At 73.4% G+C, this 113,913-nt stretch carries 97 protein-coding genes, 1 tRNA gene, 2 pseudogenes and 1 riboswitch (1 of these 101 only partly in view); of the genes and pseudogenes, 58 read left to right on the forward strand and 42 right to left on the reverse strand.

Features of this window, described 5'->3' with window-relative positions; all coding sequences use genetic code 11:
* Nucleotides 1-199: 199 nt before the first annotated feature.
* Entirely contained in the window at nt 200-1,288 is a 1,089-nt protein-coding gene (locus ADK52_RS11145; protein ID WP_053689602.1) for a WD40/YVTN/BNR-like repeat-containing protein, read from the reverse strand.
* Nucleotides 1,289-1,362: 74 nt separating this feature from the next.
* Between ADK52_RS11145 and ADK52_RS11150 the strand changes: the two genes are divergently transcribed.
* The 4 genes from ADK52_RS11150 to ADK52_RS11165 all read left to right on the forward strand — a co-directional run bounded on the left by ADK52_RS11150 (nt 1,363) and on the right by ADK52_RS11165 (nt 5,433).
* Nucleotides 1,363-1,779: a (4Fe-4S)-binding protein gene (locus ADK52_RS11150; protein ID WP_053689706.1), complete on the forward strand. Its 417-nt coding sequence runs from the start codon at nt 1,363-1,365 to the stop codon at nt 1,777-1,779.
* Between the two features lie 178 nt (nt 1,780-1,957).
* Nucleotides 1,958-2,374: an SsgA family sporulation/cell division regulator gene (locus ADK52_RS11155; protein ID WP_053689603.1), complete on the forward strand. Its 417-nt coding sequence runs from the start codon at nt 1,958-1,960 to the stop codon at nt 2,372-2,374.
* Between the two features lie 219 nt (nt 2,375-2,593).
* Complete coding sequence (locus ADK52_RS11160) at nt 2,594-4,234, forward strand: ABC-F family ATP-binding cassette domain-containing protein (protein ID WP_053689604.1); 1,641 nt, start codon at nt 2,594-2,596, stop codon at nt 4,232-4,234.
* 227 nt (nt 4,235-4,461) lie between these two features.
* Entirely contained in the window at nt 4,462-5,433 is a 972-nt protein-coding gene (locus tag ADK52_RS11165) for an acyl-ACP desaturase (protein ID WP_053689605.1), read from the forward strand.
* Between the two features lie 131 nt (nt 5,434-5,564).
* Here ADK52_RS11165 and ADK52_RS11170 read toward each other — a convergent pair whose 3' ends face one another.
* The 3 genes from ADK52_RS11170 to ligD form a co-directional block, all read right to left on the reverse strand.
* Entirely contained in the window at nt 5,565-5,810 is a 246-nt protein-coding gene (locus ADK52_RS11170) for a WhiB family transcriptional regulator (protein WP_030162223.1), read from the reverse strand.
* 77 nt (nt 5,811-5,887) lie between these two features.
* On the reverse strand, nt 5,888-6,682 hold the full coding sequence (locus ADK52_RS11175) for a VOC family protein (RefSeq protein ID WP_053689606.1): 795 nt from the start codon (nt 6,680-6,682) through the stop codon (nt 5,888-5,890).
* A 56-nt stretch (nt 6,683-6,738) separates the two neighbouring features.
* Nucleotides 6,739-7,758 (reverse strand): non-homologous end-joining DNA ligase, encoded by a 1,020-nt coding sequence (gene ligD / locus ADK52_RS11180; protein ID WP_053689607.1) that lies wholly within the window; start codon nt 7,756-7,758, stop codon nt 6,739-6,741.
* A gap of 75 nt (nt 7,759-7,833) precedes the next feature.
* Between ligD and ADK52_RS11185 the strand changes: the two genes are divergently transcribed.
* Entirely contained in the window at nt 7,834-8,907 is a 1,074-nt protein-coding gene (locus ADK52_RS11185; protein ID WP_053689608.1) for an ATP-dependent DNA ligase, read from the forward strand.
* Here the strand turns inward: ADK52_RS11185 and ADK52_RS11190 are convergent.
* Complete coding sequence (locus ADK52_RS11190; protein ID WP_053689609.1) at nt 8,865-10,292, reverse strand: NAD(P)-binding protein; 1,428 nt, start codon at nt 10,290-10,292, stop codon at nt 8,865-8,867. The two genes, ADK52_RS11185 and ADK52_RS11190, sit on opposite strands and share 43 nt — an antisense overlap.
* A 104-nt stretch (nt 10,293-10,396) precedes the next feature.
* A complete protein-coding gene (locus tag ADK52_RS11195) occupies nt 10,397-11,407 on the reverse strand; it encodes an NAD(P)/FAD-dependent oxidoreductase (protein WP_053689610.1) in 1,011 nt (336 codons plus the stop codon).
* Nucleotides 11,408-11,472: 65 nt separating this feature from the next.
* Here ADK52_RS11195 and ADK52_RS11200 point away from each other — a divergent pair, with 65 nt between their 5' ends.
* The 3 genes from ADK52_RS11200 to ADK52_RS11210 all read left to right on the forward strand — a co-directional run bounded on the left by ADK52_RS11200 (nt 11,473) and on the right by ADK52_RS11210 (nt 12,561).
* On the forward strand, nt 11,473-11,961 hold the full coding sequence (locus ADK52_RS11200; RefSeq protein WP_053689611.1) for a nucleotide triphosphate diphosphatase NUDT15: 489 nt from the start codon (nt 11,473-11,475) through the stop codon (nt 11,959-11,961).
* Between the two features lie 80 nt (nt 11,962-12,041).
* A complete protein-coding gene (locus ADK52_RS11205) occupies nt 12,042-12,314 on the forward strand; it encodes a DUF6400 family protein (RefSeq protein ID WP_053689612.1) in 273 nt (90 codons plus the stop codon).
* Nucleotides 12,301-12,561: a hypothetical protein gene (locus ADK52_RS11210; RefSeq protein ID WP_053689613.1), complete on the forward strand. Its 261-nt coding sequence runs from the start codon at nt 12,301-12,303 to the stop codon at nt 12,559-12,561. The genes ADK52_RS11205 and ADK52_RS11210 overlap by 14 nt, the downstream gene beginning before the upstream one ends.
* 13 nt (nt 12,562-12,574) lie before the next feature.
* Here the strand turns inward: ADK52_RS11210 and ADK52_RS11215 are convergent, their stop codons facing one another.
* From ADK52_RS11215 to ADK52_RS11225, 3 genes are all read right to left on the reverse strand, one after another.
* Complete coding sequence (locus tag ADK52_RS11215) at nt 12,575-14,689, reverse strand: MDR family MFS transporter (protein WP_107090028.1); 2,115 nt, start codon at nt 14,687-14,689, stop codon at nt 12,575-12,577.
* 50 nt (nt 14,690-14,739) lie between these two features.
* The gene (locus ADK52_RS11220) at nt 14,740-16,095 is read right to left on the reverse strand and encodes a 6-phospho-beta-glucosidase (RefSeq protein WP_053689615.1); all 1,356 of its coding nucleotides are present in this window, start codon (nt 16,093-16,095) and stop codon (nt 14,740-14,742) included.
* Nucleotides 16,096-16,201: 106 nt separating this feature from the next.
* Nucleotides 16,202-17,074: a helix-turn-helix domain-containing protein gene (locus ADK52_RS11225; RefSeq protein WP_053689616.1), complete on the reverse strand. Its 873-nt coding sequence runs from the start codon at nt 17,072-17,074 to the stop codon at nt 16,202-16,204.
* A 336-nt stretch (nt 17,075-17,410) separates the two neighbouring features.
* Here ADK52_RS11225 and ADK52_RS11230 point away from each other — a divergent pair, with 336 nt between their 5' ends.
* From ADK52_RS11230 to ADK52_RS11240, 3 genes are all read left to right on the forward strand, one after another.
* Nucleotides 17,411-18,076, forward strand: a complete 666-nt coding sequence (locus ADK52_RS11230) for a helix-turn-helix domain-containing protein (protein WP_053689617.1) — start codon at nt 17,411-17,413, stop codon at nt 18,074-18,076.
* A gap of 67 nt (nt 18,077-18,143) precedes the next feature.
* Nucleotides 18,144-18,701 carry a hypothetical protein gene (locus ADK52_RS11235; protein ID WP_063783814.1) on the forward strand — a complete coding sequence of 186 codons (558 nt, stop codon included), beginning with the start codon at nt 18,144-18,146 and terminating at the stop codon, nt 18,699-18,701.
* Nucleotides 18,698-19,885 (forward strand): MAB_1171c family putative transporter, encoded by a 1,188-nt coding sequence (locus ADK52_RS11240; protein ID WP_053689618.1) that lies wholly within the window; start codon nt 18,698-18,700, stop codon nt 19,883-19,885. Before ADK52_RS11235 ends, ADK52_RS11240 begins: the two co-directional genes overlap by 4 nt.
* 40 nt (nt 19,886-19,925) lie before the next feature.
* On the opposite strand, the gene ADK52_RS11245 is transcribed toward ADK52_RS11240, so the two are convergent.
* Both ADK52_RS11245 and ADK52_RS41340 read right to left on the reverse strand, forming a co-directional pair.
* Nucleotides 19,926-20,705 (reverse strand): DUF4239 domain-containing protein, encoded by a 780-nt coding sequence (locus ADK52_RS11245; protein ID WP_053689619.1) that lies wholly within the window; start codon nt 20,703-20,705, stop codon nt 19,926-19,928.
* 113 nt (nt 20,706-20,818) lie between these two features.
* Nucleotides 20,819-21,418, reverse strand: coding sequence for a hypothetical protein (locus ADK52_RS41340; RefSeq protein WP_053689620.1), 600 nt, complete (start codon nt 21,416-21,418; stop codon nt 20,819-20,821).
* 191 nt (nt 21,419-21,609) lie between these two features.
* Between ADK52_RS41340 and ADK52_RS11255 the strand changes: the two genes are divergently transcribed.
* Entirely contained in the window at nt 21,610-22,935 is a 1,326-nt protein-coding gene (locus tag ADK52_RS11255) for a sensor histidine kinase (protein ID WP_053689621.1), read from the forward strand.
* A complete protein-coding gene (locus tag ADK52_RS11260; protein ID WP_053689622.1) occupies nt 22,923-23,591 on the forward strand; it encodes a response regulator transcription factor in 669 nt (222 codons plus the stop codon). Before ADK52_RS11255 ends, ADK52_RS11260 begins: the two co-directional genes overlap by 13 nt.
* Here the strand turns inward: ADK52_RS11260 and ADK52_RS11265 are convergent.
* A complete protein-coding gene (locus ADK52_RS11265; RefSeq protein ID WP_107090029.1) occupies nt 23,509-24,756 on the reverse strand; it encodes a glycosyltransferase 87 family protein in 1,248 nt (415 codons plus the stop codon). The genes ADK52_RS11260 and ADK52_RS11265 overlap by 83 nt on opposite strands.
* Before the next feature lie 159 nt (nt 24,757-24,915).
* Entirely contained in the window at nt 24,916-26,631 is a 1,716-nt protein-coding gene (gene metG / locus ADK52_RS11270) for a methionine--tRNA ligase (RefSeq protein ID WP_053689623.1), read from the reverse strand.
* 559 nt (nt 26,632-27,190) lie between these two features.
* Between metG and ADK52_RS11275 the strand changes: the two genes are divergently transcribed.
* Both ADK52_RS11275 and ADK52_RS39805 read left to right on the forward strand, forming a co-directional pair.
* Nucleotides 27,191-27,787, forward strand: coding sequence for an RNA polymerase sigma factor (locus ADK52_RS11275; RefSeq protein WP_234343646.1), 597 nt, complete (start codon nt 27,191-27,193; stop codon nt 27,785-27,787).
* A 773-nt stretch (nt 27,788-28,560) separates the two neighbouring features.
* A pseudogene (locus ADK52_RS39805) lies at nt 28,561-29,280 on the forward strand (IclR family transcriptional regulator domain-containing protein); the annotation flags it as partial.
* Between the two features lie 512 nt (nt 29,281-29,792).
* Here ADK52_RS39805 and ADK52_RS11285 read toward each other — a convergent pair.
* Nucleotides 29,793-30,644, reverse strand: a complete 852-nt coding sequence (locus tag ADK52_RS11285) for a LysR substrate-binding domain-containing protein (RefSeq protein ID WP_053689709.1) — start codon at nt 30,642-30,644, stop codon at nt 29,793-29,795.
* 139 nt (nt 30,645-30,783) lie between these two features.
* Here ADK52_RS11285 and ADK52_RS11290 point away from each other — a divergent pair, with 139 nt between their 5' ends.
* Nucleotides 30,784-31,836 carry a bile acid:sodium symporter family protein gene (locus ADK52_RS11290; RefSeq protein ID WP_053689624.1) on the forward strand — a complete coding sequence of 351 codons (1,053 nt, stop codon included), beginning with the start codon at nt 30,784-30,786 and terminating at the stop codon, nt 31,834-31,836.
* 9 nt (nt 31,837-31,845) lie between these two features.
* Nucleotides 31,846-32,292 carry a hypothetical protein gene (locus ADK52_RS11295; RefSeq protein WP_063783817.1) on the forward strand — a complete coding sequence of 149 codons (447 nt, stop codon included), beginning with the start codon at nt 31,846-31,848 and terminating at the stop codon, nt 32,290-32,292.
* Nucleotides 32,293-32,395: 103 nt separating this feature from the next.
* Here ADK52_RS11295 and fdhD read toward each other — a convergent pair whose 3' ends face one another.
* Nucleotides 32,396-33,232 carry a formate dehydrogenase accessory sulfurtransferase FdhD gene (gene fdhD, locus ADK52_RS11300; RefSeq protein ID WP_053689625.1) on the reverse strand — a complete coding sequence of 279 codons (837 nt, stop codon included), beginning with the start codon at nt 33,230-33,232 and terminating at the stop codon, nt 32,396-32,398.
* 217 nt (nt 33,233-33,449) lie between these two features.
* Between fdhD and ADK52_RS11305 the strand changes: the two genes are divergently transcribed.
* Nucleotides 33,450-34,391, forward strand: coding sequence for a beta-ketoacyl-ACP synthase III (locus tag ADK52_RS11305; protein WP_053689626.1), 942 nt, complete (start codon nt 33,450-33,452; stop codon nt 34,389-34,391).
* Here ADK52_RS11305 and ADK52_RS11310 read toward each other — a convergent pair.
* Nucleotides 34,388-35,560 carry a low temperature requirement protein A gene (locus tag ADK52_RS11310; RefSeq protein WP_053689627.1) on the reverse strand — a complete coding sequence of 391 codons (1,173 nt, stop codon included), beginning with the start codon at nt 35,558-35,560 and terminating at the stop codon, nt 34,388-34,390. The genes ADK52_RS11305 and ADK52_RS11310 overlap by 4 nt on opposite strands.
* A 151-nt stretch (nt 35,561-35,711) precedes the next feature.
* Here ADK52_RS11310 and ADK52_RS11315 point away from each other — a divergent pair, with 151 nt between their 5' ends.
* The 9 genes from ADK52_RS11315 to ADK52_RS11355 all read left to right on the forward strand — a co-directional run bounded on the left by ADK52_RS11315 (nt 35,712) and on the right by ADK52_RS11355 (nt 46,789).
* A complete protein-coding gene (locus tag ADK52_RS11315) occupies nt 35,712-36,173 on the forward strand; it encodes a hypothetical protein (protein ID WP_053689628.1) in 462 nt (153 codons plus the stop codon).
* Between the two features lie 144 nt (nt 36,174-36,317).
* Nucleotides 36,318-36,405 (forward strand) — tRNA-Leu (locus tag ADK52_RS11320).
* A gap of 198 nt (nt 36,406-36,603) precedes the next feature.
* A complete protein-coding gene (locus tag ADK52_RS11325) occupies nt 36,604-38,190 on the forward strand; it encodes a serine/threonine-protein kinase (RefSeq protein ID WP_234343648.1) in 1,587 nt (528 codons plus the stop codon).
* 235 nt (nt 38,191-38,425) lie between these two features.
* Nucleotides 38,426-40,249, forward strand: a complete 1,824-nt coding sequence (locus ADK52_RS11330; RefSeq protein ID WP_053689630.1) for an AMP-dependent synthetase/ligase — start codon at nt 38,426-38,428, stop codon at nt 40,247-40,249.
* Nucleotides 40,250-40,372: 123 nt separating this feature from the next.
* Nucleotides 40,373-41,638: an ABC transporter substrate-binding protein gene (locus ADK52_RS11335; protein WP_053689631.1), complete on the forward strand. Its 1,266-nt coding sequence runs from the start codon at nt 40,373-40,375 to the stop codon at nt 41,636-41,638.
* A gap of 10 nt (nt 41,639-41,648) precedes the next feature.
* Nucleotides 41,649-44,534 carry an ABC transporter permease subunit gene (locus ADK52_RS11340; protein ID WP_053689632.1) on the forward strand — a complete coding sequence of 962 codons (2,886 nt, stop codon included), beginning with the start codon at nt 41,649-41,651 and terminating at the stop codon, nt 44,532-44,534.
* Nucleotides 44,531-45,307: an ABC transporter ATP-binding protein gene (locus tag ADK52_RS11345; RefSeq protein WP_053689633.1), complete on the forward strand. Its 777-nt coding sequence runs from the start codon at nt 44,531-44,533 to the stop codon at nt 45,305-45,307. The genes ADK52_RS11340 and ADK52_RS11345 overlap by 4 nt, the downstream gene beginning before the upstream one ends.
* A gap of 200 nt (nt 45,308-45,507) precedes the next feature.
* Nucleotides 45,508-46,356: an aldo/keto reductase gene (locus tag ADK52_RS11350; protein WP_053689634.1), complete on the forward strand. Its 849-nt coding sequence runs from the start codon at nt 45,508-45,510 to the stop codon at nt 46,354-46,356.
* Between the two features lie 7 nt (nt 46,357-46,363).
* On the forward strand, nt 46,364-46,789 hold the full coding sequence (locus ADK52_RS11355; RefSeq protein ID WP_053689635.1) for an RICIN domain-containing protein: 426 nt from the start codon (nt 46,364-46,366) through the stop codon (nt 46,787-46,789).
* 31 nt (nt 46,790-46,820) lie between these two features.
* Here ADK52_RS11355 and ADK52_RS11360 read toward each other — a convergent pair whose 3' ends face one another.
* A complete protein-coding gene (locus tag ADK52_RS11360) occupies nt 46,821-47,126 on the reverse strand; it encodes a 4a-hydroxytetrahydrobiopterin dehydratase (protein ID WP_053689636.1) in 306 nt (101 codons plus the stop codon).
* A gap of 214 nt (nt 47,127-47,340) precedes the next feature.
* On the opposite strand from ADK52_RS11360, the gene ADK52_RS11365 reads away from it, so the two are divergent.
* The 6 genes from ADK52_RS11365 (at nt 47,341) to ADK52_RS11390 (ending at nt 54,602) form a co-directional block, all read left to right on the forward strand.
* Entirely contained in the window at nt 47,341-49,155 is a 1,815-nt protein-coding gene (locus ADK52_RS11365; protein ID WP_053689637.1) for a hydroxysqualene dehydroxylase, read from the forward strand.
* Nucleotides 49,156-49,191: 36 nt separating this feature from the next.
* Nucleotides 49,192-49,995, forward strand: a complete 804-nt coding sequence (locus ADK52_RS11370; RefSeq protein ID WP_053689638.1) for a helix-turn-helix domain-containing protein — start codon at nt 49,192-49,194, stop codon at nt 49,993-49,995.
* Nucleotides 49,996-50,274: 279 nt separating this feature from the next.
* Nucleotides 50,275-51,294 (forward strand): hypothetical protein, encoded by a 1,020-nt coding sequence (locus tag ADK52_RS11375; RefSeq protein ID WP_053689639.1) that lies wholly within the window; start codon nt 50,275-50,277, stop codon nt 51,292-51,294.
* Entirely contained in the window at nt 51,291-51,854 is a 564-nt protein-coding gene (locus ADK52_RS11380) for a toxin-antitoxin system, toxin component (protein ID WP_147419994.1), read from the forward strand. Before ADK52_RS11375 ends, ADK52_RS11380 begins: the two co-directional genes overlap by 4 nt.
* 109 nt (nt 51,855-51,963) lie before the next feature.
* On the forward strand, nt 51,964-53,406 hold the full coding sequence (locus ADK52_RS11385; RefSeq protein ID WP_053689641.1) for an NAD(P)/FAD-dependent oxidoreductase: 1,443 nt from the start codon (nt 51,964-51,966) through the stop codon (nt 53,404-53,406).
* Entirely contained in the window at nt 53,403-54,602 is a 1,200-nt protein-coding gene (locus ADK52_RS11390) for an MAB_1171c family putative transporter (protein ID WP_053689642.1), read from the forward strand. Before ADK52_RS11385 ends, ADK52_RS11390 begins: the two co-directional genes overlap by 4 nt.
* 109 nt (nt 54,603-54,711) lie before the next feature.
* Here ADK52_RS11390 and ADK52_RS11395 read toward each other — a convergent pair whose 3' ends face one another.
* Together ADK52_RS11395 and ADK52_RS11400 are read right to left on the reverse strand one after the other, a co-directional pair.
* Nucleotides 54,712-55,965, reverse strand: coding sequence for an NADH:flavin oxidoreductase/NADH oxidase family protein (locus ADK52_RS11395; RefSeq protein WP_053689643.1), 1,254 nt, complete (start codon nt 55,963-55,965; stop codon nt 54,712-54,714).
* A gap of 234 nt (nt 55,966-56,199) precedes the next feature.
* Nucleotides 56,200-57,045, reverse strand: coding sequence for a bifunctional 5,10-methylenetetrahydrofolate dehydrogenase/5,10-methenyltetrahydrofolate cyclohydrolase (locus ADK52_RS11400; protein WP_053689711.1), 846 nt, complete (start codon nt 57,043-57,045; stop codon nt 56,200-56,202).
* Between the two features lie 86 nt (nt 57,046-57,131).
* Nucleotides 57,132-57,229, reverse strand: a riboswitch (ZMP/ZTP riboswitch).
* Nucleotides 57,230-57,338: 109 nt separating this feature from the next.
* Between ADK52_RS11400 and ADK52_RS11405 the strand changes: the two genes are divergently transcribed.
* Both ADK52_RS11405 and ADK52_RS11410 read left to right on the forward strand, forming a co-directional pair.
* Nucleotides 57,339-58,100 carry a class I SAM-dependent methyltransferase gene (locus tag ADK52_RS11405; protein WP_053689644.1) on the forward strand — a complete coding sequence of 254 codons (762 nt, stop codon included), beginning with the start codon at nt 57,339-57,341 and terminating at the stop codon, nt 58,098-58,100.
* A 227-nt stretch (nt 58,101-58,327) separates the two neighbouring features.
* Nucleotides 58,328-59,841 (forward strand): annotated as a pseudogene (locus tag ADK52_RS11410) (RNA polymerase sigma factor).
* A 66-nt stretch (nt 59,842-59,907) separates the two neighbouring features.
* Here the strand turns inward: ADK52_RS11410 and ADK52_RS11415 are convergent.
* From ADK52_RS11415 to ADK52_RS11430, 4 genes are all read right to left on the reverse strand, one after another.
* Entirely contained in the window at nt 59,908-60,348 is a 441-nt protein-coding gene (locus tag ADK52_RS11415) for an SRPBCC family protein (RefSeq protein WP_053689645.1), read from the reverse strand.
* A 53-nt stretch (nt 60,349-60,401) separates the two neighbouring features.
* Nucleotides 60,402-61,793: an amino acid permease gene (locus tag ADK52_RS11420; protein WP_078988246.1), complete on the reverse strand. Its 1,392-nt coding sequence runs from the start codon at nt 61,791-61,793 to the stop codon at nt 60,402-60,404.
* A gap of 77 nt (nt 61,794-61,870) precedes the next feature.
* Nucleotides 61,871-64,012: a phage holin family protein gene (locus ADK52_RS11425; protein WP_078988247.1), complete on the reverse strand. Its 2,142-nt coding sequence runs from the start codon at nt 64,010-64,012 to the stop codon at nt 61,871-61,873.
* Nucleotides 64,013-64,257: 245 nt separating this feature from the next.
* Nucleotides 64,258-64,662, reverse strand: coding sequence for a hypothetical protein (locus ADK52_RS11430; protein ID WP_053689646.1), 405 nt, complete (start codon nt 64,660-64,662; stop codon nt 64,258-64,260).
* Between the two features lie 127 nt (nt 64,663-64,789).
* Between ADK52_RS11430 and ADK52_RS11435 the strand changes: the two genes are divergently transcribed.
* Entirely contained in the window at nt 64,790-65,566 is a 777-nt protein-coding gene (locus ADK52_RS11435; protein WP_053689647.1) for an MBL fold metallo-hydrolase, read from the forward strand.
* A gap of 32 nt (nt 65,567-65,598) precedes the next feature.
* Nucleotides 65,599-66,216 (forward strand): DedA family protein, encoded by a 618-nt coding sequence (locus tag ADK52_RS11440; RefSeq protein ID WP_234343654.1) that lies wholly within the window; start codon nt 65,599-65,601, stop codon nt 66,214-66,216.
* Nucleotides 66,217-66,243: 27 nt separating this feature from the next.
* On the opposite strand, the gene ADK52_RS11445 is transcribed toward ADK52_RS11440, so the two are convergent.
* A complete protein-coding gene (locus ADK52_RS11445) occupies nt 66,244-66,834 on the reverse strand; it encodes a TetR/AcrR family transcriptional regulator (RefSeq protein WP_053689648.1) in 591 nt (196 codons plus the stop codon).
* Between the two features lie 160 nt (nt 66,835-66,994).
* On the opposite strand from ADK52_RS11445, the gene ADK52_RS11450 reads away from it, so the two are divergent.
* Nucleotides 66,995-67,945, forward strand: coding sequence for an alpha/beta hydrolase family protein (locus tag ADK52_RS11450; protein WP_053689649.1), 951 nt, complete (start codon nt 66,995-66,997; stop codon nt 67,943-67,945).
* Between the two features lie 46 nt (nt 67,946-67,991).
* The gene (locus tag ADK52_RS11455; RefSeq protein ID WP_053689650.1) at nt 67,992-68,936 is read left to right on the forward strand and encodes an NAD-dependent epimerase/dehydratase family protein; all 945 of its coding nucleotides are present in this window, start codon (nt 67,992-67,994) and stop codon (nt 68,934-68,936) included.
* A gap of 20 nt (nt 68,937-68,956) precedes the next feature.
* On the opposite strand, the gene ADK52_RS11460 is transcribed toward ADK52_RS11455, so the two are convergent.
* The 3 genes from ADK52_RS11460 to ADK52_RS11470 form a co-directional block, all read right to left on the reverse strand.
* Nucleotides 68,957-70,105, reverse strand: a complete 1,149-nt coding sequence (locus ADK52_RS11460; RefSeq protein ID WP_078988249.1) for an MBL fold metallo-hydrolase — start codon at nt 70,103-70,105, stop codon at nt 68,957-68,959.
* A gap of 63 nt (nt 70,106-70,168) precedes the next feature.
* A complete protein-coding gene (locus tag ADK52_RS11465; protein WP_053689716.1) occupies nt 70,169-71,386 on the reverse strand; it encodes an aminotransferase class I/II-fold pyridoxal phosphate-dependent enzyme in 1,218 nt (405 codons plus the stop codon).
* 123 nt (nt 71,387-71,509) lie between these two features.
* Nucleotides 71,510-72,082, reverse strand: a complete 573-nt coding sequence (locus ADK52_RS11470; protein ID WP_053689651.1) for a TIGR03086 family metal-binding protein — start codon at nt 72,080-72,082, stop codon at nt 71,510-71,512.
* Between the two features lie 194 nt (nt 72,083-72,276).
* Here ADK52_RS11470 and ADK52_RS11475 point away from each other — a divergent pair, with 194 nt between their 5' ends.
* Entirely contained in the window at nt 72,277-73,104 is an 828-nt protein-coding gene (locus ADK52_RS11475) for a methyltransferase domain-containing protein (RefSeq protein ID WP_053689652.1), read from the forward strand.
* Nucleotides 73,105-73,175: 71 nt separating this feature from the next.
* On the opposite strand, the gene ADK52_RS11480 is transcribed toward ADK52_RS11475, so the two are convergent.
* The 3 genes from ADK52_RS11480 to ADK52_RS11490 all read right to left on the reverse strand — a co-directional run bounded on the left by ADK52_RS11480 (nt 73,176) and on the right by ADK52_RS11490 (nt 76,715).
* Nucleotides 73,176-75,143 (reverse strand): DUF5107 domain-containing protein, encoded by a 1,968-nt coding sequence (locus ADK52_RS11480; RefSeq protein ID WP_053689653.1) that lies wholly within the window; start codon nt 75,141-75,143, stop codon nt 73,176-73,178.
* An 89-nt stretch (nt 75,144-75,232) separates the two neighbouring features.
* Complete coding sequence (locus tag ADK52_RS11485) at nt 75,233-76,132, reverse strand: arginase family protein (RefSeq protein WP_053689654.1); 900 nt, start codon at nt 76,130-76,132, stop codon at nt 75,233-75,235.
* 4 nt (nt 76,133-76,136) lie between these two features.
* Complete coding sequence (locus tag ADK52_RS11490; protein ID WP_053689655.1) at nt 76,137-76,715, reverse strand: GNAT family N-acetyltransferase; 579 nt, start codon at nt 76,713-76,715, stop codon at nt 76,137-76,139.
* Nucleotides 76,716-76,750: 35 nt separating this feature from the next.
* On the opposite strand from ADK52_RS11490, the gene ADK52_RS11495 reads away from it, so the two are divergent.
* Together ADK52_RS11495 and ADK52_RS11500 are read left to right on the forward strand one after the other, a co-directional pair.
* Nucleotides 76,751-77,524, forward strand: a complete 774-nt coding sequence (locus ADK52_RS11495) for a hypothetical protein (protein ID WP_420714847.1) — start codon at nt 76,751-76,753, stop codon at nt 77,522-77,524.
* 95 nt (nt 77,525-77,619) lie between these two features.
* Nucleotides 77,620-78,933: a serine hydrolase domain-containing protein gene (locus tag ADK52_RS11500; RefSeq protein ID WP_078988251.1), complete on the forward strand. Its 1,314-nt coding sequence runs from the start codon at nt 77,620-77,622 to the stop codon at nt 78,931-78,933.
* Here the strand turns inward: ADK52_RS11500 and ADK52_RS11505 are convergent.
* The 4 genes from ADK52_RS11505 to ADK52_RS11520 form a co-directional block, all read right to left on the reverse strand.
* Complete coding sequence (locus ADK52_RS11505; RefSeq protein ID WP_053689657.1) at nt 78,930-80,978, reverse strand: prolyl oligopeptidase family serine peptidase; 2,049 nt, start codon at nt 80,976-80,978, stop codon at nt 78,930-78,932. The genes ADK52_RS11500 and ADK52_RS11505 overlap by 4 nt on opposite strands.
* Before the next feature lie 13 nt (nt 80,979-80,991).
* Nucleotides 80,992-82,341 carry a M20/M25/M40 family metallo-hydrolase gene (locus ADK52_RS11510; RefSeq protein ID WP_053689658.1) on the reverse strand — a complete coding sequence of 450 codons (1,350 nt, stop codon included), beginning with the start codon at nt 82,339-82,341 and terminating at the stop codon, nt 80,992-80,994.
* Nucleotides 82,334-83,167: a M55 family metallopeptidase gene (locus ADK52_RS11515; protein ID WP_053689659.1), complete on the reverse strand. Its 834-nt coding sequence runs from the start codon at nt 83,165-83,167 to the stop codon at nt 82,334-82,336. The genes ADK52_RS11510 and ADK52_RS11515 overlap by 8 nt, the downstream gene beginning before the upstream one ends.
* A 248-nt stretch (nt 83,168-83,415) precedes the next feature.
* Nucleotides 83,416-83,859, reverse strand: coding sequence for an SRPBCC family protein (locus tag ADK52_RS11520; protein ID WP_053689660.1), 444 nt, complete (start codon nt 83,857-83,859; stop codon nt 83,416-83,418).
* Between the two features lie 234 nt (nt 83,860-84,093).
* Between ADK52_RS11520 and ADK52_RS11525 the strand changes: the two genes are divergently transcribed.
* Nucleotides 84,094-85,134 (forward strand): Rv2578c family radical SAM protein, encoded by a 1,041-nt coding sequence (locus ADK52_RS11525; protein WP_053689661.1) that lies wholly within the window; start codon nt 84,094-84,096, stop codon nt 85,132-85,134.
* A gap of 112 nt (nt 85,135-85,246) precedes the next feature.
* Complete coding sequence (locus ADK52_RS11530; protein ID WP_107090031.1) at nt 85,247-86,839, forward strand: alpha/beta hydrolase; 1,593 nt, start codon at nt 85,247-85,249, stop codon at nt 86,837-86,839.
* Nucleotides 86,840-87,149: 310 nt separating this feature from the next.
* On the opposite strand, the gene ADK52_RS11535 is transcribed toward ADK52_RS11530, so the two are convergent.
* Complete coding sequence (locus ADK52_RS11535) at nt 87,150-87,635, reverse strand: RidA family protein (RefSeq protein ID WP_078988256.1); 486 nt, start codon at nt 87,633-87,635, stop codon at nt 87,150-87,152.
* Between the two features lie 13 nt (nt 87,636-87,648).
* Complete coding sequence (locus ADK52_RS11540) at nt 87,649-88,197, reverse strand: adenylosuccinate lyase (protein WP_053689720.1); 549 nt, start codon at nt 88,195-88,197, stop codon at nt 87,649-87,651.
* A gap of 445 nt (nt 88,198-88,642) precedes the next feature.
* Between ADK52_RS11540 and ADK52_RS11545 the strand changes: the two genes are divergently transcribed.
* The 11 genes from ADK52_RS11545 to ADK52_RS11595 all read left to right on the forward strand — a co-directional run bounded on the left by ADK52_RS11545 (nt 88,643) and on the right by ADK52_RS11595 (nt 101,837).
* A complete protein-coding gene (locus ADK52_RS11545; RefSeq protein ID WP_053689662.1) occupies nt 88,643-90,457 on the forward strand; it encodes a 3-hydroxyacyl-CoA dehydrogenase family protein in 1,815 nt (604 codons plus the stop codon).
* Nucleotides 90,458-90,644: 187 nt separating this feature from the next.
* Nucleotides 90,645-91,472, forward strand: a complete 828-nt coding sequence (locus ADK52_RS11550) for a TetR family transcriptional regulator (protein WP_078988252.1) — start codon at nt 90,645-90,647, stop codon at nt 91,470-91,472.
* A gap of 401 nt (nt 91,473-91,873) precedes the next feature.
* The gene (gene ccrA, locus ADK52_RS11555; RefSeq protein ID WP_053689664.1) at nt 91,874-93,211 is read left to right on the forward strand and encodes a crotonyl-CoA carboxylase/reductase; all 1,338 of its coding nucleotides are present in this window, start codon (nt 91,874-91,876) and stop codon (nt 93,209-93,211) included.
* A 48-nt stretch (nt 93,212-93,259) separates the two neighbouring features.
* Complete coding sequence (locus tag ADK52_RS11560; RefSeq protein WP_030155130.1) at nt 93,260-95,311, forward strand: protein meaA; 2,052 nt, start codon at nt 93,260-93,262, stop codon at nt 95,309-95,311.
* Nucleotides 95,308-96,282, forward strand: a complete 975-nt coding sequence (locus ADK52_RS11565; RefSeq protein ID WP_053689665.1) for an HpcH/HpaI aldolase/citrate lyase family protein — start codon at nt 95,308-95,310, stop codon at nt 96,280-96,282. Before ADK52_RS11560 ends, ADK52_RS11565 begins: the two co-directional genes overlap by 4 nt.
* Before the next feature lie 5 nt (nt 96,283-96,287).
* The gene (locus ADK52_RS11570; RefSeq protein ID WP_030155134.1) at nt 96,288-96,800 is read left to right on the forward strand and encodes a MaoC family dehydratase; all 513 of its coding nucleotides are present in this window, start codon (nt 96,288-96,290) and stop codon (nt 96,798-96,800) included.
* 2 nt (nt 96,801-96,802) lie between these two features.
* Nucleotides 96,803-98,008, forward strand: coding sequence for an acyl-CoA dehydrogenase family protein (locus ADK52_RS11575; protein WP_048476593.1), 1,206 nt, complete (start codon nt 96,803-96,805; stop codon nt 98,006-98,008).
* Nucleotides 98,009-98,194: 186 nt separating this feature from the next.
* Nucleotides 98,195-98,851, forward strand: coding sequence for a phosphatidylserine decarboxylase (locus ADK52_RS11580; RefSeq protein WP_030155138.1), 657 nt, complete (start codon nt 98,195-98,197; stop codon nt 98,849-98,851).
* A 34-nt stretch (nt 98,852-98,885) separates the two neighbouring features.
* Nucleotides 98,886-99,710 (forward strand): CDP-diacylglycerol--serine O-phosphatidyltransferase, encoded by an 825-nt coding sequence (gene pssA, locus ADK52_RS11585; protein WP_030155141.1) that lies wholly within the window; start codon nt 98,886-98,888, stop codon nt 99,708-99,710.
* A gap of 132 nt (nt 99,711-99,842) precedes the next feature.
* A complete protein-coding gene (locus tag ADK52_RS11590) occupies nt 99,843-101,324 on the forward strand; it encodes an AlkA N-terminal domain-containing protein (protein WP_053689666.1) in 1,482 nt (493 codons plus the stop codon).
* A 15-nt stretch (nt 101,325-101,339) separates the two neighbouring features.
* Nucleotides 101,340-101,837: a methylated-DNA--[protein]-cysteine S-methyltransferase gene (locus ADK52_RS11595; protein ID WP_053689667.1), complete on the forward strand. Its 498-nt coding sequence runs from the start codon at nt 101,340-101,342 to the stop codon at nt 101,835-101,837.
* Nucleotide 101,838: 1 nt separating this feature from the next.
* Here ADK52_RS11595 and ADK52_RS11600 read toward each other — a convergent pair whose 3' ends face one another.
* From ADK52_RS11600 to ADK52_RS11610, 3 genes are read right to left on the reverse strand one after another with little or no spacing between them, the layout of a single operon-like run.
* Complete coding sequence (locus ADK52_RS11600; RefSeq protein ID WP_053689668.1) at nt 101,839-102,267, reverse strand: hypothetical protein; 429 nt, start codon at nt 102,265-102,267, stop codon at nt 101,839-101,841.
* Between the two features lie 35 nt (nt 102,268-102,302).
* Nucleotides 102,303-102,803, reverse strand: coding sequence for an NUDIX domain-containing protein (locus ADK52_RS11605; protein ID WP_053689669.1), 501 nt, complete (start codon nt 102,801-102,803; stop codon nt 102,303-102,305).
* A gap of 36 nt (nt 102,804-102,839) precedes the next feature.
* The gene (locus tag ADK52_RS11610; protein ID WP_053689670.1) at nt 102,840-104,537 is read right to left on the reverse strand and encodes a BCCT family transporter; all 1,698 of its coding nucleotides are present in this window, start codon (nt 104,535-104,537) and stop codon (nt 102,840-102,842) included.
* 143 nt (nt 104,538-104,680) lie between these two features.
* Here ADK52_RS11610 and ADK52_RS11615 point away from each other — a divergent pair, with 143 nt between their 5' ends.
* A complete protein-coding gene (locus ADK52_RS11615) occupies nt 104,681-105,829 on the forward strand; it encodes a glycerate kinase (RefSeq protein WP_053689671.1) in 1,149 nt (382 codons plus the stop codon).
* A 147-nt stretch (nt 105,830-105,976) separates the two neighbouring features.
* On the opposite strand, the gene ADK52_RS11620 is transcribed toward ADK52_RS11615, so the two are convergent.
* The gene (locus ADK52_RS11620; RefSeq protein ID WP_053689672.1) at nt 105,977-106,588 is read right to left on the reverse strand and encodes a cysteine hydrolase family protein; all 612 of its coding nucleotides are present in this window, start codon (nt 106,586-106,588) and stop codon (nt 105,977-105,979) included.
* A gap of 82 nt (nt 106,589-106,670) precedes the next feature.
* On the opposite strand from ADK52_RS11620, the gene ADK52_RS11625 reads away from it, so the two are divergent.
* Both ADK52_RS11625 and ADK52_RS11630 read left to right on the forward strand, forming a co-directional pair.
* Complete coding sequence (locus ADK52_RS11625; protein ID WP_234343649.1) at nt 106,671-107,648, forward strand: GlxA family transcriptional regulator; 978 nt, start codon at nt 106,671-106,673, stop codon at nt 107,646-107,648.
* Nucleotides 107,649-107,666: 18 nt separating this feature from the next.
* Nucleotides 107,667-110,465 (forward strand): SpoIIE family protein phosphatase, encoded by a 2,799-nt coding sequence (locus ADK52_RS11630; RefSeq protein WP_053689674.1) that lies wholly within the window; start codon nt 107,667-107,669, stop codon nt 110,463-110,465.
* Nucleotides 110,466-110,581: 116 nt separating this feature from the next.
* Here ADK52_RS11630 and ADK52_RS11635 read toward each other — a convergent pair whose 3' ends face one another.
* Nucleotides 110,582-112,648: a SpoIIE family protein phosphatase gene (locus ADK52_RS11635; RefSeq protein WP_053689675.1), complete on the reverse strand. Its 2,067-nt coding sequence runs from the start codon at nt 112,646-112,648 to the stop codon at nt 110,582-110,584.
* A gap of 74 nt (nt 112,649-112,722) precedes the next feature.
* Nucleotides 112,723-113,913, reverse strand: partial view of a DUF3376 domain-containing protein gene (locus tag ADK52_RS11640; RefSeq protein ID WP_053689676.1) — the end only. Its footprint extends 2,034 nt past the window's final position; only the last 1,191 of its 3,225 coding nucleotides appear in the window; its start codon lies off the right edge, out of view; its stop codon occupies nt 112,723-112,725.

Below are 113,913 nucleotides of genomic sequence, written 5' to 3' on the forward strand. Positions count from 1 at the left end.
GAAGCGACGCGACCGCAGGGAGCGCCCTTGACGGACCGACCCGACACGGAAGGACAGTGGACTGACGGGACGCCCCCGGACACACCACCGACCCCGCACCAGGGGATCCCGCCCCCAACACCCCGGCCGACCTCACCCGCCCCCGAACGAGGGTGCCCGCCCCCACACCCCGGCCGACATCTCCGTACGACGCCTCCCCTCAAGACCCCTCCAGCCTGCCCACCCTCCCCTTCTCGCCCGCCGCCCAGCAGCCGCCGTCGCGTGCGCAGTCGACCGTGTCGAACGAGCCCTCGGCCAGTGCCCTCCACGTCCTGCCCCCATCCGTCGTCACGTCCGTGCCCGTCGGGCCCACCGCCAGGGCCGCGGTGCGCAGGTGCGGGAGCCAGGCCGCGCCCGAGCGGTAGGCGGGTGGCGGGGTCGAAGCCGGGCGCCAGGTGCGGCCCGCGTCCGCCGATACCGCGGCCGCCTGCGGGGAGGCTTCGCCGGTGCGGTAGTCGCCGCCGACCGCGAGGCCCGTCGTACGGTCGCGGAAGGCCAGGGCGAAGACCCCCTTGGCCGGGTCGCCCGCCGGGATGCCCGACTCGGCGACCTTCCAGGTGCGGCCGCGGTCCTGCGAGTGCAGGATCCGGGCGACCGCGCCGCCGCCCGTGGCCAGCCAGACGTCGCGCGACCCGGCGTTCACCAGGCACTGGCCACTGGCCGCGAAGCCCGCCTCGCCCGGCAGGGCCTCCGGCATGCCCGTGCTCGGCAGCACCGCCCAGTTGCGGCCGCCGTCGTCCGTCGACAGGATCCGCAACTTGCCGTCCACCGGGTCGCTCATGGCCAGCCCGTGGCGGGAGTCGAAGAAGGTGAGGCAGTCGTAGAAGGCCCGCGGGTCGGGGTTGCGGAAGGCCTCGGTCCAGGTGGCCCCGCCGTCCTCGGTGCGCAGCACCCGCGAAGCCTCGCCCTCCCCGATGGACAGGGCCACCGCGCGCCGCGCGTCGAAAGCCTCGATGTCGCGCAGCTCCAGGCCCTCGGCGACCGCGCCCGGCGGTGAGACGTCACGCCAGCTGCGGCCGCCGTCCACCGTGCGCAGCACCGTGCCCTTGGAGCCGGCCACCCAGGCCGTGGAGCGGCTGACCGCCGCCAGCCCGCGGAACCGGGCGTCCTTGCCGGTGTCCTTCAGCGCCCAGCCCGCGCGCCCCTCCCCTAACCCCTGGACGTCGCCCAGGTCCTGCGCGTGTGCCGGGGCGGCCAGCAGACCCACCGCCAGAGCCGCCGCGCACATGCCAACTCCCAGAAGTCTCATGGCGCCGGAAGCTAATGCACACCGGATTCGGCGTCCAGGGTGCGTCCGTGCCGCCGCGTTCCTACGCTGAGGCCATGCCATCCAAGGAACCCAAGGCCTACGACGGCAAGCGCGTCACCGTCACCTACGACACCGGGCGGTGCCTGCACGCCGCCGAATGCGTGCGCGGGCTCCCCGAGGTGTTCGACTCGGGGAAGCGTCCGTGGGTACAGCCGGACGGCGCCGAGCCGGAGCGGGTCGCCGAGGTGATCCGCCGGTGCCCCTCGGGTGCGCTCCAGTACCGGCTCGCCGACGACGAGCCGGCCGAGGAGCCGGACCGGCCGACCACGGTCGTGCGGTCGCCCGCCGGCCAGCTCGTGATGCGCGGCGATCTGCGCGTGACGACCCCCGAAGGGACCGTCCGACGGGAGACCAGGGCGATGCTTTGCGCCTGTGGAGTGAGCGGGAACCAGCCGTTCTGTGACCACTCCGGGGCCTGCGGCAGCGACTGAGGCCCCTTCACCCGCACCCCTCCACCCGTCACTCTGTGCGATCAAACGGACGCGATCCAGCCAATCGGTGACACAGCTCACGTCAGTTCGCATGCACGGATTTGCCGATTCCGGCGTCTATCCGGTTGCCGGGCTTCACCCCACGCCCGGCAGCAGATCCGCCGCAAGGGAGCGAGCCTTGATCACTGTTATCGAGCAGGCCGTGCAGGCCCGTCTGGTCGCCACCGCCCCGAAGGTCGAGACCGTACCCGTCACGCTCTGCTACGACCGTGCCGATCCCTTCGCCGTGCGCATGGCCTTCCCCGCTCCCGCCACGCTGGAGGGCATCGAGGTTTCGTGGACGTTCGCCCGCGAGCTCCTCGAATCGGGGCTGGACCGCCCGACCGGCTGCGGCGACGTGCGGGTGCGGCCGTACGACATCGACCGGACCACGATCGAGTTCCACGCGCCCGAGGGCGTCGCGATCGTGCTGATGCTGACCGCCGAGCTGCACCGGTTCCTGGAGCGGGCCGCGGCGATCGTGCCGCCGGGTCTGGAGCACCTGTACCTCGACATGGACCACAGCCTGGCCGAGCTGATGCGCGACCCGCACTGAGACTCGTCCTCGCCCCCTCCCGCGGTTAATCGTTTGCGGGCGGCTCCGGCCGCCCGTAGCTTCGTCGACGCCCCACTGCCGTCGAAACGGAGCAGGACATTGCTCTTCTGAGGTCCGAGACACCGACCGGTCCCACCGATCCCACCGATCCGCCACCGGATCCCACCGTCGGCTGTCTCCCCGCGTTGCACGTACCACTCACGCAACCTGGAGGCCTCCATGAGCCATGCCCCTGCATTCATCACCTGCTCCGCCCTGTCCTTCGACTGGCCCGACGGCACGCCCGTCTTCGAGGACTTCCAGCTGGCCGTCGGCCCGGGCCGTACCGGCCTGATCGGCCTCAACGGCTGCGGGAAGTCCACCCTGCTGAAGCTCATCGCCGGTGAACTGACACCGTCCGAGGGCCAGTTGTCCCTGGCCGGCACCGTCGGCTACCTGCCGCAGGGCGTCACCCTCGACACCGCCCTGCGCGTGGACGAGGCGCTCGGCATCCACACCGTCCGTACCGCCCTGCACGCCATCGAGGCGGGCGAGGCCACCGAGGCGAACTTCGCCGCGGTCGGCGACGACTGGGACGTCGAGGAGCGGGCCCTGGCCACGCTCGACCAGCTCGGGCTCGCCCGGATCGGCCTGGACCGTACGGTCGGTGAACTGTCGGGCGGGGAATGCGTGTTGCTGCGCCTGGCGGCCCTGCTGATCGCCCGCCCCGACGTCCTGCTGCTGGACGAGCCGACGAACAACCTGGACCTGCGGGCCCGGCGCCGCCTGTACGCGGCGGTCGAGTCCTGGTCCGGGGTGCTGCTCCTGGTCAGCCACGACCGGGAGCTGCTGGAGCGGGTCGACCAGATCGCCGACCTGCACGGCGGCGAAGTCCGCTGGTACGGAGGGAACTTCACGGCGTACGAGGAGCAGCTCGCCGCCGAGCAGGACGCGGCCGAGCGGATGGTCCGGGTCGCGGAGGCCGACGTACAGCGGCAGAGGCGGGAACTGTCGGACGCCCACCTCACGTTGGCGCGGCGCAAGCGGTACGGCCAGAAGATGTACGACTCGAAGCGCGAGCCGAAGATCGTCATGGGTGCCCGCAAGCGCGCGGCGCAGGAGTCGGCCGGCAAGCACCGCATCCTGCACACCGAGAAGCTGGCGCAGGCGAAGGAGCGGCTGGACCAGGCGGCGGAGGCGGTCCGGGACGACGACGAGATCCGGATCGAGCTGCCCGCCACCCAGGTCCCGCCGGGGCGCCGGGTCCTGACCCTGAGCAACGTGCACCTGGCGCACGGGGCGCGGGCGGCGGGCGAGTGGGAGCTGCGCGGTCCGGAGCGGATCGCGCTGGTGGGCCGCAACGGTTCGGGCAAGACGACCCTGCTGCGCACGATCGCGGGGACGCTCCCCCCGGTGTCGGGCGAGGCGGTCACGCACGTGCCCACGCGGTTCCTGCCGCAGCGGCTGGACGTGCTCGACGAGAGCCGCTCGGTGGTGGAGAACGTGGCCCGGTTCGCCCCGCAGGCCTCGAACAACCTGATCCGGGCGCGGCTCGCGCACTTCCTGTTCCGGGGCGCCCGGGCGGACCGGCCGGCCGGCACCCTGTCGGGCGGCGAGCGGTTCCGGGCGGCGCTGGCGGCGCTGCTGCTGGCGGAGCCGCCTCCGCAGCTGCTGATGCTGGACGAGCCGACGAACAACCTGGACCTGGCGAGCGTACGGCAGCTCACGGACGCGCTGGCGTCGTACGAGGGTGCGCTGCTGGTGGCCAGCCACGACGTGCCGTTCCTGGAGTCGATCGGGATCACCCGGTGGCTGCTGCTCGACGGCGAGCTGAGGCCGACCACGGCCGAGGAGGTGCGCGAGGCCCTCTGGGACGAGTGAGTCCGCAGCCGCGACGCCCGCCGCCGTCAAGGCGGGTGTCGCGGACCACCTGCCGGGGCGACTTTCGCTCCGCCGGGCCCTTCTCGCGCGCCCTCAAACTGCACAGATAACGGGACGTAACCGGTCATATGAACGCCTGGGGCTTGGCTGGCCCTCACGCTCCGCTTAACCTACGGATTCGTAGGCTACGGAACCGTAGGTATTTCGCTTTGTCCTCAGGAGCACCCGTGACAATCACCTCTCCCCACCTCGGCAGCTCGGAGGCGTGGACCGACGCCAAGCTGCTGTACGCGCTGGAAGAGGTGGTCGAGAAGGAACTCAACCGCCACCTGAAGGTCACCAAGGACTGGATGCCCCACGAGTACGTCCCGTGGAGCGACGGCCGGAACTTCCCGGGCTTCTTCGAGGACGGCGAGGCCTGGGACCCGGAGCAGTCCAAGGTCACCGACATCGGCAAGATCGCGCTGGTCGTGAACCTGCTGACCGAGGACAACCTCCCCAGCTACCACCACGAGATCGCCACGCTCTTCGGCCGCAACGGCGCCTGGGGCACCTGGGTGCACCGCTGGACGGCCGAGGAGGGCCGCCACGGCATCGTGATGCGCGACTACCTGCTGGCCTCGCGCGCCGTGGACCCGGACAAGCTGGAAGCGTTCCGCATGCAGCACATGTCGGAGGGCTTCGAGTCCGACAACCGGCACTCGATGCTGCACTCGGTGGCCTACGTGGCCTTCCAGGAGCTCGCGACCCGCATCTCGCACCGCAACACCGGCCACCAGTCCGGTGACCCGGTCTGCGACCGGATGCTGGCCCGCATCGCGCAGGACGAGAACCTGCACATGGTCTTCTACCGCAACCTGCTGGGCGCGGCCTTCGAGCTCGCCCCGGACCTGACGATGCAGGCCGTGCGGGACGTCGTGGTCAACTTCCGGATGCCCGGACACGGCATGCCCGGCTTCGAGCGGATGGCCGCGCAGATGGCGATCGGCGGGGTCTACAACCTGCGGATCCACCACGACGACGTACTCAGCCCGGTGATCCGCTTCCTGAAGATCATGGACATCGACGGTCTCGGCCCGGAGGGCCAGAAGGCCCAGGAGGAGCTCGGGCTCTTCATGAACGGCCTGGACTCCGAGGCCCGCAAGTTCGACGAGCGCCTGGCCGCCCGCGCGGCGCGCATCGCGGCCCGCAAGGCCTGACCGCCCGCAACGCCCCCGCAGCGCCCCCGCAGCGCCCACGGCGCCCCACAGCGCCGCGAAGCCCTGGCATGGCCCCCGCCCTGCCAGGGTTTCGCGTTTCCTGGGTGGTCGACCGGCGGTGTCGGGCCCGGTCAGCCGCGCGGGCGCAGAGCGAGGCGCTCCGACTCCGAGAGGCCGCCCCAGACGCCGAACCGCTCGTCGTTGGCCAGGGCGTACTCCAGGCAGGCCGCGCGGCCCTCGCACGCCCCGCACAGCCGCTTCGCGTCCCGCAGGGACGAGCCGGGCTCCGGGAAGAAGAAGCCCGGGCCCGTCTGGGCGCAGAGGGCGAGGTCGTACCAGGCGGGTGCTGCGGTGGTGGTGGCGGTGTTCATCGACATGCCGGAGATACTCATCGCCGCCGATGGACGTCCGATCAACGCCTGATCAACACCGGTTCACCGCCGCCGGCGCGGCCTCACGCCCCGGGCGCGGGAGCGCTGGCGATGACCGCGAACCGCGCACCGTAGGGGTCCGCCAGCTTCGCGAAGCGGCCGACGCCCTCCATGAACACCGGCGACAGCCGCACCTTGCCGCCCGACTCCTCCGCCCTGGCCGCCGTCACATCGCAGTCGGCGACCTCGAAGTACGGGGTCCAGTAGGGGCGTTCGGCGTCCTCCACCGGGTCGGTGCCGATCGGGACCAGGCCGCCGAAGGCCGCCTCGTCGGAGGTTCCGGCCGCCTTGACCACGGTGTACGAGCCGCCCTCGAAGGGCATCTCGCTGATCTCCCACCCGAACACCGAGCCGTAGAAGGCCGCGGCCGCCGGCACGTCGCCCGTGTACAGCTCGGTCCAGCACAGGGTGCCGACGTCGGTGACCGCGCCGAGGCCTTCGATCCTGCCCGGCTGCCAGATCGAGAACGTGACCCCCGCCGGGTCGGCGAAGATCGCCATCCGCCCGAGGCCCATGACGTCCCTGGGTTCGACCGCCACCGTGCCGCCCGCCTTCACCACGGCGGCCGCCGTGGCGTCCGCGTCGGAGCTCTGGAAGTACAGCGTCCAGGCCGACCTCACCTCCTGCGGCGCGACGGCCATGCCGCCGGCCACCGTCCTGCCGTCGAGCTGGAACATCGCGTATCCGCCGGCTTCCTCGCCGCCCGGCCGGTAGTCCCAGCCGAACAGTCCGGTGTAGAACCCGGCGGCGCCGTCGAGGTCGGGCGTGCCGAGGTCGACCCAGCTCGGGGAGCCGTCCGTGTAGTCCGTCGTGAGCATGACCCGTACTCCTTCCGTCCTCCCTGCGAGCATGGCATCCGCCACTGACAGGGCCCTCAGTCCTCGTGCTTCGCCCGGCTCGGCTGGACGCGCTTCGGTTCGCCCGGCATCTTCGGGTAGTCCGGCGGGTAGGGCATGTCGCCCAGGCCGTGGTCGTGTTCGTGGCGCTCGGCGAGTTCCAGGGCCGCGTCCAGGGTGAAGGCGTGGTCGTCCATGTCCGCGTGCAGGTCCCCGAGTTCGGCGTAGCGCGCCGGCATCGTGGTGATGTCGAAGTCGCGGGGTTCGGCCGAGTCGATCTCGTCCCAGCGCAGCGGGGCCGACACGGGGGCGTGCGGGCGCGGGCGTACGGAGTACGCGGAGGCGATCGTGCGGTCGCGGGCGGTCTGGTTGTAGTCGACGAAGATCCGCTCGCCGCGCTCCTCCTTCCACCACGCCGTGGTCACCTTGCCGGGCATCCGCTGTTCCAGCTCGCGGCCGATCGCGATCGCGCAGCGCCGGACCTCGGTGAAGGTCCAGCGCGGCTCGATCGGGACGAAGACGTGCAGACCGCGCCCGCCGGAGGTCTTGGGCCAGCCGCGCAGGCCCAGGTCCTCCAGTACGTCGCGCAGTTCGTGGGCGCAGATCACCGCGTGGTGGTAGTCCGTGCCCGGCTGCGGGTCCAGGTCGATGCGCAGTTCGTCGGGCCGGTCGGTGTCCTCGCGCCGCACCGGCCAGGGATGGAAGGTGAGGCAGCCCAGGTTGGCGGCCCACAGTACGGCGGCCGGCTCGGTCGGGCAGATCTCGTCGGCCGTCCGCCCGCTGGGGAACTCGATGTGTGCGGTCGGGATCCAGTCGGGCAGGTTCTTCGGGGCGCGCTTCTGGAAGAAGGACTCGCCCTCCACCCCTTCGGGGTAGCGCTCCAGGGTGGTGGGCCGGTTGCGCAGGGCGCGCGTGATCCCGTCGGCCACCGACAGGTAGTACCGCGCCACGTCCAGCTTCGTCAGGCCCCGCTCGGGGAAGTAGACCTTGTCCGGGCTGGACAGGCGCACCGTCCGCCCGCCCGCGTCCAGCTCGATGGCATTCCCGGATGCACCCATGTGCGCCACGGTAGGCGGCCCCCGCTCCGTGCGCATACCGGGCGGGCGGGGACGTACCACCGCAGAATCTAAGACATGGATCTGCCCGTGATGCCGCCCGTGAAGCCGATGCTCGCCAAGTCGGTGGCCAAGATCCCGCCGGGCATGCAGTACGAGGCCAAATGGGACGGCTTCCGGGCGATCGTGCACCGCGACGGCGACGAGGTGGAGATCGGCAGCCGCACCGGCAAGACCCTGACCCGGTACTTCCCCGAGCTGGTGACCGCGCTGAAGGGCAACCTGCCGGCCCGCTGCGTGGTGGACGGCGAGATCGTCATCGTTCACGGCGGGCGTCTGGACTTCGACCGGCTGACCGAGCGGATCCATCCCGCGCGGTCCCGTGTCGACATGCTGGCGCGGACGACCCCCGCCAGCTTCGTCGCCTTCGATCTGCTCGCGCTCGGCGACGAGGGGCTCCTCGACACCCCGCTCGCCGACCGCCGCAACGCCCTCACCGATGCCCTGTCCACCGCTTCGCCCCCCGTTCACCTCGCGCCCGCGACCACCGACCCCGCGCTCGCGCAGGAGTGGTTCGAGCGGTTCGAGGGCGCCGGGCTCGACGGGGTGGTCGCCAAACCGCTCGATCTCCCCTACCGGCCCGATGCCCGCCTCATGTTCAAGATCAAGCACGAGCGTACGGCCGACGTCGTCATCGCGGGTTTCCGTTTCCACAAGAGCGGTCCGATTGTCGGATCGCTGCTCCTGGGCCTGTACGACACCCACGGCGCCCTCCAGCACGTGGGGGTCTGCGCCGCCTTCCCGATGAAGCGCCGCGCCGAGCTGGTGGACGAGCTCGCACCGCTGCGGATGGAGGACACCACCGGGCACCCGTGGGCCGCCTGGGCCGAGGAGTCCGCGCACGAGAGCGCCCGGCTGCCCGGCGCACAGAGCCGCTGGACCGGCAAGAAGGACCTCTCCTGGGTACCGCTGCGCCCCGAGCGCGTCTGCGAGGTCGCGTACGACCACATGGAGGGCGACCGCTTCCGGCACACGGCCCAGTTCCGCCGCTGGCGGCCCGACCGCGAACCGCGGAGCTGTACGTACGCCCAGCTCGAGGAGGTCGTCGGTTACGACCTCGCCGATGTCCTCGGCCCGACCGCCGGGTCGTAGACCAGCCTCTCCCACTCCTCCCGGTCCGGTCCCGCCACCTGTGGCGCGTACCCGGGCCGGGCCGCCAGCCAGCGCGCCACCCGGGCCCGCACCTCCGGGTCCGCGTAGGCCCGCTCCGGCGGATCGGCCAGGTGCCGCACCCGCGCCCGGGCCCGCATCACCTCGGGGTCGTCCAGTGCGCACTCGAACAGCGCGGCCACCGCGCGCGCCGACTCGGTCCGCCGCCCGGCCCGCGTCGCGAACCGCTCCCCGATGGCCGAGTCGGCCGCCACCTGGAAGTCGAACCACGGCTTCAGGGTCCGCACGGCCCACGCGTGGTACGCGGCGGCGAACCGCACCGATCCCGCGTCCTGGTGCGCCGTACGGGCCACCCGGCACGCGGCCCACAGCGCCAGCGAGGTGCCCTGTCCCAGCGTCGGGTTGGTGTGCGCGATCGCGTCCCCGATCGGCACCAGTCCGGTCGCCACCGGCCCCCGCTCGTCGACCAGCGCGCTCCACCGGTTGTCCAGGCTCGCCGTGGCCAGTACGCCCGACAGCGGTTCGGCACCCAGCTCCAGCCAGGCCGCACCGGGCGGAAAGGCGCGCGCGGCGGCCTCGAACACGGCGGGATCGCGCAGCGCGGAGCGGGTGGTGTCGCCGGTGTGGACGAACAGGGTCACGGCGAACACCCGGTTGTCGGCCGGGAAGACGGCGCACCCGGCGAAGGTGCCGCCGGTCACCGCCCAGGGCCGGCGCGGCCCCTCCTCCATCCCCTCGGGCAGCCGGTACCAGCGGCAGAAGTACGCCAGCCCCGTGCGGTGCCGTTCCACGACCGCCGGCCGGCAGCCCGCCGCGGGCAGCAGCCGCTCGACGCCGCCGCGCCGCCCGCCCGCGTCCACGACGAGGTCCCCCGCGTACGCACCGGCCGGCGTGGTCACGCCCCGCACCCGTATGGCGGATCCCGTCGGCTCGGCCAGCAGGCCGGTCACCGGCTCCCCGTGGTGCATGACGGCCCCCGGTTCCGCGCGCAGCGCGGTGGCCAGAGCGCTCTCCAGCACGATGCGCCGGGCCTGGAGCATCACCAGGTCCTCGTCGCCGGGCCGCTGCGGCGGGCGTACGTCGAACCAGTCCAGCTCGTGCCGCTCGCGGGCGCCGAGCCGCAGCATCTCCGCGTGGACGTCGGGCAGCTCCCGCCGCAGGACGGTACGGGCCGCGCCGAGCAGGGCGTGCGGCTGCGCGGCCTGCGGGACGCCGGGGCGGTGCCATCCGAAGAAGTCCCGGTCGAGCGCGGTTCCGGGTGCGCGCGTATCGCGCTCGAACAGCTCGGCGGTGTGTCCGTACCGGGCCGCGAGCAGTGCGGTCGCCAGCCCTCCGACACCTCCGCCGATGACCAGCACATGTGCCATTGCGAGCCCCCCGAGCCTCTGAGCCGATGAACGGTACGAAGATCAGACCGCTCAGAGCCTGCACGGACCTGCCCTGGCCGAAACCCGCACACCTGTCCGACGGGCTACTCCCGGCCCGCGCAACGGACAGCGGCTCGGTGGGCTTCGAGGGCCCGCCGGCCCTCCTCCTCGATCAGGTCGGTGTTGATCGCCACGGCCGCCCGGACGCCGGCCGCGGCCGCCCCGGCCAGCTGCTCCATGGGGCCGGCCACGTTCCCGGCGGCCCAGACCCCGCGCAGCGCGGTGGCCCCGCTCGCCGGATCGGCTTCCAGGCAGGTGCCGATCGCCGCTCCGGCCCGCTCCACGGTGGCGACGGGCAGCCCGAGGCTCGCCGCCACCCCGGCGCGGGCGGTGAGCCCCGGGGCCACCACGAGCGCCGTGCACGCCACGGCCGCGCCACCGGCCAGGGTCACCCCGGCCAGCCGGTCCCCGGCGATGTCGAGGCCGGTCACCTCGCCCTCCGCCACCGCGACACCCAGTGCGGACAGCAGCTCCCGGTCCTCGCCGGTGAGCCGCCAGGTGTGGGTCAGCAGGGTCACGCGGTCGGTCCAGTTCCGCCACGTCTGCGCCTGGTGCACGGCGACCGGGCCGGTGGCCAGGACCGCGACCGGCTCGTCTCGGACCTCCCAGCCGTGGCAGTACGGGCAGTGCAGTACGTCCCGCCCCCAGCGCTCCCGCAGTCCCGGCAGCTCCGGCAGCTCGTCGACCAGCCCGGTGGCGATCAGCAGCCGGCCGGCCCGGACCGCGGACCCGTCGGCGCACCGCACGAGGAAGCCGCCGCCGGGCAGCCGGTCGGCGGCCAGCGCGGTGCCGGCCGCCCCGGAGCGGATCTCGCCCCCGTACCCGGTGACCTCGGCCCGCCCCACGGCCAGCAGCTCGGCCGGGCTCGCCCCGTCCCGGCCCAGGTAGCCGTGCAGGTGGGCGGCGGGGGCGTTGCGGGGGCTGCCGGAGTCGAGCACCAGCAGTGAACGGCGGGCCCGGGCCAGGGTCAGCGCCCCGGCGAGTCCGGCGGCCCCGCCGCCCACGACCACCACGTCGAAAGAACCCGTCAGCGTCTTGTCCCTCGCGTTGTCCATACAGCCGAGGGTGCGGCCCGCCCACCCGCTTGACAAACTCTGTTGCCGAACCGGCAAATGGAACGATGACCCCACCGAACGACCAGCCCGAACGCCCGGCAGCACGGGCCGTCCCCCGGCCCAACGCCGTCGTCGGTGTCGGCCTCGTCGTGACCGACGCCGACGGGCGCGTGCTCCTCGGCCAGGCGCACGACGGCCGCTGGGAGCTGCCCGGCGGGAAGGTCGACCCCGGGGAGAGCTTCGAGCAGGCCGCCGCGCGCGAACTGGCCGAGGAGACGGATCTGCGGGCGGCCCCCGGGGACATCCGGATCCTGATCGTCCAGCTCTCCCCGGAGGCCGGGACGACCCGCCTGACCGCGGGGGCCGTCACCAGCGCCGCCCGGGGCACGCCCAGGGTCACCGAGCCGCACAAGATCCTGCGCTGGCAGTGGTTCGCCCCGGACGGGATCCCCGAGGCCCTCTACGCGCCCTCGGTGGCGGTCCTGCGCGCCTGGCGCCCCGAGCTCGGGCCGACCCTGCCGCCCGTCCCGTCGTACGACTACCCGTCGGCGTAGGGCCGCGAGCGGGGGCGACCCGCTGTGACATCCCCCACCCCCTCTTGCCACGGGAAGGAAGGCATACCTAAGTTCGAAGCATGGCCCCACACCACCCCACACCCCCCACCGACCCGGGCACCCCCGAGCTGGTCGACTTCACCGTCGACCTCACCGCTCAGGAGGTCCTGCGGCGGGCCCAGGTCATGGCCGCCCTCGGCCCCGACTGGGACCCGATCGAGGTACTGCGCGGTGAGGAGGCGGCGTACGACCTGCTGTACTCCGGCCTCGACGCCGAGCAGCAGCGCGTCTACGACGGCCTGGTCGCCGCCGGCGTGCTCGCCCCGCGCGGGGACGGCCATGCTGCCGCTTGACCCGCAGGCGGACCCCGGGCGACGCGCCTGGGTGGCCTGCCCGAGCTGCGACGACGCCCGCGGCTGCGCGCCGTGCGAGCAGCGGCGCACCTGCTCCGCGCACTGGCGCTACCTGCTCACCAACACCGGCAGCCTGCTGCACCTGCAGTGCCCGTCCTGCACCCACGTCTGGGTGCACGAGAGCGGCTTCGGCGCCACGCGCTCCCTGTGGAGCCGCATCACCAGCGGCCGGTCGGCCGGACTCTGACCGCGGTCGCGGGTCACACCCCCGCCGGGGCCTTCTGCGCGAAGTAGCCCTCGCTCAGGTCCTCCACGAGCAGCCGCTTCGCGATCGCGTCGGCCGCCGCCCGGAGTTCCTCGCTCCGCGGGCGGCCGCGGTCCTTCTCCAGTTCGTCGCCGAGCCAGTCCCCCCACGCCTTCGAGAGGGTCGCCGCCTCCCGCTGCCCCGCCGGCGTGAGCGTGAAGAAGGCGCCCTCCCGGGTCAGGTACCCCTCCTGGTCCATCCGCTCGAAGACCGGCACCAGGACCTCCGGCGGCAGGGCGCGGCGCGAGGCGATGAGCCCGAGGCTCGCGTGGCCGACCGTACGGGTCATGATCTCCACTTGCATCACCGCCCACGCACCCGCGATGTCCAGCCGGGTGTCCGAGGCGTTCACGATCGTCCGCGCCGTCTCCGGCCCCATGTTCCGGACGAGTTTGCCGACCGCCAGTTCCAGCAGTTTGGCCGAATCGCCGGAGGCCGTGGCGGGTGAGGCGAAGCCGTCGCCCATGTCCGTCGACGCCGCGCGGGCGCTGTCGCGCAGCCGGACCTGCTTGAGGAAGAGCGCGACGACGAAGCCGATGCCGGCCACCGGCACGGTCCACAGGAACACCGTGTGCAGCGCCTGCGCGTACGCCTCGACCACGGGGCCGGCCGCCGCCGGGTCGAGCCCGTGCACCCCCTGGGGGCTCTGGACCGTCTTCGCCAGCTGCGCCGGATCGGCCCCGGTGGCCCGCGCGGCCTCCGCGACGGCCTTCTCCAGCTCGGGGGCGAGGGTGTTGGCGTAGATGGTCCCGAACACGGCGGTGCCGAAGGCGCTGCCGAGCGTGCGGAAGAACGTGACGCCTGATGTGGCGGTGCCGAGGTCGGCGTAGTCCACGGTGTTCTGCACGGCGATCGTCAGGACCTGCATGCACAGGCCGATCCCGGCACCGAGCACGAACATGTACAGCGATTCCAGCCAGGCGCCGGTCCCCGGGCCCATCCGCGACAGCAGGTACAGCCCGACGCCCATCACCAGGCTCCCGACGATGGGGAAGATCCGGTACCGACCGGTCTTGCTGGTGACGTTCCCGCTGAAGACGGACGCGATCAGCAGGCCGATCACCAGCGGCAGCGTCCGTACGCCCGAGACCGTGGCCGAATCCCCGTCCACGAACTGGAGGTACGTCGGCAGGAAGGTCATCGCGCCGAGCATGGCGAAGCCGACCACGAAGCTGAGCACCGAGCAGACGGTGAAGACCGGGTTCCCGAACAGCCGCATCGGCAGCATCGGCTCCGCCGCCCGCGTCTCGACCAGGCAGAACAGGGCCAGGGCCAGCACGCCGAGCACGAACAGCCCGATGATCGTCGCGGAGCCCCAGGCGTACTCGTTCCCGCCCCAGCTGGTGGCCAGGATCAGGGCGCTGGAGCCCACCGCGACCAGGGCGATGCCCAGGTAGTCGATGCGGGTCCCCCCGGCGGCGCGGACCGAGGGGATCGTCCGGGCCGCCGCGACGACCACCAGGATCGCGATCGGGACGTTCACGTAGAACGCCCAGCGCCAGCTGAGGTGGTCGGTGAACAGCCCGCCGAGCAGCGGTCCGATCACGGTCGCGACCCCGAAGACGGCGCCGATCGCGCCCTGGTACTTGCCGCGTTCGCGCAGCGGGACCACGTCGGCGATCAGGGCCATGGAGGTGACCATGAGGCCGCCGGCGCCGACGCCCTGGACGCCCCGCCACAGGATGAGCAGGGACATGTTGCTCGCCAGGCCGCACAGGAACGAGCCGGTGATGAAGACGATCGCCGAGGTCTGGAAGATCAGTTTCCGGCCGAAGAGGTCACCGAACTTGCCCACGAGCACCGTCGCGACGGTCTCCGCGAGGAGGTACGAGGTCACCACCCACGACATGTGTTCCCCGCCGCCGAGATCCGCCACGATCGTGGGCAGCGCGGTGCCGACGATCGTCTGGTCCAGGGCCGCGAGCAGTACCCCCAGCATGATCGTGCCGAAGATGATGTTGCGCCGCCGCCGGTCGAGCACGGGAGGCGCCGCGGCCTCGGGTGCGGCTGCGGCTTCGGCGGGGGCTGTGGTCACATCTCGCACTCTCACAGCGCCCCCGTCCCGCCGCATGCCCACCGGGCCGTACGGGGGACCCTTCCGGCGGGCCGGCCGGCGCGGGATCAGCGCAGGTAGGCCAGGCCCGGGTGCTCGGCCGCGTACCCGTCCAGCAGCCGCCGGGCCACCCCGACCGAGTCCACCAGCGGGTGCAGCGCGAAGGCCTTGACGGCGTCCGCCCGGGAGCCGCTCGCGGCGGCCGCGAGCACCTCCCGCTCGACCGCCTTGACGGAGGTCACCAGGCCCACCGCGTGCAGCGGCAGCGGGTCCACGGCCACCGGGTGCGCGCCGTTCGCGTCGACCAGGCACGGCACCTCGATGACCGCCTGCGCGTCGAGCTCGGACAGCACGCCGCGGCCGGGCACGTTGAGGATCAGCGTGGCCCGCTCGTCCCGCGCGATGGCCCGCATCAGCGCGAGCGCCACCTTCTCGTACCCGCCGGACTCCAGATCGCTCTCGTCGCGCTCGCCCATGCCCGCCGCCTCGCGGTTCTCGGACATGTACGTGGCCTCCCGCTCGGCCCGGGTCCGGTCCCAGGCGGCCAGCGCAGCCCCGGCCGGCTGGTCCGCCCGGCCCGCCTCGGCGTAGAACCCGCGCTGCTGGTCGCGCAGGAACGCCCCGCGGGTCTGCTTGGCCTCCGTGTACGCCCGTACGGTGTCACGGTTGAAGTAGTAGTAGTGCAGGTACTCGTTCGGGATCGCGCCGAGCGAGCGCAGCCACTCGGCCCCGAACAGCCGGCCCTCCTCGAAGGACTCCAGCGCCTCGGTGTCGGCCAGCAGCCGCGGCAGTTCGTCGCGGCCGCCGATGCGCAGCCCGCGGACCCAGCCCAGGTGGTTGAGGCCGACGTAGTCGATCCAGGCCTCCTCGGGGCGGGCGCCGAGCAGCCGGGCCACGCGCCTGCCGAGCCCCACCGGGGAGTCACAGATCCCGATCACCCGGTCGCCGAGCTCCTCGGCCATGGCCTCGGTGACCAGCCCGGCCGGGTTGGTGAAGTTGATGACCCAGGCCTCGGGGGCGATACGGGCCACCCTGCGGGCGATCTCCCGGGCGACCGGCACCGTCCGCAGGCCGTACGCGATCCCGCCCGCGCCGACCGTCTCCTGGCCCAGTACGCCCTCGGCCAGCGCGACCCGCTCGTCGGCGGCGCGCCCTTCGAGGCCGCCGACGCGGATGGCGGAGAAGACGAAGTCGGCCCCGCGCAGGGCCTCGTCGAGGTCCCCGGTGGCGGTGACGGCCGGGGCGTCGGGCGCTCCGGAGGCGGAGGCCTGGTCGGCGAGCACCCGGGCCATGGCGCGGAGCCGGGCGGGGTCCTCGTCGTACAGGGTCACCTGGGACACGCGGCCCTCGGCATGGTCGCCGAGGAGTGCGCCGTAGACGAGCGGAACCCGGAATCCGCCCCCGCCGAGGATGGTCAGCCGCACGCCCTACCGCCCTTCGCCCGTGCCACGATCGGTGCCACGATCCGTGGCATCCGATCCGCGACGCGCGATCGATCCTGCTGGAGGGCTCCAGTGTCCCCCGTGGCCGCTAGTCGTCCAGCGAGGGCACGGCGCGCAGCCGGGGCCCCTGGTGGAGCGGGGCGGTCGCGCCGCCCCGGTCCGGACCCGTCGCCGCGCCCTGCGGAGTCGACAGGATCATGGTGATCCGGGTGAGGCCCATCCCGTCGAGCATCCGGCTGGATTCGGCCACCATCCGGCAGCGCACGGGGCCCCAGCGCGGGTCCCAGTGGCGGACGGTGCGCACGGCCCCGTCGCGCTCGGCGGCATCCGCCCCGTGGGTGCTCAGCCAGTGCGGCACCCCGTAGCGGTAGGCCGCCTCCATGAACGGGTCGCGGGCCACCTCCTGGCGGATGCTGCTCAGGCCCTCGTCCTCCGGGGCCGCGGCGAGCGCGCCGGCGAACTGGGCCAGCAGCGGTACGCACCAGGCCGGTTCGTGGTCCTCCAGCACGGACGCGGCGTCCGGGTGGAACAGCACGAAGCGCAGGAAGTTGTCGTCCGGCAGGGCCGTCGGGTGCGGGCGCACCGACTGGAAGAGCTTGTCGAACGCCGAGTTGGTGAGCGCCACGTCCCAGCGGTGGTCCACCAGGAAGCTCGGGTACGGCACGGCCTCCATGAGCGCCGCATAGTCGCACAGGTAGTCGCGCTGGGCGGGGTCCTGGGGCAGTCGGCTCTCCTCGGCCGCCCGCCAGGTCGGCGGCGGGTCCCGGTCGACCATGACGCGGAAGAGCCAGAAGCACTGCCGCTCGCTCATCTCCAAGGCCTCGGCCAGGGCGAGCAGTTTGCGGTCGGTCCATTCCTTGACCAGGCCGCGTTCCCAGTTGCCGTAGGCGCGGACGCTGATGCGCAGCCGGGCGGCGAGGTCCTCCTGGCTCAGGCCCAGTTCCTCGCGCCGCTGGCGCAAAATCTCCTTGCGTCGCTCCGACCGCACTGCGCCGCGTGCGGACTCTTCGCCCGCGAGGCGCTCCTCACCGGCTCGGGCAAACCCATCGGACGGGCCCACCGCTGCGAGATGTGGCACCGAGAGCTCCCCCTCTTCACGGTCTGGATCTTCAATTTCCTCTGGCGATCCTGCTACCGACTTCATTCGAGTGTCAACTATCGTGGCAATTCCAGCCTCTTGACAGCTCATTCCCGCCACAGCTGTGGCAAGTTCTGGCCCCGCGGCGGCTCCTCGGCTAGATTCCAAAAGCCGACCATGTGCCCGTACCGACCCCGCCGCGATCTAGGAGAACCACTGGTGACAGACGGCTTCCCGGCTCCCGTCGCGGTGGCCCACGCGCCCCTGGCAGCCACCGTCACGCGCGTCGCCGAACTCGCGGGCAAGATGGGCCACGACCTGAACAAGGTCTTCGACCTGCGCCGCCTCTCCGAGGCCTCCGGCGTACCCGCCGACGTGGTCAGGTCCCTGCTGGACGGCCGGCCCGCCGTCGAACCCTGCCTGCAGACGCGCTTCCTCCAGCGCCTCGACCTGCTCCGGCGCACCCGGCTGAAACCGAACGGACGCCGCTACACGCAGCAGGAGATCGCCGACGGCGCCGGAATGTCGCGCCAGCAGGCGGGCGCCCTGATCAACGGCGACCGCCGGCCCACCATGGAGCACTGCGACGCGATCCAGCGCTTCTTCGGCGTCCACGCCGGCTTCCTCACCGCACACGACGCCGAGGCCCTCACCGACGCCCTCCAGCGGACCGAACAGCAGCTGCTCCAGGACTACGCGGGCCGCACGCGCGAAACCGTACCCGCCCCGGCGGCTTCGACCGGCGATCCGCTGGCAAGACTCCTGCAGAACCACGGCGTCCGCGGCATCGCCTGGCGCGCGGCCCAACTGCCCAGCGACAAACACCGGGACAAGGTGACCGAGTGGCTGGACATGCTTCTCGAAAGCGTCAAACCGAATGAATGATGACCCGGTCGAGAGTCTGGGTCTGATCCTTGAGTCCTGATCCGGATCCGCGCCGACGGGGAGAACGGTGAGCATAGGCAGAGAGCAGCGCCGGTTGTGCGGCGAACTGGTGGCCGGGCTCCGGCTGACCGCGCCCGTGGAACCCGTGGACCTCTACGCCGCCCTCTGCGAGGGCATGAGCAGACACCGCGGCCGCCGGGTGGACTTCCGGATGGCCTCGTTCCCGCCGGGGACGGCCAGCGGCCTGTGGCTCGACATGGCGGACCGCGATCTGGTGGTCATCGAGGAACGCACCGCACCCGACCACCAGCTGGTCATCCTGGGCCACGAGCTGTGGCACATGAAGGCCGGCCACTGCAGCCACCACGTCGACGGAGCCGCCGTCGCCGCCCGGCTGCTGTCCAACGGGGCCGACCTCGGCGAGACCGTCCGGAGCGTCGCCGCGCGCACGCGCGCCGACGTCTCGGAGGAGACCGAGGCGGAGACGTTCGGTTTACTGCTGGGCAGCCGGTGCCGGACCTGGCTCGCGGGGTCCGCCAGCCACCGGGCGCCCGCACAGCGTGATCAGTTGGCGGGCCGCATCGAGGCCTCGCTCGGATACCGGGGGCACAGGAACGACCGTTGAACGGCCAGGACTACTACATACCGGCAGCCGCCCTGGCGGTCTCCCTCGCCTTCAAGCTGCCGGCGCTACGGCACAACTGGCGCGACCCGCTCCTGCGGTCGGTCTGCGCCCTGCTGGTCCTGGCCGGGTCGGTGTTCACCTTCGCCGCCCCGCCCACCATCGAGGCGGTCAACGAGTGGACCGGCATCACCAACGTCTCCGCCCCGCTCGTCTACTGCCTGATCACCCTGTTCAGCGCCGCCTGCCTGGTGCTGATCGTGAACTGGCGCGGCGGCCCTCCCGAGGAGACCCGGCGCATCTCGCGCCGCTGGATGATCGGCTACGGCGGGGTCGTCGTGGTCCTGGTGGTGCTCTTCGCACTCGGCGACACCCCGGTCGAGCGGCTGCGCGACTTCGACACGTACTACGCCAACACCCCCTACATCCAGCAGATGATCGCCCTCTACCTGACGGCGCACCTGGTGGCGGCCGTCGTGATGGTGGCCATGTGCTGGCGCTGGTCCCTCCAGGTGCACGGCTGGCTGCGGATCGGCCTGATGATCATCGTCTCGGGCTACGTCTTCAACCTCAGCTACGACGCCACCAAGATCTCCGCGGTCGTCGCCCGCTGGGCCGGCCACGACCTCGACGACCTGAGCACCTACATCGCCCCGCCGCTCGCCTCCGTCGGCGCCCTGATCAGCGCGATCGGCTTCGTCCTGCCCCTGCTGTGCCAGCGGCTGTCCGACAGCTGGCAGACCTGGACGACGTACCGGCGCCTCGGCGCGCTCTGGCACGAGGTGCAGATCGGCGCCCCCAGCGGCACGCCCTGCGTGCAGATGTCCTGGTGGGCCCCGGCGGAACTGCGGGTGATCCAGCGCGAGTCGGACATCCACGACGGATTCCTGCACCTCGGCCCGTACTTCGACCCCGGCCGCCGCGAGGACGCGTACGCGCGGGCCGTCGCGGCGGGGGCGCAGGAGGAGACGGCGCGGGCGGTCGCCGACGCGGCGATGGTCGCGGCCGCCGTCCAGGCCCGCTCGGCGGACCCCGAGGGCGCGGTCATCGGGGCGAGCGACGAGAGCGTCCTGGACACCCTCGGGGGGCCGCGCGACCTCGTACGGATCTCGCACGCGCTGCGGCATTCGCCCGTGGTGGCGGCCGTACGGCGCCAGGTGGCGCTGTCGAGGCGCGGACCGGCCTGAGCCTGCGGCCCGCCCGCGCCCCGTCGGCGGCCTCGGGCGGTCAGCGCTCGGCGGCGGCCAGCGCCACCTTCGGGAACAGGTCCTGGAACGGGCCCGCGGAATCGGTTCCGTCCCGGCCGTAGGGCGCGTCGAAGCTCCACACCATGAACAGCAGGAACACGATCAGCGCACTGAACAGCCCCGCCAGCAGCAGCTCCCGTCCCGACCGGCGGATCTGGAGGGTGAAGATCAGCCCCACCGTGACCACTCCGCCGACCAGCAGCCCGAACCACACCACGCTCGGCAGGGTGGACTCGTCGGCCTGCATGCGCGAGTGCCGGGCGTCGTCGGCGGCCGCGATGTGGTCGAGCAGCGGCTGGTAGGCCTGCGCCTGGAGCTCGTTCGCCGGGCTCTGGTGGGTCACGTCGGTGCGCAGCTTGCCGAGCAGGTCGGCGCCCTGGGACGAGGCGCCCTGGCCGGACGTGAGCAGCGGCCAGTCCACGGCGACGGTGTGGGAGACGTACGCGTCGACCTCGCCGCGGATCCGGTCACGCACGGGGGTCGGGTAGACGTCGGCGCGCTGGGTGACCTCGTACAGCGACTGGGCCTCGCGGCGCACGCTGTCCTCGGCGGCGCCGCGTGCCTCCCAGACGCCGGCGATGGCCAGGCCGAGCACGATCGCGTAGACCACGCCCACCATCATCGTCATGTACTCGATGACGTCGGGGGTTTCGCTGGTGTCCTCGTCCTCCGCGACCCGGCGGTGCCGGAGCGCGGTGCAGGCGAGGACGAGGGCGCAGACGAGCGCCATGGCGACGGCCAGGACCAGCCATTCGGACACGAGGGTTCTCCCGTTGGTGGATCGGTGGGTCGGTGCATCGGTGGATCGGTGGGGCCGGTGCGTCGGTGGGCCGGTGGGGCCGGTGCGTCGGTGGGCCGGTGCGGGGGCCTGACTCAGCGACGGCTCTTGGAGCGCGGCCGCAGCGCGGCGGCGGCGAGCACGGCCGGGGTGGTGACGACGACCATGAGCATCACGGTGGACATGCCGCCCGGGCCGCGCCGCTCCAGGGCGATCGAGTGGTACGGGCGCACGTGGAAGGCGCCGGCGGGCGCGGCCGCGGCTGCGGCCCGGGGCGGGGCGGGCGCTTCGGCCGGAGCCGGCCCGGCGACGGCCTCGGGATCCGGCGCGGGTGGCACGGGCTGCGGCTCCCCGGCCACGGCCTCCGCCGTCGGCCCGGGCGGCTCCGCCCCGGGAGCCGCGGCGGCCGGCGCCGGCCCCCGCCCCGGGTGGTGCACGGTCGGCCGCCCGGCGCCGGGCACGACCACCCGTACCGGAGGCCGGACCGCGGGCGGCACGGCGGCCGGGGGCGGGGCGGCGGGAGGTACGGCGGCCGGCGGCCGCGGCTGCCCGTTCGGGACGCAGACGTCGAGCCGGGCTCCGTGGCCGCGGAGGGGGGCGGGTCCGGTGCCGTCGTCCGCGACCGCCACATGGCCGTACAGCGGGCACAGCGCCGCCACCATGCCTGCCCCGGCGAGGTACTGCCAAGCCGTCACCGCGCGTCCTCCCGTTGTGAGGGTTCCGGCTGAAGAAACGATCACAACGGCGGTTCGATACGCCGCAGACGCGTCAAGATCTTCGGCGGAGGAACGAGTTCAGGCCATCGGCGCCACGATCGCGCCCCGTGGGCGGTCGGCCCTCCGCAGGGGGCCGCTCCGGCCTCCCCTAGGCTGGCCGCATGTCCCGCATGTCCGAACCCTCCGCCCCCGGGGAGGCGCACGACGAACCTCCGGGCGCCGAACCGCCCGTCGCCGTCTGGGCGGCACTGAAGGCGCCGGTCCGCTTCCTCGCCTCCTGGTGGCCGTGGCGCTGCTGGGCGTACCTCGGCAGCGGGACGGTCCTCGGGTACGGGGTCCTGCTCGCGGTGGCGGTGCTCGTCGGGCTGGGCGTACTGCTGGCGGTGGCCGGGATCGGGCTGCTCCTGCTGCTCGGCGCCGTCGCCGGCGGTGTGCCGCTCGGCGCCCTGGAGCGGTGGCGGCTGCGGTGGGTGGAGCCGGTCCCGGTGCCCGATCCGCACACCTCGCTCGCGGGGGCCGGTCCGGCCGCCTGGCTGCGGACCCGGCTGCGCGAGCGGGCGACGTGGCGGGAGCTCGGGTACGCCGCCCTGCTCGGGCCGGCGTTCGGGGCGGCCGGCTTCGGGGTCGTCACCCTGCTCGCCTTCTCGCTGATCCTCGTGGCGAGCCCGGTCGTCGTGTGGGCCCTCGCCCCCGAGACCGTGATGCTGATCCCCGGCAGGGCCGTCTCCGGCCCGCTGGAAGCCCTGGGCGGTACCGCCGTCGGACTGGCCGGGCTCGTGCTGGCCGCGTACGCGGGCGGGTTGCTCGCGGGGGCGCAGGTGAAGACCGCGCGCCTGCTGCTCGGAGCACGCGAGGAGGACCCCCGGGTGCTGGAGCTGACCCGCTCCCGGGTACGTCTCGTGGACGCGTTCGAGGCCGAACGGCGGCGTATCGAACGCGACTTGCACGACGGGGCGCAGCAGCAACTGGTCGCCCTCAGCATGACCCTCGGCCTCGCCGAGCTGGAGCTGCGCCGCGTTCCGCAGGCCGCGGACGCGGCCGCGCTGGTGGCCCGGGGCCGCGGTGAGGCGCGCCGGGCGCTGGAGCAACTGCGGGACCTCGTACGGGGGATCCATCCGCAGGTTCTCACCGACCACGGGCTCGCGGCGGCCGTCGCGGAGGTCGCGCTGCGCCATCCCGTGCCGGTGACCGTCGACCTGGACGTGCCGCGGCTGCCCGAACCGGTGGAGATCACGGCGTACTTCACCGTCACCGAGGCCCTGGCCAACGCGGCCAAGCACAGCGGCGCCTCCCGCATCGGGATCGCCGGTAGGGTCGACGGGGGCCGGCTGACTCTCTCCGTCACCGATGACGGCCGCGGCGGGGCGGATCCCGGCGCGGGTGCGGGCCTGGCAGGTCTCGCGGACAGGGTGGCGATGTTGCAGGGCAGGCTGGTGGTGTCCAGTCCGGTGGGCGGTCCGACCGAACTCCGGGTGGAGGTGCCGTGCTCCGGTTGATCCTCGCGGAGGACTCGGTCCTGCTGCGCGCCGGGCTGACGGAACTCCTCACCCGGGGCGGCCACCGGGTCCTCGCCGCCGTCGGCGACGGCGACGCACTGGTGCGGGCGGTGGAGGCCGAACGACCGGATGCCGTCGTCACCGATGTCCGGATGCCGCCCGGTTTCCGCGACGAGGGCCTGCGCGCCGCCCTCGAACTGCGCTCCCGGGACAGCTCGTTGCCGGTCCTCGTGCTCTCGCAGTACGTCGCCACGGCGTACGCGACCCAGCTGCTGACGGCCGGTGCGGCGGCGGACGGTCCGGCCGGGCTGGGCTACCTCCTCAAGGATCGGGTCGGGGAGGTGGCGGAGTTCCTCGACGCCCTCGAACGGGTCGCCTCGGGCCAGACGGTCATCGACCCCGAGGTCGTCCGGGTCCTGCTGGGGCGACAGGCGGCGGACCGGCCCCTCGCCCGGCTCACGCCGCGCGAACGCGAGGTGCTGGGCCTGATGGCCGAGGGCCTCAACAACCAGGCCCTGGCGGCCCGGCTGTTCGTCACCGAGGCCGCCGTCGTGAAACACGCGAGCAGCATCTTCATGAAGCTGGACCTCGACCCGGACGGGGGAAACCGGCGCGTCCTCGCGGTACTGGCCCATCTGCGGGGCGCTGAGGGCTGACCGGCCGGTCCCTTCGCGCAGTCCCGCCCGCGGAAGCGGCCACGATGAGGGAGCGCTGCCGCGGGGAGACGGCGACGGCCGCAGACCGGGCCCAGACCGACAGGAGCACCGGCAGCGCGAGGTATCCGAATCGGCCCGCCGGAGCCAGGGCGAAGGCCAGGACGAGACCGGTCGCGAGGCGGTCGGCGGCCGCCACCACCGTGCGCGGCGGGCGCACCAGCAGGGAGAGCGCCACCGCGAGGGCGCCCACCGCGAGCAGGACCACCGTCAGGTACCAGCCCCACGAGCCCAGTCCGGCCAGCAGATGCCCGGGAAGCGGGCTGCTCGCCGGGGTGGGGACCTCGGCCCGTCCGGTCGGGAACGCGAACACCTGCCGCCACAGCTCGGCCGGCTGGAGCAGCGCACTGGGCAGGATCAGCCCGGCCGAGCCCAGCAAGGCCACCAGTGCGCAGTGCAGCGCCGCACCCCGGCCGCGGCAGGCGGCGAGCAGCGCGACCGCAACGGCCACCGCGGGCAGCGCAGTCCACTTGAGCGCGCAGGCTCCGGCGAGCACCGCTCCGGCAAGGACCGGCCTGCCGGCCCCCGCGGCCGCCAGCGCCAGGCAGAGCAGTCCGGCCAGCGGGAGGTCCACCCCGCTCACCGTCAGCGGCAGGGCCACCACCGGCGAGGCCACCAGCAGCGGCAGCCACGGGGAGCGCAGCCCGCCCAGCAGCCGGCGTCCGGCCCACATGCCGCCGAACAGCGCGGCCGCGCACCAGAGCCGGGCATCGCCCAGGGGGCCGCCGAACACGGCGTGCGGGATGCCGAAGACCGCCATGGCCGGCAGGTACGGGGTGTACTCCTCCACTCCCGCCGGCCGGTCCACGTACATCCGCCCGGTCTCCAGCAGCAGCCGGCCGGAGCGTTCGATGACCATCACCTCCGACTGGCCCTGCCCGCTCAGCACGAGCCACAGCAGGGGGACGGCGATCGCGCCCGTGAGGGCGGCGACGGCGGCGGCGCGCGGCCGGCGGGAGCCGAGAGCCGCGGCGCACAGGTAGCCGACGGCCGCGCAGCAGCCCCACAGCCGGTGTGGCCCCAGCGAGGACACGAGCGGAAAGGACAGCGCCCAGGCGGCCGCTGCCAGCCAGCCGGCGGTCCGGCACACGGAAGGGGAAGGGGTCATGGGCCCATTCCAGCCGCGCGACCGGGCCTGGTCTGCCCATCCAGGTGGACACTTCACGGTCGGGTTTTCCCTACCCCGGTGTGCCCTCGAACAGGGACGGGGTACGGCGAAGGGGCGCGACCTCGGAAGGTCGCGCCCCTTCGGCCCGGGCAGGGAGGGTCAGGCGGTTTCGGTGCCGCCGAAGCGCTCGCGGTAGGACTCCAGGTCCTCCTCGGCGATCCGCGCGAAGAGCACCGGCGGCACGGTGAACGGCGTACCCGCCGGGACCGCGTCCAGCGACTTGGCCTGCTCCGGGGTGATCCACGTCGCCGTGTCGTCGGCCAGCGCGAACGAGGAGCGCATGGTGCGCGCCGAGGCCGGGATGAACGGCTCCGAGACCACCGAGTAGAGGTGGATCAGGTTCATCGCGGTGCGCAGCGTGAGCGCCGCGCCGTCGAGGTCGGTCTTGACCTCCAGCCAGGGGGCCTTCTCGTCGAGGTACGCGTTGCCGGCGGACCACAGGGCGCGCAGCGCGGCCGCGGCCTTGCGGTACTGGAGGGAGTCCATGTGGCCCTCGTACTCGGCGAGCAGCTCGGCGATCTGCTCGCCCAGCCTGGCCTCGGCCTCACCGGCCGGGCTGCCCTGCGGGACCTCGTCGCCGAACTTCTTGCGGGAGAAGGTCAGCACGCGGTTGACGAAGTTGCCGAGGGTGCCGCCGAGGTCCTTGTTGACCGTGGTGGTGAAGTGCTCCCACGTGAAGGACGAGTCGTCGGACTCGGGGGCGTTGGCGATGAGGAAGTAGCGCCAGAAGTCGGCCGGGAGGATCTCCAGCGCCTGGTCGGTGAAGACGCCGCGCTTCTGCGAGGTGGAGAACTTGCCGCCGTAGTACGTCAGCCAGTTGAAGGCCTTGACGTAGTCGACCTTCTTCCACGGCTCGCGGGTGCCGATCTGGGTGGCCGGGAACATCACCGTGTGGAACGGGACGTTGTCCTTGGCCATGAACTGCGTGTAGCGCACGTCCTCGGCCTCGTACCACCACGCCTTGTGGTCGCGGTTCGCCGGGTCGGCGTCCGCCCACTCCTTGGTGGAGGCGATGTACTCGATCGGCGCGTCGAACCAGACGTAGAAGACCTTGCCGTCGGCGGCCAGTTCGGGCCAGGTGTCGGCCGGTACCGGCACGCCCCAGTCCAGGTCGCGGGTGATGGCGCGGTCGTGCAGACCCTCGGTCAGCCACTTGCGGGCGATGGAGGAAGCCAGCTGCGGCCACTCCTCCTCATGCTCCGCGACCCAGGCCTCGACCTCGTGCTGCAGCTTGGACTGGAGGAGGAAGAGGTGCTTGGTCTCGCGGACCTCCAGCTCGGTGGAGCCGGAGATCGCCGAGCGGGGCTCGATCAGGTCCGTGGGGTCCAGGACGCGGGTGCAGTTCTCGCACTGGTCGCCGCGGGCCTTGTCGTAACCGCAGTGCGGACAGGTGCCCTCGACGTAGCGGTCGGGCAGGAAGCGGCCGTCGACCGGCGAGTAGACCTGCCGGATCGCGCGCTCCTCGATGAACCCGTTCTGCTGGAGCTGCCGCGCGAAGTGCTGGGTGATCTCGGCGTTCTGCCGCGAGGAGCTGCGGCCGAAGTAGTCGAAGGACAGCTCGAAGCCGTCGTAGACCGCCTTCTGCGCGTCGTGGGCCTGCGCGCAGAACTCGGCGACCGAGAGGCCGGCCTCCTTCGCGGCGAGCTCGGCGGGGGTGCCGTGCTCGTCGGTGGCGCAGATGTAGAGGACGTCGTGGCCGCGCTGGCGGAGGTACCGGGAGTACACATCCGCCGGAAGCATCGACCCGACCATGTTGCCCAGGTGCTTGATCCCGTTGATGTAGGGAAGCGCGCTGGTGATCAGGTGTCGAGCCATCCTCGGATGCTCCATTTCGTATATGCGGTGACAACGTGACGTGACGGATTGTGATGCGGTTCATCGTATCGAACCGCCGAAAGGCCACGTGCCGCATTTTTGTGGGGTGGACGGTGGTGGGCGTAACGCAAAAGCGAGGGTGGTGACCTCTGCGTCACGGCCCTCGCAATGGGCCCATGCTACAGCCGGACCGGATCACCGCGGACCGGCGTCCGGGGTTCGGGCGGCGGGGTCCGCCGTGGCCGCCGTCCCCGCCGGTCACCCGGGGCGGAACCGCCCGTCCGCCGGGCGTACGCCGGTGCACGGCGGCCCGGCTTGGCCCCGGCATATGCGTACGCACGGACTGGGCGCGCGCGTGGTCGAAGTCGGTCATCGGCCGATCATCACCGAACGTAATCTCTCGACGTCTCTCTTCTGCGCTCCCCGGGTGCGCCCGCACTGCCAGGCTGTCCGCGCACAGGGGACGAGGTGAGGTGGAACGGTGAGCGATGGCGGACCAGAGGAGTCCGGTGGGGCCGTGGGACTGCCACTGCCCAGCCGACGGCGGCAGCCGACGCCCATGAGCCAGTGGGACCCGACGGCACGCCTGTCGTACTGGGCCTTCCACGCCGACCGGCGGCCCTCGTACATGCGTTTCGCGTACCTGCAACTGGGCTCCGACGCGGCTGCCGAGGACGCGGTGGACGCCACCTTCGACTCGATCATGAACGAGTGGTTACGCATGCTCCACATGGACCGGCTCGACGCCTATGCCTGGACCATCCTCAAACAACGACTGGTCGACCGGCAGCAGCGGCGCGGAGCGCACGGCGCCTGGCCGTCCGAACCGACCGCGCCCGAACCGATGGACATCAGCGCCTTCGAGGCCGCCCTCAAGGAGGCCCGGGCCGATCAGCAGTGCGAGGTGCTGACCGACACCATCCGCTTCTACTCCGCCGTCTCCCGGCTCGCCGAGCGCCAGCGCGACGCCGTGCTGCTGCGCTACGGGCTCCAGTGCACCCCCGGGGAAGCCGCGTCCGTGATGGGCGTCGACGAGGCCACCGTCCGCTCGCAGCTCGGCCAGGCCCACCGCCGGCTCGCGCGCATGCTCGACGCCTCCGCCGAACCGGCCGACTCGGCGGGGCGTGCCGACTCGGCCGGATCCCCCGAGTCATGAGGCGGCGCGAGGGCAAGGAGGAACGCGGCGGAGAGGCCGGCCGCCGCTCCCTGGCCGAGTTCCTGACCCGGGCCGGCGTCCGCGACCGGTATCCGCACTACGATCTGGGCGCCGCCGAGGCCCGGTTGCTGCACGTCTCCCGGAGGCGGGCCACCGCGGCCCCCTCGCGCCGCAAGGCCGCGTACGGGTGGAGCGATCCCGCGCGGGACTGCCCGCTCGACTCCGAACGGGCCCGGCGCGACCTCAAGGCCGTCTGCCTGGCCGCCGTGTGCGGTCCGAAGGCGGAGGCCCAGCTCACGGCCTTCACCGAGAGCGGGCACACCGATCTGGCCGGGGCCGTGGTCTTCGGCTGCCTGCTGCACCTGGCCGGACTGCGCGAGGGCGCCCGCTTCTGGTGGCAGTTCGCCGCCGGTTCCGGGCGGGCGCGGACCGCGTCCGCCGCGTACTGCCTCTTCCTCGACCACTCCCGGCGCGGCGAGCACCACGACGCCCGGTTCTGGGCGCGGGAGCTGGGCCGCCGCGGCTACCGGCCGAACGGCCGGCGGGATCTGCGCGAGGTCCGGCTGTGCGCGCAGGCCACCGTGCTGCGGTACGTCGACCAGCTCGATGATCCCGATCTGGGCCCGGTGCCGCTGCCCCGGTCCGGACTGCCCTCGGTGCTGGCCGCGTTCCGGCCGACGCCCCCGGTGGCGGAGCCGGAGCGGTCCGTGCCGCGCCGGCGGGTGGCGCCGGTGTCCGGGCCGGTCCGTGCCACCCCGGGTACGAGCGAGGCCATGGCGCAGGCCCGGCGCGCGCTGGCCGTCGTACGGGTCCTCGAAAGGCATCCGCTGGGGGTACGGGCCGCCCAGCTGCGGCGGGAGTCCGGTCTGGCCGAGGCGGAGCTGCGGCCGCTGCTGGCGATGCTGTGCGAGGAGGAGTACGCGTACCGGCCGGGCGCGGGCGTCTTCGCGCGCGGGCCCGCCCTCGACCGGCTCGCCGCGGCCGGCGCCGGGGGCCTCGCGGGCCAGCTCCAGCGCACGCTGGCCCTGGCCCGGGACAGCGCGGGCGCGGCGGTGTACCTGAGCCGGTATGCCGAGGGGGAGGTCCGGATCACGCAGATGGCGGACGGTCCGGGGGCGCCGCCGGTGCGGGAGTGGGTGGACTTCAAGGCCGCCGCGCACGCCAGCGCGGTCGGCAAGTGCCTGCTGACGCAGCTCGACGCCGACCGGCGCCGCGACCACGTCGCCCGGTACCGGCCGGCCCGGCTCACCCCGCAGACGATCACCGACAGCCGGGTCCTGTTCACCGCCCTCGACGCGGTGGCTCCGGGGGCGCCGGTGTTCGACCTGCGCGAGTACTCCCCCGGCGTGGTGTGCTCGGCGGTCCCGATCGCGACCGGCGACGCCGCCGGGAGCCTCGCGCTGTCGCTGCCCGCGACGCACGCCCACCGCCTGCACGAGGCGACGGAAGCCCTGCGCCGCAAGGCCGTCCCGGTGCTGCTGGCGCTGCTGCTGTCGGGGGCCATCCCGCCCGACGCCCCGGCCGCCCCGGAGGACCCCGACGCCCCGGCCACCGCGCCCGCGCCGCACCCGTCCGGGGTCACCCCGGAAACCCTGCGCCACCTGCGCATGCTGTTCCGCACCCCGCTGACCCGCTCCACGGCTTCGCCGGCCGACCCCCACCTGGTCAGCGACACGGCGTCGGAGGCGGCGTACTTCTTCGACCCCCTGCCGGAACCCGACCCCCCCCGCCTGTCCCTCCCGGTCACCTTCGCCCCGCTCACCCCGGGCACTCTGCGCACGGCCGAGGGTCTGGTGGTCCTGAGCACCTGACCCGGGGCGGGGCGGCCCGCCTGACGGCTTCCGCGCGGCGGCGGTCGGGCGGGGCCGGGCTGGGCGGGTCGGGGGCCGGGCGGGCTGGTCAGGGGCTCAGGGGTCGGCCGGGCGGGTCAGGGGCTGCCGGCTCAGGGGGCGGCCGGGCGGGTCAGGGCTGACGGCTCAGGGGCCGGCGGGTCAGGCCGGGCGGGTCAGGCCGGGCGGGTCAGGCGGTCCGCGCCGGAGAGGATCGCGGAGGCCAGTGCCTCCGCCTCCGGCGAGCTCCGTCCGCCCCGCAGCAGCGCGAACTCCACCGATCCGAGGTCCGGCAGCCCCGCCACCCGCACCAGCCCCGGCGGGATGAGTCCGCGGGTGTGGGCCATCACCCCCAGCCCGGCCCGGGCCGCCGCGACCAGCCCGCTCAGGCTGCCGCTCGTACAGGCGATCCGCCAGCCGCGGCCCTCCCGCTCCAGCACCTCCAGCGCCCGGGCCCGGGTGATCCCCGGCGGCGGGAAGACGATCAGTGGAACGGGCCGGTCCGGGTCCACGCGCAGCCCCTCCGCCCCGATCCACACCATCCGGTCCCGCCACACCAGCCGGCCCCGCTCGTCCCCCGGCCCGCGCCGCTTCGCCAGGACGAGGTCGAGCCGTCCCGCGTCGAGCCGTTCGTGCAGGGTCCCGGACAGCTCGACCGACAGCTCCAGGTCCACCTCGGGGTGCTCGTGCCGGAAGCCCTCCAGGATCTCCGGCAGCCGGGTCAGCACGAAGTCCTCCGACGCCCCGAACCGCAGCCGCCCCCGCAGCCGCGTCCCGGTGAAATAGGCCGCCGCCCGCTCGTGCGCCTCCAGGATGGTCCGGGCGAAGCCCAGCAGCGCCTCGCCGTCCTCCGTCAGCTCCACGCTGTGCGTGTCCCGCAGGAAGAGCGGCCGGCCCGTCGCCTCCTCCAGCCGCCGTACGTGCTGGCTGACCGTGGACTGCCGGACACCCAGCCGGCCCGCGGCCTGCGTGAAGCTGAGCGTCTGCGCCACCGTGAGGAAGGTGCGCAGCTGGACCGGGTCGTACATGGCTCCCATGACTCCCATGCTGCCACTGTCATCACGAAGCGAAATGACAGTAAGTGTGGTGTGCAGGTTTCCCGATCACCGTTCGACCCACGACGATGAAGGGGCCCCAGACGAGCCACCGACCGGAGAGTCCCCGTACATGCGCCGCCCGCACATACCCGCCCGGCTGCCCCTGGACCCGTGGATCCTGGCCCTCCTCACCACCGTCGGCCTCGCCGCCCTGCTGCCCGCCCGCGGCCCCGCCGCCTCCGTCGCCGAGGGCGCCGCCACCGGGGCCGTGGCCCTGCTCTTCTTCCTCTACGGCGCCCGGCTCTCCACCCGCGAGGCCCTCGACGGCCTGCGCCACTGGCGGCTCCACCTCACCGTGCTGGCCTGTACGTTCGTACTCTTCCCGGTGCTCGGCCTGGCCGCCCGGGTCCTGGTCCCCACCGTCCTCACGCCCCCGCTCTACAGCGGTCTGCTCTTCCTCTGCCTCGTCCCCTCGACGATCCAGTCCTCGATCGCCTTCACCTCGATCGCCCGCGGCAACGTGCCCGCCGCGATCTGCGCGGGCTCCTTCTCCAGCCTGGCCGGCATCGTCCTCACCCCGCTCCTCGCCGCCGGGCTGCTCGGCGGCAGCGGGGGCGGGTTCTCCCTCGACTCCCTCCTCAAGATCGTCCTCCAGCTCCTGCTGCCCTTCCTGCTGGGTCAGGCCCTGCGCCCCTGGGTCGGCGGTTTCCTGGTCCGGAGGAAGAAGGTCCTCGGTCACGTCGACCGCGGCTCGATCCTGCTCGTCGTGTACGCGGCCTTCGGCGCGGGCGTGACCGCCGGGGTCTGGCACCAGGTCAGTGCCGCGCGCCTGGGCGCACTGATGGCGGTGGAAGCCGTACTGCTCGCCGTCATGCTGCTGGTGAGCTGGTACGGGGCGAAGCGGCTCGGGTTCGACCGGGCGGACCGGATCGCGATCCAGTTCGCGGGGTCGAAGAAGAGCCTCGCGGCCGGCCTGCCCATGGCCAGCGTGCTGTTCGGGGCCCAGGCGAGCCTCGCGGTGCTGCCGCTGATGCTGTTCCACCAGATGCAGCTGATGGTGTGCGCGGTGCTGGCGCGCCGCCGTGCCCGGGACGCCGAGTCCGCTGCGGGCGCCGAACTGCCCGCAGGACATGTGGTGGAGGTCTCCTCCAGGGCCCAACACCCCGCGCCGCAGGCCCGGTAGCGTGCGGCGGTGACCTGGATACGCCCGCTCGCCGCCCACGCCGAACGCCCCTGCACCCTGGTGGTCTGCCGCGGCTGCTGCTGCGGGGACCCCCGCAAGAACCCCGGCTCGGACCACGCCGGCCAGTTGGCCCGGCTGCGCGAGGCCGCCGAGGCGTCGGGGGGCCGGCTGGCCGTCCGTACGAGCGACTGCCTCGGACCGTGCGCCCAGGCCAATGTGATCGTGGTCCAGCCCACGACCGAGGCGCGCCGCCGGGGCGCCCGCGCGGCCTGGTTCGGCTGGGCGCTGGACGACACCGCGACCGACGAGGTCATCGCGTGGGCGGAATCAGGCGGTCCGGGCGTCACGCCGATCCCGGCGACCCTGGACCTCCACCGCATCGACCCGCCGAAGCCCGAGGCCAAGGCGAAGCCGGCCGCCAAGGGCCGCGGCCGCGCGGCCCGCCGGGACCGCTGACCGCGGACCGCGGAAACGGCACACCGGCGCACGGGCCGGAGTGCGGCGGACCGGCTGGAGCGGCGCACGGGCTGGACCGGCGGACCGGCGGACCGGCGGACCGCTACAGCGTGATCCGCTCCTCGCCCGCATAGATGTTCATGTTCGGCCCGCGCAGGAAGCCGACCAGCGTCAGGCCCGAATCCAGGGCCAGGTCAACGGCCAGCGAGGACGGGGCCGAGACGGCGGCCAGCACCGGTATGCCCGCCATCACCGCCTTCTGCGCGAGCTCGAACGAGGCCCGGCCCGACACCAGCAGCACCGAGCCGTCCAGCGGAAGGCGGCCGGCCTGGAACGCCCGGCCGACGATCTTGTCCACGGCATTGTGCCGGCCGACGTCCTCCCGCAGGTCCAGCAGCCGGCCCTCCGGCGAGAACAGTCCGGCCGCGTGCAGCCCGCCGGTACGGTCGAAGACCTTCTGCGCCGCGCGGAGCCGGTCCGGCAGCTCGCCGAGGAGCCGCGCGGGAATCCGTACGGTGTCCTCGGCCGCGCTCCGCTGGAGCGGGAAGCGGGTCGCCGTGCGCACCGCGTCCAGGCTGGCCTTTCCGCACAGGCCGCAGGAGGAGGTGGTGTAGACGTTCCGTTCGAGGCTGATGTCGGGCAGTGGCACGTCGGGCGCGAGCTGCACGTTGACCACGTTGTAGGTGTTCGAGCCGTCCTCCGTGGCCCCCTCGCAGTAGGTCACGGCCCGTACGTCCGACGCGGAGCCGAGTACGCCCTCGCTCACCAGGAAGCCCACGGCCAGCGCGAAATCGTCGCCGGGGGTGCGCATCGTGATGGCGAGCGGCTTGCCGTTCAGCCGTATCTCCAGCGGCTCCTCGGCGACCAGCGTGTCCGGGCGGACCCCGGCCGCCCCGTCCCGCACCCGGATGACACGACGGCGCTCGGTGACCCGTCCCATGGTGATCAGCCCGCCCGTTCTTTCCTCGTCGCGCACTCCGTCGTGCAGCTGACGAGCCCATTCTCGCGGATCGCCGCCGCGCGGCGCTCCCGGCAGGAAGATCCTCCGGAATCTCCAAATTAAGGGGCGGTAATCCTGTTGGGTCACGTGCACCTGTACCCACCAGTAGCAGGTCAAGCTGGGTGATCCTGACTTCCGCTTAAGGGGGACCCCGCCTATGACCGGTTCACGCGTGGTGGCGCTAGGGCACTACCAGCCCGCAAAAGTGATCACCAACGAGGACCTCGCGGCGATGGTCGACACCAACGACGAGTGGATCCGCTCCCGGGTCGGCATCAAGACCCGGCACATGGCGGGTCCCGACGAACCGGTGGACGAGCTGGCCTTCCACGCCGCGGGCAAGGCCCTCGCCGGCGCCGGCCTGACCCCCGACGACATCGACCTCGTCCTGGTGGCCACCTCCACCGCGATCGACCGTTCGCCCAACATGGCCGCCCGCGTCGCGGCCAAGCTGGGCATGGGCGGCAGCCCGGCCGTCATGGACCTCAACGTCGTCTGCTCGGGCTTCACCCACGCCCTGGCCACCGCCGACCACGCGATCCGGGCCGGCTCTGCCACCCGCGCCCTGGTCATCGGCGCCGACAAGATGACCGAGATCACCGACTGGACCGACCGGACCACGTGCGTGCTGACCGGCGACGGTGCGGGCGCGGCCGTGGTCGAGGCCTGCGAGGACCCCGGCATCGGCCCGGTCCTGTGGGGTTCGGTCCCGGAGATGGGCCACGCGGTCCGCATCGAGGGCTCCCCGCCGGTCTTCGCCCAGGAGGGACAGTCCGTCTACCGCTGGACCACCAGCCAGCTCCCGGCGCTCGCGCGCAAGGTGTGCGAGAAGGCCGGGATCGCCCCCGAGGAACTGGCCGCCGTCGTCCTGCACCAGGCGAACCTGCGGATCATCGAGCCGCTCGCCGCGAAGATCGGCGCCGTGAACGCGGTCGTCGCCCGCGATGTCGTGGACTCCGGCAACACCTCCGCCGCGAGCATCCCGATGGCGCTCTCGAAGCTGGTCCAGCGCGGCGAGATCCCGACCGGCGCCCCGGTCCTCCTCTTCGGCTTCGGCGGCAACCTCTCGTACGCGGGCCAGGTCATCCGCTGCCCCTAGGGGGTGTCGGGCGGGCTCCCGGCGGCCGGGGCCCAGCGGGCCTCGGCCCCCAGCGCGCACAGGAGTACGACGACCAGCGCGAGCAGCTGCCAGAGCCCGGCGGTGGCCGCGCCGAGCGGGACCGTGGCCAGTACGAGCACCGTCGCGGCCGCCCGGAAGCGGGCCGGGCCGATCCCCAGCACGGCCCGGAAGGCCAGGTCCCCGGCCAGGTAGACGGCGACCCCGCCGGCGAGGACGAGCGCCGGGCCGGTGGCCACCTGCTCGCCCAGGTGCCCGATGGTCTTCTTGACGCCGGCCGCGAAGGCGGCGATGCCGAGGAGCATGGGCAGGAAGGCGTAGTAGTACGCGCGCATCGCCAGCTTGAAACGCTGCTCCCCCTCCGCCTCGGTGAAGACCTGCTCGGCCCGGCCCTCGTCGCGCACGAAGTACGTCCACCACAGCGCGGAGGCGACGGCGAGGGCCAGGAACGCGCCCGCGGCGATCCCCACGGTCAGCGGCAGCGGGCCGACCCCGATGCCGATCGCGATCACGGACTCGCCGAAGACGATGATCAGCAGCAGTCCGTGCCGCTCCACGAGGTGCTCGGCGCTCATGCCGCCGAGCTGCTCGCCGACGGTGGTGACGTCATCGGCGGTCCGGGGAGCCGGCGCCGGCTCCCCGCTCGCCGCGGCCCGCTGCACCAGCTGCGGCACGATGAACTGGATCAGCAGCGCGAGCGTCCACAGGGCCCAGGCGGGCGGTCCGTCGAAGAACCCGGCGGCCAGCACCGCCAGCGCGCACAGCACGTTGGGCAGCGCGAACCAGATCACGCCGAACCCGTGCGCCTGCGTGAACAGCGCGCTGTGCACGAGGACGACGAACAGGTACCCGAGCCCGAAGGCCACCCCGCCCGTGCCGAAGGCCGTCGGCACCGCCAGCGCGCACACCAGGAACGCCCCCATGGCCAGGATCAGCAGCAGCCGGCGCACGGTCCGGTCGGGCGGCACCTGGTTGGTCAGGTGCGCGTAGCCCCCGTACATCCAGAACAGCACGGTGAAGATCACCAGGACCTGGCCGGCGCCGCGGAAGCTGATGTCGTCCGCGAGCAGCACCGTGAGCTGGGTGATGGTGAAGACGAAGACCAGGTCGAAGAAGAGCTCCAACGTGCTGACACGGTGCTGCGTTTCCATGCGCGACTCATACCAGCATCCGGGTGTCCGTCGGGGTCGTCCGACCTGAGGAGTACGCGGATCCCGCCCGGTGGAGGGACGCGCCGCTCGCCGGCGCGGGCGGAGGATGGGGGAACGCCGTCAGCCAGCCGCCGAGGGAAGCGAAAGCCCCATGATCCGCAGGTCCGTCATCCTGACCACCGCCGCAGTCGTCTCGGCCGTGGGGCTCGCGATCGTCGTCGCCCTCCCGGCCGCGGCCGACTGGTACGGGAACCGCCACCAGGAGACGAACGCGTACGCGACGGGAGCCGAGGCGAAGTCGGCCCGGGCCTCGGTGCCGCGCTGGCTGGCGGACGAGGCGGAATCGGTGCGGTACGCGATGCGGACGACCGGCGGCGACCGCCTCCTGAAGGCCACCCTCCCGGACGACCGGCTCCCGACCGCGTGCACGACGGAGCCGCGGACGAGGGCGCAGGAGGTCCCGCTCACGGAGGACTGGTTCCCGAAGGACGCCCGGGCGAAGGCCACCGCGCGCTGCGGCCTCTACTACGCGTACATGGACGGCACCACCCTCTACGCGTGGCAGCACAACGACGACTGGCTGAGGGCCGAGCGCGCCGAACCGGCCCGCTGACCGGCGAGACGCGGGGTCTCGCCGACCCCCCGGGGACATGCGTGCAGGTCAGCGAGCGGCCCGGCCCGAATACCTGGTCGGAGGCACGCCGATCCTTTGCTATTGTTGTCCTTGTCGCCGCGGGAAACCGGGGCCGACCACCTGGTCCGGGTGGCGGAATGGCAGACGCGCTAGCTTGAGGTGCTAGTGCCCTTTATCGGGCGTGGGGGTTCAAGTCCCCCCTCGGACACCAGCAGGAACCCCACTTCGGTGGGGTTCTTTTGCGTTTCCGGGGCTCGTTCGCGGGGCTCCTTCGGCGGGGTCGATCCGGTGGTGCGGCATCATGGGCGCACGGGGTCGGAGGGGAAACAACGTGTCGCACGACGGGCCGGGCAGCAGCATCGTGATCGCCGGACGGTACCGCCTGGAGAGGCGGTTGGGCCGAGGTGGCATGGGGACCGTCTGGCAGGCCTCCGACGAGCTCCTCGGGCGTCTCGTCGCCGTCAAGGAGCTCCATGTCGACGGAGGCACGGAGCGCACGGGTGCCCTGCGGGAGGCCCGGACCGTCGCGCAGGTCAGGCATCCGCACGTGGTGGTGGTGCACGACGTCGTGGAAGACGACGGGCGCCCCCACATCGTCATGGAGCTCGTCGAGGGCGGCTCGCTGGCCGACCGGCTCGCCGGCGACGGGCCGCTGGGTCCCGCCGAGACCGCGAGGATGGGGCTCGCCCTGCTCGGCGCCCTGCGCGCGGCGCACGCGCGCGGGGTGCTCCACCGGGACGTCAAGCCGGCCAACGTGCTCCTGGAGGCGGGGACCGGGCGGGTCGTGCTCACCGACTTCGGTATCGCCCGGCTCACCGGATCCACCACCATCAGCGAGACCGGCGCGTTCGTCGGCTCGCCCGAGTACACCTCGCCCGAGCGGATGCAGGGAGCGACCGCGGGACCCGAATCCGACCTGTGGTCGCTCGGGGTCCTGCTGTGCACGGCGCTGACCGGGAAGTCGCCGTTCCGCCGCGATTCGCTCGGCGGGGTCCTGCATGCCGTCGTGTACGCCGAGATCCGGCCGCCGGCGCAGGCCGGGCCGCTGGCCCCGGTCATCCGCGGCCTGCTGGAACGCCTTCCGGAGCGGCGGATGGAAGCGGCCGAGGCCGAGCGGCTGCTGTCGGCCTACGTGAGCACCGGAGCGGTCCCCGCCGTGGCCGACCGGGCGCCCGGGCCGGGTCCGGAGACCGCCCCGGCGACCGGGACCGCGTCCGGGGTGTCCGGAGCGTCCGGAGCGGGCAGGCCCGGCGGGCCGGGCGGACCGGGAGCCGTCGTCGGCTACTCGCCCACCGAGCACGTCGTACGGCCGTCCGCACCGGCGCGGCCAACCCGGCCGGCTGTCCGGGCGGGGCTGATCGCCGCGCTGTTCGCCGTCGCGGTCGCCGGCGCCGTGGCCGTCACCTCGCAGTTCGGCGAGCAGACCCCGGACCGCGCACGGGGGGCGGCGCCCGCCACCGCGTCCGCGTCCGGCCGGGCCCCTTCCGCCGCCTCCGCAGCCGCCGCCGACGCCAAACCCGCCCGTACGGTGTCGGCTCCCGCGCCCAAGCCCGCGCCCGCCGGGTACCGGACGGTGTCCGACGCCGAGGGCTTCAGCCTCGCCGTACCGAACGGCTTCCAGCGCAGCACCGACGACCAGCGGGTCTTCTACGTGTCCCCGGACGGGGCCTTCCGGATCGGCGTCAAGGCGAACCCCGCGGCCTCCGAGGGGCCGGTCACCGTCATGCGGCTCTCGCACGCGAGCGGCCCGGCCACCAACCCGGGCTACCGCGACGGCACGGTCGTACCGACCACGCACAACGGACTGCCCGCCGCCCTGTGGGAGTTCACCTGGAACGGCTTCACCGCCGCAGAAGGCGCCCGGCACACCTTCGACGTCTGCTGGGAGGAGAACGGGCACATGTACGACGTCTGGGTGTCCGCGCCCGTCGGCCGGCTCCCGGAGGCGCGCAGCCACTTCGACGCGGCGCTGGACTCCTTCGTTCCGGGGGGCTAGGGGGAAGCCCGCGGCACTCCCCCGGCCGCCCCGCGCCCCCGAGCGCGCGCCGCCCCGTCCCGTGCGGCCCGGGATCGGGGCGGTGTTCGGTGTTTCCGGGGTGGTGGGGCGGGGAGTTTCCCTATCCCCGGGCCTGCACACCTCCCTGGGGAGGTCTTGTGGAGGTCTTCGCTCGGTGATCAACCCTGGTGAGGTGTGGGGTAGCGTCGCCGCGCTGCGCGGAGAGGAGCGGGGCATGCGCGAGATCACCGTCCCACCAGTGGTTGTTGCGGCGCCCGTCGGCGGGCTCGCCGACGCCGTGTTCCACCATGCCCAGGAGGATCCCGGCCGGGTGGTGCTCGGACGCAAGACCGACGGGGTCTGGCGGGACGTGACCTCCGGGGAGCTCGCCGCCGAGGTGCTCGCGCTGGCGAAGGGGCTGCTGGCCCAGGGGGTCCGGTTCGGGGAGCGGGTCGCGGTGATGTCCCGGACCCGGTACGAGTGGACCCTGTTCGACTTCGCCCTGTGGGCGATCGGCGCCCAGCCCGTACCCGTCTACCCGACCTCCTCCGTCGAGCAGGTGCACTGGATCCTCCAGGACTCCGACTGCACCGCCTGCGTCGTCGAGGACGAGGACCAGGCCATGACCGTCGGGTCCGTCATCGAGCGGCTGCCGCACCTGCGGCGGCTGTGGCAGCTCGACGCCGGGGCGGTCGACGCGCTCGTCGCGGACGGCCGCGGGGTCGCCGAGGACCTGGTGCACCGGCACCGCGCCGCGGTCACCCCCGATGCCGTCGCCACCGTCATCTACACCTCGGGGACCACCGGCCGCCCCAAGGGCTGCGTGCTCACGCACGGCAATTTCATGTACGAGGCCGACACGATGGTGGCCCGCTGGGAGTCCGTCTTCCAGGCCGGGCCCGGGGAGCAGCCCTCCACCCTGCTCTTCCTGCCGCTCGCCCACGTCTTCGGGCGGATGGTGGAGGTGGCGGCCGTCCGGGCGCGGGTGAAGCTGGGGCACCAGCCGGTGCTGGCGGCGGCCGAGTTGCTGCCGGACCTCGCCGCGTTCAAGCCGACGTTCGTGCTGGGGGTCCCGTACGTCTTCGAGAAGGTCTTCGCGGCGGCCCGCCGCAAGGCGGAGGCTGAGGGGCGTACGGGCCCCTTCGACCGGGCGGTCGAGACGGCCGTACGGTACGCGGAGGCGCGCGAGCAGAAGGCGTTCGGGACCGGGCCGGGCCCCTCGGCGGGGCTGCGCATGGAACACCAGCTCTTCGAGAAGCTGGTGTACGGGAAGGTCCGCGAGGCGATGGGCGGCCGGGTGCGGCACGCCATGTCGGGCGGGTCGGCGATGTCGCGCCGCCTCGGGCTGTTCTTCGACGGGGCCGGGATCACGGTGTTCGAGGGCTACGGCCTGACCGAGTCCTGCGCGGCGGCCACCGCGAACCCGCCGGGCGCGACGAAGTACGGCACGGTGGGCCGGCCGATCCCGGGCAGTACGGTGCACATCGCCGAGGACGGGGAGGTGTGGCTGCACGGGAGCCACGTGTTCGCCGGGTACCTGAACGACCCGCGCTCCACGGAGGCGGTGCTGCGGGACGGCTGGCTGGCGACCGGGGACCTGGGGCGCCTCGACGAGGACGGGTACCTCACGATCACCGGGCGCAAGAAGGAGATCCTGGTGACGTCCAACGGCAAGAGCGTCTCGCCGACCGCCCTGGAGGAGCGGGTGCGTTCGCATCCGCTGGTCGCGCAGTGCGTACTGGTCGGCAACGACCGGCCGTACGTGGCCGCGCTGCTCACGCTGGACATGGAGGGGATTGCGCACTGGCTGTCGATGCGCGGGCGTCCGCAGCTGCCGGCGGCGCAGCTGGTCCACGACCCGGATCTGACGGCGGAGGTGCGGCGGGCGGTGGTGGCCGCGAACACGCTGGTCTCGCAGGCCGAGGCGATCCGCACCTTCCGGGTGCTGGCGGAGCAGTTCACGGAGGAACGGGGTCTGCTGACGCCCTCGCTGAAGCTGAAGCGGCGGGCGATCGAGAAGGCGTACGCGCAGGAGGTGGCGGCCCTCTACCAGCCCTGACGAGCGTCGACGCGCCCTCTCGCACGCTAGCTGACGATCCGTCATTTCTTCTCGTCAGCGATATTGACGAGTCGTCAGGTCGCGCACAGAATGCGGGGATTCCGACCGGAGGGGATCCCACCCATGCTGCGACCGATCCGCACCCTGGCCGCCGCGGCGGCGGCGCTCGCGCTCGTCTCCGCCTGCAACTCCGCCTCCACCAGCTCCTCCCCCGGCAAGCCCGGGAGCGCCGCCGGCAACTCCCGCGGCGTGAGCGCCGACTCGATCAAGGTCGGCGGGATCGTCTCCATGACCTCCGCCAGCGGGTACAGCAAGAAGGACACCGACCTCGGCGCGAAGGCCAGGTACCTGAGGGCCAACGCCGAGGGCGGGATCAACGGACGCAAGATCGACTACCGGGGTGCGGAGGACGACGGGCAGGACCCCGGCAAGAACCTGGCCGCCGCCCGCAAACTCGTCCAGCAGGACAAGGTCTTCGCGGTCGCCCCGATGAGCTCGGTCACCTTCTCGGGCGCCGACTTCCTGGAACAGGAGAAGGTCCCCACCTTCGGCTGGGGCACCCTGCCCTCCTTCTGCGGGCCCGAGTACATCTACGGGTTCAACGGCTGCCTGGTCCCCTCCCCCGGCGGCACCCTCAACCAGACCTGGCCCGAGGGCATCGGTCAGCTCCTCGGCGGCGCGCAGGGCAAGTCCGTCGCGGTCATCGCGAACGACAGCGACGCCGGGAAGTTCGGCATCCGCACCTTCCAGCAGGGCTTCGCCGCCGCCGGGTTCGAGGTCGCCTACGCCAAGGCCTCCGTACCCGCGACGGCGGTGCCGAGCGACTGGTCGGCGTACGTGAAGGAGATCCTGGAGAGCAACGGCGGCAAGGCCCCCGACGCCGTCGTCTCGGTCATGCAGACCCCCAACAACATCGGCCTGTTCACCGCGCTCAAGCGCAGCGGCTACCAGGGACTGCTCTCCGACCCGACCGACTACGACCCCGGACTGCTCGCCAAGGACGCGACCAAGCAGGCCCTCGACGGGGTGCACGTCCTGTTGCAGTTCCAGCCGTTCGAGTCGGCGGACCCGAAGATGGCGCAGTTCAAGGCCGACGTGAGGGCGGCCGCGGGCGGGCAGGACGTCCCGCTGAGCATGCACACGCTCACCGGGTACATGTCGGCCGACCTGTTCGTCTCCATTGCGCAGAAGGCGGGCAAGGACCTGACCGTCGAGTCCTTCCAGGCCGCCGCGCAGGGCTTCTCCGACACCGGCACGCTCGTCGGCGACCGCTCGGAGCCCAAGGGGCAGAAGGACAGCTTCGGCTGCGGGGCACTCGTCCAGCTGCGCGGCGGGGCGTACGAGGTCTCCGTACCCTTCTCGTGCCGCCGGCCCATCCCCTTCAAGTAGGGCCGCCGGCATGGGAGATCTGCTCGTCTTCGTGCTGAGCGGACTGGTCTCCGGCGCCCTGTACGCACTGCTGGCCACCGGGCTGGTGCTGTCGTACTCGGCGTCCGGGCTGTTCAACTTCGCGCACGGGGCCACCGCCTACCTGTGCGCGCTGACCTTCTACGAGGTGCACTCCGGGCTGGGCTGGCCGGCGGTCCCAGCGGCCCTGCTGGTCGTGTGCGTACTGGCCCCCGGGCTCGGATGGGGACTGGACCGGCTGATGTTCCGGCGGCTCGCGCGGGTCGGCGAGACGGCGCAGATCGTCGCCACGATCGGGCTGCTGGTGGCGCTGCCGGCGGCCGGGCTGTGGGCCGTGGAGCTGCTGGGGGACGCGGGCGCGCCGGTGAAGCCCGCGGAGAACCAGTTCGGGCTGCCGGGGGTGGGGCCGAGCCCGGCCCGGAGCTGGCAGCCGCTCGACGGGGTGGGCGTCGACTCCGACCAGCTGATCACGTGGGTGGTGACGGCGGTGGTGGCGGTGGGCCTGTGGGTGCTGATGCGGCACACGCGGCTGGGGCTGCGGCTGCGGGCCGCCGTCGACAACCGCTCGCTGACCGAGCTGCGCGGGATCAGCGCCGACCGGCTGTCTTCGGTGGCCTGGATGATCTCGTCCGCGCTGGCGGGGCTGGCGGGGGTGCTGGCGACGCCGCTGCTGGGGCTGTCGGCGCACGACTTCACCCTGTTCCTGTTCGTCTCGGCGACGGCGGCGGTGATCGGGCGGTTCGCGTCCGTGCCGCTCGCGTTCGCGGGCGGGCTGGGGCTCGGGGTACTGCAGAACCTGGTGGCCGGGTACGCCTCGTTCGCCGAGGGGATCACCGGGTTCCGGACGGCGGTGCCGTTCCTGATCCTGTTCGGCGGGCTGCTGGTGCTGGCCCGGCGGGGGCGGACGGCGGGGACCGCGGCGGGAGACGCGGGCGGCCCGGACGCGGCTCCCGCGGACCATCTGGCGGGGGCTTCGTGGGGCCGCCGATGGGGGGTGTGGGCGGTGGCCGCCGGGGCGTTGGGCGTGGCCTTCTACACCGTGACCACGCCGTTCTGGAGCGGGCTGCTCGCACAGGGGCTGGCCCTCGGCCTGGTGTTCATGTCCTTCACCGTGGTGACCGGGCTCGGGGCGATGGTCTCGCTGGCGCAGGGCACGTTCGTGACCGGGGCCGCGCTGGTGGCGGGGCTGCTGATGAGCCGGGGCTGGCCGTTCGTGGCGGCGCTGGCGGTGGGCACCTGCGTGGCGGCGGTGCTCGGGGCGCTGGTCGCACTGCCGGCGCTGCGGCTGGGCGGGCGGACGCTGGCCCTGGCGACGCTGGCGCTGGCGTTCCTCGCGGACCAGGTGCTGTTCCAGATGCGGTGGCTGCGGAACGGGGACTCCGGGTGGTCCGTCCCGCGGCCGGTGTTCGGGCCGGTGGACCTCGGCGACGACCGGGCGCTGGGGGTGGCGCTGGTGGTGGTCGTCGCGGTGTGCGGGGCCGGGCTGAGCGCGCTGCGGAACTCGCCCTCGGGGCGGGCGATGCTGGCCGTGCGGTCGGCGCCGGCCGCGGCGATGGCCTCGGGGGTGTCCGTCCTGCGGACGAAGCTGCTGCTGTTCACGGTGTCGGCGGGGCTGGCGGGATTCGGGGGCGTGCTGGTCGCTTCGTACAACACCCGGATCACGGCGACGGACTTCACCGCCATGACGGGGCTGGTGTGGCTGGCGGTGGTGGTGGCGGCGGGGGTGCGGCGGCCGCAGTACGCGGTGGTGGCGGGGCTGGTCTTCGCGGTGGCCCCGCGGGTCCTGGCGGACTACGCGACGGAGTCCGCGCACCTGCCGGTGATCCTGTTCGGGCTGGCGGGGCTGGCCTTGGCCAACGATCCGGACGGGTATTGCGCCGCGGTTCCGGTGCGGTGGGCGAGGCGGCGGGCCGGTGCCTACGGCGGGGGTGCCGGTGCCTCAGGCGGGGGTGCCGGTGCCTCAGGTGGAGGTACCGGTGCCTCAGGCCGGGGTACGGGGGCTGCCGGTGGAGGTACCGGTTCCTCGGGCGGGGGTACGGGGGCTGCCGGGCCGGAGCCGGAGCCTGGCCCTGCGGGACTCTCCCCCGCCCCGCCCCTTCCCGGAACCGGGCTGCGCCCGGAGCCCTTGCGGGGGCTCCGGCCCCGTACCCACGGGCCTCGGACGCCGGCCGGGCCGGCCGGGCCGGGCTCCGTCCTGGAGTTGCGCGGCGTCACCGCCGGGTACGACGGCGGGCTCGTCCTGCACGGGGTCGATCTCGCCGTCCGCAGGGGGGAGATCCTCGTCGTGCTCGGGCCGAACGGGGCCGGGAAGAGCACCGCCTGCCGGGTCGCCGCCGGCCTGCTGCCCGCCGAAGGCGGGGCGGTCCTCGTACGGGGGCGGGACGCGACCCGTGACGGGCCCGTGCGGCGGGCCCGGAGCGGGGTGCTGCTGGCCCCCGAGGGGCGGGGGATCTTCCCGGCGCTGACCGTCGAGGAGAACCTCGCGCTCCACCTCCGCGAGGCGGACGCGCGGACCTGCGTCTACGACCGCTTCCCCCGGCTCGCCGAGCGGCGCGGGGTGGCCGCCGGGGCCCTGTCCGGCGGTGAGCAGCAGATGCTGGCCCTCGCTCCGCTGCTCCAGCGGCCGCCCGAGGTGCTGATCGCCGACGAGCCGTCCATGGGGCTGGCCCCGCGGGTGGTGGAGGAGGTGTACGCGCTGCTCACCGAGCTCCGCGACGCCGGGGCCGCGCTGCTGCTCGTCGAGGAGAAGGCCGCCGGGATCCTCGGGGTCGCCGACACCGTCGCGTACCTCTCCCGGGGCCGGGTCACCTGGTGCGGGCCGCGCGCCGAGGTGGAGGCCGACCGGCTCACCGCGGCCTACCTGGGGAGGGCGACATGACGGCGGCGCCGTACGTACTGGAGGGCTCCGGCATCAGCGTCCGGTTCGGCGGCGTGAAGGCGCTGACCGGGGTGGACCTCGGGGTCCGGGCCGGGGAGGTGTGCGGGCTGATCGGCCCCAACGGGGCCGGGAAGACCACCCTGTTCGATGTCCTGTCCGGGATCCGGCGGCCCGACCGGGGGCGGATGCTGCTGGACGGGGCGGACATCACCCGCCGCTCCCCGGTCTGGCGGGCCCGGCACGGGATGCGCCGGACGTTCCAGCGGCAGCAGTTGTTCGGGCAGCTCAGCGTGGCCGAGAACCTCCTGGTCGCGCAGGAGTGGCGCGGCGGCGGGGGCGGCCTCGCCGCCGACCTCCTCGGGGCGCCGGCGCGGCGCCGGCGGGAGCGGGAACGGCGCGAGCGCGGCGAGCGGGTGCTGGCGTCCTGCGGGATCGGCGCGCTGGGGGCGGCGTACGCGGGCGGGCTGCCGGTCGGCCAGGCCCGCATGGTCGAGCTGGCCCGCGCGGTGGCCGATCCGCCGCGCGTGCTGCTGCTGGACGAGCCCGCGTCCGGTCTGTCGGCGCCCGAGCGCGAGCAGCTCGCGGGGGTCGTCCGGCGGCTGGCCGGGGAGGAGGGGTGCGCGGTGCTGCTGGTGGAGCACGACGTGGCGTTCGTCATGGAGCTCTGTACCCGGGTGGTGGTCCTGGACCTCGGCATCGTCCTCGCCGAGGGCTCACCGGCCGCAGTCCGGGCCGATCCGCTGGTCCGGGAGGCCTATCTGGGGGTGTCCTGACGGTGTGTCCGGTCCGGGTGGGCCGCCTCGGCGGGAATACGCTCGCGGGGGCGGCCGGCTGTCGCCCCTCGGACGCCCGTACGTCCGTAGGCCCGTACGTCCGTAGGCCCGTACGCCCGCCGGTCCGTACGTCCGTACACCCCGGTCCGTACGCTCCGGCCCGTACGCCCCAGCCCGTCGACCCGAGGGAACAGCAAGACGTGAACGACGTCCCCGCCATCCGGCTCAACAACGGCACGCCCATGCCCCAGCTCGGGTACGGCGTCTTCCAGGTACCGGACTCCGAGGCCGCGCAGGCGGTCGGGGCCGCGCTGGAGGCGGGGTACCGGAGCATCGACACGGCGGCCGCCTACCGCAACGAGACGGGCACCGGCCGGGCGATCGCCGCCTCCGGGCTGCCGCGCGAGGAGCTGTTCATCACCACCAAGCTGTGGAACGACCGCTCCCGCACCTGGCAGCGCGACGACGTGCTGCGCGCGCTGGACGGCTCCCTCGCCAAGCTGGGCCTCGACCACCTCGACCTGTACCTGATCCACTGGCCGCGCCCGATGCGCGACGACTTCCTCACCATCTGGAAGACCTTCGAGGAGATCGCGGAGAGCGGCCGCGCCCGCGCCGTCGGAGTGTCCAACTTCCGCCCCGCCGACCTGGAACGGCTCGGGGCCGAGAGCGCGCTGGTCCCGGCCGTGAACCAGATCGAGCTGCACCCGCTCTTCCCGCAGGCCGAGCTGCGCGCCCTGCACGCGAAGCTCGGCATCACCACCGAGGCCTGGTCCCCGCTCGGCCAGGGCAAGGAGCTGCTGACGCTCCCGGCCGTCGTCGAGACCGCCGCCCGGCACGGGCGCTCCCCCGCCCAGGTGGTGCTGCGCTGGCACCTGCAGCTCGGGAACGTCGTGATCCCCAAGTCGGTGACCCCGGCGCGGATCCGGGAGAACCTGGACGTGTTCGGCTTCGAGCTGGACGCCGACGACCTCGCCGCGCTGGACGCGCTGGGCCGGGGAGCCTCGGCCGGGCGGATCGGGCCGGACCCGGCCGAATTCGACATCTGAGCCCCGGATGAGCCTGCCCGACGGGGTCTACCGGATCCGGAACGTCGCCAGCGGCCTGCTGCTCCAGCTGGAGGGCAGCAGCCGGGTGGGCGTGGGCCCGGACGGGCCGCCCGCACCGCCAGCGGCCCGGCAGTGGCGGATCTCGCCGGTCCACAGCGGCGGCGGGATCGTGCACATCGTCAGCGTGCACAACGACAAGCGGCTGGACGTCGCGAACGCGTCGACGGAGAGCGGCACCCGGGTCCAGGTGTGGCGGGCGAACGCGTTCGGGGCGCAGGAGTGGATCGTCGAGGAGCACCTCGACGATCCCGGGGTGGTGTCCCTGATCGCCTGCATCAGCGGCCTGCCGCTGGAGGCGGACGAGGAGGGCCGGGCCCGCCAGTGCGAGGACAGCGACTCCCCCGCCCAGTGGTGGCGGCTGGACCCCGCCTGAGGAGGTGGCGGACCCCACCCGCGCGGACGTGTCAGCTCGCCCCATGTGCGGGGGCGAGGGCCTCGACGCGCTCGGCGAGCGCGAAGTCGGCGCCGGTGACGGCGTCACCCGCGCTGTGCGTGTTCACGGACACCCGGACCGTGTTGTAGCCGAGGGTCAGGTCGGAGTGATGGTTCAACTCGTCCTGGACCGAGGCGATGTGGGCCACGAGGGCGCTCGCCGCGAAGTGGGTGCCCACCCGGTACGTGCGGATGATCCGGTCGTCCTCGAAGGCCCAGCCGGGGAGCTCCCGCAACCGGTCCTCGATCTCCTTCTGCGAAAGCGGCTCGTCTGCCATCGGCATGCTCCTTCACCGTTCGGACCCGACTTCTGACGTGGAGTCAAGGTTCCCACAGCGCACGCCGGAGGGAAGGTTTCGCGCCATAGTGCGTGCGGGTACTTCCGCGCCTTCCGGGCCGGGGGTGACGCCCCTATGCTCCTGCGCCGGACGTGACCGTTACCGCCGGTAACGCATAGCTGGACGAACACGTCCCGGACGAAGGGGCTTCCTCATGGCGCGCACGGGCAGTTCGAGACGTACGTTCATCGCCGGCGCGGGGGCGGCGGCCACCGCCGGGGCGCTGGGAGCCACCGGGGCCCTGGCCGCCCCCGCCCACGCCCAGACGCCCGCCCCCGCCCAGGCCCGGACCGGGTCCCCGGGCACCGCCGGCCGCCGGGTCGCTGTCCTCGGCGGCGGGGTCGCCGGACTCACCGCCGCCCACGAACTCGCCGAGCGCGGCTACGCCGTCACCGTGTACGAGCGCCGCGCGCTCGGCGGCAAGGCCCGCAGCATGGACGTCCCCGGCAGCGCCCGCGGCGGCCGCCGGCCGCTGCCCGCCGAGCACGGCTTCCGCTTCATCCCGGGCATTTACCACAACCTGCCCGACACCATGCGGCGCATCCCGTTCCCCGGCAACGCCCACGGCGTGTGGGACAACCTCGTCGCGCCGCCCGAGATGATGTTCGCCCGGGCCGCCGGCCGCGAGGACCTGCGCGCGCCCATCCCCTGGCCGGGTCACTCCCCCGCCGCGCTGACGCCCGACGAGATCCGCCGCGCCCTGACCGGCATCCTCCAGTCGCTGGTCCGGCTGCCGCCGCACGAGACCGCGTACTTCGTCGACCGCGTGCTGGTCTTCCTCACCAGCTGCGACGAGCGCCGCGACGAGGTCTGGGAGAACACCCCCTGGTGGGAGTTCGTACGGGCCGAGCAGATGTCGAACGAGTACCAGCGCATCCTCGCCGTCGGCATCACCCGCAACATCGTCGCGACCAAGGCCGAGGAGGCATCGACCCGCACCGTCGGCACCCTGGGCGAGGCCTTCGTCTTCAACGCCCTCGGACGCGGGGCGGACGGGCCGCCGGACCGGATCCTCAACCTGCCGACGAACGAGGCCTGGATCGACCCCTGGGAGGCCCATCTGCGCACGCTCGGCGTGGAGTTCAGGATCGGCTGGACGGTGCAGGACGTGCAGTACGGGAACGGCCGCGTGAGCGGGGTCGGGGTCCTGGACCCGGCCGGGGTCCGGCAGACCGTCACCGCCGACCACTACGTCAGCGCGCTGCCGGTCGAGCACGCCCGGCGCACCTGGAGCGCCGGGCTGCGGGCGGCGGACCCGATGCTGGGCCGCTGCGACCGGCTGGAGACGGACTGGATGACCGGCATCCAGTTCTACCTCACCGAGCGTGCGCCCCTCGTCCACGGGCACCTCAACTGCATCGACTCCCCTTGGTCGTTGACGGCGATCCAGCAGGCCGAGCACTGGCCGGCCCGCGACTTCCCGGCCGACTACGGGGACGGGGTGGCGGTCGACTGCCTGTCGGTGGACATCTCGGACTGGGACAAGCCGGGGATCCTGTACGGGAAGACGGCCAAGCAGTGCACCCGCGACGAGGTCGCCCGCGAGGTGTGGGCGCAGCTCAAGGCCTCCCTCAACGACACCGGGAAGACCCTGCTGACCGACCGCACCCTGCACTCGTGGTTCCTGGACCCGGGCGTGGACGGGCTCGGCACCCCGAACCCGACCAACCAGGACCAGCTGCTGATCCACCCCACGGGCACCTTCCACAACCGGCCGAGCGCGGCCACCCGCATCCCCAACTTCTTCCTCAGCGGGGACTACGTGGCCGTCGACATCGACCTCGCGACGATGGAGGGCGCCAACGCCTCGGCCCGGGCCGCCGTCAACGCCCTGCTGGAGCGGGACGGTTCACCGGCGCAGCGGTGCGCGGTCCTGCCGATGTACCGGTCCCCGGAGGTGGAGTCCTTCAAGCGCCACGACCTGTGGCGCCACCGGCTCGGCCTGCGCAACGTCTTCGACCTGGGCTGAGCCGCGGCGTGCGCACGCTCCGCTAACGTCGTGCGCATGACCTCGACCCCGTCCGTAGGAGCCCTGCTGCGCACCTGGCGGGAGCGGCGCGGCATCAGCCAGCTGGAGCTGGCGGGCCGCGCCGACTCCTCGTCCCGGCACATCAGCTTCATCGAGACCGGCCGGTCCCGGCCGAGCAAGGAGATGGTCCTGCGGCTCGCGGACCACCTCGACGTACCGGTCCGCGAACGCAACGCGCTGCTGCTCGCGGCCGGTTACGCCCCGCACTACGCGCAGACCCCGCTGGACGACCCGTCGATGGGGACGCTGCGCGAGGGCCTGGAGCGGCTGCTGACCGGCTACGAGCCGTATCCGGCGCTTGTCGTGGACGCCACGTACGGCGTCGTCGCGGCCAACCGCGGCATCGCGATGCTGCTCGACGGGCTGCCCCGGCACCTGCTGGTCCCGCCGCTGAACGCCATGCGGATCACCCTGCATCCGGAGGGCCTCGCCCCGCGGATCCGCAACCTCCCGGAGTGGCGCGGGCACCTGCTGGCCCAGATGGAGCGGCAGATCGCGCTGTCCCGCTCGGCGCCGCTGCGCGCGCTGTACGAGGAGGTGTCCGCGTATCCGGCCGAAGCCGGGCCGCGGGACGCCGGGGCAGGCGACGGACCCGGTGAGGGCGCCGCGTCCATCGCGCTGCCGCTGCTGATCGAGCACGACGGACACCTGCTCTCCTTCGTGTCCTCCATCGCGACGTTCAACACGCCGATGGACGTGACCGTCGCCGAACTGGCCATCGAGACGCTGCTGCCGGCCGACCCGGCGACGGCGAAGTACCTGCGCTCGCTGGGGCCCTGAGGCCCCGGTCCGCAGCGCCGACCAGGAGACGGGCCCCGGGGCCGAGTGCGCGGCTCCGGAACCCGTTGCCCCCACTGTGCCGCCGCCTCCCGCCGCGGTCGATTACCTCCGCGGTCATGCCGGTTCCGGTGGTGGGTGCGGCGGCACGTGGCGTGCCAACCTTCTTTGACTCACATCGCAAGAAAGGTTGGGATTCGCCTGTTTCGGCGACGGGCGGAGGGCTACGCTGCACCCAGCCGAAGCCCTCGAACGTCCTCTCGACATACGGAGAACCTCACGGTGCCAGCCGCCGACCGACCCGATCTGGCCTCCGTGTGGGCCCGCGTCGCGTCATCGGCCGAGCGGAGCGGCCGGGATCCGGCCGAGGTGCTGTGCCCGGAGCGGCTGAGCCGGCTGTGCGGGGTCGAACCCGCGCTCATCCCGCAGGTCGTGGCCGGGACCGCACCCGAAGTACCCCTGTGCCTGCGGGTGCACCGGCGCTTCCTGCGGTTGCGGGCCACCCGCCGCGACAAGCACGGCCGGGAGTGGTCGCTGGCCGCCATCGCGGAGGACTTCCAGGCGCCCGGCGCCTCCCTCGGCCCCCTCAACGCGGGCACCGGACTGCCCCGGCTCGGCCACGCGGCGGGCGTGCAGCGGTTCTTCGGGGTCTACGCCGGCTTCCTCCTCGCGGACAGCCAGTGCGCCGTGGAACACGCCCTCTCCACCGCAGGCCCCGACGCCTCGGCGGACCTCGGGCACCTCTCGTACCTGACGGGCATGGACCCGCAGGACATCCGGCTCACCCTCGACGGCAGACCGCCACGGCTGCCGCTGAAGGAGCAGGTCCGGCGGCGCTTCGAGCACCTGCGGCGCACCCGGCCGCGCGCGGACGGCCAGGCCCACTCCCTCGCCGCCATCGCCCACTCCTTCTACGCGTCGGGGCAGTCGCTGACCCGCCTCGCGCGCGGCGAGGGCCTGCCCAACCTCGCGGCGGCCGCCGGGATCCAGCGCTTCTACGGGGTCGACGGCGGCTTCCTGCTGGCCGACGACAGCGAGGCGCTCGCCACCGCCCTCGCCGGGATCGAGCACGAGCTGGAAACCGCCGAACGCAGCACGGAGAACCCGATGCTGGCCGTCCTGCGGGCGCACGATGTACGGAGCATCGTCACGCGCGCCGGGCGGCTCTCCCCGGCGGGCTGGAAGTCACTGGCCGACCACCTCGACGACCTGCTGGCACGCGAGGGACAGCTGACACGCGAGAGCGCGGGCCGCACGGCGGTGCCGGACGACCGTAAGGCTGCCGAGGGGGGAGCACCATGAGGACCACACGCACCATGCGGAAACTCGGCGGAGATCTGCTGGCGGAAGCGCGTCTGGCGCGGCCGGCCGATGCCGCCGGGATCATCGGGAGCCTGTGCGCCGCGTACGGCCGCAGGCGCGGCGGCCGGCCGGTGGAGTTCCGGTTCGCCGGATTCCCGCCCGACACGGCCAGCGGGCTGTGGCTGGAGATGGAAGAGCGCGACCTGCTCGTCATCGAGGAGCGCACCCGGCCCGAGCACCAACTCGTGATCGCCTGCCACGAGTTATGGCACCTGGAGGAAGGCACCTGCGACAGCCACGGCCCGGGCATGGCCGTGGCGGCCCGGCTCACCGGAGACCGGGGCGACCTCGCGGAGTTACTCCACTCGGAGACCGGACTGGGCAGCGTGGTCCGGCAGGCGGCCGCTCGCGCCGACCGGGAGGATCCGGCGGAGATCCGGGCCGAGACCTTCGGCCTGTACCTCGGCCAAGTCCTCAAGGCGTACTTGCCGGAGCCCCGCGAGGAGCGGTTCCCCGAGGCGATCGAGCGCATCAAGACCTCGCTCGGATGGGGCCGTTGAGACAGGCCCCCGCGGCGTACCGATGACGCCCCGGCGACCGGCGCCTCCCCCTCCCGACGCACCTCACGCGCGCCGCTGCCCCCGCACGGCCCTGACAGAGAGCACCACGATGACCCAGTCCTCCCCGCCCCGCCACGCCGTCGTCATCGGCGGCAGCATGGCCGGCCTGCTCGCGGCGGCCGTGCTCGCCGAGCACGCGACGGTCACGATCATCGACGCCGACACGCTGCCCGACAGCCCGGCGCCGCGGCGCGGACTCCCGCAGGCCCGCCACGTCCACGTCATGTGGTCGGGCGGGGCGCGCGCCATCGAGAAGATACTCCCGGGCATCACCGACGCGTGGACGGCGGCCGGCGCGATCCGCCGCAGCCTGCCCACCGACCTGGTCACCATGACCGCCCAGGGCTGGATCCCGCGGTGCGGGGAGAAGCAGTTCAACATCTCGTGCAGCCGCGACCTCCTCGACGCGGTGGTCCGCGCCCGGGTGACCGGCCTGCGCGGTGTCACCACGCTCCAGCGGAGCCGCGTACGGGCCCTGGAGGGCACGGCGGCCCGCGTCACCGGCGTCCGCGTCGACACCCCCGGGGAGCAGGACCGGCTGGTGACCGCCGACCTCGTGGTCGACGCGAGCGGGCGCGGCTCCCGGGCCCGGGCCTGGCTCCAGGAGCTGGGGGTCGGCGGGATCAGACAGGCCCAGGTCGACTCCGGCCTGGTGTACGCGACACGGATCTTCGAAGCCCCCGCCGGGGCGCACGAGATGGGCTTCCCGATCGTCAACGTGCAGTCCGACCCGCGGGTGTACGTACCCGGCCAGACCGCGACGATCGTCCCCATCGAGAACGGCCAGTGGCAGGCCACCCTGTCCGGCACCCGCGGCGGCCAGCCCACCGGCGACCCCGAGCGGTTCATCCCGTTCGCCAAGGGCCTGCGCGACCCGATCGTCGGCGAGCTCCTCGCCGGCAGGAAGCCCCTGAGCGACATAGCCGTCACCCAGGGCACCGCCAACCGCCGGGTCTACTTCGAGAAGGCGGACCTGCCCGACGGGTTCTTCGCCGTCGGCGACTCCGTCGCCACCTTCAACCCGCTGTACGGGCAGGGCATGACCGTCGCCGCGCAGGGGCTGCTGGCCGTACGGACCCTGCTGCGCACCCAGGGGCTCGCCCATCCCTCCTTCGGCCGCGAGGCGCAGCGCGCGCTCGTCCCGCAGGTGTCCACCGCCTGGGAGCTCGCCACCTCGCAGGACATCCTGTACCCGGGGGCCACCGGCATGAAGCCGCGGGCCGGTCTCGGGCTGCTCAACGCGTACGTCAACCGGCTGATGACCGGGGCCACCACGCGGGAGGCGCTGACCGCCGCGTTCCTCCAGGTCATCACCATGAGCAGCACCCCCGCGTACTGGCTGCGCCCCTCGGTGGTCTGGCGGGTGCTGCGCGCCTCGGACCAGGGCGCGCTGAAGGCGCCGCCGCTGACCGCGGCGGAGCGGGCCGTCGCGGGCCTCGACCAGGGGTCCGGACCGGTCGATCCCGTGGGACCCGTCGGTCAGGCGCGATGAACGACGGTCTCATCCTCTACGTTCCCGGGTCGGTGATGATCCTGGCGCTGCTGATCAAAGCGCCGACCCTGCGCCGGGGCTGGGACCAGCCGCTCATGCGGGCCGTGTGCACCCTGCTCGTCGTCGGCTGCCTCGTCATGTTCCTGGCGGCGCCGCCGACGATCTCCGCGGTCAACCGGCTCACCGGGATCGTCAACTTCTCGGCCCCACTGGTGTACAGCGTGCTGACCGCGTTCTCGGGCTCGTGCATCGTCCTGGTCCTGCAGTGGGGCGGTGGCCCGCCCGCCGTCGTACGCCGGGCCACCCGGCTGACGGTGGCCGTGTTCGGCGCCGTCACGCTGCTCATCGTCGTCCTGTTCACGATCGGCGACGCGCCCGTGGAGCGCCTGCGCGACCTGGACACGTACTACGCGAACACGCCCTGGCTGCGCGAGATGATCGTCTGCTACCTGCTCGCGCACACCGTGGGCAGTTCGACGCTGACCCTGCTGTGCTGGAAGTGGCTGCTGCGCGTGCGCCCCTCGCTGCGTCCGCTGCGCACCGGACTGGCCCTGATCGTGCTCGGCGGGGTGCTGGACCTGTGCTACCTGGTCGCGAAGTGGGCGGCGGTCGGCGCCCGCTGGGCGGGCCGTGACTGGGACGGCCTGTCCACGTACGTGGCCCCGCCGTTCGCCTCCGCCGCCGCGCTGATGGTGGGCTCGGGGTTCATCGTCCCGCTGGTCGGCGGCTCGGCGGCCTGGCGGGACTTCAGCCGGTACCGGCGGCTGCACCCGCTGTGGAAGGCGCTGCGCGGCTTCGCCGCGTCGAGCGTGACGACGGTGCCGCTGACCTGGTGGTCGCCGATCGGGATCCGGCTGATCCACCGCGAATCGGTGATCGACGACGGGATCCTGGCCCTGGCCTGCTGGTTCGACCCGGCCGTACGGGGCGCCGCGTACGAGGCCGCCCTCGGCCAGGGCCTGTGCGAGTCGCGGGCTTCGGTCGTGGCCGACGCGGCCATGCTCGCCGCGGCCTGCCGGCGCCGGGAGGCGGCCGCGGCCGCCGAAGCCGCCGAAGCCGCCGACCGGGTGGCCGCGGCCGACCAGGGGCTGCCCGAGCCGTACCGGCTGGACTCCCGGCCGCTGGCCGCACTGGCCCGGGAGTTCCGCACCTCCCCCATCGTGGCGGCCGTACGGCGGGACCCGGCCGCGCTCTGAGGCTCTGGGGCCCGCGGCGGCCGGCGCGGGCGGCGGACGCCCGCGGCCCGGACCGGGGGCGGGCTGCCCGCCCGCGGCCCGCACCGTCGGCGGGCCGCCCGCGCCGGTCTCAGCCGACGAGGGCGTCCTCGGGCTCGGGATTGCGGGCGAGCCAGGCCCCGTACGCCCGTACCCGGCGCCAGTGCTGGAGCTGGTCGAGGGCGAACGTGGCCCGCGGGGAGGCCTCCGGGCGCGGCTCCAGTCCGCGCGCCAGCCGGTGCAGCTGGAACCGTACGAAGGCCAGCAGCGCGGCGCCGGCCAGGTCCCGGTCCTTCCACCGCAGCCGCTCCACGAGCACCCGTACGTCTTCCCCGGCGCGCCAGCGGGCCGGCAGGTCGGGGCGGAACGCCAGCGCCGAGGCGAGCCCGACGACGGACACCCCGCGCGCCAGGACCTTCCGCGCGGTCTCCTGCCGGCCTATCCCGCCGGTCAGCATCAGCGGCATCGTGGCCGCGTCCAGGAACTGCTCGGCGAAGGAGAGGAAGTACGCCTCCCGCTCAAGGGTGCGCAGATCGGCGGTGCGGCCCAGGGTCGCGGGGCTCTCGACGCTGCCGCCGGACAGTTCGACCAGGTCGACGCCGAGGCCGCCGAGGGCCGCGAGGACCTGCGCCGCGTCCTCGGTGTCGAAGCCGCCGCGCTGGAAGTCGGCGGTGTTGAGCTTGACGCCGACCGCGAAGCCGGGGCCGGCCTGCGCGCGGACGGCCCGGACGACCTCGGTGAGCAGCCGGACCCGGTTCTCCAGGCCGCCGCCCCAGCGGTCGGTGCGCCGGTTGACCAGCGGGGAGAGGAACTGGCTGATCAGGTAGCCGTGGGCGGCGTGGATCTGCACCCCGTCGAACCCGGCCTCCTCGGCCCGCCGGGCCGTGACGGCGAACCGGGCGACGGTGGCCTCGATGTCCGCCTCGGTCATCGCGGTGGGGCGGGCGAAGCGCTTGGTGTGCTTGCCGAGGCTCACCCCTATGTCGGAAGGTGCCCAGGCCGTGCCAGGCATCTCGGAGCCGACCTGCCGGCCCGGGTGGTTGATCTGCATCCAGACCCGGCCGCCGCCACCGGACGCGGCCTCGGCCCAGCGGCGGAAGGGGGCGAGCGGGGAGCGGGCGTCGAGGACGATGGTGCCCGGCGCGGTCAGCGCCCGGCGGTCGACCATCACGTTCCCGGTGATCAGGAGTCCGGCGCCGCCCCGCGCCCAGCGGCGGTAGAGGCGCTCGATGCGCTCGTCCGGGAGCTGGCCGGCCCCGGCGAGGCTCTCCTCCATGGCCGCCTTCGCGAGGCGGTTCGGCAGGGTGGTGCCGTTGGGCAGCTCCAGTGGCGTGAACAGGTCCATCAGCAGTCTCCCCAGGAAACGTGTTGCACGTGTCATCGCGCGCCCCGGCGCAAAAGATACCGCCCGCTCCCCGGCGCCCGTCAGGCTCCGGCCGCAAGATTCCGGACACCCCGGAACGCGGAACGCCCCGGGCCGAGGGGCCCGGGGCGTCACCCGTACGGTGCGTTCGCGTACGGAGCGTTCCCGTACGGGGTTCCCGTTCGGGGTTCCCGTACGCGGGGTGCGGTGCGGCGGTCAGAGGTCCGCGAGCTCCAGGCCGGCCTGGGCGGCGGCCGCCCGGACGGTCTGCTCCAGCAGGACGGCGATGGTCATCGGGCCGACGCCGCCGGGGACCGGGGTGATCAGCGAGGCGCGGGCGGCGGCCGACTCGAAGTGGACGTCACCGACGTTGCCCTCGTTGTAGCCGGCGTCCAGCACCACGGCGCCCGGCTTGATGTCCTCGCCGCGGATGAACTCTGCCTTGCCGACGGCGGCGACCAGCACGTCGGCCTGGCGCACGATCGACGGCAGGTCCACGGTGCGGGAGTGGCAGTAGGTGACGGTGGCGTTCTGCTCCAGCAGCAGCATGCCGGCCGGCTTGCCCAGGATCGCGCTGCGCCCGACGACCACGGCGTGCTTGCCGGTCAGGTCCACGTCGTACTCGGCGAGCAGGCGCATGATGCCGCCGGGGGTGCAGGACACGAAGCCCGGCAGTCCGAAGCCCATGGCGGCGAAGGAGTGCATGGTCACGCCGTCGACGTCCTTGCCCGGGGCGATGGCCTCGAAGGCGGCGCGCTCGTCGATGTGGTGCGGGACCGGGTGCTGGAGGAGGATGCCGCTGATCTCCGGGTCCTCGGAGAGGGCGGTGAGGGCGGCGACGAGCTCCTCGGTGGTGGTCTCGGCCGGCAGCTCCACGTGGCGGGAGGTGATCCCGGCCTTGGCGCAACGGTTCTGCTTCATCTTCACGTACGTCACGGACGCCGGGTCCTCGCCGACCAGCACGGTCGCGAGGCAGGGCGCGGTGCCGGTGCGCTCGGTGATCTTCGCCGCGAGGGCGGCGGTCTGCTCCGAGATGCGGCGGGCGAGGGCGGTGCCGTCCATCAGCCGGGCGGGGCCGGTGGCGGTGACAGTGGCGGTCTGGGCAGTCGTCACGGGGTCTCCTGAGCGTCGCTGCGGTTCGCGGGTTCGCGGTTCGCCCAGGCGCGCGGCAGGAGACGTACGTGCGGTCGTACGCCGGGCCGCTCCCCGGTGGTGATCCACCCGAACGCCAGTCACGGCCCGCCTCCACTCTAATGGACCCCGCCCGCGGGTGCGGTGGCCCGCGGGCGGTCCTTGACGTACGGGATCTGGTCAAACCGGTGGATCACCGGCGCCGCGCCTGGGACGATCGAGACATGACGCGCACTTTCGACCACCTGGTCGCGGAAGCCGAGTCCGTTTCGGTCGACGGCTGGGACTTCTCCTGGCTCGACGGCCGGGCCACCGAGCAGCGCCCTTCCTGGGGCTACCAGCGGCTGCTCGGCGAGCGCCTCGCCCGGGTCCGCTCCGCCCTCGACATCCAGACCGGCGGCGGAGAGGTGCTGGCCGGGGCCGGGCCGCTGCCCCCGCTGACGGCGGCCACCGAGTCCTGGCCGCCGAACATCGACAAGGCGACCCGCCTGCTGCACCCGCTGGGCGCGGTCGTGGTCGCGGACGCCGACGAGCCGCCGCTGCCGTTCGGCGACGAGGCCTTCGAGCTGGTCGCGAGCCGGCATCCGGTGACCATCTGGTGGGAGGAGATCGCGCGGGTCCTGCGCCCGGGCGGTACGTACCTCTCGCAGCAGGTCGGGCCGGCGAGCGTCTTCGAGCTCGTCGAGTACTTCCTCGGGCCCCAGCCGGAGGAGGTCCGGCGCGGCCGGCACCCCGACGACGCGGTGGCCGACGCCGGCAAGGCGGGCCTCGAAGTGGTGGATCTGCGCTCCGAGAGACTGCGTACGGAGTTCCACGACATCGGAGCCGTGATCTACTTTCTACGGAAGGTGATCTGGATGGTGCCCGGCTTCACGGTCGGGCAGTACCGGGACCGGTTGCGCGAGCTCCATGAACGGATCGAGCGTGACGGCCCGTTCGTGGCGCACACCGCTCGTTTCCTCATCGAAGCCCGCAAAACGGGTTGACGGGAAAGGGCGGCGCGGGCGCGGACGGATCCACGGCCGAATGGTTGCGCGCCCACAGCGTGGCGCAGGTCACTCAATTCAGCGCGTAACGAATCGACTCGGGCATGCGATGAACCGACAGGTGTCCTCGCGCGGCCCCGGAATACAGACCCCCCTCGGGTCTGTTTCCCGAGTCCGCGCGATGATGTCCCGCCCACTCCCTATCTGTTCGCAACGAGAGGCTCCTTGTGTCGCTCAGCCCGTCCCGTACGTTCCCTCCGGAGATCGCCGAATCGGAGGCCCTCGTCGCGCTCGTCGAGCGCGGCCGCGAGCAGGGTCACATCAACGGTGACGACGTGCGCCAGGCCTTCGAGGCCGGCCGCATCCCGGTGGACCAGTGGAAGCGGGTCCTGCGCAGCCTGAACCAGGTCCTGGACGAGGAGGGTGTCGCACTGCACGTCAGCGCCGCCCCCGCCACGAAGGCCGCCGCGAAGAAGCCCCGCAAGGCGGCCGCCGCGCCTGCCCGCACCGTGACCAAGAAGGCGGCCGCCGCGCCGCGCCCCATCGGCGCGCGCAAGGCCTCGGCCAGCGCGGCCCCCGCCACCGCGGCGGCGATATCCGCTTCGCCGGCCGCGGCCACCGAGGACGAGGTGACGGCCGACGCCGTCGCCGAGCCGAAGAAGCGGACGGTCAAGAAGACCGCCGCGAAGAAGACCGCGGTGAAGAAGACCGCCGCCGCGGCCAAGAAGACCAGCGCGAAGGACGCCGACGAGGGCGAGACCCCGGCCGCCGAGGGCGAGGACTGGGCCGCCGAGGACCTCGTCGACGACGTCGAGGAGGAGGCCCCCAAGGCCGGCGGCACCCAGGGCTTCGTCCTGTCCGACGACGACGAGGACGACGCCCCGGCGCAGACGGTCATGGTCGCCGGCGCCACCGCCGACCCCGTCAAGGACTACCTGAAGCTGATCGGCAAGGTGCCGCTGCTCAACGCCGAGCAGGAGGTCGAGCTCGCCAAGCGCATCGAGGCGGGTCTCTTCTCCGAGTACAAGCTCGAAGAGGAGGAGGACCACAAGCCCGCGTTCAAGCGCGAGCTGGAGATCCTCGTCGAGGACGGCCGCCGTGCCAAGAACCACCTGCTGGAGGCCAACCTCCGCCTCGTGGTCTCGCTGGCCAAGCGCTACACGGGCCGCGGCATGCTCTTCCTGGACCTGATCCAGGAGGGTGGATCCGGCAGGCGATCACGCGTGCCATGGCCGACCAGTCGCGCACCATCCGCATCCCCGTCCACATGGTCGAGATCATCAACAAGCTGGCGCGCGTCCAGCGCCAGATGCTCCAGGACCTCGGCCGGGAGCCCACTCCGGAGGAGCTGGGCAAGGAACTCGACATGACCCCCGAGAAGGTCATCGAGGTCCAGAAGTACGGCCGTGAGCCGATCTCCCTGCACACCCCGCTGGGTGAGGAGGGCGACAGCGAGTTCGGTGACCTCATCGAGGACTCCGAGGCGGTCGTACCGGCCGACGCGGTGTCGTTCACGTTCCTCCAGGAGCAGCTCCAGTCCATCCTGGGCACGCTCTCGGAGCGCGAGGCGGGCGTCGTCTCGATGCGCTACGGCCTGAACGACGGCCAGCCGAAGACCCTGGACGAGATCGGCCGCGTGTACGGGGTCACCCGTGAGCGCATCCGCCAGATCGAGTCCAAGACCATGTCGAAGCTGCGCCACCCGTCGCGTTCGCAGGTGCTGCGCGACTACCTCGACTAAACCGTCGGGTCAGCCGACGGGGTACGCGGTGCGCCCGCTGCGGGCGCACCGCGTACCCCGGGCACCTCAGTTCTCCAGGAGGTGCTTCAGCTTCTCCTCGTTGCGCGGCATCTCCTTGCGGGCGTACGGCTTGACGACGAGCGGGGCGATCACCCGCCCGATGCCGTGGCCCTCGAAGTCGAGGTCGAGGGTCACGCGCGAGCGCTTTCCGCCGTCGAGGGACTCGATCGTGCCGCGCACGTCGCCGCGGACGGGTCCGCCGGTCCCCTGGATGTGCCAGCTGTGCGGCTTGTCCAGCTCCGTGACCTCCATGGTCATCGGGAACTCCCGCCTGCCCATGCGCCGGGTGATCACGACCTTCGAACCGACATGGACAGGTCGGCCGTCGAGCGGGCGGGCGGAGACGGCGCTGTCCTGCCACTCCGGCAGGTGCGTGGGGTCCGTCACGTAGTCGAAGACGTCTTCGGGACTGCGGGAAATGTCGATGCTTTCTCTGATCGCGGACATGGCGACCCCTTAGTGCCCCCTGCTTGTCCTCTCATTCCAAACTACCGCGCAGGTCAGGCGGTGGCCCGGTGCTTGCGGGCGGACATCGCGGCGTAGACGAGGACGCCGGCGAAGAGGAACAGCACACCCTGGTAGACGGCCGCGTAGCCGGAGCCCGCGACCAGCCACATCGAGAAGCCGAAGGCCAGGCCGGCGAGGATCCCGTCGCGGACCAGGCGGCCGCGGTGGACGCGCTCGGACCGTCCGGAGAGCAGGAAGTAGATCTGCGCGGCGGTGGAGAGCAGGTACGGGACGGTCGCCGTGAAGGTGGTCACCAGGACGAGGACCTCGAAGACCCCGTCCGAACCCGCCGTGTAGTTGTAGATCGTCAGGCCGGAGGCCAGGACGACGGTGACGAGCACGCCGGCCACCGGGACGCCCCGCTTCTTCGTCGCGAAGACCTTCGGGAAGAGCCCGTCGCGGGCGGCGGCGTACGGGGTCTGCGCGCTGAGCAGCGTCCAGCCGTTGAGGGCGCCGAGCATCGAGATCACGGCCGCGCAGGCGACGAGGGTGCCCGCCCAGGTGCCGCCGGCCCCTCCGTCCGTGGAGAACATGGCGTTGACGGCGTCGGTGAACGGGGCCTCGGAGGCGACCAGCTTGTCGTGGGCGACCAGGCCGAAGACCGAGAGGGTGCCCAGCAGGTAGACGGCGGCCGCGGCGGCGGTGCCCAGGATCGTGGCCCGGCCGACGTTGCGGGCGGGGTCTCGGACCTCGCCCGCGCTGACGGCGGCCGACTCCACGCCGAGGTAGCTGAAGAGGAGGATCGCCGCGGCGGCGGAGACCGCGCCGACGGGGCTCTGGTCGGTGGCCCGGAAGGGGCCGAGGTTCGCCGGGTCGAAGAAGAACAGCCCGCCGACGGCGACGAACAGCAGCGGGGCGAACTTCATCACCGTGGCGACCAGTTGGACGGCGCCGACGTACCGGGTGCCGGCCAGGTTGGCGAGCGCCGGGAGCCACTGCACGGCGAGGGCGGCCAGGCACATCGCCGCCTTGTGCTCCCCGACGGCCGGGAAGAGCACGGTGAGGTAGCCGACGGCCGCCACCGCGAGGGCCGCGTTCGAGACCCAGGCGGTGATCCAGTAGCTCCAGGCGGCGAGGAACCCGGCGAAGTCGCCGAACGCGGCGCGGGCGTAGACGTACGGTCCACCGGTCTGCGGGAGCCGCTGCGAGAGCCGGCCGAAGACCAGGGCGAGGGCGATCGCACCGGCGGTGAGCACGCCGAAGGCGACCAGGCTGATCGTGCCGAAGGGCGCCACCGAGGCGGGCAGCAGGAAGATCCCGCCGCCGATGATGTTGCCCATGACCAGGCAGGTCGCGATCGGGAGGCCGAAGCGCCGGGCGTGGGGGTCGCGGCCCTGCTCGGGGGGTGCGGCGGCCTCGGCGGGCAGGGTTGCGGTGCTGGTCATCGGTGGTGCGCCTCTGGAATGTCTCACATGCTGGGCAGGGTCAACACATGGTTGACCAGTGCGCGGGCGCCACAAAATCAGCGGATTTCGTCCCGCGCGGGCACCCCTGCGGAAGGAAGGCTTCCGCCATTTCCGCCCCGGGGCCGGGGTTCCTCCACCGGCTTCCCCGCGGGCTCCGCCGCCGCCCCGCCCACCGGCGGAGCCACCGGTACCTGGGGCCCGTCCGCCTCCCGCAGCCAGCGCCGCAGCACCTCGTGCACCGCCTCCGCGCCCACCAGGTCCGGCTCCGGTTCCGACAGCTCCGTCGGCCACATCAGGAACGGGTGCCCCTGCTCCCCGCCCAGGCCGCCGTGCGAGCCGATCTGCTCCTCGAAGGCGTGCACCGCCCCGGTGAGCGGGTCGTACGCCGAGTTCACCATGACGTCCGCCACGTGCGGGAAGGCGTCGGTCCGCCGGACCGCCCGCGCCGCACCCGGTCCGAACCGGGCCAGCAGCTCCTCCGCCGCGCCGGGCTCGTCGAGGCGGGCCACCCTCCCGCCCGGGCCCAGTACCTCCCCGTCCACCAGTAGGAACCCGATGCCCGGGTGGTTGGCCAGGGTCCCCAGCAGGGCCGGGTGCGCCCGCTCGATCCGCTCCCGCGAGGCCCGCCCCGGCAGGTCCGGGAACGAGATCAGCCCGAGGTTGCCCGAGGCCAGCACCACCGGGTCCGGACCCCGCTCCGGGTGGGCCTCCGCGCCCTCCTCCACCGGCCGGTGCAGGGCGGCGAGCACCGCCGCGCGGGCCTCGGCGCCACTGCGGGTGCGGCCGGCCCGGCGGGAGACCGGCAGTCCGCAGCCCGCGCGGACCAGGTCCTTCAGGGTCAGCCCGTACCGGCCCAGGAAGGTCTCCCCCGGACTCTGGCCGTGGTCCGAGAGCAGCACGATCCGGTACTCCCGGGGCGCGTGCTCGGCGACGCGGGCGATCAGCGCGAGGCTCCGGTCGAGCCGGGCCAGCACCCGGTCGGCGTCCCGGCCGTGCGGCCCCGAATGGTGGGCGACCTCGTCGTAGGCGACCAGGTCCGCGTAGATCGCGGCGCGCCCCGCGAGCATGTCGCCGATCACCGCCGCCACGACGACGTCCCGTTCGACGACCGTCGCGAAGGCGCGGATCAGCGGGTACAGCCCGCCCCGGGCCACCCTCGGCCGCTCTCCGCGCAGCCGGGCCCGCAGCGACTGGCCGATCTCCCGGGCGACCTCGGCGACGAAGGACAGCGCGGTGCGGACGGCGTTGGCCGGGTCGCAGAAGTACGCGAAGTAGCCCGCGCGGGAACGGTTCGCCCGGCCCCGCCGCGCCGAGACCGACAGGACGAGCGCCAGTTGGTCGGCGCCACCGCTGAACAGGTTGCCCCGGCTCGCCCCGTCGAGGGTGAGCAGCCCGCCGTCACCGGTGCGGGCGATGGCCCGGCGCTGGAGTTCGGCGGCGCTGGTGGGCCGGTTGCAGACCACCACCTCGCCGGTGTCCTTCTCGTACCAGCGGAAGGCGGGCACGTCGAAGGTGGACCCGTGCAGGATGCCGAGCTGGCTGGCGCCGGTCTGACTGGACCAGTCCGTGCGCCAGGCCGTGAGGCGGTGGCCGCCGTCCAGCCGGGCGGCCACCGTGGGCATCAGGCCGCCGCCGGCCGCGCGGCGCAGCGTCTCGTGACCGACGCCGTCGAGCTGGAGGAAGACCAGGCCGGGGGCGGCCGGGCCGGCGCCGGGCGCGCCCTTGTGCCGCGTACGCCGGCGGCGCCGGTCGGCGAGCCGGTAGAGCCGGCGCCGGTACGCCTCGTCGTCGCGCACGGCGAGCGCGGTCGAGGTCGCGGAGGCGACGGCGGACATGACGGCGGCCACCACCACGGCGGTCTCCGGGGCGACTTCGCCACGCCCGGACGGGATCAGGCTGAGGGCGAGCAGCAGCAGCGAGCCGTTGAGGAAGAAGACGAGCAGGCCGAGCACCAGGGCGGGCACCAGCAGCAGCGCCCGGACCAGCACCGGCCACACCAGCGCGCTCAGCAGGCCGAAGGCCCCGGCCCCCCAGGCGGCGGTCAGCCCGATCTCGGTGACGCTGTCGCCGTCGCCGGACTGGAGCCGGAAGTCGGGGAGGACGCCGGCCAGCGCGAGCATCGTGAGGGTGGACACCGCCCAGACGAGGATCACCCGTACCAGGGCGCTGCCCAGGGTCCGCCACCGTCCTCGCCACACGCCGTACCGCCTCGTGTCTCCCCCGGATCCGCGCCCCGCCCGCGGTCCCGGCCGCACCACCCAGCGTCGCACAGGGCGGCGGGCCCGGCCGGGTGACAGGGGTGGCGCACGGAGGTGCGAACCGCGGCGACCGGGAGCGCGGTGGCGGTGCTGCGTGCCCTGCCGTGCCCGGCGTTGCCCGGGCTGCCCCGCGTGCCCTGCGTCGGCCTGCGTCGCCCTACGTGCCCTGCGTGCCCTGCGTCGCCCTAGGTGCCGTCGTAGCCGGCGGTCGGCATGGACAGGCGGCGGTGCACCTCGGCCTTCATGGCGGAGGTGTACTGCGGCTCGGCGAGCCCTGCCGTCTCCAGCCGTACGCCGCGCCGCTCGCACTCGGCGGTGAACTCCTCGACGGAGCGCAGCGCGCGGGCCAGGACCCGGCGGTTGGGGGCGACGAACAGGTCGACCTGCCCGGCGTCCACGTCGCACCAGAGCCCGCAGTGGTTGGCGCGCAGCCCGTAGAAGAGCAGCGTCCTCGTCACGACGTAGCCCTGGTCGGCCGCCCAGCGGGCGCACATGGCGTGCTGGCTGCGGGTGTCGACGGCGAAGGGGTCGGTGTCCAGATCCTCGAGCGGGGCCAGGCTGGCGATAGCGGCCACGCGCAGCTCATCCATGCCGCCCGACCCTACTCCGATCCGCCGCCCGGGAGGAGGGGGCGGCGGGCATCGGTTCGACGCGCGGGGGCGGGGGCAAGCTCTAGGCTCAGGAGGGGCGGGGACGTACGAGCTGCGGGGAGGCCGGGTGCCGGTGGAGATCACCTGGTGGGGCCATGCCACGTGCACGGTCGAGGACTCCGGGGTGCGGCTGCTGACGGACCCGCTGTTCGCCCGGCGGCTCGCGCATCTGCGGCGCAGGCGCGGGGCACCGCCCCCGCCGGAGGCGGCGGAGGCGGACGTGGTGCTGGTGTCGCACCTCCACGCCGACCATCTGCACCTGCCGTCGCTGGCCCGGCTGGCGCCCGGGACCCGCCTGCTGGTGCCCCGCGGGGCGCGCCGGGCCGTGCCGGGGCTCGCGCGGGTGGCGGCGGCGCGCGGGCTGCCCGTCACGGAGGTGGTTGCGGGCGACGAGGTCGGCGTACGGGCGGGCGTACGGGTCAGGGCGGTCAGCGCCCGGCACGACGGGCGGCGGCTGCCGTTCGGGCCGCGTCTCGCGCCGGCGCTCGGGTACGTGGTCCAGGGCTCGGCGCGGACGTACTTCGCCGGGGACACCGGGCTGTTCGCGGGGATGGCCGAGGAGGTCGGGCCGGTGGACGTGGCCCTGCTGCCGGTCGGCGGCTGGGGCCCGTACCTGGGGCCGGGGCATCTGGATCCGGCCGGGGCGGCTCGGGCGCTGGCCGAACTGGCGCCGGCGGCCGCGGTGCCGGTGCACTACGGGACGTACTGGCCGATCGGGCTGGACGCGGTGCGGCCGCACGAATTCCACGCGCCGGGCGAGGAGTTCGTACGGCGGGCCCGGCAGCTGGCGCCGAAGGTGACGGTACGGGTACCCGGGCACGGCGAGCGGGTGCGCCTGCCGTGACGTGGGAGGCGTACGGGCCCCACGGGCTCGGGGTGGCCTTGGGCGCGGTGGTCGGCCAGGTGCCTCCGGAGACGACCCGGCAGGCGGTGGGGTACCCGGCGCTGTTCCTGCTGGTGGCGCTGGGCGCGCTGGTGCCGGTGATCCCGACGGGGGCGCTGGTGAGCACGGCGGCGGTGGTGGCGTTCCACCAGCAGTCGCTGCCGTTCGGGGTGTTGCCCGTGTTCGGTGTCGCGGCGGTGGCCGCGTTCGCCGGGGACCTGGCGCTGTACTGGCTGGGGCAGCGCGGGGTGCGCTCCCGGGGCGGCTCGCGGTGGCTGGAGACGCTGCGGGGGCGGGCGACGCCCGAGCGGCTGGCCCAGGCGCAGCGGAAGCTGGACGAGCACGGGGTACTGGTCCTGGTCGTCTCCCGGTTGGTCCCGGCGGGCCGGATCCCGGTGATGCTGGCCTGCCTGCTGGCCCGGCTCCCGCTGCGCCGCTTCGCCCGCGGCGATGCCCCGGCCTGCCTCGCCTGGGCGGCGACGTACTGCCTGATCGGGATCCTGGGCGGCTCCCTGTTCTCGGAGCCGTGGAAGGGCGTGGCGCTGGCGGTGGCCGTGACCCTGCTGATCAGCGGGGCGCCGTCGCTCTGGCGCCGGCTGCGGAGCCGGTGACGTACCCCGGCCCCGCGGCCGTCCGGGTCAGGGCTGTCGGCGCAGTCCCTCGACGAGGAGCCCGACCAGTCGGCGCGCGTCGTAGCGGGAGTCGGTCTCGGCGCCGATGCAGAGATTTCCGATACCGCGCATGAGTGGGTAGGCGGTGAAGTCGGAGCGGATCTCGCCCGCGGCGACGGCGGCGTCGAGGAGTTCGGTGCAGACCGGCAGGAGCCGGTCGAGGAAGTAGGCGTGCAGCGCCTCGAAGCCGGCGTTGTCGGCCTGCATCGCGGCCGCGAGCCCGTGCTTGGTGACCAGGAAGTCGACGAAGAGCCGCAGCCACTGTCCGAGGGCGGCGTGCGGGGTCGGGCCGGCCGCCAGCAGGGCCGGTCCGGCCTCGGCACAGGCCTCGACCTGGTGGCGGTAGACGGCGATGACGAGGTCCGCCCGGGTGGGGAAGTGCCGGTAGATCGTGCCCATGCCGACGCCGGCCTTGGCCGCGATGTCCCGTACGGGCGCCTCGACGCCCGAGGTGACGAAGACCGCCGCCGCCGCGTCCAGCAGGGACTGCTGGTTGCGCTGGGCGTCCTTGCGCTTGGACGCGGCTGCGCCGCCCCCGGTCCGCCCGCTGTCGTCCACCACGGCACTCCTTCCCTCACCGACCTTGCAAAGCGGAACAGTGCTCCGTATCGTTAGCGGAGCAAGGTTCCGGTTCGCCCATGATGGCAGAACGGCGTGCCGCCTGCCAGGCCGCCCACCGGACCGACGTATGCGAAGACACCCGACGGAAGGCACTGCCATGTCCGGCTCGAATGCGAACCCCTTCAACGCGCCGCGGTCTGCGAGCGCGCCCACCACCGTGCTGTCCGCCCAGCCCGTCCTCCTGCCGGCCCCGAGCGGCCGCGGCGAGGACCTCCAGGTCCGTGTGTCCGCCCCCGCCACCGGCAGCGATCTGCCCGTCGTCGTCTTCTCGCACGGCTTCGGCTGGTCGATGAACGGCTACGCCCCGCTCGCGGACCACTGGGCGGCCCAGGGCTTCGTGGTCATCCAGCCCACCCACCTCGACTCCCGCACCCTCGGCATCCCGCACGAGGACCCGCGTACGCCGCGGATCTGGCGGATCCGCGTCGAGGACCTCAAGCAGGTACTGGACGGACTCGACGTCCTGGAAGCCGCCGTACCCGGCCTCGGCGGCCGCGTCGACCACGGCCGCATCGCCGTGGCCGGGCACTCCTGGGGAGCCCAGACGGCGAGCACGCTGCTCGGCGCGCGCGTCCTGGACGCCGACGGCGTTCCCGGCGAGGACATGTCCGACCCCCGCGTCACGGCGGGCGTGCTGCTCGCCCTGACCGGCCTGGGCGACAGCCTCACCCCGTTCGCCGCCGAGAACCTGCCCTTCCTGAGGCCCTCCTTCGACACCATGACCACCCCGGCCCTCATCGTCGCCGGTGACGAGGACGACTCCGCGCTGTCCACCCGCGGACCGGACTGGTTCACCGACCCCTACACCCACAGCCCGGCCGGCAAGAGCCTGCTCACCCTCTTCGGGGCCGAGCACTCGCTCGGCGGCATCCCCGGATACGAGGTCGCCGAGACCACCGACGAGAGCCCGGCGCGCGTCGCCCTGATCCAGCGGCTCACCACGGCCTTCCTGCGCAGCGCCCTCTCCCCCGGGGACACCGGCTGGCGGACGGCGGCGACCGCCCTGGAGAACGACCCCGACGCGCCCGGCAGCCTGCAGAGCAAGTAGCCCCCACCCGCACGGACGATCAGAACCACCACGGAAAGGACAGGCCATGATCCTCGTCACCGGAGGTCTCGGCTTCATCGGATCGCACACCGTACGGGCGCTGCTCGACCAGGGCGAGGACTGCGTCGTGGTCCAGCGCCGCACCCGCGAGCTCCCGGCCGTGCTGGCCGGAGCGCGGGTGACGGTGGAGCGGGCGGACATCGCCGATCGCGGGGCGCTGCTCGCGATCGGCGACCGGCACCACATCACGGGCATCGTGCACCTGGCCGGGACCTACCCGTGGCCCTCCGTCACCGACGCGCCCGTCGAGGGGACCCGGCAGGCGCTCGGCGGACTGCTGAACATCGCGCAGGCGGCGCAGGACTGGGGCGTACGGCGCCTCGGCGTCGCCAGCACGATCGGGGTCTACTTCGGGGCGCGGAACGACGGACCGCTGCGCGAGGACGCTCCGCTGCCGCTGACCGCACCCGTCTCGATCCCCACGTTCAAGAAGGTCGGCGAGCTCCTCGGCGGATTCCTCGCCGACGCCACGGGCATCGACATCGTCAACTACCGCATCTCCGGCACCTGGGGCCCGCTCGGCCACGCCGATCCGTTCTTCGCCGCGCCCGCCCTCGTGCGGGCCGCCGCCCACGGCACCGCCCCGGACCTGTCCCACCTCGTGCGGCCGGCCTTCGCCGAGGACGGGCTGGACCTCGGCTACGTGAAGGACACCGGACGGGCGCTCGCGCTCCTCCAGCTCGCGGACAGGCTGAACCACCGTACGTACAACGTGGGTTCCGGCCGGGCCACCACCAACTCCGAGCTCATCGGGGCGATCAGGAAGGCGGTCCCCGACGCGCGGATCGACCTCCCCGACGGCGGCGAGACGCACCACATGGTCCTCGACATCAGCCGTCTGCAGCAGGACACCGGCTACCGGGCCGAATACGACACCGAGCGGGCCGTCGCCGACTACATCGCCTGGCTGCGCGCGGGCAACGAGAGGTGAGCGGCGGATCGCCGACGGGCTCATCCCCCGGTGACGGCGGACCCGCATGCTCCGGATCCGCGGACACCGGACCCGCGGACACCGGACCCCGCGGGCCCGAGCGCGCGCGAGCCGCCGATCGGGAGGTCCCAGAGGTCCTCCCGGGACAGCCCGGCCCGGGCCCAAGCCGCCCGGACCCGCTCCAGCGGCTCCGTCACCGGCTCCGCCGACAGCACGAACGTGCCCCAGTGCATCGGCGCCATGCGCCTCGCCCCGACGTCCCGGCAGGCCTGAACGGCCTCCTCCGGATCGGCGTGGACATCCCTCAGCCACCACCTCGGCGCGTACGCCCCGATCGGCAGCAGCGCCAGGTCGATCCCCGGATGGCGCCGCCCGATCTCCCCGAACCAGTGCCCGTACCCGGTGTCCCCGGCGAAGTACACCTTCCTCGGCGTCCCGGCGGCCCGCACGTCACTCAGCACCCATCCGCCCCACAGCGTCCGGCACGTGTCGAGCAGCGACCGCTTCGACCAGTGGTGCGCCGGGACGAAGTCGAACCGTACGCCGCCCAGTTCCGCGCACTCCCACCAGTCGAGCTCGGTGACCCGGCCGAAGCCACGGCGCCGGCACCAGCCGGCCAGGCCGGCCGGGACGAAGAGCGGGGTGTGCCGGGGCAGCCGCTTGAGGGTGGGGGCGTCGAGGTGGTCGTAGTGGTTGTGGCTGATCACCACCGCGTCCACCGGCGGCAGCTCCTCCCAGCACACGCCGACCGGGGTCATCCGCGCCGGGGTGCCGAGGATGCGCCGTGACCAGACGGGGTCGGTCAGGACGGTCAGGCCGCCGATCCGCAGCACCCAGCTGGCGTGGCCCGCCCAGGTGGCGCAGAGCGTCCCGGGGCCGGCCGGGGGCAGCGGGGCGGGGGCGTACGGGAGGTCGGGGATGCCGCGCAGCCCGTCGGGGCCGGGCCGGAACGCGCCCTCGCGCGCGAGCCGGGCGAAGGCACGTACCCCGGGCAGCGGCGTGGTCAGCCGGTCGGCGAAGGAGCGCGGCCAGCTCCGTACCTCGCCCAACGGCCGCGGTGCCGCTCGGCGCCGGCCGGTGCCCGGGCGGACCGCGACGGGCAGGGGTGCGTCCGCGAGGCCGGTGGGCGCGGGGCCCGGGGGTGCGGGGGTTTCCGTCTGATCCCTCATCAAGAGCTCTCCGTTCGCCGCACAGCGGGCTCGTCGTGTCGGGCAGGACAGGAGGTCGGGACGTCAGGAGCTCAGTGCGGCCAGGACCGATCCGAGGAGGTCCAGGGAGCCCCGTACGTGGGGGAGGCCGAGGGGGTCGCGCGCGGTGAGCGCGGCGAGCCGCTCCTCCGGGGTGGCGCCGAGCAGCGGGCCCGTCGACAGGCGGACCCGCAGCGCGCCCAGTTCGTCGGCGAAGCGCTGCCCGCCCGGGGTGGGCGCGCCGAGCCGGCCGCCCAGGTAGTCCTCCAGTTCCATCGCGTCGCGGACGCCCTGCCGGGCCAGCCCGGCGCGCAGCGGGGTCAGGTCGGCGTACAGGTGGCGCCCCGCCTGCGGCGGCCGGGCGAGCGCGCCGACGGCCAGCAGCTCCCGGTGGGCCGCCGCGGCGACCACCCCGTGCAGCGCCGCCGCCGCGTAGGCGCGCCCGGCGACGGCGTCGGGTTCGTCGAGCGCGTACGCCGCGGCCCCGGCGACCGGCCCCGCGACCATGGCCCCGGTCGCGGTGAGGACGTCGAGGGTGCGGGCCCGCAGCCAGGTGCCGCGCGGGGTGCCGGGGAAGCGGACCACGGCCGCCGGCCACCCGGCGGGCAGCAGCGCTCCGGACAGGTCGAGGAGTACGGCGGCCTGGTCGGGCAGCATCTCGGCCGGGCTCAGGACCAGGGTGTCGTGCGGCCGGTGCACGGTGTCGCGCCAGCTCTCGTCGCTGACGACGAACAGCCCGGCGTCCCCTGCGGCCTCGCAGGCCTCGCGCAGCATCTCGGGCGGGGGCACGGTCGCCGTCGGGTCGTCGGCCACCGACAGCAGCAGCACGCGCGGGTCGCCGCCCTCGGCGCGCACCCTCCGTACGGTCTCCAGCAGGGCGTACGGGTCCGGGATGCCGCCGCATTCGGCCGGGGTCGGCACGTGGTAGGCCCGCCGCCCCAGCAGCCGGACCTGCGGGGTCCACCATGCGGGACAGGGCCGGGGCAGCATCACGTCGCCCCCGTACGCGCCGAGCAGTGCCAGCAGCAGGGCGGGCGCGCCGGGCCCGGCGGCCACGTTCTCCGGCGCGGTGGGCAGCCCGCGGCGTCCCCAGTGCCGGCAGGCGGCCTCGCGTACGGGCTCCCCGCCGCCCGGGGGTTCGGGGGCGGAGCGCTCGGCGGCCGCGGCGATCACGGCGGTGAGCTCGGGGAGCACGGGCAGGCCGGGCTCGGGCGCGGGCGGCCCGTAGCGGACCGGACCGCGGCCCTCCGCCGTGCGCTGCATCCCCGGCACCTCGCCCTGCTTTCCCGTTCCGTACGCGTACTGCCGACCCGGCCCGAACATGCCCTTTATACGGCGATTCACGGGGGTACGCCTGTTGTCGTCCTTCGGCGGGCGGCGGAGGGCTCAGCCCTTCCTGCCCACCAGGGCCAGCAGCCGGGTCTGGGCGTTCGCGCCCGCCGGCACGTCCAGCGGCGCGGCGAACAAGCCGCTGGCCGCGAGCCCGTCGGCGTACGGCATGACCTCCTTGAGGGCGAACTCGACCAGCCCGTCCGGGAGCCGGTCGTCGGCGCCGATTCCCCGCGAGAGGTCCCAGGCGTGCACGACGCAGTCGGCGGTCAGCTCCGCGCAGTACGCCCGGCCCAGCGCGGGCCCGTACGAGAGCCTGACGGTGCGGTCCAGCGCCCCGGGCGCGGTGAACGCGGCGTGCGCGGCGCCCGACGCCCGCTCCCAGGCGGCGGCCGGGTCCTCGCCGAGCACGTCGCCGGAGAACGCGTCGCCGATCTCCTCGACGGTGCGCCCTTCGGTGACCATCGGCGGGATCCAGAGCTGCTCGCCGGTGACGTGGTTGACCAGGTCGCGGACGCTCCATTCCGTACAGGGGGTCGGTGCGCCCCATTGGCCGTCCGCGACGGCGCGCACCCGCTCTCCGAAGAACCGCAGGGCCTCGGCGTGCTGGTCGAGCAGCGTGTCCGGCATGGCTCTCACCGTCCTCTGCCAGGGGGCCGGATCTCTGGAGCCCACTGTCCTCGCGCCTCCCTCCCCCTGCCACCGACCTGCCCGCTCCCCTTGCCACACCAGCGTGGTGTCCATATACCAAAACGCATATCTCATCCACCGAACCGATCCCCTACGGTGATCACAACGCTTCAACGACGAGGAGGAGTCGGCACATGAGCACCGGGGAGACGAAGGAAACCGCCGTCTACACGCACGGGCACCACGAATCCGTACTGCGCTCGCACCGCTGGCGCACCGCCGCGAACTCGGCGGCGTACCTGATCGGCGAGCTGCGGCCGGGGATGTCGGTCCTGGACGTGGGCTGTGGTCCGGGGACCATCACGGCGGACCTGGCGGAACTGGTCGCGCCGGGCGGCCGGGTCACGGCGGTCGACGCGGCGGCGGACGTCCTGGGGCAGGCCGCGGAGTACGTGCGGGAGCGCGGCCTGGCCGACGCGGTCACGTTCGCCACCGCGGACGTCCACGCGCTGGACTTCCCGGACGGCTCCTTCGACGTGGTCCACGCCCACCAGGTGCTCCAGCACGTCGGCGACCCGGTCCGGGCCCTGCGCGAGATGCGGCGGGTGTGCCGGCCGGGCGGGATCGTGGCAGCCCGGGACGCCGACTACGCGGCGATGACCTGGTACCCGGCCGAGCCGGGCCTCGACGAGTGGCTGGGTCTGTACCGCCGCGTGGCCCGCGCGAACGGCGGCGAACCGGACGCCGGACGCCGCCTGCTGTCCTGGGCGAGGGCGGCCGGGTTCACGGAGGTGACCTCGTCGGCGACGGCCTGGTGCTACGCCACCGCGGAGGAGACGGCGTGGTGGTCCTCCCTGTGGGCGGACCGCACGACGGCCTCGGCGTACGCGTCCCTCGCGACCGACGCCGGCCACGCCACCCCGGCCGAACTGACCGCCGTCGCCGAGGCCTGGCACCGCTGGGCGGCCTCCCCGGACGCCTGGTTCTCGGTCCTGAACGGCGAGGTCCTGGCCCGGGCCTGAGCCGGGCCGGGGCGTGAGCCGGGCCGGCGGGCGGACCGGGGCGTGAGCCGGGCATGCCGGGCGGGCGGGCCCTACGTCGGCGGGCGCATGCGGAAGTTGTACGACGCGGGGAGCGGCCGGTGCGTTATGCGGGACCAGACCTCCGACAGGACCTCGTCACCCTCGCGCAGGTCCGGGAGTTCGAAGCCGTCCTCGAACACCCGGCGGGCCGCGCCCACATGGCCCTCCGCCGCCAGCAGCCGCGCGGCGAGCAGGCGGAAGCGGCCCTCCTCGCGGAGCGCCGGCCGCAGCCGGTCCCACACCGCCCGCGCCGCCGGCAGGCGGCCGGACGCCAGCAGCGTCGTCATCGCCTCCCGCCCCAGCGCGGACTCCGCGGCCGTCCACGGCTCGCCGCCCCGGCTCTCCTCGGCCAGGTCCTCGAAGGCCTCGGCGTACCGCTGCGCCGCCCGCGCCGGGTCACCGGCCAGCGCGTCCGCCACCGCCAGGCAGCGCAGCAGCGGCCACCGCGAGGGCGCCAGCGCCAGCCCGCGCTCCCAGCTGCGCACCGCCTGCGCCACGTCGCCCGCGTGCCACTGGGCCACGCCGAGGTGGTACTCGGTCAGCGGATCCGCCGGGGCCGTCTCCAGCATGTCCCGCCAGTGCGGGGCGACCAGGCTGGGCCCCGGCGGCGCCACCCGCCGCGGGGCGGGGAAGACCCCGGTGCGCCACAGTTCCAGCCAGGGCGCCTGGGCCTCGCCGAGCCCCGATTCCGGGAAGGGCGTGCCGGGCAGCTTGTGCCCGCCGCACAGCACCTCCAGCGCGCCCCACCCCGATCCCGCCGCCAGCCGCTCCCCGGGTTCGGTGTCGGCGGACCCGCGCCACGCCTCGTACGCCTCCTCGACCCGCTCCGGGGGCAGGGCGGCCGCCAGGGCCGTCTGCGCGGCGGAGCGGGCCGACGCCCAGTCGGGGCCGTGCACCGGTCCCGGGTCCGCGGCCAGCGGTCCGTACGCCTCCAGCCAGCTGAACTCCGCCCCGGCCTCCAGCCGTACGTGCTCCAGCTGGGTCCGGGCGAGGCCGGCCTGGACCTCGGCGTAGCCGCCGGTGCCGGGCTCGGTCAGCCACTCCTGCCAGCGCCGGCCGCCCTCCCCCGAGCCCCAGACGAACAGCTTGCGTCCGCGCAGCCGGGCCGTGGAGGTCTGGACGAGCCCGCGCCCCTCGGCGTCCAGCGAGGCGATCCACGGCCGGGCCCCGTCCGGGACCTCGTAGAAGAAGTCGGCCGGATACTCGCTGCGCAGCGGGTACGTACGGTCCTCGTCCTCCCACCGCGGCACCGGGATCCGCCGCAGCGCGCGCTCGTACCCGAAGTGCCAGGCTTCGTCGGCGGGGGCGAGCACCCGTGTGCCGGAGTCCTCCGGGACGGCGATGTTGGACCACCAGTACACGGGGGCGGCCCGCTCGTGCGGATTGCGGACGCGGACGCCGACGTACAGGAACTCCGAGTCCTCCGGCAGCCACAGGTCCACCTGGAACGGGAGGTCCCGCAGCCGCTCCCACTCCCAGAGCCGCACCATCACGCCCCCGTCGGGCGCCGGTACGAGCGCGGCGTGCAGCGGGGCGCAGGAGAGGGTGGTGTGGCCGGTGGCGCCGATGTTCCACTCGATGCCGCCCGAGAACCAGGCGCCGTTGAGGGCGAAGTTGGCGGGCTGGAACACCGGGTTGCGGTAGAGGAGTTCCCGCCCGGTGGGCAGGTGCACGAGCGAGTGGACGCGTCCGCCGAGTCCGGGCAGCACGGTGACGCGCAGGTGCGCGTTCTCGATGACGACGGCTTCGAACTCGCCTTCCTGCCTGCGCCGTCGGTAGCCGTCCCGCATCCGCACCGGCAGCAGCGAGCGCAGCGGCTCGTACCCGATCTGCCGGGCCATGTCGCGCGGCAGTCCCTCGCGCGAGCGTTCGTCCAGCGTGTGCGCGTCGGCGGGCGCGCGCAGTACGGGCAGCGGGTTCTCGGGGCCCAAGGGGGCTGCGGGCAGGTTCAGTACGGCGCGGCGGACGGTGGTGGCCATACGGGAAATGGAACACGCCGGGGCGGCCGGTGCACAGGGGTTCCGCGGATCATCACCGGTCAGGATTGCGCAAAGCCCTGGCCGGAGCGCTACGCGAACGCGCCGACGACCAGGTCCGCGAGCAGCGCCGCGGACCGCCCGTCCGGGTCGAGGTCCGGGTCGTAGACGGTGACGTTGAGGCCGACGCAGCGCGGGGAGCCCACCAGAACCGAGAGCAGTCCGGCGAGTTCGCCGGGGAGCAGGCCGCCGGGATCGGGGCTGTCGACGGCGGGCATCACGCCGGGGTCCAGCACGTCGGCGTCGAGGTGGACCCAGAACCCGTCGGTGTCCGGCGGGTGGAGGCCGACGAGCGCGGCGCGGGCCACGGCGCCGGCGCCGCGGGCCCGGATGTCCCCGACGGTGGCCGTGGAGATCCCCGCGGCCCGCAGCTCGGGCAGGTCCCCGTCGCCGTCGCGCAGTCCGAAGAGCCGTACGTCCTCGTCCCGGAGGTAGGGCCCGCGCCCTTCCAGGTCGGCGAGGCCGGCCTGGCCGCGGCCGGTGGCGAGGGCCAGCTCCTCCCCGGCGGCCGCTCCGACGGGCCCGTTGACGGCTTCGTTGCCGGGGTGGCGGAAGTCGGCGGAACCGTCGATCGCGGCCAGTCCGTACCGTCCGACGCGGCGCATGGCGAGACTGGCGCCGAGCTGGATCGAGCAGTCCCCGCCGAGGACGACGGGGAACTCCCCGGCGCGCAGGTGCTTTTCGATCCGGTCGGCGAGGGCGAGGGTGTAGGCGGCGAGGGGGCCGGCGTGGAAGACCCCGTCGCCCTCCCGCCAGTTGCCGCGGTCGTAGCGCGGCGGCACGACCACGCCGCCCTCGCGGGCGCCGAGCCGGCTCAGCAGGCCCTGCTCGCGCAGCGCGCCCGCCAGTTTGTAGACGCCGGGGACGGTGGCGGGTGCGGGCGGGCGCAGCCCCAGATTGGACGGGGCGTCGAGGAGCACCAGGTTTCGCATCTCCTCATCCTGCGCGATCAGCGGCCGCAGGACCAGACATTTCGGCGGTGATCGCCCAGCGTTCGTGGTCGCGCCAGGACCCGTCGACGAAGAGGAACTCCGGCGAGAACCCCTCCTTCCGGAACCCGGCCCCGCGGACCAGCGCGAGGGAGGCCGCGTTCCCCGGCTGGACGTTGGCCTCCAGCCGGTGCAGCCCGAGGCCGCCCTCGTCCTCGGGGGCGAAGGCCTGCACCACCACGAGCCCCAGCGCCTCCCGGAACAGGCCGCGCCCGGCGGCGTGCGCGAAGGCGCCGTAGCCGAGCGCACCGCAGTCGAAGGCTCCGTTGACGATGTTGTTGATGTTGACGAAGCCCGCGATGGCCCCGGTACCGCGCTCGCAGACCAGGAAACCCACCCGGCCGGTGCCCTCGATGAGCGGGGTCGCGTAGGCCTCGTACTCCTCGGTCGTCGCCGGCGGGGAGAGCCAGGGGTGGTGGAGGTGGCGGCTCTCGTGCACGCGCGCGGTGAACTCGGGGCCGTCGGCGAGCCGGAAGGGCCGCAGCCCGACGTGCTCGCCCTCGCGGAGGTACGTCGAAAATGACATCCGCCCAGGCTATGAGCTGTGGCAGGCTCCGCCGCGTGATCATCGACCTTGACACCGAAGAACTGCTGCGCGCGGCGGTACGCAACAACGCCGAGTGGTGCGCGGCGGTCAGCGGCGGCGGCACGTTCGCGGCCGACGCCTGGACCAGCGCGCGCCGCACCCCGCCGTACTACCCCGACGGCGTGACCCTGACCCGGGGGGCCTCGGCGGACGAGCTGCTGGCCGGGATGGACACCGATTCCCCCGGCTGCTCGGTCAAGGACAGCTTCGCCGCGCTGGACCTGGCTCCGGCGGGGTTCGAGGTGCTGTTCGGCGCCGAGTGGATCCACCGGCCGGGGGACGCGGCGGTACGGGACGCGCCGGCTCCGGACGCACCGGTACGGGACGCGCCTGCTCCGGTCGCACCGGCTCCGGTCGTGCCCTCCCCCGCCCTGGCCTGGACCCGCGTCACCGGCGCCGGGGAGCTGGCCGCCTGGGAGGCGGCGTGGAGCGGCGGGGAGAGCACCGGCCTGTTCCGTCCGGGCCTGCTCACGCCGGAGATCGCCTTCCTCGCCGGGCGGGCGGCCGACGGGCGCATCGTCGCCGGGGCCGCCGCCCACCGTACGGGCGCCGTCGTCGGCCTCTCCAACGTGTTCACGGCGGACGGCGCCCCCGGCGGCGAGGCCTGGGGGGGCGCGCTCGCGGCGGTCGCCCGCCTCTGGCCCGGCCTCCCGGTCGTCGGCTACGAGTCCGGGGACGACCTGGACACGGCCCTCCGGCACGGTTTCACCCCGCTGGGCCCGCTCCGCGTCTGGCTGCACACGGCGTAGCGCGGCCCGGCGGGTCCGGAGGCGGCCCGGCGGCCCCCCTCCGGACCCGCTGCTAAAATTGGGTGATTCTGCCCAAATCGGGTTGGGGTGAGTGCATGAGGTCCTCCCGAGCACGCCGGCGCACGGTCTTGCTGGCACCCTGCATCGCCCTCCTGATCGCGGGGGGCGGCCCTCCGCTCGGCGCGGCCGCCGCCGTGGCACGCGCCGACCCGTCGCCCACTCCCGTTCCCGCGGCGACGATGACCGCCCCCGCCCCCACCCGTATCCCGCCGCCCCTCAAACCGATCGAGCCGGCCGCCTTCCAGGCCACCGTCGACCGCGCGGCGAAGAAGCTGATGGTGCCCGGCGCGGTGGTGCTGCTGCGCACCCCGCAGGGCACGTACCGGGCCGTCGTCGGCACGTCGGAGCTGGGCCAGACCACACCGCCCGGCACGGACGACCACTTCCGGATCGCCTCCAACACCAAGACCATGACGGCAGCGCTGATCATGCTCCTCGCCCGGGAGGGCAAGCTCCGGCTGAACGACCCGGTGTCCGCCTACGTCCCGGGGGTGCCGAACGGCGCGCACATCACCCTGGCCGAACTGCTGAAGATGCGCAGCGGGCTCTACAACTACACCAACGCACCCGAACTCGCGGCGGCGCTGGACGCCGACCCCGGCAAGGCCTGGACCCCGCAGCAGGTCCTGGCCATCGCCTACCGGCACCCGCCGAACTTCGCGCCCGACGCGTCCTACGAGTACTCCAACACCAATTACGCCCTGCTGGGCCTGGTCGCCGAGAAGGCCGGCGGCCGGCCCCTGGCCCAGCAGTTCCGGGACCGGCTGTTCACCCCGCTGGGCATGAAGGGAACGCTGCTGCCGGCCGCCGACGACCGGTCGCTGCCCGAGCCCTCCGCGCACGGCTACATGTACGGCGGTACGGCCTACGCCCTGGCCGACGACCCGTACTCCCCCGCGATGCGCGAGGCGGCGCGGACGGGGAAGCTGCGGCCCCTCGACTACACCCGGCAGAACCCCTCCTACGCCACCGCCGCGGGCGGGGCCGTCTCCACCGCCGACGACCTGGCCACCTGGATCCGCTCCCTGGTGAGGGGCGGGGTGCTGGACCCCGCGTCCCAACAGCAGTGGCTCCGCAGCCCGCAGGCCGAGGACCCGGCCGCGCCCGACGGCCAGAAGTACGGCTACGGCATCGCCTACCAGCGCTTCGGCCCGAACTCCGCGATGTACTACCACGGCGGTGAACTCCCGGGCTTCAACTCCTTCATCGGCCACGACCCGGCCAACGACGTCACGCTCGTGATCTGGACGAACCTGACCCTGTCCCCCGACGGCCGCACCACCGCCCAGGCCCTGCTGCCCACCGTGCTCAACCAGATCTACACCGGCCTCGACCTCCCCACCGGCTAGGCCTCTTCGACCTCGTCGGTGGCGTCGGTGACATCCGCAGCGTCGGCGGCGGCCGGGCTCGGCTCCAGGACCAGGCGCGGGACGTCCGTCCGTTCGATGCCGAACACCTGGGCGTACAGGGAGAGTTCCGCCTCCAGTGCGCGGATCATGGTCTCCGCCCGCCGGAAGCCGTGGCCCTCGCCCTCGAAGGCGACGTACGCGTGCGGCACCGGCCGGCCCCGCAGCGCGGCCAGGAACCGCTCCGCCTGGGAGGGCGGGCAGACCGGGTCCTCCAGTCCCTGGAGCAGTACGAAGGGCGCCGTGATCCGCCCGGCCCGGGCCAGCGGCGAGCGCTCGCGGCACCGTACGGCCAGGGTCTGCGGGGATCCGGCCAGGCCGTCGATGTAGTGGGACTCCAGGTCGTGGGTCTCCTCGGCGAAACCCAGCAGGTCCAGCACGGGGTAGATGACCGTCCCGCAGGCGTACAGGTCGGTGGCCGCCAGCGAGGCCGCCGCCGTCCAGCCGCCCGCGCTGGCGCCCCGGATGGCGAGCCGGGCCCGGTCCGCGGTGCCCTCGGCGGCCAGGGCCCGGGCCACCGCCGCGCAGTCCTCCACGTCGACGACGCCCCACTGCTCGCGCAGCCGCTCCCGGTAGGCGCGCCCGTAGCCGCTGGAGCCGCCGTAGTTCACCTCGGCCACGCCGATGCCGCGCGAGGTGAAGTACGCGATGTGCAGGTCGAGTACGGGCGGCACGTGGTCGGTGGGGCCGCCGTGCGCCCACACCACGTACGGGGGCAGTTCGTCGGCGGGGGCCCGGCGCGCGGGGTGGTGCGGCGGGTAGATGTGGGCGTGGATCTCCCGCCCGCCCGGGCCGAGGAAGGTCCGGCTCTGCGGTTCGGGGTAGTAGGAGGGGTCCACCGGGTCCACGCCGGCGGCGCCGACCACCCGCGCGTGCCCGTCCTCGACGTCGAGCTCGACGACCTCGTAGGCGCTGCGCGGGCTGGCCGCGACCCCGTAGACGCGGTTGCCGTACGCGGCGAGGGTCGGCTGCCAGGCCGTCCACGGTCCGGCGGCGTCCACCAGGTCGCCGCTCTCCGGGTCGAGGACGCCGAGCACGGAGGAGCCCTGGCCGTGCAGGACGGCGACGAGCCCGCCGGGGAGCGGGGCCAGCCAGCTCAGCCCGGGCTTCCACAGGGGGCCGCCGAACTCCTCCTCGCGCGGGCACAGGTTGACGGCCTCGCCGGTCACCGGATCCACCCGGTACGGGTTCCACCAGCCGCTGCGGTCGCTCACGGCGAGGAGCGCCCCGCCCGAGCTCCACTCCACCTGGGCCACGGACTCCTCCGGGCCGCCGAGTACGGTGCGGGCCCCGGCCAGCGTCCCGTCGGGCCCGACCTCGGCGAGCCGTACCTCGGTGCCGTCCCACGGCATCCGGGGGTGGTCCCACACCAGCCAGGCCGCCCGGAGCCCGTCGGGGGAGAACCGCGGCCCGGTGGTGAACCGGTGCCGGTCGTCGGTGAGTTCACGGACGAGCGACCGGTCCTCGGCGGCCGAGCCGTCCAGCGGTACGGCGGCCAGCACCCGGCGTACGTCGGTCGGCGCGGGCCCGGTGAACTCCTCCAGCACGCACCAGACTTCGCCGTCGCGCAGGACGGGGTCCGCCCAGCGCAGTCCGCCTCCGACCGCGGAGAGGGGGGTGAGGGGCCGCGGCTCGCGGCCGCCGCCGGGCGCGTCGGGCTCGTACGCGTACATCCGCTGGTCGGCGAAGTGGACGAACACCAACAGGGGCCCGCCCGAGGGCCGTTCGGTACCCGCCCAGGGCCGGCCGCCGTACTCGGTGACCCGGCTGCGGACGTTCCACGGGGCCGGCAGCACCGCGGTCTCGGGGCCGCCGTCCGCGGGCCGGCGCACCAGGGCGCGGCGGCCGCCCTCGGCCGGGCGGGGCTCGGTCCACCACACCTCGGGGCCGACGGTGCCCACGTACTCGGGCCGCCCGTCGAGCGAGGCGGCGACGGCCGCGTCGAGGGGCGAGGGCCAGCTGCCGTAGGGCCCGGTCGGCACCGCCATCACCGGCTCACCATCACAGGGTCCGCAGGGCGTGGTCGAGGACGCGTACGCCGAAGTGCAGGGCTTCGACGGGGACCCGCTCGTCCACACCGTGGAAGAGGGACCAGTAGTCGAAGCCGGGCGGCAGCTTCAGCGGGGAGAAGCCGTATCCGGTGATCCCGAGCCGGGAGAACTGCTTGGCGTCGGTGCCGCCCGCCATGCAGAACGGCACCACGTGCCCGTCGGGGTCGAAACGCTCCACGGCCTCGCGCAGGATCCCGAACGTCCGTCCGTCCACGGGGGCTTCGAGGGCCACCTCCCGGTGGTGGAACTCCCAGGTGACGTCGGGGCCGGTGAGCTCGTCGAGGGTGGCGATGAACTCCGCCTCGGTGCCGGGCAGCATCCGGCCGTCCACGTACGCGGTGGCCGTGCCCGGGATGACGTTGAGCTTGTAACCGGCGCTGAACATGGTCGGGTTGGCGCTGTTGCGCACGGTCGCCTCGACGAGCAGACCGGCCGGGCCGAGCTTGCCGAGGACCGCGTCGAGGTCGAAGCCGCGGGCACCGGGGTCGACCGACAGGCCCTGGAGGGCCGCGAGTTCGGTGATGCAGGCGGCGACCGTGCCGGTGAGCCGTACGGGCCAGCGGTACTCGCCGATCCGGGCCACGGCGCCGGCCAGCCGGCTGACGGCGTTGGCCCGGTTGGGCTTGGAGCCGTGTCCCGCCGTGCCGTGGGCCGTCAACTTCAGCCAGGCGGTGCCGCGTTCACCGGCCGCGATCGGATAGAGGGCCTGGCCGGGGCCGTTGTGCACGGTGAAGGCGCCGGACTCGCTCAGCCCCTCCGTACAGCCCTCGAAGAGGTGCGCGTACTGGTCGGCGAGGAACCCCGAGCCGTCGACCGCGCTGTCCTCCTCGTCCGCCGTGTAGGCGATCACGATGTCCCGGCGCGGCTTGACCCCGGCCCGCGCCCAGGACCGTACGACGGCCAGCACCATCGCGTCCATGTTCTTCATGTCGACGGCGCCGCGTCCCCAGACCACCCCGTCGCGGACCTCCCCGGAGAAGGGGTCCACGCTCCAGTCGGCGGCCTCGGCGGGGACCACGTCGAGGTGGCCGTGGACGAGGAGGGCCTCGGCGCCGGGGTCGGCGCCCTCGATCCGGGCCACCACGTTGGTGCGGCCGGGCGTGCGCTCCAGCAGGACCGGCTCCGCGCCGGCGGCGGCGAGCCGCTCGGCGACGTACTCGGCGGCGGGGCGCTCGCGGCAGTCGCCGCCGCCCCGGTTCGTGGTGTCGATGCGGATCAGGCCGGAGGTGAACGCGACGGCTTCGTCGAGCGCGACCTGGTCGACCGGGGACTCCTGGGTGACTGCGGGCATGTCAGCCATACTGCTCCTCCACGGCTGCCGAGACGACCGTCGTGACCGCCTTGAAGGTCCGGATCCCCTCGTACATCGTCTCGCTGGTGTACGCGACCCTGCGTTCCCCGAAGCGTTCGACGCCCGGGACGACGGTGGCGGCCATCGCCAGGTGCGCGGCGTCGAACTCCAGCTCCACGGTGTACGGGCCGCCGCGCACGGGATCCCGGCGCACGGCGAGGGCCGTGGCCTCCTTGGCGGCGGCCCGGATGTCGGCGGCGGTACGGGCCGGGGTGCGGCAGACGGCGGCGTAGCGGGAGACGTGGTCCTTGACCGCGACCTTCAGCGCGTCCGGCGCGTAGCCGTCGGCGTCGGCGCAGGTCAGGTCGTCGCCGGTGACGAGGATGACGGGCACTCCGTACTCGGCGACGACGTGCGCGTTCAGCAATCCCTCGCTCGCGCGGGCCCCGTTCAGCCAGACGCCGGTGATGGAGTTGGCGAGGTAGGTGTGGGCGAGGACTCCCTCGGAGCCGGCGCCGGTGTGGTAGCCGACGAACGCGACGCCGTCGACGTCGCCGTGCTGGACGCCCTCGACCATGGAGAGGGACTTGTGGCGGCCGGTGAGCATCTCGGCCCGCTCGTCGAGCTGTTCGAGCAGCAGGTTCCGCATGGTCCAGTGGGCCTCGTTGATGAGGACCTGGTCGGCGCCGCCGTCGAGGAAGCCGAGGACGGCCGCGTTCACGTCCGAGGTGAACATGGGGCGGCAGCGCTCCCACTGGGGGGTGCCGGGCAGGACGTCGGCGGGCCAGGTGACGCCCGTGGCGCCTTCCATGTCGGCGGAGACGAGGATCTTCATCGGGCCCCCCGGGCGGTCGGCTGCGCACGGCGCGTCGTCGCGGGGCGGCCGGCACGGACGGAACCGTCCGGGCGGGCCTCCACGCTGCTTCCGCGCAGAGTTCCAGCCTAGCCGCGCGGGCCCGCTCCGGCCCGGGGGCACGCCCGGGCCGGGGGCTCGCACCGGCCGGGAATTCCACCCGATCCGGTGAGCCGCCCGGTGCCGGCGGCACTGCCGACGGCAGTGCCGCGGCGGGGCAACCGCCGTGCTCAGCCCTCGACTTCGGCGGCCAGGTTGGCCAGCAGGGTGTCGTAGATGCGGCCGAGGCCCTTGGGGGCGAAGGTGCGCTCGAAGAAGCCGCCGATGCCGCCGGCGCCGTTCCAGACGGTGGTGACCACGGCCTTGGACTTGCCCTCGCCGGCCGGGGTGACGACCCAGGTGGTGACCATGGTGGAGTTGCGGTCCTTCTCCACGAGCTGGCCGTCGGTCGGCTCGGTGACCTCCAGCAGGCAGTCGCGCACGCGCTTGCTGGTGGCCTGGAGCTTCCAGTGGACGAGGGTGCCCTCGCCGTCGCCGCCCTCGCGCACCTCGTACTCGCTGAAGTGCTCGGGCAGCAGCTTCCCCCGGGTCCCGGTGTAGTCCGCCAGCGCGTCGAACACGGTCTCCGCGTCTGCCGCGATGATCCGCTCCGTGGTGGCCTCGACCTGCGCCATAGCTGTTCCTCCAGCAGTTGTGTCCGCTCGTCGCGGCAAGCCAACCACCTCCGGGGCACGCGCCCAAATCCGGGTCGGACGCGGCAGTGCCCGCGGACGGGAGGGGGCTCGGCCCGCGGGCGCCCCGGCCTCAGCCCTTCCCGAGCCCGCGGCGGCGACCGACCCGGACTCGGCCCGCACGATCATGGGAACGTTTGTTCTATTCTCGGGGCCGAGAGACCGAGGGAGGCGCTCATGCGCTGGGACAATCTGACGGGCGGGCCAGGGGCCCCCGACGCCGCAGGGGCGCTCTTCGGGGCCGCCTCCGTCGTCACCCGGACCTTCGACACCCCCGAGTTCCGCGGGATCACCTTCCACGAGGTCCGCGCCCGCTCGGTCCTCAACCGGGTGCCCGGCGCCTCGCGCATGCCGTTCGAGTGGACGGTCAACCCGTACAGGGGTTGCAGCCACGCCTGCGTGTACTGCTTCGCCCGCAAGACCCACAGCTACCTCGACCTCGACACCGGCATCGGCTTCGACTCGCAGATCGTCGTCAAGACCAACGCCCCCGAGCTGCTGCGCCGCGAACTCGCTTCGGGCCGGTGGACCGGCGCGCACATCGCCATGGGCACCAACGTCGACTGCTACCAGCGCGCCGAGGGCCGCTACCGGCTGATGCCCGGGATCATCGAGGCCCTGCGCGACCGGGCCAACCCCTTCTCCATCCTGACCAAGGGGACGCTGATCCTGCGCGACCTCCCGCTCCTGCGGCAGGCCGCCGAGGTCGCGGACGTCGGCATCTCCGTCTCCGTCGGCTTCACCGACACCGCCCTGTGGCGGACCGTCGAACCCGGTACGCCCTCCCCCGCCGCCCGGCTGGGAGCCGTACGGACCCTCACCGACGCCGGGATCGAGTGCGGGGTGCTGATGGCCCCGGTGATCCCCTTCCTCGGGGACTCCCCCGAGGAGCTGCGGGCCACCGTCCGGGCCGTCGCCGAGTCCGGTGCGACCTCCGTGACACCCCTGGTACTCCATCTGCGGCCGGGCGCCCGCGAGTGGTTCACGGCGTGGCTGGGGGCCCACCACCCCCACCTCGTCGAACGGTACGAGCGGATGTACGCGAGCGGCTCGTACGCACCCACCTGGTACCAGCGGCAGATCACCCGCCAAGTCCACGAACTCGCCGCCGAATTCGGCATCGGCCCCTCCCGGCGGGGCGCGGCCCGCAGGATCCCCCTCCCCGAACGCCCCGCCGGACCCGCGCCCGCCGATCCGGTGCAGCTCAGCCTGCTGTGACCTCGTACGGCCCCTGAAAGCTCATCACATCGGGCCAATCAGCGGCCCAATCCCGCCTTCCCGGCGTGGTTTCCGGGACGATTCCGCCCAGAACCCTCGGCTGGGAGGCCCCATGCTGCACCCTGCGAAGAAGCGCGGCCCGCTGACGAAGCGCGCCGCCGTCCTGCTGTCGGTCGCCACGGCGACCGTGGCCGCCGTCGTCACGAGCCCGGCGGGCGCCACGCCGTCGGCCGCCGCGCCGGTCGCCGCGCCCGCCGCGCTGCGCTGGACCGGCTGTGCGACCCCGCGCTATCCGACGCTGCAGTGCGCCTCCCTCAAGGTCCCGCTCGACCACGACCACCCGGCCGGCCGGCAGATCTCCCTGGCCCTGACCCGGGTCCCGCACACCGCCGCCACCTCGCAGGGCCCGCTGCTGGTCAACCCCGGCGGGCCCGGCGGCAGCGGCCGGAGCCTGGCCGGGTTCATCGCCTCCGCACTGCCGAAGGACGTGGCCGCCCAGTACGACGTGATCGGCTTCGACCCCCGCGGCGTCGGCAAGAGCGAGCCCACCCTCGACTGCGGGCCAGGCCACTTCACCCCCGTGCGCCCGGACTCCGTACCGCTCGACGCGCAGACCGAGCAGGCCAATCTGGACCGGGTGAAGTCCTTCGCCGAGTCCTGCCAGACCAAGCACGCGGACGTGCTCCCGTACATCGGCACCGTCTCCGCCGCCCGCGACCTCGAGGTGCTGCGCGGGGCCCTCGGCGCGGCGAAGCTCAGCTACTTCGGCTACTCGTACGGGACCTACCTGGGCGCGGTGTACGCCAAGCTCCACCCGGACCGGGTGCACCGCCTGGTCCTGGACTCCGTGGTCGACCCGGGCGGGGTCTGGTACGAGGACAACCTCGCGCAGGACCAGGCGTTCGACGCCCGGCACAAGTCCTTCCTGGCCTGGGTGGCCCAGTACGACGGGAAGTACGGGCTGGGCACCGACCCGGCGGGGGTCGAGGAGCGCTGGTACGCGATGCGCGACGCCCTGCGCGCGACGCCGGCGGGCGGCAAGGTGGGCCCGGCGGAGCTGGAGGACACGTACATGCCGGGCGGCTACTACAACGGCTACTGGCCGGTCCTCGCCGAGGCCTTCTCGGCGTACGAGGTGGCGAAGGACCCGAAGCCGCTGGTGGCGGCGTACGAGCGGTTCGGGGCGGTGGAGCCGTCCGCGGGCAACAGCTACAGCGTGTACACGGCGGTCCAGTGCCGCGACTCCGCCTGGCCGAAGGACTGGAACCAGTGGCGTGCGGACATGTGGCGCACCCACGCGAAGGCCCCGTTCATGACCTGGAACAACGCCTGGTACAACGCTCCCTGCGCGTTCTGGCAGACGGAGCCGCTGGCGGCGCCGGACGTGACCAACGCCTCCCTCCCGCCGGCCCTGCTGCTCCAGGCGACGGAGGACGCGGCGACCCCGTTCGAGGGGGCGCTGAGCATGAAGGGGAAGCTGAAGGGATCGGCGCTGGTGGTCGAGGAGGGCGGCGGCAACCACGGGGTCGCGCTCAGCGGCAACAAGTGCCTGGACGAGAAGGTGGCGGCGTACCTGCGGACGGGCCAGGCCTCGGACGCCACCTGCGCCGCCCAGCCGGCCCCGAAGCCGACCACGTCCACCCGTGCGGTCCCCGCGACCGCCGGCGGCACGGCCCTCCACGGCCTCCTGGGCTTCCGCGGCTGAGGATCAGGCCCGCTGCCGCATGTAACGGTTTGCGGCGCTTCGCCCGTCCCGTCCCCGGCACCTCGGTGCACGGGACGGGACGCGCGGACACGAGCTGGGGCACCTGCGGTGAAGAAGCTGATACCGCTGCCCGCCCGGCGGAAGGCAGCGGATCCAGCGGGCGGCGGACCGCCGCCGCCCGGCCGCCGCGCACGATGCGCCCGACGCGCCCGCAGCGCCCGATGCGGCCGCGCCCGGCGGGGTCCTGGGCCGGCGGGCGGAGGGCGCCGCGGGCCGCGAGCCCGTGGCCGCCCACGCACCGGGCGGGGCTTCAGCCTCCGGCTGACGGGACGGGCGGGGCCGGCAGGACCGCGAAGGCCTCCACCTCCAGCAGGAGCTCCGGGCGGACCAGGGCCGCGACCTGGACGGCCGAGGACGCCGGCAGCCGGTCGGCGGGGATGACGGCGTCGCGCGCCTCCCGGACCGCAGGGAGGTGGGCGATGTCGGTGACGAAGTACGTCAGCTTCACCACGTCGCCGAAGGTCGCCCCGGCCGCGGCCAGGCAGCGCCGGAGGTTCTCGAACACCTGGCGGGCCTGCGCGGCGGCGTCGCCCGCGCCGACGATCCGGCCCTGTTCGTCGAAGGCGCACTGTCCGGAGACCGCGATGAAGCGCCCGGTGCCCCAGGCGACGTGGCTGTAGCCCGTGCCGGGGTGGACTCCTTCCGGCGCGGCTATGCGGGTGATGTGGCGGTCGTCATGGCCGTCGTCACGGCGGTGGTCATGGCTGTCGTCGGGCCTGGTCGTGAAGTCGATCATGCGGTCGATCATGTCAGCGCGGTCGCCGCAGTTTGCGCAGGGCCGCCGTCGCCGCCACCGCGAGGCGGGGGTGCGACTGGGCCTGGGTGAGGACCTCGCGGGCACGCGGGTCGGCGAGGGTGCCGAGGCCCTCGACGCAGGCCAGGGCCACCCGCCAGTAGGGCTCGTGCGGGGACAGCAGCCGGGACAGCGTGGCCATCAGGACCGGCGCCGATTCGGGGGCGCGCAGGGTCGTGAGGAGCCGTACGGGCTGGAGGGCGTAGGCCGTGCGCAGGGTGTTGGTGGTCAGGGCCGCCGCCGCGCGGGCGGTGCGCGGGTCGCCCAGGGCGGCGAGCGCCTCGGCGGCGGCCGCGCAGCGCGGCGGGTCCCGGTGGTTGAGGAGCAGCACCAGCGGCTCGAAGGCCCGCCGGTCGCCGGCCAGGCCGAGGCGGTACGCGGCCAGTTCGCGGGCCCACAGGGGCAGGCCGGCGGAGGTCAGGGAGGCGGCCAGCGCGTCGGGGTCCGCCGCGAGCAGTTCCTCGTACCGAGGGGATCCCCCCGACTCCCCCGACACGCCGGACACGCCGGACTCCCCGGACGCGCCGGTCTCCCCCGACTGCCCGGCTTCCGTTCGCAGGCGCTCCAGCACGTCGTTCACCCGGCCACCCTAGGGCGGCGCGGCCGCCGCCACGCCGGGTTTCCGCAGATGACTGATCGATGATCGATGATCGGTACATTTGGGCGGTACAGGTCACATCTCCGCGCTCTGGCGCGGCAGTTACCCGCGGGTTACGCTCCTTTCAACGTACGAGGCCGGCCTGGTGACGCAGCCGCCCCGTATCAGTCGGTTCGGTAGCTCCCACGACTCACGTGCACCAGCTACCTCTGTTGCCCTTCGTGTACGGCGTGGCCCCGGGACAGGGTCCGCCGTTCTCCGCCCCGCACTTCTTCGCGGGCCGGTTCTCCCGCCGCGCGTCGTGCGCCGTGCGGCGCCCTCAGTCGTCACCCTCTTCCACTGGAGTCCCGCGATGGACCTTCCGTCCACGTCCAGTCAGTCCACCGGCCGGCCCGCCTTCCAGACGATCGCCGTCGTCGGCCTCGGCACCATGGGCACCGGCATCGCCGAGGTCCTCGCCCAGGCCGGCCGCGAGGTCATCGGCATCGACATCAGCGAAGCCGCCACCCGCCGGGCCACCGCCGCCCTCGCGGCCGCCACGGCCCGCTCGGTGGCCCGCGAGCGCCTCACCGAGCAGGAGCGGGAGGGCGTGCTCGCCCGCTTCCGCACCTTCACCGAGCTGACCGCCGCGGCCGAGGCCGACCTCGTCATCGAGGTCGTCCCGGAGAGCTACGAGCTCAAGCAGCGCCTCTTCCGCGAGCTCGACGCGATCGTCCGCCCCGACACGATCCTGGCCACCGGCACCAACGCCCTCTCGGTGACCCGGCTCGCCGCCGAGTCGCAGCGCCCCGAGCGCGTCCTCGGCCTGCACTTCTTCAACCCGGCCCCGGCGATGAAGCTGGTCGAGGTGGTCTCCAGCGTCCTCACCGCCCCGCCGGCCGTCGAGGCGGTCACCGTGCTGGCCCGCGAGCTCGGCAAGGAGCCCGTCTCCGTCGGCGACCGCCCCGGCTTCGTCGCGGACGGCCTGCTCTTCGGGTACCTCAACCAGGCCGCCGCGATGTACGAGTCGAAGTACGCCTCCCGCGAGGACATCGACGCGGCGATGCGGCTCGGCTGCGGTCTGCCCATGGGCCCCCTCGCCCTGCTCGACCTGATCGGCGTGGACACCGCCCGGACCGTCCTGGAGGCCATGTACGCCTCCTCCGGCGACCGGCTGCACGCCCCGGCCCCGATCCTGGGCCACCTCGCCGAGGCCGGCCTGACCGGGCAGAAGTCCGGGCGCGGCTTCTACACGTACGGGGAGCCGGGCGGCTCCACGATCGTCCGCGACGCGCAGACCCCGCTGGACGGGGCCCGGCTCGGCGAGGGCCGCCCGGTCGCGAAGGTCGGCGTGGCCGGCTCCGGCACCATGGCGAGCGGTATCGCGCAGGTCTTCGCGCAGGCCGGCTTCGCGGTGGTGCTCGCCGCCCGCAGCCAGGAGAAGGCGGCCGCCGCGAAGGCCGCGATCGGCAAGTCCTTGGACCGTGCGGTGTCCAAGGGCAAGCTGACCGAGGAGAACGCGGCGCGGACGCTGGAGCGGATCAGCCCGGCCGGCTCGCTGGACGCCTTCGCCGACGTGGACCTGGCCGTGGAGGCCGTCGCCGAGGACCTGGCGGTCAAGCAGGAGCTGTTCGCCGCCCTCGACAAGGTCTGCAGGCCGGGCGCGGTGCTGGCCACCACGACCTCCTCGCTGCCGGTGATCGCGATCGCCCGCGCGACCTCGCGTCCGCAGGACGTGATCGGCATGCACTTCTTCAACCCGGCTCCGGCGATGAAGCTGGTCGAGGTGGTCCGGACCGTCCTGACCTCCGACGACGTGCACGCCACGGTCCGCGAGGTCTGCGTCAAGGTGCGCAAGCACCCGGTGGACTGCGGGGACCGGGCCGGCTTCATCGTGAACGCGCTGCTGTTCCCGTACTTGAACAACGCCGTGAAGATGGTCGAGCAGCACTACGCGAGCCTCGACGACATCGACGCGGCGATGAAGCTGGGCGGCGGCTACCCGATGGGGCCCTTCGAGCTCCTCGACGTCGTCGGCCTGGACGTCTCGCTGGCGATCGAGAAGGTGCTCCACAAGGAGTTCCGCGACCCCGGCCTGGCCCCCTCCCCGCTGCTGGAGCACCTGGTGGCGGCGGGCTGCCTGGGCCGCAAGACCGGCCGCGGATTCCGTGAGTACGCCCGCCGGTAAGCAGCGCCCTGGCCAGGTGCCCCCAGAGCCGGATGCGTGGGGAGGGTTGCTCGGGTCTGCCGCACCCTCACGGCAGACGAACCCTCCCGACGAGCACTGTGTGCCCAGTGCCGGCCCTCCCCCGCATCCACCACCGCCCCACCCCCCTCAGGCGCGCTCCCCCGCGCGAATGAAGTACTTTCGCTCTATGTCCCAGCCCGCCAAGACCTCGTCCCGCGCCGCCACGGCCTCCGACAGCACGGAGAGCGCGGCCGGCACCAAGGCGGCCGCCCAGCGTCTGAAGATGCGCCGCGAGCTCGCCGCCGCCGCCATGGAGCTGTTCGCGACCAAGGGGTACGAGGCGACGACGGTCGACGAGATCGCCGCGACGGCGGGGGTGGCGCGCAGGACCTTCTTCCGGCACTTCCGGTCCAAGGAAGAGGCGATCTTCCCGGACCACGACGACACCCTGACCAGGGCCGAGGCGGTGCTGGACGTGGCCCCGGCGCACGAGCACCCGCTCGACACGGTGTGCCGCGGGATCAAGGAAGTCATGAAGATGTACGCCGCGTCGCCGGCGGTGTCGGTGGAGCGCTACCGGCTGACCCGCGAGGTGCCGGCGCTGCGGGAGCGGGAGATCGCCTCGGTGGCCCGGTACGAGCGGCTGTTCACCCGCTATCTGCTGGCCCATTTCGACGAGACCGACCACCACGACGGCAATGACGACCCGCTGCTGGCGGAGGTGGCCGCCTCGGCGGTGGTGACGGCCCACAACCACGTGCTGCGGCGCTGGCTGCGGGCGGGGGGCCAGGGGGACGTGGAGGCGCAGCTGGACCACGCCTTCTCGATCGTGCGGAAGACCTTCGGCACCGGGATCGGCGCGGGCCGCACCCTGGGCGCGGCGCCGGCCCCGGCTCCGGCCGCGCCGGCGGAGGTCCGTACGCAGGGCGAGGTGCTGGTGGCGGTGGCCCGTACGGACGCCCCGCTCGACGAGGTCATGCGGACCATCGAGGAAGCACTCAGAAACAAGCAGTAGTCGCACACATCACAGTGGCCGCTCCCGTTCCGGGGGCGGCCGCTTTTATTTGTCCGACTTGCCCCTACTCACCGGTAACTCTGATCGATCATCGCTCATATGCGCAGGTCAATAGGCAAATGAGAGAAAGTTTTGGCACGCGGTGCCTTGCTGAGTGACACGGGGTGCCATACGTTGAATCTCGTCCGGATGTCCCCGCGGTCCACGCCCACTCGGCACGAACCGCGCCCCGGATGCCTGCGTCACCAGGCCGCGCGCACGCCCCACCACGGGCGTCGCGCCAGCACCACAGCTCCGCCGGACCGACGGCATTCGCAGCACCGCAGCACCACCCACACCACACCCGTTCCACGCACCCGCGTATCCCTCAGCGCACCCTCAGCGCTCGCCGGAGGCACACCGTGAAGGACATCCTGGACGCGATCCAGTCGCAGGCCGCAACGGCCGCCGACTTCGCGGCCCTGCCGCTCCCCGACTCGTACCGCGCGATCACCGTGCACAAGGACGAGGCGGAGATGTTCGCGGGGCTCACCACCCGTGAGAAGGACCCGCGCAAGTCCCTGCACCTCGACCAGGTCCCGGTGCCGGAGCTCGGCCCGGGCGAGGCCCTGGTGGCCGTCATGGCCTCCTCGGTCAACTACAACTCGGTCTGGACGTCGATCTTCGAGCCGGTGTCGACCTTCAACTTCCTGGAGCGTTACGGCAAGCTGAGCGACCTCAGCAAGCGCCACGACCTCCCGTACCACGTCATCGGCTCGGACCTCGCGGGCGTCGTCCTGCGCACCGGCCCCGGCGTCAACTCCTGGAAGCCGGGCGACGAGGTCGTCGCGCACTGCCTCTCGGTCGAGCTGGAGTCCTCCGACGGCCACAACGACACGATGCTCGACCCCGAGCAGCGCATCTGGGGCTTCGAGACCAACTTCGGCGGCCTCGCCGAGATCGCACTGGTCAAGTCCAACCAGCTGATGCCGAAGCCGGACCACCTCAGCTGGGAGGAGGCCGCCTCCCCCGGCCTGGTCAACTCCACCGCCTACCGCCAGCTGGTCTCCCGCAACGGCGCCGGCATGAAGCAGGGCGACAACGTCCTGATCTGGGGCGCCAGCGGCGGGCTCGGCTCGTACGCGACCCAGTTCGCACTGGCCGGCGGCGCCAACCCGATCTGCGTGGTCTCCAGCGCGCAGAAGGCGGACATCTGCCGCGCGATGGGCGCGACCGCGATCATCGACCGCAGCGCCGAGGGCTACAAGTTCTGGAAGGACGAGCACACCCAGGACCCCAAGGAGTGGAAGCGCTTCGGCAAGCGCATCCGCGAGCTGACCGGCGGCGAGGACATCGACATCGTCTTCGAGCACCCCGGCCGCGAGACCTTCGGTGCGAGCGTCTACGTCACCCGCAAGGGCGGCACCATCACCACCTGCGCCTCGACCTCGGGCTACATGCACGAGTACGACAACCGCTACCTGTGGATGTCCCTCAAGAAGATCATCGGCTCCCACTTCGCGAACTACCGCGAGGCGTGGGAGGCCAACCGCCTGATCGCCAAGGGCAAGATCCACCCCACGCTGTCCAAGGTCTACTCCCTGGAGGAGACCGGCCAGGCGGCCTACGACGTCCACCGCAACCTCCACCAGGGCAAGGTCGGCGTGCTCGCGCTGGCCCCCGAGGAGGGCCTGGGCGTGCGCGACCACGAGATGCGCGCGACGCACCTGGAAGCCATCAACCGCTTCCGCAACATCTGATCCGCCCGACCGTCTGAGATCGTTCAAGGGCCAAAGGGACAGCCTGAGATGACAGAGCGCCAGAAAGACCGTCCGTGGCTCATGCGGACGTACGCCGGCCACTCCACGGCCGAGGCGTCCAACGAGCTGTACCGCCGCAACCTCGCCAAGGGCCAGACCGGCCTGTCGGTCGCGTTCGACCTTCCGACGCAGACCGGCTACGACCCCGACCACATCCTCGCCCGCGGCGAGGTGGGCCGGGTCGGGGTCCCGGTCTCCCATCTGGGCGACATGCGGCGGCTGTTCCAGGACATCCCCCTGGAGCAGATGAACACCTCGATGACGATCAACGCCACCGCCATGTGGCTGCTGGCGCTCTACCAGGTGGCCGCCGAGGAGCAGGGCGCGGACATCGCCCAGCTCCAGGGCACCACCCAGAACGACATCGTCAAGGAGTACCTCTCGCGCGGGACGCACGTCTTCCCGCCCGGGCCCTCGCTCCGCCTGACGACGGACATGATCGCGTACACGGTCAACCACATCCCGAAGTGGAACCCGATCAACATCTGCTCGTACCACCTCCAGGAGGCCGGGGCCACCCCGGTCCAGGAGATCTCGTACGCGATGTCGACGGCGATCGCCGTGCTGGACTCGGTGCGCGACTCGGGCCAGGTCCCGGAGGATCGGTTCGGCGAAGTGGTCGCCCGTATCTCGTTCTTCGTGAACGCGGGCGTCCGCTTCATCGAGGAGATGTGCAAGATGCGCGCCTTCGGCCGCATCTGGGACCAGGTCACCCGCGAGCGCTACGGCATCGAGAACGCCAAGCAGCGCCGCTTCCGGTACGGCGTCCAGGTCAACTCCCTCGGCCTGACCGAGGCGCAGCCGGAGAACAACGTCCAGCGCATCGTGCTGGAGATGCTCGCGGTCACCCTCTCCAAGGACGCCCGCGCCCGCGCCGTGCAGCTGCCGGCCTGGAACGAGGCGCTGGGTCTGCCCCGGCCCTGGGACCAGCAGTGGTCGCTGCGCATCCAGCAGGTCCTGGCGCACGAGAGCGACCTGCTGGAGTACGAGGACATCTTCGCCGGATCCCACGTCATCGAGGCCAAAGTCGACTCCCTGGTCGTCGACTGCCTGGCCGAGATCGACCGGATCCAGGAGATGGGCGGCGCGATGGCCGCCGTCGAGTCCGGGTACCTGAAGTCCCAGCTGGTCTCCTCGCACGCCGAGCGGCGCGCCCGGATCGAGGCCGGCGAGGACAAGATCGTCGGCGTCAACTGCTTCGAGCAGACCGAGGAGAACCCGCTGACGGCCGACCTGGACGGCGCCATCATGACGGTCGACCCGGCCGTCGAGGCGCTGACCGTGGAGCGGATCGTCCGCTGGCGGGCCGAGCGGCAGGAGTCCTCGGACCGGCAGGGGAACGGCGACCCGTTCGTCTTCCCGACGGTGATGCAGGCCCTGGACCGGCTCAAGGAGGCCGCGGCCGGGACCGAGAACCTGATGGAGGCCACCCTGGAGTGCGCCCGGGCGGGTGTCACCACCGGCGAATGGGCGAACGCCCTGCGCGAGGTGTTCGGCGAGTTCCGCGCCCCGACCGGGGTCTCCTCGGCCCCGGTGGCGGTCACCGCCGAGGAGGGCACGCCGATGGCCCTCGTCCGCGAGAAGGTCGCCCGGACGGCCGAGGACCTGGGCTCCGGCCGGCTGCGCCTGCTGGTCGGCAAGCCCGGCCTGGACGGGCACTCCAACGGCGCCGAGCAGATCGCCGTACGGGCCCGCGACGCCGGGTTCGAGGTGGTCTACCAGGGCATCCGGCTGACGCCCGAGGAGATCTCGTCGGCGGCGCTGGCCGAGGACGTGCACTGCGTGGGACTGTCCATCCTGTCCGGCTCGCACAGCGCGCTCGTGCCGGACGTGCTGGAACGCCTCCGTACGGCGGGGGCGGGTGACATCCCCGTCGTCCTCGGCGGCATCATTCCGAACGCCGACGCCATCGCCCTCAAGGCGGCCGGAGTGGCTGCCGTCTTCACACCCAAGGACTTCGGTATCACGGAGATCATCGGCCGTATCGTCGACGAGATCCGGAAAGCGAACAAGCTCGACCCTCTGGAGGTCCCCGCATGACCACGCCCACGTCTCCCGTGAACCGCCTTCGGCCGCGCCGCTCCTGCCTCGCGGTGCCGGGCTCGAACCCGCGCTTCCTGGAGAAGGCCCAGGGCCTGCCGGCCGACCAGGTCTTCCTCGACCTCGAGGACGCTTGCGCGCCGCTCGCCAAGGAAGGCGCCCGCCACACGATCGTGGACGCGCTGAACAACGGCGACTGGACCGGCAAGACCCGGGTCGTGCGCGTCAACGACTGGACCACGCACTGGACGTACCGCGACGTCATCACGGTCGTGGAGGGCGCGGGCCAGAACCTCGACTGCATCATGCTGCCCAAGGTCCAGGACGCCCAGCAGATCGTGGCGCTGGACCTGCTGCTGACGCAGATCGAGAAGACGATGGGCTTCGAGGTCGGCAAGATCGGCATCGAGGCGCAGATCGAGAACGCCCAGGGCCTCAACAACGTCAACGCGATCGCGCAGGCCTCCCAGCGCGTGGAGACGATCATCTTCGGGCCGGCCGACTTCATGGCCTCGATCAACATGAAGTCGCTGGTCGTGGGCGAGCAGCCGCCCGGCTACCCGGCGGACGCCTACCACTACATCCTGATGAAGATCCTGATGGCCGCCCGGGCGAACAATCTGCAGGCGATCGACGGCCCCTACCTCCAGATCAAGAACGTCGACGGGTACCGCGAGGTCGCCGGGCGCGCCGCCGCCCTCGGCTTCGACGGCAAGTGGGTGCTGCACCCGGGCCAGGTCGACGCGGCCAACGAGGTCTTCTCCCCCTCCCAGGAGGACTACGACCACTCCGAGCTGATCCTCGACGCGTACGACTGGTGCACCTCCGAGGCCGGCGGCAAGAAGGGCTCGGCCATGCTCGGCGACGAGATGATCGACGAGGCCAGCCGCAAGATGGCCCTCGTCATCGCGGGCAAGGGCCGCGCGGCGGGCATGCAGCGCACCACCAAGTTCGAGATCCCGGAGGCCTGATCCCGATGCAGTTCGGACGCACGTACGAGGAGTTCGAGGTCGGCGCGGTCTACAAGCACTGGCCCGGGAAGACGGTCACGGAGTACGACGACCACCTCTTCTGTCTGCTGACCATGAATCACCACCCGCTCCACATGGACAGCAATTACGCCGAGAACACGACCGACTTCGGCAAGAACGTGGTCGTGGGCAACTACATCTACTCGCTGCTGCTCGGCATGTCCGTGCCGGACGTCTCCGGGAAGGCCATCGCCAACCTGGAGATCGAGTCGCTGCGGCACGTCGCGCCGACCTTCCACGGCGACACCATCTACGGCGAGACCACGGTCCTCGACAAGACCCCGTCGAAGTCGAAGAACGACCGCGGGATCGTCTACGTCGAGACCAAGGGCTACAAGCAGGACGGCACCCTCGTCTGCGTCTTCCGGCGCAAGGTGATGGTCCCGACGGAGACGTACATCAAGGAGCGCGGCGGCGAGCAGCCCGGCCGCCCGCAGCTGAAGGAACAGGGGAAGTAGCCATGGCCCGACTCGCCCAGACCGCCGGGCTGACCGACGTCCAGCGGGAGATCCTCAAGACCGTCCGGGAGTTCGTCGACAAGGAGATCATCCCGGTCGCGACCGAGCTCGAACACCGTGACGAGTACCCGCAGCAGATCGTCGACGGCCTCAAGGAGCTCGGCCTCTTCGGCCTGATGATTCCGGAGGAGTACGGCGGCCTGGGTGAGTCGCTGCTCACCTACGCGCTGTGCGTGGAGGAGATAGCGCGGGGCTGGATGTCCGTCTCGGGCATCATCAACACCCACTTCATCGTGGCGTACATGCTCAAGCAGCACGGCACCCAGGAGCAGAAGGACCACTTCCTGCCCCGTATGGCGCTGGGCGAGGTGCGCGGCGCGTTCTCGATGTCCGAGCCGGGGCTGGGCTCCGATGTGTCGGCCATCACGTCCAAGGCGGTGAAGGACGGCGAGGAGTACGTCCTGAACGGCCAGAAGATGTGGCTGACGAACGGCGGCTCCTCGACCCTGGTGGCCGTTCTGGTCCGCAGTGACGAAGGACACCCCGAGGGCACGGCCCCGCACAAGTCGATGACGACCTTCCTCGTCGAGAAGGAGCCGGGCTTCGGTGAGGTCCGTCCGGGCCTGACCATCCCGGGCAAGATCGACAAGATGGGCTACAAGGGCGTCGACACCACCGAGCTGATCATGGACGGACTGCGCATTCCGGCCAATCGGGTCCTCGGAGGCCAGACGGGCCGAGGGTTTTACCAAATGATGGACGGGGTCGAGGTCGGCCGCGTGAACGTGGCGGCCCGTGGCTGCGGCGTCGCTCAGCGTGCGTTCGAGCTGGGTGTCTCTTATGCCCAGCAACGTCACACTTTCGGCAAAGCGATCGCCGAGCACCAGGCCATCCAGTTCAAGCTCGCCGAGATGGCTACCAAGGTCGAGGCCGCCCATGCGATGATGGTCAATGCAGCACGCAAAAAGGACTCCGGGGAACGAAACGACCTTGAGGCAGGGATGGCGAAGTACCTCGCCTCCGAATACTGCAAGGAGGTAGTCGAGGACGCCTTCCGTATCCATGGCGGCTACGGATTCTCGAAGGAGTACGAGATCGAGCGCCTCTACCGTGAGGCACCGATGCTGTTGATCGGTGAAGGAACGGCCGAGATCCAGAAAATGATCATCGGTCGGCGCCTGCTCGAGGAGTACCGACTCCAGGGCTGAAAGTCCCTTTTGCGGCGGATCCTCCATGGGTTCGTCGCAAAAGAATCACTGGCAGTCACTGGCTGGCGGCCATCGACTCGGCTTCTGGCTTGCCCAGTTGTTGCGTGCAACCGATAGCATTCCAGTAAAGCCGCCGTCCCGTCCCCCTGTTTGCGGCGCGGCAATCACCCGCTACGAAGGTCATCCATGCCCCACAGCCAAACCTCTGCACCTCGCGTCGGCTTCCTGAACGGACGTCTCGCACGCGGAGCATCGCCGTGGCTCCTGCCGACCGTCGCCACCGCTGCGCTCAGCCTCACCCGGGCCCGCAAGTCCGGCCGCTGGGCCGCGGTGGCCGTGCCCACCACCGCTCTCGCGGCGGGCATGCTGTGGTTCTTCCGCGATCCCGAGCGTGAGATCACGCAGGGCCGGGTCATCTCGCCCGCCGACGGTGTGGTGCAGAGCATCATGCCGTGGAAGGACGGACGGACCCGGGTCGCGATCTTCATGAGCCCGTTGAACGTCCACGTCAACCGCGCGCCCCTCGCGGGCACGGTGACGTCCGTGGAGCACATCCCGGGCGGGTTCGTCCCGGCGTTCAACAAGGAGAGCGAGAACAACGAGCGCGTTGTCTGGCACTTCGACACCGAGCTCGGCGACATCGAGATGGTGCAGATCGCCGGCGCCGTCGCACGCCGCATCGTCCCGTACCTGCCGGCCGGTACCAAGGTGGAGCAGGGCGAACGCATCGGTCTGATCCGCTTCGGCTCCCGCGTCGACATCTACCTCCCCGAGGGTGTCGAGGTCGCGGTCGAGGTCGGACAGGCCACCACCGCGGGGGTGACCCGAATTGACCGTGACTGACCCTGAGACTCCCACCACACCGTCGGGCGGCTGGGTGCCCGAGGCCGCGGAGGAGGAGTCCGCAGAGGACGACATGCCGCTCTCGCTGCGGCTGTCGATAGCGGACACCCTCACCCTCGGCAACGCGACCTGCGGATTCATGGCGGTGTACTTCACCACCACCGGGATCCTCATCCCGCACCTCACCGGCAGCGGCGAGTCGGGCATGGCCCGCAACAGCGCCGCGACGGCGGTGATACTGATGCTGCTCGCCGCGGTCTTCGACCTCTTCGACGGCATCGTGGCCCGCAAGCTGCGCAGCTCGCCGATGGGCGCCGAGCTGGACAACCTGTCGGACCTGATCAGCTTCGGCCTGGCTCCCGCGTACTTCGTGCTCGTGTACGGCATGGTCGCCGACGACGCGGTGCAGAAGATGTCCGCGCTGGCCGCGATCGTGGTGCTGCTGGCCGTGGTGCTCAGACTCGCGAGATTCAGCTGCGTGACCATGAAGGACGGCATGTTCCAGGGCATGCCGAGCCCCTTCGGCGCGCTGACGGTCGTCTCGATCGTGCTGCTGGAGCTGCCGTTCGTCCCGACGCTGCTCGCGATCATCGGGGTGGCCTGGCTGATGGTGAGCCGGGTCGAGTACCCGAAGCCGCGGGGTGTCCTCGCGGTGGCCATGCTGAGCTGGATCATCGGGGCCATGGGTCTGCTGGCGGCCTGGGCGTTCGACGCCCCGGGCGGTCAGCTGCTGCTCCAGGCGGGCTGTGCGCTCCAGATCGCTCTGGCGGCGACCATCCCGCTGTTCGCGACGACCCGTCGCGCGAACACCTTCCGCCACAACCGCCGCGAGGCGCGAGCGGCGTCGCAGCTCCCGTAAACGCGGATCTCCGCAGTGCGTACGAGGCCCCCGGCCGCCGTCAGGCGCCGGGGGCTTTCGCATGCCGTGACGGCTACTCTTGATGTCGGAAAACCGCCAGCCCGGCGAGGGCCGGGCCGGGATGCTGGAGCCATGTACACCGACACCGACCGCTGTGTGAGAGCCGTGCAGTCGAAGGACGCCCGCTTCGACGGATGGTTCTTCACCGCCGTGCGGACCACCGGGATCTACTGCCGGCCCAGCTGCCCCGCGGTGCCGCCCAAGGTCGAGAACATGACCTTCCTGCCCAGCGCCGCCGCCTGCCAGCAGGCCGGGTTCCGGGCCTGCAAGCGGTGCCGGCCCGACACCTCCCCCGGCTCCCCCGAGTGGAACGCCCGGGCCGACGCCGTCGCCCGGGCCATGCGGCTCATCCAGGACGGCGTCGTGGACCGTGAGGGCGTCCCGGGGCTGGCGGCGCGGCTGGGGTACTCCACGCGCCAGGTGGAGCGGCAGCTGAACGCCGAGCTCGGCGCGGGCCCCCTCGCCCTCGCCCGGGCCCAGCGGGCCCAGACGGCCCGGCTGCTGATCGAGACCTCCGAGCTGCCGATGGGCGACGTCGCCTTCGCCGCCGGGTTCTCCTCCATCCGGACCTTCAACGAGACCGTCCGCGAGGTCTTCGCCCTCGCCCCCGGCGAGCTGCGCCTGCGGGCCGAGAAGGCGAACCGGCACGTCCCCAGGGTGCCCGGGACGATCAGCCTGCGCCTGCCGTACCGGGCCCCGCTCAACCCCGACAACCTCTTCGGCCACCTCGCCGCGACCGCCGTCCCCGGCGTCGAGGAGTGGCGGGCCGGCGCCTACCGCCGGACGCTGCGGCTCCCGTACGGCACCGGTGTCGTCGCGCTCAGTCCGGGGCCCGACCACATCGGCTGCCAGCTGGCCCTCACCGACCTGCGCGACCTCACCATCGCCATCAGCCGCTGCCGCTGGATGCTCGACCTCGACGCCGACCCCGAGGCCGTCGACGAGCAGCTGCGCGCCGACCCGCTGCTGGCCCCGCTCGTGGACAAGGCCCCGGGGCGCCGGGTGCCGCGTACGGTCGACGCGGCGGAGTTCGCCGTACGGGCGGTGCTCGGCCAGCAGGTGTCCACGGCGGCGGCCCGTACGCACGCCGCCCGGCTGGTCGCCTCGTACGGGGAGCCGGTGGCCGATCCCGATCCCGAGGGCGGGCTGACCCACCTGTTCCCCTCGCCGCAGGCGCTGGCCGCCCTGGACCCCGAGTCGCTGGCCCTCCCGGCGAGCCGGCGCACCACCCTCACCACCCTCGTCGGCGCCCTGGCCGACGGCTCGCTCCCGCTCGGCATCGACAGCGACTGGGAGGCGGCCCGCGCGCGGCTGAACGCGCTGCCCGGGTTCGGCCCGTGGACCACCGAGGTGATCGCGATGCGGGCGCTGGGCGATCCCGACGCCTTCCTGCCGTCCGACCTCGGGGTCCGGCGGGCCGCGAGGGAGCTCGGGCTGCCGTCCACGCCCGCGGCGCTCACCGCCCGGGCGGCCGGCTGGCGGCCCTGGCGCGCGTACGCCGTGCAGTACCTGTGGGCCACCGATGCCCACCCCATCAACCACCTGCCCGTCTGAGGAGTGCGTTCCGTCATGAACACCAAGCAGCACACCGTCGTCGAGAGCCCGTACGGCCCGCTCACCCTGGTCGCCTCGGAGGGCGTCCTCAGCGGCCTGTACATGACCGGGCAGCGGCACCGGCCGGCCGAGGAGTCCTTCGGGGAGCGGGTCGCCGTGACCGAGGAGCCCTTCCCCGAGATCGTGCGGCAGCTGGCCGGGTACTTCGCCGGGGAGCTCACCGAGTTCGACGTGCCCGTCCGGCTGGAGGGCACCGCGTTCCAGCGCAGCGTGTGGGACCAGCTGGTACGGATCCCGTACGGCGAGACCTGGTCGTACGGGGAGCTCGCGGCCAGGCTCGGCAAGCCGAACGCCTCGCGCGCGGTGGGCCTGGCCAACGGGAAGAACCCGGTCAGCATCATCGTTCCGTGCCACCGGGTGATCGGTGCCTCGGGGAGCATGACCGGCTACGGCGGCGGCGTCGAGCGGAAGGTGCGGCTGCTGGCCTTCGAGGCCGGCGCGGCGACGCTGTAGATCAGACCAGCGCGAGGGGGACGAGCAGGGCGAACGCGGCGCCGGCCTCCACCGCGTAGGCGTACAGGGAGGGGTGCTGGACGGGGGCGGCGAGCAGGACCACGCTCTGCTGGGCGGTGGCCGCCGCCACCCAGTCGGCGTCGGCGCCGAGGTTGCCCTGGTACCAGCCCTCGCAGGCGCCCGGGCCGGTGACGGCGAGGAGGTCGTCCTCGCGGCGGTAGAAGGCCTGCCAGCCGGCGGCGGGGGCGGACCAGCCCTCGAAGTCGGTGAACGAGGCCCAGCCGCCCTCGCGTATCGCGGTGTCGAACAGCCACACCGGGGTCCCCTCGGGGGTGACCTCGCCGCCCTCCTGCTGCTCGGTGGTGAAGTGGACCATGGGCAGGGCGTCGGGCCCGTCGGCAGTACTGGGCCAGGCGTACATCGTGATCATCAGATGATTCTGTCCTGCTCGAAGTAAACCCGGTGTCACGAGGAGACCGGGCGGCTGCCGTTCTCCAGCTCCGCGGTGCCCTCGCCGGACTCCAGGACCCGGTAGGCCTCTTGGGTGCGGCGGCCGAGCGATCCGGGGAGGTACGCGGTGAGTTCGGCGGGCTCGACCAGCCGCCAGGACAGCAGTTCCGCCTCCTGGAGCTTGATCGAGGCGAGCTGCGCCGCGTCGAGCACCCCGCCGTCGTAGAGGTACGCGACCAGCGGGGGGCGGCCCTCGCCGAGCGTCCAGTCGACGGCGAGCAGCCGGCCGAGCGGCAGGTCCAGGCCGATCTCCTCGGCGCTCTCGCGGCGGGCGGCCGTCCGCGGGGACTCGCCGAGGTCCGATTCGACGGTGCCGCCCGGCAGGGCCCAGCCCTCGCGGTAGTTGGGCTCGACGAGCAGCACCCGCCCGTCGGCGTCCCGGTAGAGCGCGGCGGCGCCGGCCAGCACCCGGGGCAGGCTCGCGATGTACGTGGCGTAGTCATCGGTGGTGGTCACGGCGCCAACCCTACCGAGCCGCCCGGCCGGGCGGGATCACACCTGCGGGGTGTCCGGCGGGGGCGGGTCGCCGCGGTCCCGGCGGGTGGAGTCGGCCGGGCGGCGCGGACGGTGGGCCGGGCCCGCTTCGGTGAGGGCGTCGCCGACCATCGCCGTGACCGCGTCGCGCATTCCGTGCAGGGCGTGGTGCCGGGCGGGGCCGGCGCCGGGATCCTCGCGGAGCTCCTTCACCAGGGCCCAGCAGAGCAGCATCATGACGATCGCGAAGGGCAGCGCGACCAGGATGGTGGCGGTCTGGAGGGATTTGAGGCCGCCCGCGACCAGGAGTACGGCCGCCACCGCCGCCATCAGCACGCCCCAGGTGACGACGAGCCAGGTGGGCGGGTTCAGCGAGCCGCGGCTGGTGAGGGAACCCATCACCAGGGAGGCCGAGTCGGCGCTGGTGACGAAGTACGTCATGACCAGGGCCATGGCCACGTACGAGGTGACGGTGCCCAGCGGGAGCGCGTCCAGCAGGGCGAAGAGGGAGGCCTCGGCCCCGTCCTTGACCGTGACGGCGAGGTCGGCGGCGCCGGTGGAGTCGAGGCGGATCGCGGTGCCGCCCATCACGCAGAACCAGACCACCGTGGCGCCGCTGGGCACGAGCAGGACGCCGATCAGGAACTCGCGGATGGTGCGGCCGTGCGAGATGCGGGCGATGAAGGTGCCGACGAACGGCGCCCAGGACAGCCACCACGCCCAGTAGAAGATCGTCCACGCGCCGAGCCACGAGCTGTCGGTGAAGGCGCCGGTGCTGGTGGCCATGGGCAGCAGTTCGTGCAGGTAGCTGCCGACGCTGGCGGGGATCACGTCGAGGACGTAGACGGTCGGGCCGAGGAGGAAGACGAAGAGCATCAGGGCGGCGGCGAGCACGATGTTGATCGTGCTCAGCCATTTCACTCCCTTGTGCAGGCCGGAGAAGGCGGAGAACACGAAGGCCGCGGAGAGCGAGGCGATGATGATCAGCTCGACGCCGGTGGAGTCCTCGATCCCGGTGGTGATGTGGAGTCCTTCGGCGACCTGCAGCGCGCCGAGGCCGAGGCTGGTCGCCGTGCCGAAGACGGTGGCGAAGACGGCGAGCAGGTCGATGGCCTTGCCGGGCCGGCCCGCGGCGCGCTCCTCCCCCATCAGCGGGACGAAGGCGGCGCTGAGCCGGTTGCCGCGGCGCTTGCGGAAGGTGGCGTAGGCGAGGGCGAGGCCGGCGATGCCGTAGATCGCCCAGGGGGTGAGCGTCCAGTGGAAGAAGGAGTAGTCGAGGGCCGCGCGGGCGGCGGCGCCCGTGCCGGGGGCGGCCCCGGAGGCGGGCGGCGGGTGCAGGAAGTGCGTGAGCGGCTCGCCGACCCCGTAGAACATCAGGCCGATGCCCATGCCGGCGCTGAACATCATCGCGATCCACGCGAGGTTGGTGAACTCGGGCTCGGAGTCGTCGGCGCCGAGCCGGATCCGGCCGAAGCGGCTGATGGCGAGGACGACGCACATGACGAGGAAGACGTCGGCGGCGATCACGAACAGCCAGGCGAAGTTGGCCAGGACCCAGGCCAGCGCGGTGCTCGACGCCGTGTCGAAGGAGTCCTTGCCGAGCGCCGCCCACGCGACGACGGCCAGCACGGCGATCACCCCGATGGTGACGACGGCACGGTCCGGTTCGGGGTCCGGGCCCTCCGGACGTGCCTCTTCCAGTGAATCCGCGCTCATGCGGCCACACTATGCAGGCGTATATACCTATTTAGGGGGATGGCGCGCCGCGTGTGACCCAGGCCACCCATGGGCATAGGAGGATCCTCCGGATAGGCTCATGGAGGCGCGACTGCACTGTTCGATAGCAAGGGATTAGCAAGGTGACGGACGGAGCAGTAACTGAGACCGCGCGCGTGCTCATCGCCGCGGACAAATTCAAGGGCTCGCTCACGGCCGTTCAGGTCGCGGAGCGGGTGACGGCCGGTCTTCGCAAGGCCGTACCGGGCGTGGAGATCGAGACCCTCCCCGTCGCGGACGGCGGCGACGGTACGGTCGCGGCCGCCGTGGCGGCCGGGTTCGAGCGCCGGGAGGTACGGGTCACCGGACCCCTCGGCGAGCAGGTCACGGCCGCTTTCGCACTGCGCGACGGCACCGCCGTGGTCGAGATGGCGGAGGCCTCCGGGCTCCAGCTGCTGCCGGCGGGTGTGTTCGCCCCGCTGACGGCGACCACGTACGGCTCGGGCGAGCTGCTGAAGGCCGCGCTGGACGCGGGCGCGCGCTCGATCGTCTTCGGCGTGGGCGGCAGCGCCACCACCGACGGCGGCGCGGGGATGCTGGCCGCGCTGGGTGCGGTGTTCCTGGACGCGAACGGTGAACCGGTCGGTCCGGGCGGCGGCGCGCTCGCCGCGCTCGCGTCCGCGGACCTGTCCGGGATCGACCCGCGCTTCGCGGAGGTCGACCTCGTCCTGGCCAGCGACGTGGACAACCCGCTGACGGGCCCGAAGGGCGCGCCCGCGGTCTACGGCCCGCAGAAGGGGGCGTCGCCCGAGGACGTGGCGGCGCTGGACGCGGCGCTGGCGCACTTCGCGGTGGTGCTGGAGAAGTCGATCGGCGAGAAGGCCGGCCGGCTGGCCGCCGCCCCGGGCGCGGGCGGCGCGGGCGGCATCGGGTACGGGGCGCTGCTGCTCGGTGCGTCGTTCCGGCCCGGGATCGAGCTGATGCTGGAGGTGCTGGGCTTCGCGCCGGCGCTGGAGCGGGCGACGCTGGTGATCACCGGTGAGGGCTCGCTGGACGAGCAGACCCTGCACGGCAAGGCCCCGGCCGGGGTGGCGGCCGCCGCCCGCGCGGCGGGCAAGCCGGTCGTGGCCGTCTGCGGCCGCCTGCTGCTGGGCCAGGAGGCCCTGGAGGCGGCCGGCATCCGCAAGGCGTACCCGCTGACGGACCTGGAGCCCGACCCGGCCAAGTCCATCCCGAACGCGGGTCCCCTGCTGGAGCGGGTCGCGCAGAACATCGCCGCCGACGTCCTCTGACGTCCGAGCGGCCGTACGAGGCCCGGTGCCCCCGAGCGGGGGTGCCGGGCCTCGGCGTCTTCCGGCCGGGACGCGGCGTTTTCCGGCCGGGACGCGGCGTTTTCCGGCCGGGACGCGGCTCGTCGGGGAAGACGGGCGGCCGCCGTACTAAGCGGTGGCCTGGGCCGGGGATCCGGAGGCGGCGAGCAGCTGCGCCGTGCTCACCACGCGGGCGAAGCCTCCGCCGTGGAGGTTGACGGCGGTGGCGGCGGCCAGCTCGTCGGCCGTCAGGCGGAGCCCTTCCGGGCCGGCGAGGTCGAAGGTGTGGGTGGCGTCGAGCGGGACGAGGACCTCGTAGCCGAGGTTGCCGGCCATCCGCGCGGTGGTCTCGACGCACATGTTGGTCTGGATCCCGGACACCACCAGCTGGCCGATGCCCTCGGCGGTGAGCCACGCGGCCAGGTCGGGGGTGCCGTAGAAGGAGGAGTTCACCGTCTTGGTGATCAGCAGGGACTCCTTCCCCGCCCGGTCCGCCACGAAGTCCTTGAAGGCGTGGCCGGGGTGGCCGGCGGCCAGGACCGAGCCGGCGGTCCGCGAGGCGTGCTGGACGAGGACCACCGGGCGGCCCGTCTCCTGCCAGGCGTCCATCAGGGCGGCGATGTTGGCCTCGGCGGCCGGGTTGTTGCGCGGGCCCCAGTACGACGCGTCGTCGAAGCCCTTCTGTACGTCGATGACCAGCAGCGCGGCGTTCGGGGCGAGTGCGATCTCGTTCTTCGTCATGGGTTCATGGTCTTCCGCGGGACGGGCCCGCCGACAGCGGCAACCGGGACCCGAACCGATGGGATCCTGCCAGGATGGCAGCATGCATCGTGTCGCCATCGTCGTCCAGCCCGGCATCCGCAGCTTCGACCTCGCCGTCATCACCGAGGTCTGGGGCCCCGACCGCAGCCGGCTGGGCGTCCCCCGCTTCGAGCTGCGCCGGTGCGCCGTCGACGCCGACCCCATCACGCTGCCCGGTGGGCTCACCCTGGCCCCCGACCGGGGGCTCGACTGGCTCTCCGAGGCCGACCTCGTCGTCGTACCGGCGCTGGCCGAGCCCGCCGACCCGACGCCCGAGCCGGTCCTCGCCGCCCTGCGGGAGGCGCACGCCCGGGGCGTGCCGGTGGCCGCGCTGTGCGCCGGGGCGTTCATCCTCGCGGAGGCGGGGCTGCTGGCGGGCCGCCGGGCCGTGACCCACTGGTCGCTGGCTCCGCGGCTCGCCGAGCTCCACCCGTCCGTACGGGTCGACGACGCCCCGCTGTACGTGGAGGACGCCGGGCTGTGGACCTCCGCCGGGGTGGCCTCCGGGATCGACCTCTGCCTGCACCTGGTACGGCGTGCCCACGGCGCGGAGGCCGCCGCCGCCATCGCCCGGTCCATGGTGACGGGCCCGTTCCGCACCGGCGACCACGCCCAGTACCTGGACCGGCCCACCCCGTCGGCGGACCGGACCGCCGAGGCCCTGGCGGCCGTACGGGAGCGGGCCCTGCGCCATCTGCACGAGCCGCTGTCCGTGGCCACCCTGGCCCGCTGGGCCGGGATGTCGCCGCGCTCCTTCGCCCGCCATTTCGTCGCCGCAACGGGCGCCACCCCGCACCGCTGGCTCCTCGGCCACCGCCTGGACGCGGCCCGCAGGCTGCTGGAGCGCACCGACCACCCGGTGCCGGAGGTGGCCCGGCGGGCGGGCTTCGCCAGCGAGGTCACCTTCCGCCAGCATTTCACCTCGTACGTCGGCCTCAGCCCCCGTGCGTACCGCAGTACGGCGGCCGCCACATCGGCAGCCCCGCCCAAATCGCGGTGACAGTGTTAGAAATGGCTCATGACCGGACGTTTGGGTCGACCCAGGGGATCGCCGCCCCGGCAGCCGACCGGGCGCGACCCGGGCCTGCTCGCGCGCCGCTCCCGGAGCGCCCGCAGTGTCGCCGGTCAGGTCTTCGCGCTCATGGCGTTCATCGTCGTCCTGCTGATCACCGCGGCCGCGCTGGCCCTCGTGTTCCAGGAGCGGTACGGCACGCAGCGCGACGCGCGCCACCGCTCTCTGGCGGCCGCCGAGGCCTTCGCCCACGCCCCCGGCCTCCCCGCGGCCCTCAGATCCCCGAATCCGACGGCCGTGCTGCAACCCCTGGCCGAGGCCGCGCGGCAGGCCGCGGGCGTCGACTTCATCGCCGTGATGACGCCCGACGGGCTGCGCTACACCGACTCCCGGCCCGACCTGATCGGCAAACGGGCCACCGGCGACCTCTCGCGCGCCGTGGCCGGGGAATCCTTCACCGAGGTGTACACGGGCTCGCCGAGCGACGCGGTCCGCGCCGTGGTGCCCGTACGGGACGCGAGCGGCAAGGTCGTCGGCCTGGTCGGCACCGGCATCGAGGTCGCCACCGTCTCCGACACGGTCGCCGCCCAGCTGCCGCTGCTGCTCGGCGCGGCGGCCGGCGCGCTGCTGCTCGGCACGGGCGGCGCCGCCCTGGTCAGCCGGCGGCTGCGGCGCCAGACCCGGGGCCTCGGCGAGGCCGACATGGCCCGGATGAACGAGCACCACGAGGCGGTCCTGCACGCGGTGCGCGAGGGCGTCCTGATCATCAGCGACGACCAGCGGCTGCTGCTCGCCAACGACGAGGCGCGGCGGCTGCTGAACCTGCCGCCCGACGCCGAGCAGCGCCACGTGAGCGAACTCGGCCTCGATCCGCGGACCACCTCGCTGCTGGTGTCGGGGCGGGTCGCCACGGACGAGGTGCACCTGGCCGGCGACCGGCTCCTGGCCGTCAACGTCCGCCCGACCAAGCCGTACGGAGGGCACCCGTCCGGCAGCGTCATGACCCTGCGCGACACCACCGAGCTCGCCGCGCTCTCCGGCCGCGCCGAGGTGGCCCGGGAGCGGCTCCAGCTGCTGTACGACGCGGGGGTGCGGATCGGGACCACGCTGGACGTCGTGCGGACCGCCGAGGAGCTCTCGGAGGTGGCCGTCCCCCGGTTCGCGGACTTCGTGACGGTGGAGCTGCTGGAGCCGGTGCTGAAGGGCGAGGAGCCCTCGCGGGCCGCCGGCGCGTACACGGAGATGCGCCGGGCGGCGATGAGCGGGGTGCGCACCGACCAGCCGCTGCAGCCGGTCGGCGACATCATCCGGTTCGTGGTGCCGACGGCGCCGATGGCGGCGGCCCTGGATGCCGGGCACGCGGTGCTCGCGCCCGATCTGAACGCGGCGATGGGCTGGCGGGCCCAGGACGAGGCGGGGACCCGGCAGGCCCTGGAGTACGGGCTGCACTCGCTGATCTCGGTGCCGCTGCAGGCCCGCGGGGTGGTCCTCGGCATGGCGAACTTCTGGCGGGCCGCCGACACCCCGGAGGCCTTCGAGGACGAGGACCTGTCGTTCGCGGAGGAGCTGGGGACCCGGGCGGCCGTGTCCATCGACAACGCCCGCCGCTACACCCGGGAGCACGCGACGGCCGTGGCCCTCCAGCGGAGCCTGCTGCCCCGGGTGCTGCCGGACCAGAACGCCGTGGACGTGGCCTTCCGGTACCTGCCCGCGAAGGCCGGGGTGGGCGGGGACTGGTTCGACGTGATCCCGCTCGCCGGGGCCCGGGTGGCACTGGTCGTCGGCGACGTCGTCGGGCACGGGGTGCACGCGGCGGCCACGATGGGCCGGCTGCGGACCGCCGTGCACAACTTCTCCTCCCTCGACATGCCGCCGGACGAACTGCTCGGGCACCTGGACGAGCTGATCCACCGGATCGACCAGAACGAGTCCGCGGGCGCCGGGGACCCCTCGGAGGGAGCGGGCGAGGCGGCCGCCGTCACCGGCGCCACCTGCCTGTACGCGGTGTACGACCCGGTCGCCGGGATCTGTGCGCTGGCGAGCGCCGGGCACCCCGGCCCGGCTCTGGTCCGGCCGGACGGCGCCGTGGAGTTCCTTCAGCTGCCCACCGGGCTGCCGCTCGGGGTGGGCGGCATGCCCTTCGAGGCCATGGAGCTGAGGCTGCCGGAGTCGAGCCGGCTCGTGCTGTTCACGGACGGCCTGCTGGAGGACCGCGACCGGGATTTCGACACCGGCCTCGGCCTGCTGGCCGAGACGCTCTCGCACCCCGGCCGCAGCCCCGAGCAGGCCTGCGCCGACGTGCTGGCCGCGCTGCTGTTCCCGGCGCCGAGCGACGACATCGCCCTGCTGATCGCCGACACCCGGCGGCTGGAGCCGGACCGGATCGCCGAGTGGGAGGTGCCGCCCGATCCGGCGGCGGTCTCGCGGGTGCGCAACGCGGGCTCGGCGCAGCTGGCCGCCTGGGGGCTCGGGGACATCGCGTTCACGGCCGAGCTCATCCTCAGCGAGCTCATCACCAACGCCATCCGGTACGGGAACGCGCCCATCCGGGTACGGATGCTGCGCGACCGCAGCCTCATCTGCGAGGTCTCCGACGGCAGCAGCACCTCGCCGCACCTGCGGTACGCGGCCACCACCGACGAGGGCGGCCGCGGCCTGTTCCTGGTCGCGCAGTACGCCGAGCGCTGGGGCACCCGGTACACGCAGCGCGGCAAGGTCATCTGGGCCGAGCTGCCGCTGACCGGGGGCCCGGAGCCGGCGCCGCCCGAGCCGGACCTGGCGGCGCTGGAGGACCTGGGCTGGTGACCGGGCCGGCGGCGTAACGATTCACCGGGGACGGCGGCCGGGACCGCGCGTGCACCGCGCCCGGACCGCGCCCGCACCTCACCGGGCCGGAGCCGGAGCCGCGCCTCACCGAGGGGTCAGCGGCCGCGGGCGGCCGCCGTACGGGCCAGCAGGACCGCCACGTCGTCCTGCGGGGCCCCGGGCAGCAGCCGCGCCAGGATGTCGTCGCACAGCCCGTCCAGGGGCTGTCCGGCGTCGCGCAGCGCCCACCCGAGCTGGGCCATGCCCTGGTCGAGGTCGCGGTCGCGGGACTCGATGAGCCCGTCGGTGTACAGCACGAGCAGGCTCCCGGGCGGCAGGTCGACCTCCTCGGTGCGGAACTCCTGCCCGCCCGTGCCCAGCGGGGTGCCGGGCGGGCCGTCGAGGAAGGTGACCTCCCCGTCGGCCGTGGCCACGGCCGGCGGCGGATGTCCGGCGCGGGCGATGACGCAGCCGCCCGTGGCCGGGTCGTGGACGGCGTACACGCAGGTGGCCATCTCGTCCTCGCCCAGATCGGCGACGGCCTCGTCGAGCGAGCGGAGCAGGCTGGTCGGGGAGACGTCCTGGCGGGCGAGGGTGCGCACTGCAGTGCGCAGCTGTCCCATGACGGCGGCGGCGTGGATGCCGTGGCCCATGACGTCGCCGATGACCAGGCCGGTGCGGCCGCCGGGCAGCTGGATGACGTCGTACCAGTCGCCGCCGACGTCGTGGTCGCTGGCGGGCAGGTAGCGGCCGGTCAGCTCCAGGCCGGTGACCTCGGGGAGGGCGCTGTTGCTGAGGCTGCGCTGGAGGGTCAGGGCGGCCCGCCGCTGGTTGGTGTACATCCGGGCGTTGTCGATGTTGAGCGCCGCGCGGGCGACCACCTCGTCGATGAGCACGCTGTCCTGCTCGTCGAAGGGCTCGCGGTCGCCCGTCCGGGTCACGGTGACCGCGCCGAGCACGGTGCCGCGCGCGAGGAGCGGGATCAGCCGGGCGGAGCCGAGGGTGGCGAGGTACGCGCGCAGCTCCGCGGCGCGCGGGTCGGGCAGCAGCGCGTGGACGTCGGACCGGTACAGGTTCATGGGCCGGCCCTCGGCGATGACCCGTTCGTAGACGGAGTCGGGCGGGATCTGGAAGGTCTGGCCGGGTGCCAGCCGGGCGGTGGGGGCCTCGGGGTCGGGGAACTCGACGGCGATGCGGCGGAGCACGCCCTCGTGGGTGGCCGCCGCGTCGTCGGGGGCGAGGACGGTCTCCAGCAGCTGTACGTCGGCCGAGTCGGCCAGCTGGGGTACGAGGACCCCGACGATCTCCCGGGCGGTCTGGCTGAGGTCGAGGGTGGTGCCGATGCGGGTCCCGGCCTCGGCGAGGACGGCGAAGCGGCGCCGGGCCCGCTCGGCCTCGCCCTGGGCCTGCTGGCTCTCGGTGATGTCGATGAGGGAGGCGATCACGCCGAGCGGGCGGCCGGAGCCGTCGAGGAGGGGGGCGTACGAGCAGGACCAGGTGTGGTCGTGTTCGGGGTCGGCCGGGGTCCGGCCGGTGCGGCGGACGTCGACGACGGCGGTGCCCCGGTCCATGACCTGCCGCATGGTCGCTTCGAGCGCGGCGGCGTTGACGCCGGGGACGACCTCGGTGAGCCGTTTGCCGACGTGCGCGGCGGCCGACACGCCGTTCATCCGGGCCAGGGCGTCGTTGACGCGCAGGAAGCGCAGGTCGGGGCCGAGGGTGGCGAGGCCGATGGGCGACTGGGTGAACAGGCTCTGGAGGGCGGCGAGCGAGTCCCGCATGCGCAGGACCTCGGAGGTCTCCACGGCGATCAGCAGGGCGCCGGTGCGGCCCTGCGGGTCGGCGGCGGGGACGATCCACATCTCCATGGTGACGCGGTGGCCGTCGCGGTGGCGCACGGGGAGGGTGCCGACCACCGTCTCGCCCGCCTGGACCCGCCGGGTCAGGTCCTCGGCGAGCGCGTGGTTGGGCTCGGGGACGAGTACGGAGGTGCCGGGGAGGCCGAGGATGTCCTCGGGGCGGTGGCCGAGCAGGTCCTGGGCGGCCAGCGACCATTCGACGATGATCCCGTCGGCGTCCTCCCGCCACAGCGCGATGGGCAGCAGCTCGCTGAGCACGCCGGCGTACCCGACGGCCGCGGCCGGCTGGTCCGGGACTTCGCTCGTCGACTGGTATGTGTCCACCGCACCGACCTCACCCCGGGGGGTCCGATTCCTACCGATTCACCCTATCCGAGCCCTCGGCACGGGGCGCTGCGTCAGGTCGGACCGGTCCGCGGCTTCGGGTACAGCCAGGGCAGGACGAGGGTGATCCAGACGAGGACGGCGTAGAGGGTGAGGGCGGCCCACCATCCGCTGGGCCCTTTCCCGCCGAACTGACCGATCTGGATCAGGGCGGCGATCCCTCCCGCGGCCGCGGCGGCCCACGGCAGCCACCACCACCGGTCGGTGCCGACGTACAGCACGGCCGCGGCGGCGAGGGCGAAGCAGGCGCCGACGATCAGCGTGCGCCGGCCGGCGTCGACATCGGGGAACTGCGCACCGCGCAGCTGCCAGAGGGCGACGGGCGGACCGGCCAGCGCGAGCAGGAGGAGGGGGACGCGCAGCCAGGCCGGCCGGATCCACTGCCGGACCAGCGCCGCCAGGGCGACCATGGCGTACAGGCAGACCGGGATGTCGGCGAGCAGCGAGGACCACCGGCCGGTGGAGAAGGCGATGCCCGTCCACATCAGCACGGCCGCGATCAGACCCCACAGCGGGGCCACCACCCCGACCAGGGGCGGGACGTACACCAGGGGCTTCAGCGCGCCGAGGACGCCCTGCACCAGGCGGGCCCCGGCCCTGCCGGTGGGCTGGAGCGCCGGCCAGGCGAGGAGCCCGGTCCGCAGGGCCGCCCGGCGCGGATCCCGCGCCCGGATGAGCCGTCCGACCTCCTCCTTGCCGATCTTGCCGAAGGACTCGAGCGCGGCGTCGAACTCGGCCGGTGAGGCCAGGGCGGGCGGGTTCAGAGGGGGGTCCGGGGGCCGGTTGCCGCCCCGGAAGCCCTTGCGGTTCAGTTCGGCGAGGAACGGCAGCTCCTCGCGCAGGATCTCGTGCTGGCGCACGGCGGTGAGCACGTCCCGCACCCGGTCCCAGCGGTCCGTGCCCGCGTTGGCGGCGACTTCCTGCGCCCAGAGCTCCATGAACGCCGGGCCGAGTCCCGTGGCCGCGGCGACCGCCTCGCCGAGCGCCGTGAGGTCGGTGGCGGCGCCGAACGCGTCCTCCAGGCGCTCGTCGGTGGCGACGACCGACACGAGGGAGGCGGCCCCGTCGAGGCGGCCCCAGGTCCAGTCGCTCATCCGCCAGCGGGCGCTGAGGAACGCGGCGAAGTTGTTGAGCTGGTTGCCGCTGAGCTTGGCCCTGACCATGTCCTTCGGGGAGTCCTGGACCACGTCCGGCAGCACCCGGCG

Source organism: Streptomyces sp. WM6372, assembly GCF_001279655.1.
GTDB lineage: Bacteria > Actinomycetota > Actinomycetes > Streptomycetales > Streptomycetaceae > Streptomyces.

Excerpts from the sequence above, each read along its gene's own strand:
- ADK52_RS11185 (WP_053689608.1), top strand. The coding sequence starts at position 7,834 with ATGGATCTGCCCGTGATGCCGCCCGTGAAGCCGATGCTCGCCAAGTCG.
- ADK52_RS11305 (WP_053689626.1), top strand. The coding sequence starts at position 33,450 with ATGACCGGTTCACGCGTGGTGGCGCTAGGGCACTACCAGCCCGCAAAA.
- ADK52_RS11310 (WP_053689627.1), bottom strand. The coding sequence starts at position 35,560 with ATGGAAACGCAGCACCGTGTCAGCACGTTGGAGCTCTTCTTCGACCTG.
- ADK52_RS11395 (WP_053689643.1), bottom strand. The coding sequence starts at position 55,965 with ATGGACCTGTTCACGCCACTGGAGCTGCCCAACGGCACCACCCTGCCG.
- ADK52_RS11390 (WP_053689642.1), top strand. The coding sequence starts at position 53,403 with ATGAACGACGGTCTCATCCTCTACGTTCCCGGGTCGGTGATGATCCTG.
- ADK52_RS11460 (WP_078988249.1), bottom strand. The coding sequence starts at position 70,105 with ATGAGGGATCAGACGGAAACCCCCGCACCCCCGGGCCCCGCGCCCACC.
- ADK52_RS11630 (WP_053689674.1), top strand. The coding sequence starts at position 107,667 with ATGACCGGACGTTTGGGTCGACCCAGGGGATCGCCGCCCCGGCAGCCG.
- ADK52_RS11275 (WP_234343646.1), top strand. The coding sequence starts at position 27,191 with ATGAGCCAGTGGGACCCGACGGCACGCCTGTCGTACTGGGCCTTCCAC.
- ADK52_RS11190 (WP_053689609.1), bottom strand. The coding sequence starts at position 10,292 with ATGGCACATGTGCTGGTCATCGGCGGAGGTGTCGGAGGGCTGGCGACC.
- ADK52_RS11335 (WP_053689631.1), top strand. The coding sequence starts at position 40,373 with ATGCTGCGACCGATCCGCACCCTGGCCGCCGCGGCGGCGGCGCTCGCG.
- ADK52_RS11575 (WP_048476593.1), top strand. The coding sequence starts at position 96,803 with ATGGCCCGACTCGCCCAGACCGCCGGGCTGACCGACGTCCAGCGGGAG.
- ADK52_RS11475 (WP_053689652.1), top strand. The coding sequence starts at position 72,277 with ATGAGCACCGGGGAGACGAAGGAAACCGCCGTCTACACGCACGGGCAC.
- ADK52_RS11470 (WP_053689651.1), bottom strand. The coding sequence starts at position 72,082 with ATGCCGGACACGCTGCTCGACCAGCACGCCGAGGCCCTGCGGTTCTTC.
- ADK52_RS11255 (WP_053689621.1), top strand. The coding sequence starts at position 21,610 with ATGTCCGAACCCTCCGCCCCCGGGGAGGCGCACGACGAACCTCCGGGC.
- ADK52_RS11370 (WP_053689638.1), top strand. The coding sequence starts at position 49,192 with ATGACCTCGACCCCGTCCGTAGGAGCCCTGCTGCGCACCTGGCGGGAG.
- ADK52_RS11210 (WP_053689613.1), top strand. The coding sequence starts at position 12,301 with ATGCTGCCGCTTGACCCGCAGGCGGACCCCGGGCGACGCGCCTGGGTG.
- ADK52_RS11330 (WP_053689630.1), top strand. The coding sequence starts at position 38,426 with ATGCGCGAGATCACCGTCCCACCAGTGGTTGTTGCGGCGCCCGTCGGC.
- ADK52_RS11550 (WP_078988252.1), top strand. The coding sequence starts at position 90,645 with ATGTCCCAGCCCGCCAAGACCTCGTCCCGCGCCGCCACGGCCTCCGAC.
- ADK52_RS11625 (WP_234343649.1), top strand. The coding sequence starts at position 106,671 with ATGCATCGTGTCGCCATCGTCGTCCAGCCCGGCATCCGCAGCTTCGAC.
- ADK52_RS11355 (WP_053689635.1), top strand. The coding sequence starts at position 46,364 with ATGAGCCTGCCCGACGGGGTCTACCGGATCCGGAACGTCGCCAGCGGC.
- ADK52_RS11420 (WP_078988246.1), bottom strand. The coding sequence starts at position 61,793 with ATGACCAGCACCGCAACCCTGCCCGCCGAGGCCGCCGCACCCCCCGAG.
- ADK52_RS11325 (WP_234343648.1), top strand. The coding sequence starts at position 36,604 with ATGGGGACCGTCTGGCAGGCCTCCGACGAGCTCCTCGGGCGTCTCGTC.
- ADK52_RS11535 (WP_078988256.1), bottom strand. The coding sequence starts at position 87,635 with ATGATCGACTTCACGACCAGGCCCGACGACAGCCATGACCACCGCCGT.
- ADK52_RS11290 (WP_053689624.1), top strand. The coding sequence starts at position 30,784 with ATGCGCCGCCCGCACATACCCGCCCGGCTGCCCCTGGACCCGTGGATC.
- ADK52_RS11170 (WP_030162223.1), bottom strand. The coding sequence starts at position 5,810 with ATGTCGATGAACACCGCCACCACCACCGCAGCACCCGCCTGGTACGAC.
- ADK52_RS11525 (WP_053689661.1), top strand. The coding sequence starts at position 84,094 with ATGCGCTGGGACAATCTGACGGGCGGGCCAGGGGCCCCCGACGCCGCA.
- ADK52_RS11450 (WP_053689649.1), top strand. The coding sequence starts at position 66,995 with ATGTCCGGCTCGAATGCGAACCCCTTCAACGCGCCGCGGTCTGCGAGC.
- ligD (WP_053689607.1), bottom strand. The coding sequence starts at position 7,758 with ATGGGTGCATCCGGGAATGCCATCGAGCTGGACGCGGGCGGGCGGACG.
- ADK52_RS11455 (WP_053689650.1), top strand. The coding sequence starts at position 67,992 with ATGATCCTCGTCACCGGAGGTCTCGGCTTCATCGGATCGCACACCGTA.
- ADK52_RS11365 (WP_053689637.1), top strand. The coding sequence starts at position 47,341 with ATGGCGCGCACGGGCAGTTCGAGACGTACGTTCATCGCCGGCGCGGGG.
- ADK52_RS11380 (WP_147419994.1), top strand. The coding sequence starts at position 51,291 with ATGAGGACCACACGCACCATGCGGAAACTCGGCGGAGATCTGCTGGCG.
- ADK52_RS11515 (WP_053689659.1), bottom strand. The coding sequence starts at position 83,167 with ATGAAGATCCTCGTCTCCGCCGACATGGAAGGCGCCACGGGCGTCACC.
- ADK52_RS11150 (WP_053689706.1), top strand. The coding sequence starts at position 1,363 with ATGCCATCCAAGGAACCCAAGGCCTACGACGGCAAGCGCGTCACCGTC.
- ADK52_RS11465 (WP_053689716.1), bottom strand. The coding sequence starts at position 71,386 with ATGCAGCGCACGGCGGAGGGCCGCGGTCCGGTCCGCTACGGGCCGCCC.
- ADK52_RS11400 (WP_053689711.1), bottom strand. The coding sequence starts at position 57,045 with ATGGACGGCACCGCCCTCGCCCGCCGCATCTCGGAGCAGACCGCCGCC.
- ADK52_RS11490 (WP_053689655.1), bottom strand. The coding sequence starts at position 76,715 with ATGTCATTTTCGACGTACCTCCGCGAGGGCGAGCACGTCGGGCTGCGG.
- ADK52_RS11510 (WP_053689658.1), bottom strand. The coding sequence starts at position 82,341 with ATGGCTGACATGCCCGCAGTCACCCAGGAGTCCCCGGTCGACCAGGTC.
- ADK52_RS11590 (WP_053689666.1), top strand. The coding sequence starts at position 99,843 with ATGTACACCGACACCGACCGCTGTGTGAGAGCCGTGCAGTCGAAGGAC.
- ADK52_RS11430 (WP_053689646.1), bottom strand. The coding sequence starts at position 64,662 with ATGGATGAGCTGCGCGTGGCCGCTATCGCCAGCCTGGCCCCGCTCGAG.
- ADK52_RS11345 (WP_053689633.1), top strand. The coding sequence starts at position 44,531 with ATGACGGCGGCGCCGTACGTACTGGAGGGCTCCGGCATCAGCGTCCGG.
- ADK52_RS11200 (WP_053689611.1), top strand. The coding sequence starts at position 11,473 with ATGACCCCACCGAACGACCAGCCCGAACGCCCGGCAGCACGGGCCGTC.
- ADK52_RS11595 (WP_053689667.1), top strand. The coding sequence starts at position 101,340 with ATGAACACCAAGCAGCACACCGTCGTCGAGAGCCCGTACGGCCCGCTC.
- ADK52_RS11505 (WP_053689657.1), bottom strand. The coding sequence starts at position 80,978 with ATGGCGGTGCCGACCGGGCCCTACGGCAGCTGGCCCTCGCCCCTCGAC.
- ADK52_RS11620 (WP_053689672.1), bottom strand. The coding sequence starts at position 106,588 with ATGACGAAGAACGAGATCGCACTCGCCCCGAACGCCGCGCTGCTGGTC.
- ADK52_RS11160 (WP_053689604.1), top strand. The coding sequence starts at position 2,594 with ATGAGCCATGCCCCTGCATTCATCACCTGCTCCGCCCTGTCCTTCGAC.
- ADK52_RS11215 (WP_107090028.1), bottom strand. The coding sequence starts at position 14,689 with ATGCGGCGGGACGGGGGCGCTGTGAGAGTGCGAGATGTGACCACAGCC.
- ADK52_RS11340 (WP_053689632.1), top strand. The coding sequence starts at position 41,649 with ATGGGAGATCTGCTCGTCTTCGTGCTGAGCGGACTGGTCTCCGGCGCC.
- ADK52_RS11315 (WP_053689628.1), top strand. The coding sequence starts at position 35,712 with ATGATCCGCAGGTCCGTCATCCTGACCACCGCCGCAGTCGTCTCGGCC.
- ADK52_RS11560 (WP_030155130.1), top strand. The coding sequence starts at position 93,260 with ATGACAGAGCGCCAGAAAGACCGTCCGTGGCTCATGCGGACGTACGCC.
- ADK52_RS11175 (WP_053689606.1), bottom strand. The coding sequence starts at position 6,682 with ATGCTCACGACGGACTACACGGACGGCTCCCCGAGCTGGGTCGACCTC.
- ADK52_RS11565 (WP_053689665.1), top strand. The coding sequence starts at position 95,308 with ATGACCACGCCCACGTCTCCCGTGAACCGCCTTCGGCCGCGCCGCTCC.
- ADK52_RS11480 (WP_053689653.1), bottom strand. The coding sequence starts at position 75,143 with ATGGCCACCACCGTCCGCCGCGCCGTACTGAACCTGCCCGCAGCCCCC.
- ADK52_RS11580 (WP_030155138.1), top strand. The coding sequence starts at position 98,195 with ATGCCCCACAGCCAAACCTCTGCACCTCGCGTCGGCTTCCTGAACGGA.
- ADK52_RS11570 (WP_030155134.1), top strand. The coding sequence starts at position 96,288 with ATGCAGTTCGGACGCACGTACGAGGAGTTCGAGGTCGGCGCGGTCTAC.
- ADK52_RS11265 (WP_107090029.1), bottom strand. The coding sequence starts at position 24,756 with ATGACCCCTTCCCCTTCCGTGTGCCGGACCGCCGGCTGGCTGGCAGCG.
- ADK52_RS11545 (WP_053689662.1), top strand. The coding sequence starts at position 88,643 with ATGGACCTTCCGTCCACGTCCAGTCAGTCCACCGGCCGGCCCGCCTTC.
- ADK52_RS11530 (WP_107090031.1), top strand. The coding sequence starts at position 85,247 with ATGCTGCACCCTGCGAAGAAGCGCGGCCCGCTGACGAAGCGCGCCGCC.
- ADK52_RS11360 (WP_053689636.1), bottom strand. The coding sequence starts at position 47,126 with ATGGCAGACGAGCCGCTTTCGCAGAAGGAGATCGAGGACCGGTTGCGG.
- ADK52_RS11405 (WP_053689644.1), top strand. The coding sequence starts at position 57,339 with ATGACGCGCACTTTCGACCACCTGGTCGCGGAAGCCGAGTCCGTTTCG.
- metG (WP_053689623.1), bottom strand. The coding sequence starts at position 26,631 with ATGGCTCGACACCTGATCACCAGCGCGCTTCCCTACATCAACGGGATC.
- ADK52_RS11385 (WP_053689641.1), top strand. The coding sequence starts at position 51,964 with ATGACCCAGTCCTCCCCGCCCCGCCACGCCGTCGTCATCGGCGGCAGC.
- ADK52_RS11600 (WP_053689668.1), bottom strand. The coding sequence starts at position 102,267 with ATGATCACGATGTACGCCTGGCCCAGTACTGCCGACGGGCCCGACGCC.
- ADK52_RS11205 (WP_053689612.1), top strand. The coding sequence starts at position 12,042 with ATGGCCCCACACCACCCCACACCCCCCACCGACCCGGGCACCCCCGAG.
- ADK52_RS11610 (WP_053689670.1), bottom strand. The coding sequence starts at position 104,537 with ATGAGCGCGGATTCACTGGAAGAGGCACGTCCGGAGGGCCCGGACCCC.
- ADK52_RS11520 (WP_053689660.1), bottom strand. The coding sequence starts at position 83,859 with ATGGCGCAGGTCGAGGCCACCACGGAGCGGATCATCGCGGCAGACGCG.
- ADK52_RS11500 (WP_078988251.1), top strand. The coding sequence starts at position 77,620 with ATGAGGTCCTCCCGAGCACGCCGGCGCACGGTCTTGCTGGCACCCTGC.
- ADK52_RS11485 (WP_053689654.1), bottom strand. The coding sequence starts at position 76,132 with ATGCGAAACCTGGTGCTCCTCGACGCCCCGTCCAATCTGGGGCTGCGC.
- ADK52_RS11145 (WP_053689602.1), bottom strand. The coding sequence starts at position 1,288 with ATGAGACTTCTGGGAGTTGGCATGTGCGCGGCGGCTCTGGCGGTGGGT.
- fdhD (WP_053689625.1), bottom strand. The coding sequence starts at position 33,232 with ATGGGACGGGTCACCGAGCGCCGTCGTGTCATCCGGGTGCGGGACGGG.
- ADK52_RS11195 (WP_053689610.1), bottom strand. The coding sequence starts at position 11,407 with ATGGACAACGCGAGGGACAAGACGCTGACGGGTTCTTTCGACGTGGTG.
- ADK52_RS11415 (WP_053689645.1), bottom strand. The coding sequence starts at position 60,348 with ATGTCCGCGATCAGAGAAAGCATCGACATTTCCCGCAGTCCCGAAGAC.
- ADK52_RS11285 (WP_053689709.1), bottom strand. The coding sequence starts at position 30,644 with ATGTACGACCCGGTCCAGCTGCGCACCTTCCTCACGGTGGCGCAGACG.